This is a genomic window from Flagellimonas onchidii (assembly GCF_004804315.1).
Taxonomy (GTDB): domain Bacteria; phylum Bacteroidota; class Bacteroidia; order Flavobacteriales; family Flavobacteriaceae; genus Flagellimonas; species Flagellimonas onchidii.
The window spans coordinates 1-115,343 of the sequence record NZ_SRXX01000001.1 but is presented as its reverse complement, the minus strand read 5'-3'; the positions used below and the strand labels follow the sequence as shown (position 1 = coordinate 115,343).

Here is a 115,343-nt window from a genome sequence, read left to right as displayed (position 1 = left end):
AGGTTTTCATCCTGGTAACAGGGGTTCGATTCCCCTACGGGCTACAAAGTTCAATGATAGATTGGAAATCGAGTTATTGAAACAAACTCATTTTCAATAATTTGGCCCGTTCGTCTAGGGGTTAGGACGCCAGGTTTTCATCCTGGTAACAGGGGTTCGATTCCCCTACGGGCTACTAAGAAAGAATTAGAAAGTATAAATTAAGACAATGGCAAACCATAAGTCAGCATTAAAAAGAATCAGAAGAAACGAAGCGGTACGTTTGCGTAACAGATACCAACATAAAACCGTTCGAAATGCAATCAAAAAATTGCGTAACGAGGAGGACAAGAAAGCCGCGGAAGCTTTATTGCCTACTGTTGTTGGAATGATTGACAAGCTTGCCAAGCGTAACATTATCCACAATAACAAAGCGGCCAACTTGAAAAGCAAGTTGATGAGCAAGGTTGCTGCTATGTAAATTTGTGATAAAAGATATATTAAACGCCCCATTTATGGGGCGTTTTGTTTTTATTCAGGGTTATAGAACTTAGTTTCCTTTGAGTTTGGCATTGTTTCTATACCCTTCTATATTTTTGTACCAATCACGTCTGTTTTGTCCACCTGACAGCCCCCATTCTTCAAAATAAAGATAACCTTCATTAATGGGTTTCTTTTCTTGGAGAAGAGGAAAAGACTGGATGACATTAATTGCCCAGGGAAGTCCATTTTCGGTAGTATAGTCTCCATCCACATCCGAATTGTTTCCTGATACGTTAGGTTGAGAGTTTCCTAAAGAAGTTGGCTCGTAATTGGCCAGATGAATCTCTTTGTCCCTTACCCCATTCGCAACCAGAAAAGGATTGAATGGCGCAGAATCTAGGGAGCTATTGGAAATAGGAGTCACAAGCTCAACACTCACCCTGTTTTCTTGGTTGACCAATATGGAATGGTCGTCAAATAATGGAATTACGGTATGCTGTTGACCTATTTCTGTGCCATTTGTTGAAAGTTCAAAGACTGCTTTATCCAAAATTTGACCGTCAGTGGAAGAGACGTTGTTTGGATTAAGTCCTTCAATTTCAAACGCCATACTGTTTACAAAACCTGCTCCATCAGAAGTCACAATATAATCGAAGTCAATTGCAACAACTTCGTTAGATGCATTAAAGATTTTGGAAATCGAATAATCTATTGAAGTATCATTGAAGTCCCAATCGCCCTTAAAAGGCCATAGATCTTCAAAAACCAAAGAGGCTTTGGTTGAAGAAGAGGGATAGGTTACGGCATAGGCCCTTGTTGCATCATTTGGATACTCATCAACAGAATCCACGACACCATCCCCATCTTGATCATTGCATACCTCGACTTCTGAAAATGTAAACCAATTGGAGTCATTTTGCGTATTGGTGTCGGGATCGTCAATTCTTTGCCAAACGATTTTGTCAAAGGTTCCCGAGGTTGCCGATATTAAAACGGTACCATAGCCGTCACGATAATATCTTGCTCTGGTCCGAGGATTGGTATCCTTTAAAATTCTTTCAGACTCATCATAAAAAAACTCTCTACCACCAGACAATAAGGTTTCGGTATGTTGATTACCCACAAATTTGTAGGGAGAGGCATCAACACTTCTAAAATGCATTAGCAGATTTTGAACCGGAGTGTCAAATGTCATTTCAAACTCTACATATCCATCCGAATCGTTATTGGTGTCAATTTTAGAGCTTATCCAGAAATTAAATCCATAAAATGTGAAAATTGGCGTAGAAAACCCGGCGCCAGCCAATGAGAAACGATTTTTTAATTCAACACCATCAACGGAAGTGGCTGTAATGATTGCAGACACCCCTTGTTTGGGCAATATGATGTTAGAAATTGTATTTACATTTCCATTATCGGTTACCACGTAATTGCTTAGGTCCACATAATACTTTTGACCATAAACATTGGCGCAATCCAAACTGAATTGATTCTTTGACTGTTCAGTTTTTGATATATTTCTTTTTCCTGTGCTGCCATCATAGGTATAGGAAGCAGTGTTTTGAATTATTGGCACCACAAAATCATATACTTGGTCATTGGATTTTCGAACGATAAATAGATCTTCAATAAATGATGATATCGTAATGGTTTCTTGGATAGAGCCATTGGAAGGTAGTCTTTCAAAAAACTTGTTGGGCAAAGGCCCGGCAATGCTATCCAAGCTCTCAATGAGTTCATCACTATATGCATATACTTCATAGACGACGTTAGGAGAATCGTCGTTTATTTGGACGGCAACCGTGGTTTCCGTTTTAAAATCAAAATCAGTAGGGAATTTCAAATCCGTTAAGACTCGATTATCCACATTTGTTGAATCTTCGCCTAAGGACTCTAGGTATTTATTATACTTTTCCTTTAAGCAGCTTTGAAATAAAACTACGGCTATGGAAATGATAAGTATGGGGAAAAATCGAATCTTTTTCATTATAAACAAACTCATATAAATGAACGAAAAAACTTACATAATGGATGTATTTTATCGATAAACAGCCTTGAGAAGTTGTAAAAGCCGTTAAAAACGTGGTAAGTAAAATGTTAAGCCAAAAGTACTTTGTTTCTTTCCCTCGATAATCAAAGGGATAGTGGCTGGAATCAAATAAACAAATGCCCCTTTAAAAGGGGCATTTGTTTTTGCATTGGGATTAATCTTTTAGGTCTGATTCGTTTCTATACCCAGTTGAGTCTTTGTACCAATCTTCATAGACCGTGCCTCCTGAGGTAGCCCACTGGTTAAAGAAATTATAAGCTTGATTTATAGGAATACTCTCTTTTGGCGGTTTAAAATTATGAATAATGTTGATGGCCCAGGGTAGCCTAGAATCTGTTTGATAGTTTCCATCCTCATCATGATTCACGCCTTCCACAGAAGTATTGTTGACTCCCAAGCTAGTTCTAAACCTATTGGGCAGATGAATTTCCCTGCCTCTGTCTTTATTCACAATTAGGAAAGCGTTAAATGGTGCAATACCCAATTGTGCCGTGGTAATTGGTTCAGTAAAATCAATGGAAACTGTTGTAGGTACATGGAGCATAGTTTCATTATTATCGAATAAAATAACAACTGCCCTATCTTGACCTTGTTCTAAACCATTTGCAGCGACATTAATATAACCTTCGGTCAAAACAGTACCAGTAACGGATTGTACCAAACTTGGAGGGATGCTTTCAAATTCAATCCCAAATGCATTGATAAGACCAGCTCCATCTGATGTTACCTCAAAATGAATATCCAGTTGAACCACCATGTTATCGGAATTTAAAATAGCTACAAATCGATAATTTACAGCCGTATCATTAAAATCATAATCTCCCAAGAACGGCCAAAGATCTTCAAAAGCAACAGTTCCCCATCCATATTTACTTGGAGTAAATTGCTCAAAGGCCTTGTCAGCTTCCTCTGGGAAGGCATCATTGCTATCGGTTATACCATCTCCGTCGGTATCAGGATCAACGGTAACCTCATCAAAGATTCTAAATGTGGTTAAGTCATTTATGGTGCGATCAAAAGATACTCCAGAGGTTGAGTTAGGACCATATCTGTATTCCCATCCTCCGGTCTGAGTGTCCATTACAATGAGATTGCTATTGCCACCATTGTTGGCCAACCATAGTTCTTGATTGGAATCAAAGGTCATGGAGGTAGGTGAAAAGGGTAAATCTTCACCACTTATTCGTGTGGTATCATATTCTCCATCAGAATTTAGCTCTAGCTCATACAGTCCGGAAAAGGAGCATAGGAATATGGTTCCGTCTTCCGCAAAGGCCAAATCGCCACCGTTTTTTTTATGTAGACCGTTGATTTTCCAATTGGATAGAATATTTGCGTTTTGAGGATCTATGCTATAGAGTACATCATTTTTTGAAAAATAAAGTAGACCATCATTTTCATTATAATCCAACCGGGGCCCACCTATACCTAAATTTCCAACCGTTGTCCACGTGTCATTGACCATATCATATTTCATCAAAGGATAGGGATTAGATCTTCCTATGGAATATAAGATTTTGTTCTGCTGATCTATGGCAGCAGTCCAACTTCCCATCGGCATATCACTTATAAATGTATAGTCTCCAGTAAGCGGGTCTATTTGGAACATCTCGCCGGAACCATTTACACAGTATAAAAAATCCTCTACCATGGCTGATTTGGCAGAAGAAGCTCTTTTCCCTGTTGGAGAAGAATGTGTATAAGTTACCACAGGGCCGGTAACGTTGATTATCTCGGAGGTATAAACAAAGCCTTCTTTTCTTCGTATGTAGAGTTTGTCAAAATATTTGGGTACTGCAAATGTGTGTTCAATTTTACCTCCTGAGGGCATACCACTAAAAATAAGATGATTGAGGTTGTCCACAGAGATGTCAATTCCCGTTTCCTCCTCCTCTTCCTCATTTAGATAGGTTATCTCTCCGCCAGTAAACACTTCATCATTATAGGAGTATACATCATATTTAACATTTGGGGTATTATCATTGATGACAAGTTGTACTTCCTGATCTGTTTTGAATTCAAACCCATTAGGGATTTTCAATTCCGTAATCTCCAGTTCTTCTATAGGAACTTCCACCGGATCGGTGGTTCCACCATCTGTATCAGGGTTGGGAGCGGGGTTATCTATACTATCCTTAACGCATGATATTTGAAGCATTGCAAGTAAAAAGGATAGGGAGACTAAAAGGATTTGGGGCTTTTTCATCTTTTTAAGTTTATAAGGAACTATATCCCATTTTAGATTAAATTACACGTTGTTAAATGGTAATTGATTTTGCAAAAGATGGATTTAGGTGATCTGTTGACGAATAGCAAATATGTGTCGACAAACCGTCAAATAGCCATTTTTTGCAATAAATGAACGAAAAAACTTACGAATCAATATATTTTATCGACGAACGGTTTTGTTAAGTTGTAAAAAACCTGAAAAGTGTTGTGAACTACCTAAAGGCCCTTCTTTTGCCCAATAAAAAGCCAACTATGAACAAAAAATACATGACCACTATCAGAATATTTAGAAAATCGTGCAAATGGTATTCATAATAAAAAATAGGAAAATCATAGGCCGCTATAAAAATAAACGGGAAGAAAATATGGAAAATGGCAAGTCCTAAACTTACCCAAAACAACAAGTTATGTTTCATTTTATAGTAACTGTTTTCTTTCTTCTTTTCCATTAGATACAAAGTAATGAAGTACAATAACACAATGGAAGCCAATAAATCGGCCCAGTAAAGTCCGATATGGAAAGGATTTTGAAAAAAGAGGCTTACCACATAACCTACCAAGCTAACCGCTACAGCATATTCTACTCTCTTTTTATGTTTTTTGTCCACTAGAATTTTCCAATATATATAGTAGAAGAAAGAAAAAGATACAATGGAATAGATGTTATAGATGATTACATTATGCCATGCATATCTAGAATCTGAAAAAAATTGGAATTCGTTGGTATGTTTAATTAAATAACCCAAGAGCTCCGTAAAAAAAGTGTAAATGATGAATATGGGAAAATATTTCAGTACGGTATCGTAATATCCTCTATAGGTCGAAACCGCAACTACCCATGTCAATAAATATACAGGAGTAAAATAGCTTTCCTGAAGATAATTTAGGAACTCTTGGGTCATAATTCATTAATAATCCGCGTTGGGCGGAGGTCCGGAATGGCCTCTGTTCAAAGTCAGGCTTTGGCTTTTATATAATAATGGCGCCTCAGAAATGCTTGGAGCAAAGCTCGCATAGGCTTTTTGACTTTTCTTCTGGGTGCTTCCCATTTCTTTTTGACCAACAGCATCCTTGATAAGTTTTGCCTTGCCATCTTCACCAATATAGAAGCCATAGTTCTGTCCATCGATATCAATGGTGGGAACTATGAAAACAGCGTCCTGTCTTGGATGAACTACTTTTTCCCCATCTTCAAAGGTTTTTTTATCAGGATAGTTGCCAAAATAAAAGCGAAGTGAGGATACTTCTACACCTGCGCCTTCGGCTTCTTGTTCTATAAAAGCCATATATTGTTTTATGGTGCTATAATCATAAGAAGTAAATCGAGCTGGTTTAAATTCTTCATCCGGATGACGCTCGATTTCATATTGTTTGATGATTTCAGCACGATTTACTGTGTATAGGTCAAACAGGGATTTGGATTCTTCCAAGGAGATGATTTGCTCTGGCGGTTTAACTTGTTCTCTGGGTTCCCCTACAGGCTCATCTTTTTTTTGTGGTGGTTTGCATGCTCCAATTGAAAGTAAAAGGGAGCCCAATAGCATAGCAGATAGATTTTTAGTGTTCTTCATATTAAAGTATTTTAGTTTAGGAGATGGGGAAACCGTACTAAAGATATGTTTTTTCTGTAATATGTTTTTAAGAAAAAACCCTTTGAGATTGCTCAAAGGGTTTAAAAGTTATAATATCCGTAAATTTTGATGGATTACATCTTATTCATTCATCGTAAGTAAGAATTCTTCGTTGTTTTTGGTCTGCTTGATTCGCTGTTCCATAAACTCCATGGCTTCAACCGGATTCATATCGGCAAGATACTTTCTCATGATCCACATACGTTGAATGGTATTTTCATCCAATAAAAGATCATCTCTACGCGTAGAAGAGGAAATCAAATCAATCGCAGGGAATATTCTACGATTGGAAATCCTTCTATCCAATTGTAGTTCCATGTTACCTGTTCCTTTGAATTCTTCAAAAATAACTTCGTCCATTTTTGAGCCCGTTTCTGTCAAGGCTGTGGCTATGATTGACAATGAACCTCCATTTTCAATGTTTCTGGCCGCTCCAAAAAACCTTTTCGGCTTATGCAGCGCATTGGCGTCTACACCACCACTTAATACCTTTCCAGAAGCTGGTTGAACTGTGTTGTAAGCTCTTGCCAAACGGGTAATGGAATCCAAAAGAATTACCACATCATGTCCACATTCCACTAGACGTTTTGCCTTTTCAATGACGATGTTGGCAACGCGAACGTGCTCTGAAGCTTCCTTGTCGAAAGTTGAAGCAACAACCTCACCACGAACGTTACGCTGCATATCGGTCACCTCCTCAGGTCGTTCATCAATCAATAAAATGATTTGATATACCTCAGGGTGGTTGGCCGCAATGGCATTGGCAATATCTTTAAGCAACATGGTCTTACCCGTCTTAGGTTGTGACACGATCATTCCACGTTGACCCTTCCCAATTGGAGAAAACAAATCCATGATACGTGTCGACAAAGTGCTTTGTCTTTCGGCTAGATTGAATTTTTCTTTTGGAAATAGAGGCGTTAAGTGCTCAAAAGAGACTCGGTCGCGTACCACTTGTGGGTCCAAACCATTAATTTTGGTCACTTTTATAAGAGGGAAGTACTTCTCACCTTCTTTTGGAGGTCTTACATTTCCTAGAACAGTATCACCAGTTTTCAATCCAAATAATCTAATCTGGGATTGTGACACATATATATCATCAGGTGACGAAAGATAATTGTAATCTGAGGAACGCAAAAAACCATAGCCATCTTGCATAATATCTAGAACGCCTTCGCTCTCTATAATGCTGTCAAACTCAAATTCAGGTTCTTTGTACCTATTTTTTAAGTCCTTGTCGAAGTTGCTGCTCTTCTTTTCGTGACCACTGTTCCTATTATGGTGTTGGTTGTTTTTTTTGTGTTGGCTTTTTTGGTGCCCATTCTGTTTGTGGTGGTCTTTTTTTTGTGGTTGCTCACGAGGGGCATCCTTTTTCTCCACTGGTTTCTCAACAGAAGCGTTCGAAGTATTTTGCTCGGCAGTTGCTGTTGGGGCGTTTTCTTTTTGCTCCTTTTTGGCGCGTTGCGTTCTTGGTCGTTTAGGTTTTGCCTCGGCTGGTTCTTTTTGGGAGGTCGAACTTTCTTGAACGACTTTTGGATTAGATGCTTGCACATCCAAAATTTGATAGACCAAATCAAGCTTTTTCAGGGTCTTGAATTTGGGGACATTTAGGGTTTTCGCTATTTCCTGCAATTCAGGAAGCTTTTTAGCCTTTAGATCTGAAATCTCAAACATTAAATGATGAATAAATTAAACTTGTCTAATGTAATTTGAAGTAAAAAAAGTTATTGGGATACTACAATAGGAAAGGTTTCCTTGAGCGAGTGCTTCGCTAATAACGTCACAATAATACGAATTATTTTTCAACAAATACGTGGCAATTATCAAAAAGACGGTTATTTTTGCCCTTCCAAGCCAATTTGTACAATGATTCAAAGGATTCAGACGTTTTTCTTAGCAATAGTGGCCCTGATGGCCGGCGGATTGCCCTTTGTGCTGAGTCTATGGATAGATGGCAATGGCGCCGAAGTTTTTGCCAAAAACGAACTATGGATTAGCATTGCTTTCTATAGCTCAGCAATTTTGGCCTTGATTTCGATTTTTATGTACAAGAATAGACAAAATCAATTTGTGGTGAACAGATTGAATATGATATTGAATCTTTTTTTACTAGGATTTTTCGTTTATCGATCACTAAGCTTATCCGGAGAAAACACCATTTCTGAGAAGGGTATTGGGATGCTGATTCCTGTATTTTCTATCGTTTTTCTGGTTCTGGCCAACAGAGCCATCAAAAAGGATGAAGATCTTGTAAAATCTGTTGATCGCTTACGTTAAACCTAACATCTTAGTAGTATTAGTGCGAAAAACCCCAGCAAAGCTGGGGTTTTTATTTTATAAGTGTCTAATAGTGCTATAGCTTTATTCTTTGCCCAAAAGCAGCAACATTATGTCCCTGAATCTGCACTAATCTGGATTCGGTGCTTTTTTCTTTCAATAAGGGATTGGTGTGATTAAAATGAATGAAATGAACTTTGGCACTTTCTTCTGGTGTGAGTGTGTTAAAAAGTTTCATGCTCTCTATTACAAAAGGATGCGGAATCTCTGAAATATCCCTATTATTGATTTCCTTTTCATCGAAGAAAGAAGCATCCAAAAATGCGAAATCTACTTTCTTTATTTCAGCAACAATATCTTTTTCCCACTTATGCCATTTATCGATATCTGGAATAAAAAGAATGGACTTGTTCGGGCCGATTACCTTATAGCCTACAGTTTCCGAATATTCATCCCGATGGGGTACCGTAAAAGGAATGACTCCAATGTTTGGGGTAAGTTGAAGCAGTTTTTCATTTTGAATTTCTTTAAGGGCAATATTCTCCAATGTTACCAGCTGGTTCCATGGTCCATTGTTCTCCAAAAACAACTTCATTTTGGGCATTGCATACACAGGAACCTGTTTTGCTCCCTTGGCCTCACGTCCTAAATACATCAAGCCGGTATAATGGCCTATATGGGCATGCGTCAGAAGAATACCGTTGGGAATATCTGTTTCACTACCAGAAAAATCTTTTAACATTCTCAATTGCGAGGGCATGTCTGGCGTTGCTTCAAATAAAAATGATTTTCCATATTCAAAATCGACCACGCCGAGTGAAACAACTTTTCGATTTGCATCTGGTTCTTCGAATAGGGCCGAACAACATTCTCTTTGGCAATCGATATGCGGACTGCCTGCATCTTGAACGGTTCCCAGTACCAACATTTCAACCTTTGCTCGATCAGTATCGTCCTTAAAAGAGGTATTTTCTTGTTGCTTGCCCTTTTGTGAGCAACTTAATATCAATAGTGACACGATGAAAAAAAGTGGTCTCATTTAGTTTTTTGCCAATTCAATGACTTCCAAATTAGAAATTTTCTCTCCGTCAATAGTAAAACGAAGCATAGTGCGTACTTTGTGGAAACCGTGTTTGCCACAAGCACCAGGATTCATATGCAGCAAGTTCAGCTTTTTGTCGTTCATCACTTTCAAGATATGGGAATGCCCACAAATAAACAACTTTGGAGGGTTTCGTCTAATTTCATCCCGAACCCTGACGTTATATTTATCAGGATATCCCCCAATGTGCGCAATCCAAACATCTACCCCTTCACAAAAAAAACGATTGTGTTCGGGGAATTCCTGTTGGATAATGTGGTCATCAATGTTGCCAAAAACGGCACGAACTGGCTTAAGTGAGGCAAGTTTGTCGGTTACAGCAAGGTTCCCAATATCACCTGCATGCCAAATTTCATCCGCTTGGGCGGCATATTTTAATATGGTATCGTCCATATGTCCGTGAGTGTCCGAAAGCAGTAAGATTTTGGTCATAACGCTAAAAATATGCTAAAAAATGATAGGGGAATTTTTGTTGGGTGGGATTCAAGTATCTTTAACAACTTAAAAGTACGGGATTCCTTTGAGATATTTTATCCAATTTTCTTATTTCGGAAAAGCCTATCATGGCTGGCAAAACCAACCCAACGCAATTACCGTCCAAGAGGTCTTAGAGAAAGCCTTGTCCACCTTGTTGCGGGAAAAAGTGGAAGTTGTAGGGGCAGGTCGAACGGATGCTGGTGTACATGCAAAGGAAATGTTTGCCCATTTTGATTTTGATGGTATTGAAAATGCAAAAGAATTGACCTATCGGTTAAATGCTTTTTTGCCAGAAGACATAGCGGTCCAAAGAATCTATCAGGTTAAAGCGGATGCTCATGCACGTTTTGATGCTTCTGAGCGTACTTATGAATATTGGGTGGTGCAAGAGAAAAATCCTTTCTACAATAATTTGGCGCACACTTTGCAGCTTCCTTTGGATGTAGATGCCATGAACCAATCGGCCAAGATTTTATTAGATCACCAAGATTTTGAGTGCTTTTCAAAATCCAACACGGATGTTAAGACCTTTATTTGTGATGTAAGAAAGGCTTATTGGGGAAAAAAGGAAGATAAGCTGGTCTTTACAATTACGGCCGACCGCTTTTTGCGAAACATGGTAAGGGCCGTTGTGGGAACCTTGCTGGATGTGGGTCTGGGTAAAATGAAACCTGAAGATATAACTGAAATATTGGAAAGTAAGGATCGGGGAAAAGCAGGGGCTTCCGTCCCTGCAAAAGGATTATATTTGGCAAAGGTCTCCTATCCAAAAAATACATTTGATGAGCAAGAATGATGAAATAGGTAAGGCATTTGACTTTGATCTTTTCAAAAGGGTGTTTGCGCACACCAGACCTTATCGGGTTACTTTTTGGGTGGTGGCTGTGGTCGCCATTTTATCTGCCGCCTTTGCAGTATTGACACCTATTTTAGTAAAATTCATCATAGATGAACCTCTGACCAACAGAGACGGTGAGCAGTTGTTGACTGTGGTATTGGTAATGTTGGGGGCATTGGTGGGGCAGGTGATTTGCCAGCTTTCTTTCAACTACTATGCAAACTTGTTGGGTGAATCGGTGATCAAGGATATTCGTGTCCGACTGTTTCAACGGATGATGGGTTTTAAAATGACCTATTTTGATAATTCCTCAATTGGGGTTTTGGTCACCCGTGCGGTGGCCGATATGCAACGTATCGGGGAGATATTCAGTCAAGGTTTTTTTGTCATCGTGGCCGATTTGCTTAAAATGGTCTCGGGTGCTGCCGTAATGCTATTTATCAATTGGAGGTTGGCCTTGATTGTTTTTGCCATTCTCCCGGTAATTTTGATTGCGACACGATTGTTTCAACAAGCCATGAAAGTTGCCTTTATTGAGGTTCGTGCACAGGTATCCAACCTCAATTCATTCGTGCAAGAACGTATTGCAGGCATGAAGATTGTGCAGTTGTTCAATCGCGAGGATATCGAAAAGGAAAAATTCCGTAAAATTAATGAGAAGCATCAAAATGCTTGGTTGAAAACGGTCTGGTACAATTCCATTTTCTTTCCCATTGCCGAGATATCAAATTCCATTGGGATAGGTTTGGTCGTTTATTTTGGAATCATCCAGAACATAGACAACATTGGCTTGGATACCAAAGGCTCTATTTTTGCCTTTTTCTTTTTGATGGATTTGTTATTCCGTCCATTGCGACAGATTGCGGACAAATTCAACACCTTGCAGATGGGTATGGTTGCCGCCAATAGGGTGTTCAAGATTTTGGATACGGAAAGCCAAATCCCGGACAATGGTACTTTGAAGAAGGATGAAGTAAAAGGGAACATTAGATTCACCGATGTTCGATTCGGTTACTTGGAGAACGAAGAAGTATTACACGGCATATCGTTCGATGTTAAGGCGGGTGAAACTGTGGCTATTGTCGGAGCCACAGGAGCTGGAAAATCTACCATCATTAATCTGTTGAACCGATTTTACGAAATCAATTCGGGCGATATTCTAATTGATGGACATAAAATACAAGATTACACCCTAAGATCTTTACGTTCGCACATTGCGATTGTGCTGCAAGATGTTTTCCTATTTGCGGATTCGATTGCCAACAATATATCACTTCGCGATGGAACAGTCAGGCTTGGCGATATTGAGAATGCGGCCAAGCAGATTGGAGTGCACGAATTTATTTCAAGCCTGCCAGGCGGATACCAGTATAATGTGAAAGAAAGGGGAAGTATGCTTTCAAGCGGGCAACGCCAATTGATTGCATTTTTAAGGGCTTATGTGAGCAATCCCAGTATTTTGATTTTGGATGAGGCCACATCTTCTGTGGATACCTATTCGGAACAATTGATTCAACGTGCTACTGATAAAATTACTGAAGGCAGGACATCGATTATCATTGCGCACCGTTTGGCTACCATCAAAAAAGCGGATAAGATTATTGTTATGGACGCTGGAAAGATAGTTGAAATGGGTACCCACAAAGAACTCATTAAAAAGGGCGGTTACTACAACGATCTTTATGAAGCCCAGTTTTTGGCTGAGGAGGTTGCATAGATTCCTTCTGTCACCCTGAGCTTGTCGAAGGGTGGGAACTAAAAAGGCTTAAGACTTCTCGACTGCACTTCGTCTTCGCTCAGCACGGGCTACTCGAAGTGACACTTCTTATTGATTAAAAATCAACTAAATTACTGATGGTATGATATATAGGACTACATATGTGGATAAAAATTAAGACCTTGGCACTTACCAAATCACCAAGGATTATGTTGAATAAAAAAGACGAAACGTATTTATTGGAATTTATAAATAATGCCTACGGCTCAAAAGAAGAAATGGCAAAGATTCTGGATTTAGGAATAGAAATGCTTTTTTATGTAGAAGAAGATGCCTTTAGCCGAAGGGAAATTCAGGGTGTGGTTTCGGCAATAAGGGATGTGATTGCCAATTTAAGGCACAAAGAATAATTAGTGAAAAACTATTTAAGAATATAGTTCTTTCAATTTTCGGTAAAAAACAGATTGTGAGCGTAGAACTAACCCAGTTAGAATCAACCAAGTACATATTGTGACTATAAAAGCCCAGTTAATACCTAAGCCAAGGTCAAAAAGAATGATGTCATCAAATGGATTGCACACATAGCTTATAAGCAAAAGAATTTGAATTAAGGAAAGCATGAAAAAAAGTGAATTGTGAAAATTAGGCATCCATGATAATCGCATCAGAATCCAAACCCAGATTCCGTAAGTGTATCTAAGAGGAAACTTCAATTTTTTCAATCTTTTTTTATATGCTTTGTTTTTTCTAATAAAACTCCAAGCTGGATCATAAGATTTTGGAAAAATATCATCTTTAGAATTTGAATTGTGAATCAAGTTTGCTTTTTCTCTAATCCTATTGTTGACAAATTGGTCTCGCCTAAATCCATAAGCCATGTTAGATAATAATACTAAACTCAACCCCAAAACAATTGTAGATATAATTAAGGCTAGTGAAAGAAGAAATATCGAAGGTTTTAAATCAGGGTTTGGTAATTTACCACCCATTGTATAAACATAGCTGTAACCTACTGTCACAGTTACTATGACAGAAAGGATTTGAAAGAATAATTTCTGGTGATGGTTTTGATTTTGAGCAAATTGTTCGTGGAAGTTCTTAATTAATTCGTCTTTCAGTTCCATGCATTGTTCAGTTGAAGGTGACATCGAAAGATAAATAGGATATTTTATTTATTGTAACTAAAACTATACCAAACCTCTCTTTTATAAAGATTGTCATTCCGCACGGATACTGAGCGAAGCCGAAGTATGATGCGGAATCTCTTTTTCCAGTAGTTTTTGGATTCCTGCCTACGCAGGAATGACAAGGTGCAATCAAATCATTCAAAATCCTTTTTTAAACATTTGACTCAACCTTTAAACATTTCTATGGTTTCAATCCAAAAAATATCCGATTTGTAAAACTGCAGTCTCTCTTTAACACTTGCATTGGTTTTGTCCCTCGGTGACTTCATAATTAACCTAGCTTTGGAACCATTGAAATCCAAAGTGAATTTATCATCAAAATCTTTTTCTTTATCGGTAAAGAATGAAACCAAAATAGTTGATGTGCTGAACTTCTTTTTGACCTCTATGTCCCACGTACCTTTGCCATATTTATGTACAATAGGTGGTATTCCATATTTGGCATTTCTATAGGAGTGGAAGAAAAAAGTACCATTTGGGTTTAAGGTCAAAGTATACTCATCAACATGATTTCCGCCTCCCAGTTTACGATGATATTCCCCAACAACCGCATCCATTTGGGCAAATAGCGGAAAGGAGAAAACAACAAATAGTAAAGTGATAAATGGGTTCATGGTTAAAAACGGTTTTTCAGATTCTTTTTTATCATGATTGTCATTCCGAACGGATACTGAGCGAAGTCTAAGTATGATGCGGAATCTCTTTTTCCAGTACTTTTTGGATTCCTGCCTGCGCAGGAATGACAACACAATCACTCCAAATCCTTTTTCAAAAGATTTATCAACGCCTCAGCTCCTTTGTAGGGGACAAATTCTCCATTTTTAATATAGGAAATGGCCCCAGTTTCTTCACTTACCACCAAACAGATGGCATCCGTCTTTTCAGTGATGCCCACCGCAGCACGGTGGCGTAATCCAAAACGTAAAGGGATGTTACGGTCATTGGAAACAGGGAGAATCACCCTTGTAGCGGTGATATAATTGTCTTGGATTATTGCCGCTCCATCGTGCAATGGGCTGTTCTTAAAAAAGATACTTTCCAAGATGGGCTGGGTAATCTCAATATTCATGCTATCCCCGGTCGACTTTATAAAATCCAGGGCATTGGTCCGTTCCATAACAATAAGGGCGCCAGTTTTGGTCGAACCCATTTTTTCACAGGCCGCCACAACAGCCTCCACATTGGTGTCTGTGGGCATGGCCTCTTGCTTCAAAAATTTAAAATGCTTGATAAAACCACGTTTTGAAGCAAAATTGGTAGAACCTATAAGTAGTAGAAATTTTCGAATCTCTTGTTGAAAAACGATGATTAATGCAATCAAACCAATATTCATAAAACCACCTACCATACTGCTGATCATTTTCATTTGCAACAGTTCGGTCAACTTCCAAAGCGCCCAAACAATGACGATTCCAATAAAAATGTTGATGGCAACAGTACCTTTGACCAGTTTGTATATGTAGTAGAGTAGGGCGGCAACAAGCACAATGTCTATGACATCAGTGATTTTAAATTCAAGAAAATTCAGAAAATCCAACCGCGGTGTTTTTGTAAAATTAGCAAAAATAGGAGAACCTATAATTTCAGGGCATTGCCTTTCAATGTTTCAATGAGTTCCACACATTCTCTTGCTTCTTTAACGTCATGAACCCTTAAAATATTGGCACCTTTCAACAGGGCTATGGCGTGGAGGGCGGTTGTGCCGTTCAAAGCTTCACCCGGAGACGACTTCAATATTTTATAAATCATAGATTTTCTACTAAGCCCTATCAATAAGGGCACTTCAAAAACCTTGAACAGATCTAGATGGTTTAGCAAGGTGTAATTCTGCTCTGTGGTCTTGGCAAAGCCAAAGCCGGGGTCAATAATAACATCGTTGATTTTGTGCTTGGTTGCTTCAACCATCTTTTCTGAAAAGTAAAAACGAAGGTCTTTTATCAGATCATCGTAAACTGCCTTCTTTTGCATGGATTGCGGTGTGCCTTTAAGGTGCATCAAAATGTAAGGAACCTGATATTGTGCAACGGTAGCAAACATGTTTGGGTCAAGGTTGCCTGCGGAAATATCATTTATAAGCGCTGCCCCACGTTTCAAACTTTCCGAAGCTACTTTACTTCGAAATGTGTCTATAGAAACCAAGCCTTCTGGGAAATTCTTCAGAATTAATTCCAAAATTGGAAGCATTCGTTTTAATTCCTCATCTTCCGAAACATGTTCTGCGCCAGGTCTGGAGCTATACGCGCCCATATCGATAAAGGTGGCTCCGTCCAATAGCATTTTTTCCACTTGGTTTAGGATATGGGACTCGTCCTTATACTTTCCTCCATCATAAAATGAGTCGGGAGTAAGGTTTAAAATGCCCATAACCTTGGGTATTGTTAAATCAACGAGGTTTCCTTTACAGTTTATGGTCATAAAGAATATCTGCTTTGATGGGTTTGATTATCTTTGGCACGGTGTTTACGGCACCTTAGTTTGGACGAAATTTACGCAAATTAGCCATAACAATGCAGCACACCTCCCAGCAATATGACGCAGTGATCAACACCTGTAGGGAACTGTTTTTAAAGAAAGCCAAAGATTATGGTACCGCCTGGCGGATACTTCGACTTCCGTCATTGACAGATCAAATTTTTATAAAGGCGCAACGGATACGAAGCTTGCAGGAAAATGATGTACGAAAAGTGGATGAAGGCGAACAATCCGAATTTATCGGAATCATCAACTATTCCATCATGGCTTTGATTCAATTGAAAAAAGGGGTGGTAGAGCAGCCAGATCTTTCAGCTGATGAAGCCATAGCTTTGTATGATAGGGAAGTTGCCATTACCAAGGAGTTGATGGAAAACAAGAATCACGACTATGGAGAGGCATGGCGGGATATGAGAGTAAGCTCCTTGACCGATTTGATTCTTCAAAAGTTGTTGAGGGTAAAACAAATTGAAGATAATGAAGGTGCCACTTTGGTCAGTGAAGGTATAGATGCCAACTACCAAGATATGGTAAATTATGCGGTTTTTGCACTCATTCACTTGAGTGAAATCTCAAATTTCGAATGAAAAAATCCAAATCCCAAAACCGTTGAATAATGTCAAGAGTTTATGATTTAGAAGAAAGGACTTTTGAGTTTGCATCCAATTGCAGGGTTTTGGTTAAATCATTGAAAACATCAATCGCCAATATTGAGGATGGAAAACAATTGATACGTTCTTCGGGGTCTGTTGGGGCAAATTATATAGAAGCCAATGAAAAGCTTGGAGAAAAAGATTTGGCCTTTAGATTAAAAATAGCACGTAAAGAAGCAAAAGAATCCAGATATTGGTTGAAACTTTTAAAAAAGGGAAACCCTGATTCAGATGGATTTAATGATTTGATTCAGGAATCGGAAGAACTTAGGAAAATCCTTTCTGCTATCATCAACAAAATCTGAGATATAAAAATTGGAATTTGGAACTTGTACTTTGGAATTTGTTTTTTAGAATTTGGTGCTTGTAAATTGAAATTTTATTTTGAAGAAATATGAAATATTTGGTTTGGGTCTCTAGAATTTTCGTAGGAATCCTGTTCATCATAAGTGGGCTGATCAAACTGAACGACCCAGTAGGCTTCTCATTTAAGCTGGAAGAATACTTTAGTCAAGGAGTGCTGGATTTACCCTTTTTGATGCCGCTAGCACTGGGAATCTCCATTTTTGTTGTTATAGTTGAGGTCATTTTAGGGGTATTGCTGTTGATTGGGTTTAAACCAAAGCTTACCATTTGGAGTTTGCTGTTGATGATTGTCTTTTTCACCTTCCTTACTTTTTATTCCGCTTACTTTAATAAAGTAACAGATTGTGGTTGCTTTGGTGATGCTGTGAAGTTGACACCATGGGAATCCTTTACCAAAGATGTGATCCTGTTGATTTTGATACTGATTTTGTTCTTTGGTAAAAAATATATCCTTCCTCTATTCAATGCCAAGACCAATTGGATTATTGCAGGTGTATCACTTGTTACATGTGTCTTGTTTGCAAACCAGGTGCTAAACCATTTGCCTTCTGTAGATTTTAGACCTTATAAAATTGGAGCGAACATTCAAGAAGGGATGAGCGTTCCCGAAGATGCCCCCAAACCCATTTATGAGTATGCATGGCAATTCAAAGTAAACGGACAGGATAAAATTGTTGTTACTAACGGAGAATACCCTTCTGTTGATGGAGAATTTATTGGAGTTGAAACCACGGAGGTCCAAAAAGGATACGAGCCGCCCATTCATGATTTCACCATAGAAAAAGAAGGTGAAGATATGGCTTCTTCAATTTTGGAGGAAGATAAACTAGTGATGGTGGTTGCCTATGATTTGGCCAAGAGTAACCGCGATGCATTTGCAGATGTTGCTTCAGCGGTTTCAAAAGCCAAGGAAAAGGGATATAAGGTTATTGGCATGTCCGCTTCTAGCAATGACAGGGCAAATAAAATTAAAGAGGAATACGGACTTGATTTTGATTTTTACTTCACCGACGAAACCACATTGAAGACCATTGTGCGTTCCAATCCAGCGATTTTGGTCTTGGAAAGAGGCACTATTTTACAAAAAGTCCATTATAATGATCTTGATGAATTGGAGTTTTAAACGTCCATGGTTTTTCTATTTGTTGTTTTAAATCTGTGCAATGGCGAGAGTTGATAGTTTTGAGGGTTTAGAAGTTTGGAAGATATCTAGGGAAATTTGTCAATTTGTTGAAGAGCTTTTTCAGCAAACGGATTTAGGGAGAAACTATGCCTTGAGAAATCAAATGGAACGCAGTTCCGGTTCGATTATGGATAACATTGCCGAGGGTTTTGGAAGAGGGGGCAATAAAGAATTTCACAATTTTTTGAGTTTTTCAAAAGGTTCTTGTAGCGAACTGAAATCACAATTTTATAGGGCCTATGATAAGAAATTGATTTCTGATGCCCAATATAACAAGGGAATTGAGTTAACTGAATTGGAAATCAACAAAATTGGTGCATTTATGTACTACCTTCGCAATTCTGAAATTAAAGGAGTGAAGTTCAAGAAAAAAGAATAGACAATTACTCAGGACACTAAACAGAATAACATAAAACAAACAAAATGAGAACCCAAATAGTTGCAGGAAACTGGAAAATGAACAAGAATCTTGAAGAGACGGAAGTATTATTGTCCGAACTTTCTGCAAAACTGCCCGATACCCATGTAGACGTTATTGTGGCCCCTACATTTGTCAATTTGGCTCAAGCACAAAGAAGTCTTCAATCATCCACCATAAAAGTTGCGGCCCAAAACATGCATTTTGCTGATAGCGGAGCTTATACAGGAGAAATCTCTGCGGATATGCTTTTGAATATCCACGTTGACACGGTAATTCTGGGTCACTCAGAAAGACGTTCCCTTTTTGGAGAAGCGGACGACCTGTTGGCTAAAAAAGTCAAGACTGCTTTAAACAAGGAAATGACTGTTATTTTTTGCTTCGGTGAAGAACTGGAGGAAAGAAAATCTGAAAATCATTTTGCCGTAGTTGAAAGTCAACTGAAAAACGCATTGTTTGATTTAGACGCAAATGCTTGGAAAAACATTGTATTGGCTTACGAGCCCGTTTGGGCAATCGGCACTGGCGAGACAGCAAGTCCGGAACAAGCACAGGAAATGCACGCTTTTATCAGAAAAACAATTGCAGAAGCTTATAATGAGTCCGTTGCAGAAGGTGTTTCCATTTTGTATGGAGGAAGTGTAAAACCGGCAAATGCATCTGATATTTTCTCAAAACCTGACGTGGATGGAGGTCTTATCGGTGGAGCATCGCTAAAGGCAGATGATTTTATTGCCATTATCAAAGCTATCTAATATTTAATATAGTGTGACTTATATTGAGTACGATTTCAAAATCGACCCGTTACAACCAGCATCAGATATTTTAATTGCTGAATTGGGCGAGGTTGGTTTTGAAAGTTTTGTTGAAACCGACACAGGCTTGTTGGCCTACGTTCTTCAATCAGATTGGGAAGAAACCCGTTTGGATGAACTTCACATTTTGGGAAACCCCAATTTCAAAATTACTTGGTCGAGCAAAGAGATTGAACAGCAAAATTGGAATGCCGAGTGGGAAAAGAACTTCCATCCCATTAAAGTTGGAGGTAAGTGTATGGTTCGGGCCCCTTTTCATCATCCGGAAGACGTGGAATATGACATTGTCATAGAACCAAAGATGAGCTTTGGGACAGGTCATCATGAAACTACTCATATGATGCTTCAGCATATTTTGGACACTGATTTTCAAGGTAAATCGGTCTTGGATATGGGATGTGGCACCGGAGTTTTGGCCATTTTGGCTGAAATGCGTGGCGCTACTAAATTGGATGCCATTGATATTGATGAATGGTGCTTCTTAAATTCCAAAGAAAATGTGGAGCGAAACCATTGTGGCAAGATTGAAATTTATCAAGGTGACAGCAGTTTGTTGGTGGATAAAAAGTATGATGTTATCCTTGCCAATATCAATAGGAATATTTTGTTGGAAGACATTCCAGTTTATGCCAAATGCCTAAATCCAGGCGGATTACTTTTTTTAAGTGGCTTTTATATGCAAGATTTAGAGGTAATTTCCTCAAAATGCGAAGATTATGCTTTGAAAATTGCAAAAAAACTGGAAAAGAATAATTGGGTTTCAGCAAAATATGTAAATTAGAATTGATTAATTCAACAATCATGGGTATCAAGGAAAAGGTATCAGAGGAAGTACTTTTAGAGGAAGAGATTGTAGATCAGAGCGAAATTGTTCTGTTCAATGATGATGTAAATACATTTGATCATGTTATTGAAACTTTGATAAAAGTTTGCGAACATACTCCTGAGCAAGCGGAACAATGTTCATTGATAGTGCACTATAATGGAAAGTGTACGGTGAAAACTGGCGAATATTCCTTTCTAAAACCAAAATGCTCCAAACTTTTGGAAGCGGGTCTAAGCGCTGAAATTGTTTAATTGGATTCAAACCTATAATGTTCAATTAACACTGTATTTTCATTTGACCACTACATTTGTAATTAACACCAACAATAGAATTTTCTAAAAGAAAATGGGCGAATTTTTTAAGGCAGAATTAAAAGACCGTTTTCTAAAATACGCATTGGGACGAAGGGATTATTTTGAAGCCCAAGTTCTATATGATGAGTTTCTACGACCTAATTACAGTTTGAATTTTGCAAAAAAACTGATCAAGGAAATTCAGGAATATGACGCTTCGCTATTAGATATAATGAGTGGTAACGGAGCTGCAATCTTCATGTTGGCATCAACACCTACCACGGCTAAATTCTTGGGAGAAGGGGGCTTCAAGGATATGCACATAAAGGAAGAAGAGAAATGGGACGTTTTTTTGGATCAACTCGAAACCAATCGAGGTTTATCCAAAGAAGAAAAAAAGTTATTGACCAAACATGCTCCCAAACCTAAAAAGGAAAAATTATTGTTGTTTGTTCTGATTTCTGCAATTGTAGTAAGTTTTGTGTTTACTCTTTTGAGCATCTTAAATAGCATTTTGTTAGAACCTGAGTATGTTCCGCTGGATGAGTTTGAAAGAAAACTGGAACAAATACATTCACAGCACCGGCAAGATAATCAAAAACTGATATTGGAATTAGAACAGACTCAGTTAACACTTGACTCACTAAAGAATAAATTGGATTAAAACCCTTTTTGGGTTTTTAGGATTGCTAAAGAATTTTGTGCTAATGATTTTTTTGATTCAGAACGTGCATGATTTTATGGAATACTTTATAGTTTTCGTAAATTCCAGTAAATGAATCACTTCCGGGGCCATAAGCAAAAATCGGAATCATAGTGGAGGTATGACCTCCGGTAGAAAATGTACCTTGTACTTCATTGTAATTTCCTCCTGTTGAAGATAAGGCGAAACCACCGGTTTCATGATCTGCGGTTACCAAGACCAATGTGTTTCCATCTTTTTCGGCAAAATCGAGAACGGCACCCAAGGTTTTATCAAAGTCTAGCATCTCTGTAATGATGTATTCTGCATCGTTCGCATGCCCTCCCCAATCAATTTGTGAGCCTTCGATCATCAAAAAGAAATTATTGCCTTTTTTTGATAAGTAGTCCATGGCTATTTGACTTGCATCGATTAGAAATTCACCTCGATTTTCAGTCATTTTAGGCATGCCTTCTTTAGCAAGAAGAAATCCCAATTTTTTGTCATTGTTGATCATTTTGACATCCAGTTGATAAAGCACCTCAAAGTTATTGAGTCGCAGACTATCACTATAATTGAGACTATCTGGGCGTTGTTCAAAAAAACGAGTTCCTCCGCCTGCGAAATAGTCCACATTTGACTTGTGCATCCAAGCTGCAATGGAGTCTTGCTCCCTTCTTAGCTTAACATGCGAGAAAAATGAAGCAGGAGTCGCATGTGTAATAGAGCTAGTAGCCACAAGTCCTGTATTCCAAACATCATTAGGTAAGATTTCTACAATATTTTTTACCAAAATAGTGTCCTTGTCCATTCCAATTGAACCATTGTAGGTTTTTACACCGCAGGCATAGGCGGTTGCTCCAGCGGCCGAATCCGTTATCTGATGGCTAGATGCATTGTTCCTCAAGAGACCAATGTGGTCAAAGCGTTCGAAATTAGAATGTTCCAAATGCCCAAGTTCATATAATGAAGAAATTTGCGTCAATCCCATACCGTCACCAATGAGAAAAATAATCTTATTAGGTTGTTTTTGGTTCTGGGCCTTTAAACTGGTAATCGGGAATAAACAGACCAGCATGAGGATAAAAATAGTGAGCGTGGTTGAATAGGTGTTCTTGTACGGCATGATGCTCATGGTTTAATTGCTTAATGCTTCAAGTATTTTTCTTCTTTTTTTTTCTGAAATCACCAATATTGGTATCATAGTGCTCAAAATTATATATACCTGTATTTCTATAATCCTTTCTACGTATTCATGGAGTACGATTACCATGCCCTAAAAGACACTTCTTATTTCATCCAAGGAGGCATGGAGTAATTTTTTTTAATTGTTGTTCATCTCCCGTGAAGTGAAAAGTCCTATGATAATGCATCAGGGTTTCAGTAGGGCCAAGATCTGCAGCTCTAGAAGAACTTTCTAACTCATAGAAAGGTCCTAATTGCTCTCCATTTTCTAAGGGACCATCATTATACGAGTTGATTGCATCACCTTCAAATGGATGTTCTTGGATTTTCCAAAGGGAGTTTACATAATCGAATTGATTTTCCTCAATTGTAAATTGGGCTATTGTCAGAATCTTGTCATCAGGATTAAAACTTCCCATGATAGGAAGTGCTCTTTTGGGTGACAAACCAATCTTGCTTCGTTTTTTACCATCTGCTTTAAAGTAAAGCACACTATCAGAAACCTTCAAACGGTTTGCAGGAACCTTTCCAAAATAATCGTCGGTCACTATTTTGCCTAGATTGTCTTCTTTGCCAGTTTTAAAAGGGATTGTTACAACAATATTGTCCTTAGACTTGAGCATGCTAAGAATCCAAATCGATGGCATTCCCGACTCTTTTGTCCATTCAGAGGTGCCCGTATTTGTAATTACATTTTCACTTTCGAACCCTACCGCTTGTATATTTTTAGGCATAGTGATACCTAACAACTCAGCTGACTTGGTTTTGTCCAGTAACCGGATGGTGCGGTCTATTTTGAGCCGAAGTGTATTGTTGGAATGATTGGTAAACTGTGCTTCCTTTTGAAAATGAGCTTCTGTATTTGTTTTGCGAACCAGATTGAAAGGTTCAGTGTCAATTGCACTGGGAACTTTCCAGTTTGAAAAGTCAAAACTGGCGCCAGGCTTGAAAAAAACAGAAAATTGCCCCCCTTCAGGCCCTACCCAAAAATAATCTTCACCTCCAAATGGGTTGAACTGGTCGCTTCTTTCGCCAGATTCGATATAGTCATAGTTTATCCATCCAAAACTTGACCCATTGGAACCGTTCAAGGTACTTGACATTACACGTCCTTGTAATTCGGGCGTAATCAATACTTGATTGTTACCTTTTGAGAGGATAAAAGTATTGGGAAAGTGTTTTTTTATGAATAGGGCATCATATCCAAATGTTCCCTTTTGAAAGACCTCGGTGTTGGACATAACATCACTTTTTTTTTCCTTGCAATTAGTTAGGCAAATCAAAGCGAATACTAAGACCGGGAATATTTTGGCTTTGGATGATATGGACATATCGGTCTTTGTCACCTTATCTATTTATGAATTTACTGTTATTTTTCGCGATTTCTTCAATGTACTAAGACCATAAAGTAATGTGACCACAAAACATAATAATGGTAGAATAAAGGAAAAGTTCACCTCTGGTGTTCCTAAAATCTTTACGTCGCTGTATCCAGGACCACCTATATCAAGGACCATTCCCTGAAGTATTGGCATAAATGCTCCTCCAACAATAGCCATTATCAAAAATGCAGAACCGGTTTTGGCATCATCACCTAAACCATTTAGAGCTATTCCATAAATGGTAGGGAACATTAAAGACATACAGAATGAAACCATTACCAAACTATATAATCCATATATCCCCTGAATAAAAATTGTGCCGAGGCAAAACACAATAGCAAACGAAGATAAAATCAGCATTAATTTTCCAGAGTTGATAAACTTCAGCATGTATGTGAAAATAAATCTGGCCAAAAGGAAAATACCGAGGGCCGCATAGGCGTAGTTCACAGCATCTTGATTGTTTATACCTATGTTTTCTGCATATTGGTAGATATAGGTCCAGCACATAATTTGTGCTCCTACGTAGAAGGTTTGAGCAACGACACCTCCAGTGAAATGACCTCTTTTGAAAATTCTTTTTATGGATGCCAACATGTCTACAGAACTGTTCTTTTGTTTTGTTTCGGGCATTTTTACCAAGATGATGATCACGCCCATTAAGAGCACGAATAAACCTAACCCAACATATGGGTCACGAATGACGGCTAGGTCTGATGTTTTAACCGCGGCTTTTGCCGATTCTGAGAGTGTTTCATAGACACTATTGCCGTTTGCATCCAAATCATCCGATTGCAATGCTCCAAGAATAAAGGTTTGGGCAACAAAAAGACCTGATAGTGCACCAATAGGGTTGAATGCTTGGGCCAGATTCAATCGTCGCGTCGCAGTCTCTTCCGACCCCATGGACATGATAAATGGATTGGCTGTGGTTTCCAAAAAAGCCAATCCAAAGGTCAATATGTATAGCGCCATTAAAAAGAAAAAGTAGTTCTCCTTGGCCGCTGCTGGGTAAAATAGCAATGCTCCCGTTGCATAAAGGGCCAATCCAGCCAGAATACCTGTTTTGTATGAGAATCTCTTTACCACATAAGCGGCCGGAAGGGCCATGGTGAAATATCCACCATAAAAGGCAGCTTGTACCCATGATGCTTGAGTATTGTTCAGTTCCAGGATTTTCTTGAATGCGGAGACCATCGGATTGGTGATGTCATTGGCAAATCCCCATAAAGCAAAGAGCGAAGTAATCAGAATAAAAGGAATCAATATCTTTTTCTGAACTACGGTATTGTTGTTTTCCATGTTAGTTATAGCATTAAATTGGTATGTTCCCTTGCTTCATTCTTCGTATTTTAAAATGGCAGGGGTAAACAAATCTATCTGATATCATAGGATATTGCTATTACTAAAATGACATCAAACGATACTTTTTTTGCCTTCTTTGGGAGAAATGACAAAAAGCAGAAAATTCGACATAGGATTACCTTAAGAAAAGGAGTTTTTCGTGAGGTTGGTGATTTCTAATTTTGTTTGAAGGTTGTATGATAACGTCAAGAATACAATTTAGTATGAAGGGCAGGCCAGTTCGGGAATGCAACAAAGATTTGTTCAAAATCTTCGGTTTATTGGTACACCTTGACCCAATCGATGATCATATTGACAGGTAGTTGGTCCAAATCAACTTCACCGACCCATGAACCACTCAATTGCTGATCGATCAACAAATAAAAAGGCTGATCAAAAGGCCATTGAGAAGGGTCTACACCTCAATTTTGGGATAGGTAAACGTGGGCTCACCGTTTAGGGTGTAAACCAATTTGTCGGGATGCCACTCTAAACCAAAGGTGTTGAATTGGTTAGGATTAAACTTTGTTGTCTTATAATAAGGTGGATTTTCCTTTTGTTTCAACTCTAAAGTATAATAGGAATGGGTGGTTTGGTAAATAATATCATCAAAATTGAGATGTTCCATGGTGTCAATTTCCCATTTCTTGGGTATTTGCCATACTTCTTTTGCTCGGACAGCATCCAAATGGCTGGCCATGCTCCTTTGGAGGATTCTAATTTTGCCCTTATTTCGATTCTACCGTATTGAAAAGCGAATTTTCCCTTGGTATAGATTCCCCCTGTAAGATGGGGACGAGAATCGGTCAAAGTATCTGTGTTTTTGATTCCTCTTAAATAAAGCTTCCCATCTTGCCAATCAAAACACCTTTCATCTTTATCCGTCATTTGGTCATTCCAATCAGATTTGCCCTGGGGTATTTTTGTTCATTTACTATTATCTAGTAGGGGAGAACTAAAGTCGTCTTCCCATACCACCTTCCATTTTTTATAGGGTCTATTTTCCTTTTGAACAAAAATAACAGATTCCGAATCAGTACTTTGCGTGGATTTACAACCAAAAAATAACACTAAACCGATGCATAATACACTTGTAAAACCCGTTTTCATAGGTTCTGCTGTTTTAATCTTTAATGCTGGCGCTGGTAACCTTGTTGATAATGTCTTCTTCCAACTTTTCAAGAAACAGCATTTCTGCATAAAACTGCCAATCAAAAGAGGTTGACTGATTTGCTAAATGGACATGGTGATCTTGGTCGAGGATATAATCGTCAGGTTTGGTAAGAATCCGGGTTTTGCCGTATACGGCCTCAAATTCTTTTCGAAGCTCATTAAATTGTTCCTTCAACTTTGATAGCCCTGCCAACGCTTTTTTCCTTACGTCGTCATTTTCGGCTTGATCATAATCGGCCAGTTGTAAAAATGCCTTATTGCTAAATTGTACTAAGTTGTTTACCTGTTCATAGACTTCAAGATTATGGGTGTTTCGTTTGGTCAACTCTTTCACTTCAGTAATTTTGGCCGCAATACTATCATTCAAGGCAACTATTTTTTTAGCATTCTCTATTCTTTCCGCATGTTTTTTGGCCCATTCTCCAGCATTTTGTGCATCTGGCATTTCAAGAACCAGTTTCTCTTTAGCGTTTGGATTACTCTTTAAGTAATTACGGCTGTTGCCCTGCAACAATAGATTTTTCCATTGTGCTACTGGGGTTTCCAGACTATCTATGAAGGCATACTGAGAATCGGCGAGTGCATTGGCGTATTCTCTATGTCTATATGCTGACTTGATTTCTTCCTTCGTTCGCTTGTCACCAGCCCAAGTATATTCGGCAAAGGCCAATATGCCTCTCATATAAAGCTCAAAGTGTGGTGAATCGTCATCCCAAAGTGTCAGCAAAAGACCGTTTAACCCACTTTCGATGGAAGAAAGGGCAAAGGACTTAATATTTGCTATATTACTTTCCCTTTGCGGCATCAGAACCCATCTTGTTTGTCCAGCTGTTGCTCCCATAACCTTAAAACCATGGTCGCTGAACCAGTTCATAGCCTTGCTGTTACCATATGTTTCCGGAGCATGGTAATTCCATCGCATATAGATACAGTTTTTGGGAAACTCGTCCAGAAATTCCACCAACTTATGTTCATTTTCCTCCCAGATTTTATCAACCTCTTCTTTGCTCAAATTTTTGTTGAACATTGGCCCATAGACTTCTGCATGTTGCAATGGCATATCGTCCCAGAAAATAGGAGTTCGACCATGCTCTTCTGCGAATCGGCACACTTTGTTCAACCATTGTAATTGCAGTTCCAAAGCTGATTTGCCACTTCCGCGACCCGTGGTGTGAACCTCATCGCCACCAACATGTAAATATTTTCCGTGTGGAGTGGCTTCCATGGCTTCTTCGTAAAGGTCAAACTGAAGCTCATACGTTTCTGGATCTAGAGGATTGTATGCCCAGTCACTTGTAACGTCATCCCTAAGATGTTTATATTCATCATGCTTGAGCACAAAAGAGGAGTGCCCTAAACCTTGCATGAGAGGACTGATCTCTATGTTTCTTTCCTTTGCATAATCTGAAAGCTTTTTCCATTCAACTTTGCTCAAAGCATCGGCTGAACCAATTTTTGGATGGCGTTCAAATTTGATTTTATCTTCTACTTCAGCTATAATGGCATTGATTTTATAGCTGGATAATTTGTCGATCAACCGATAATAGTAATCCGTTTTTTCCAAATGATGTTTTATGTCCCAATGAATTGAACGATAGGCAAGCAGGGGAAAGTCCTTTATTGTGCATAGGGGAAGAAAAACATCTTGCTCTTTAGCATCGGCGGTAAGTTGTTCAAGGGTTTTAAAGGCGTAGAATAATCCAGCTTCATCCTTTCCCGAAATAATTACCTGATCTGCTTTTATTTCCAAAAGATACCCTTCTGCAGGTATTTCCAAGGTTGAATCGATTCCATATAAAATTTCCGCATCCGATTGGGTTTCGGCTTGGGTTAGTTGTCCTAAACCATCTCCCAAAACAGGAAGGTTTTCGCTGTTTTGCGCAAAAGCCATTTTCAATTGATCGGCCTTGAGGTCGCTAATGCCTACAATTTCAAAATTCTGGGGTGTTGGTAGTAGCTCAAAAGTTCCCGGTTTCTTTTCGGTTTGGATGGTACAGGCGTTCAAAAAGAAGATGAGAAGAAGATAAATGATTGGTTTACAGGATTTCATGCGATTTATGATTAACAGTTGAAGGGTTCCGCTAGGCAAGATATGAAAAAACAACATCAAAATGTGTACGATAACACAATTAATTTTGAAGACCATTTAATTCGGTTTTCAAAACAAATCCTGAGAATGTATGGTTGAAACTTGTTAAAGCGAGATTATATTTTATTAAAAAGCCCGATGTTTTTACATCGGACTTTCATTCAATTAGACATGAAATCCTTTTATTTCATAATAGCCCAGGTGTAACTATTGGCAGGGACTGTAACCTTCAAATCAATACTGTAGTCACGGGCCAACTTGTGGGTCGAAACGGCGCCATTTTGTGATTCAACATGGGTTTCTTTTTCCAATCCCGTATAATAAAGCGGCACTTTAATGGTTTTTGAAATTTCTTTATCGGTCGGATTGTATACCATCAACATGCTCTTTTCCTTACCATTTGGATTTACATTGAGCCAGTAGTCAAGATCATAGCCATCCGCCCTTCTTAAGTGAATGATATCTCCTTCCAATACTTCTCTGTGGCCTTTGAACCAATTGACCATTCTTTTTACCATACCCTTCGTTTTTTCGGAATCAAAGAGTCTAGGACCCCGATAACAAGCCTGTACGCCTCCACCGAGGTTACTGGACATCATCATTTCATAGTGGTCCAAATGTTCATTAAGCGGTTCTATTGTCACTGCTGCACCTCCACCATGGTATTCGGTAAGAGGAACGAACATCCACCCCATTGAAGGTGCTTTTTGCCATGCTCCGTCATAAATGTTTTGACGTGTATGTACAAGTTGTTGATTTCTAGGCAAACTCCAGTTGACTTCACGATACCCCATTCCACATTTATTTCCTCCAGTCATGTAATAGTAATCTGGAATGTTGAGATATATGCCATTGGCGCGACACCATTTATAAAACTCTTGGATGGTCTCATATTGCTCCCACCTTGAATCTTCCAGTCCTTTGTGACCGGGATGGTCCGTAGACATACAAACATCGCCTGGATAGGAACCGTCATGCTCCAATAAGGTGAAGCCAGTTTCTTCGTAAAAGTTGTACAGTTTTTTGAAATAATCTTGACCCCATCGGCTTTCTATACATGGTGAATTACCAAAAGTTGGGCGCTGTCCAGGAGGCATGACCACATCTTGGCCATTACCAATACGTCGAGAAGCCAGTAAAGAGTATCCGCCAATTTCTACACCTTTACTTTTGGCATAGTTGGCATATTTTTTCATTTTGGCTAGATATTCTTCGCTGTCGTTTTCGATATTGAATCCACTACCAAAAGTTAAGATGACCATCTCAAATCCAGCCTCGGAAGCTTGATCTATGGCAGTTTTTACTCGCTCCCAATCCGCAAAACGGGCATGCATCATCAATGGATTTTCAGTTGTCCAAGGTGCTAGAATACGGTACATTCTCCGTAGGGACAAACCTTGACGTTCCCTATCGTAAGAATCATATGGAAGTACGAATGTTCTAAAAGTCTTAAAGGTTTTACCAGATTCAACGGTTTTGTTCGGTCCAATTTCGGGTCCAACGTTCAACAAACATGGGGTTACCCTGAGATAATTGACTTGGGTGTCATACTGGGAATCAGGTAACCAACGTACAGCATGGTGATTGGCATCCTCAACATTAAAACTGGAAAAGGCATAGTCCGTCTCCACATGGATATTTGGTTTGGGAACATTATATTCACGGGTTTCCACCGCAGAACCGTATTCAACGGCAGCCAAAATTTCACTAATAAATTTATCTATGGTAATTTCCTTTTCGCTGTTATTGGTTACATCAAGCCATTTGGCTATTACTGGAATACCATCATAGAGTTCATAATGAACAGACACGGTGATATCATCTTCCGAGAACCCAACGTTGCCACTTTTTGAGGTTTCTCCATAGGAGGCGTAACCCATAATCTGCATGCGAACCAGTTGGCCCAGATTGTCCTTTTTGTCCCCACCTTCACCTTTTCCATTGGTTTTGCCAATACGAACATGTGTGGGCATGGTTTCAAAAGGTGCAAGTTTTTCGATGGTTCTCCAGTCACCACCTTGTGATTTTGCCTCACAAAAAACAGCTTCATCCGTAATTCTATAGCGAAGGGTCCAAGGTTTGGAAACATTCAAGATTTGACGTCCGCCGGCTGCCTTGTGTTCCTTTTTTCCATCCCAAAGGCCAAACATGGCCACTTCATCATCATAATCATTACCTCCGGGACGTAGGTAGAATTTAATGGTCTTATTGGGCCATACTAATGTAATTCCCGCTCCATACTCCTTACTCCTGTCGGTTCCCACATTAATTGTGGTTTCAACGATCCTTGTTTTGGGGTCGAGTTTTTTTTCTGCATAAACAGCGGTATTTGCTAGTGTATATATTTCCCCTATTTTACCTTCGTTTTGGAAAGAAGAGCGCTCGTGGGCTTTGGAGTACACAGTCTTCCACTCGGAGTCGAGCGTTTTAAAATCAGTTTTATAAAGTTTTTCACGTCCATATTCACTGGGAAGCAACGTACCTTCTTTAAACAGGGATTTGGCATCGGGCATTTTATAATCCATGCGCAGGTGGACACCCTTTGGAGGCCATTCTGAACCTTTAGCATAATTTCTAACCTGTTTCCATTCAAAAGGTGCTTTGGGTTCACTTACTTTGTAGCCAACATATTGCATGGAAGATGGGTTGGCTGTCATATCATCAAGCCATTCTGGTTTTAGAAAAGCGTAGTTGGGTTGTCCTTTGAGACCGCCCACTTCGTAATTGATTCCATCAATTTTCACCACTGCTTCGGGTTTCACTCCTCTCAGCAACGATTCACCGGTGACGAGATTATCAAAACGGATGGTAGCTGCATTTGGAGCTATACGAAAGACCCGCTTGATTAGGCCGTTGGTTATTTCTAATTCGTTACCTGCTGTTTGTTCTACTTTGGCTTTATAGGACGAGCCATCTACAAGCCAATCGGTTTGAGCTCTAGCCATTTGTAGATTAACCTGAAATATGCAGATGGTAATTGCTAGATTAAGATGTTTGATTTTCATAAGGAACTGTCGGTTGGATAAGTCGTCACAATAAATGCTACTTCCTTTTGGAGATACGCGATTTGTGAAGAATTATATTCAATGAAAATATCAAAAAAGATAGGGCGGTAAAGGTTTGTTTTTTGAAAAAAAAATTCTCTGCCATCAAAGCCTTTAATGAAAAAAGAGGATTCAAGGAACCTAAATCTATCAAGAGACGGTAGGGTTCTTTTTTGAATCCTCTTCTTAACTGGTAGTTTGGTTATTTTTGGTTAACCCTAATTTGAAAAAGAAGGGCTGGTTATTTAGGGAAACTAAAGTAGTTAAGTAAAAAATAGGTTTCTACAAAATGTTAAACATAAGCTAATACTTTTTTTGCTCAATAGGTAAGAAGTGAGCTTTTTTTGGTCTAATTCTAATGTTTTCAATAAAAAATCAATCGTTGTTACATTATTTACAGTCAACAAAATACTTTTCCTATCTAGGGAAAGTCATGGCCCATTACCAGCGTTTACCTAAATGCTCATTTCTATATATTAAAAGCGGAAGTATGTTTAATTCTTTTAAAACAAATGTGCTGTTCAACTCTCCGATATTTTCAAGTTTTTAAAGAAGAATTAGGTTAGGAAGTGGCATTGCTACATCTTGAAAGCAAAACTCCGATTGTCGTTGATTCCAGTATAAGGGAGGTTCCGGTATTGGAATTGAAAAAGCCCTAATGGAGACGGATTAAGATTTTTGAAAATTGCCGGATTTTTGATAATTACCTTGATAGAAATTTAATCGTTGAAATATCGATTTGGAAAAGTAAAATCGCATCAACATATCCAGGTTACATAATTTGATTCTGCCCAATAGAGAAGTATTGGCATAAAAATAAAAATTTGGAATACCTTGCGGCAGAAATAACCAAATACAACACCAAAATCTGGATTAATGAGAGGAATACGATTTTTACTGGCTATAGGCATGCTTTGGTCAATGACCCTAGGTGCTCAGAATGCAAAAAATGAAGCACTTATTAAATCATTACAAGAAAGGCCATACCCACAATGGTTTCAAGATGCTAAACTTGGAATTTTTATTCATTGGGGATTGTATTCTGTACCTGCATATGGAGCGCCTGAAGCATATTCCGAGTGGTTTTTGCGGGGATTGCAATTAGAAGAGCCTCTTCGCACCAATTTTATGAAAGAGACATATGGGCAAAATTTCACTTATAAAGATTTTGCTCCGCTATTCAAAGCCGAACTGTGGAATCCTGATGAATGGGCTGACCTTTTCAAGCGAGCAGGGGCCAAGTATATTATGTTTGTGACCAAACACCATGATGGTTTTGCACTCTGGCCAAGTAAGTATAACAGAAATTGGAACAGTATGGATGTAGGGCCAAAACGTGATTTGGTTGGTGATGTGACCAAGTCGATTCGCAAGGCCGGACTTAAAATGGGCTTGTACTACTCTTTGGCCGAATGGAATCACCCTCTTCACCGTTGGTATACCGACCCACATGATAGCATTGGAAACTATGTAGACAATTATATGATTCCTCAGTTTAAGGAACTCATAGGAACTTACAAGCCATCACTAATTTTTGCAGATGGCGAATGGTTCAACACCGCAGAGCAATGGCATGCCCCGGAGCTTATAGATTGGTATTATAACTTGGTTGGAGATGATGCCTTAGTAAACAATCGCTGGGGACATGGGCTAGATATAGGATTTTTAACGCCCGAGTATAGCGCAGGAATCAAAGTAACTGACAGGCCATGGACAGAAGTTCGTGGATTGGGAAGATCTTTCGGACTGAACAGGAAAGAACCACTAGAGGCTTACGGAACATCCAAGGAACTTATAGATAGGTTCATTCAAGCCGTAGCCAATGGAGGGGGCATGATATTGAATGTAGGCCCAAAGGCAGATGGGCAAATTCCCCTGATACAACAGGAACGATTAATGCAATTAGGTAAATGGCTTAGCATTAATGGTGATGCAATATATGGCTCTAAACCATATGATAAAATTGAAGAAGAAAAAATGGTCTCTGAACAACGCATAGATTCTTTAATCAATTTTAATTGGGTACGGAATTCTCCAATGAAAGGGATTAAAGAAGATGATTTTACGGCTGAATGGAAAGGATACATAGTTGCACCAGTTTCAGACATATACACTTTTGAAGTAAAAGCAGATGATGCAGCAAGTGTAACCATAGACAATACACTTGTGATAGATCAGAATTATACTGCCGAAGGTACAGACTCCCATGTGATGGGTGCAAATACCGGGGCTTCAACAAATGGGAAAATCAAGCTTAAAGAAGGAGTAGCTTATCCAATTCTTATAAAGTTTAAAGAGAAAAAGCTTCAGGCAGAGATTGCATTGTTCTGGAGTTCTAAAAAAATGAACAAAGCGCTGGTGCCTGCCTCGCAATTGTTTCAAGATAATGCTGCAACTCAACCTGGTCTGATGGGCACTTATAGTTCGCTAAAAACGTATCTCTGCTATACTCAAAACAATGGAAATATCTACGCTATTGCTTTGGAATGGCCTGGCGATAAATTGGAATTAAACATTGCGGACCCTGGAGAGGTAACAGTGTGCATGCTTGGTTTGGATAAAATATTGAAACATTCCTATTTAAATGGAAAATTGGTTGTTGATACCTCCGACATTGGTTTTAATGAGTTGCCCTCTTACGACGCATGGACGTTTGAAATAACTCGTGGTAAGAAATAATATTTTTAATCAAGGATAGCCTCTCTCTATTTACAATATGGACTGAACAATGATGTCTTGGTAGTAAAATAAGGATTACTTTGGGAATCAAGTAATAATCCATTACGCCCAAATGCCTTTCACATGCAAGGCTTGGTATGAATAATGGTTGATTTGCGTTGAAACAAAATATATGATTAGGTCATGTCCTAATTTTTATAAATTCGTTGTTGGAGTATAAATTTATACTCCAATGTTTGTTAAAGTTGAGTATTCAGTTTGAGTTAGTTTGAACAAGGGTCATTGGGTTATCCGAATAGCTAAAACATCTTCAGTATTTAGAGAATTTTTGGCTGGTATTCTGATAGAGGATGTAAAACCAATAAGATTGTGGAATAATTCTCGATATGTGCAAAAAAATACAAATTGAACATAAAGAGAAATCTTGAATTTTAGGGTGTTGAAAAAAATGGCAACAAACCGAACAGTATAAAAAATGTTCTCATCTCTGTACTCTAAACTGCATACTGACCGATGCAAATGTGAGGACATAACGGGCAGTTGACCTTCAAGTTGGTGAATGAGCCAGGGAAATCGCCTCAGATGGGATATCTGGAAGTACAAGCCGATAAGTTCACGGCCCATACGGCCATAGTTTTTGAATATTAAAAAAATAAGCATGAGAATATATAAATTAAGTTCAGGAGACGTAGCAGTTGAAAAAGAGGAAAAATTTTATTATTTAAAAGGAAAAAATTGGGATGACCTGATTAACAGGTCTGAGCTCTATAAGCACATCCATGAAGAAATTTCCCAATTGTCCGCAGGCGATGTGATCGACCCTTCACAAATAGTGGCACCGATAGCATCTCAAGAAGTATGGGCCGCAGGTGTTACATATCTCAGAAGTAAGGAGGCACGAATGGATGAAGCCAAGGCAAGCGGAGGAGATGTATTCTATAATAAGGTATACGATGCTGACAGGCCGGAGCTGTTTTTCAAAGCCACTGCACAAAGAGTTGTGGGAACCGGACAGTCGGTCAATATTCGAAGAGATTCCGGATGGGATGTTCCAGAACCTGAATTGACCCTATTGATTAATTCCAATGGAGAAATTCAAGGGTATACTATTGGTAATGATATGAGTTCTCGAAGCATTGAAGGAGAGAATCCTTTATACTTGCCGCAAGCCAAGGTTTTTGAAAAATGTGCTGGTTTAGGGCCATCTATTTACCTATCGGAAGGGCCTATTTCTCCCAAAACGGAGATAAAAATTGAAATCAGTAGGGGTGATGAGGTTATGTATTCCGATAAAGTGGCTATTAGTATGATGAAAAGAACCCATATAGAGTTGGCCGGATTTCTCTTTAGAGAATGCGATTTTCCTAAAGGAGTTTTCTTAATGACGGGGACTTGCTTGGTTCCTGATGACGATTTTACCCTTAAGGTAGGAGATAAGGTAGCCATTACCATTGAGCCTGTAGGTACATTGGTAAATCATGTTTCCATGAAAAATTAGATGAAGCAAAAGACTAAAAAAAATAGAATGTCATTTTACGCCATAAATCCAAGAAACAATGAGCGGCTGGAAGGAGAATTCCAAAATGCCACGCAAGAACAAATAAATGAAGCCGTAGCACAAGCGGTGACTGCGTTTGAAACATACAAGAAAAAAGATAAGGACAGTATTGCCGATTTCCTTAACCAAATCGGAGATGAAATCTTAGCATTGGGTGATGAATTGATACAACGATGTTCAGCCGAATCTGGATTACCTGAAGCCAGACTTATAGGTGAGCGAGGAAGAACCGTAAACCAAATGAAATTGTTTGCTTCGGTGGTAAAAGAAGGCTCTTGGGTTGATGCCCGCATCGATACCGCCCAACCTGAAAGGACGCCAATACCAAAACCTGATATCAGACATATGCTCATTGCATTAGGGCCTGTGGCTGTATTTGGAGCGAGCAATTTTCCACTGGCATTCTCCGTGGCTGGTGGTGATACTGCTTCTGCTTTAGCAGCTGGTTGTCCTGTTGTTGTAAAAGGACATCCTGCACATCCGGGAACCTCAGAATTGGTGGCAAAAGCCATTAAAACTGCAGCCAAAAAGACCGGAATGCCAAAAGGAGTATTTGCATTGGTGCAAGGGAATACTATTGAAGTTGGAGGAGCTTTGGTGAAACACCCAAGCATCAAAGCTGTTGGATTTACAGGATCGTTTGGTGGAGGTAAGGCTTTGTTCGATTTGGCAAACTCACGTCCCGAGCCTATTCCTGTTTTTGCTGAGATGGGGAGCACAAATCCAGTGTTCTTTTTGCCCGGAGCTTTAAAAGAAAATGCGGAAGGATTAGCGCAAGGTTTGGCTGGCTCCATTGCTTTGGGAGTTGGACAATTTTGTACTAATCCAGGCCTTAATTTTATGCAACAATCTTCAGAAGCGGAGGTCTTTGGTGATGTTTTGGCCAAGGCCATTGGTGAAACAGCGAGTGCAACAATGTTGACACCAGGGATTAAAACAGCTTATAGCAAAGGGCTTGAAACATTGGGGAATGTTTCAGGAGTAGATACACTTGCTAAAGGATTGGATGCAAGTGGTGATAATGACGCACAAGCAGTTGTGTTTAAAACTTCTGCGGAAGATTTTGCTTCTAATCATATTCTAGCAGAGGAAAATTTTGGACCTTCCAGTGTTTTGGTCGAAGCTAATACTAAAGATGAGATTTTGGATGCTGCGCGCAATTTAGAAGGCCATCTTACAGCTACCGTGCATGGAACTCCAGCTGATTTGGAAGAATACAAAGATTTGTTCGACATCTTGGAACAAAAGGTAGGTAGGATTATTGTAAATGGATACCCTACAGGCGTTGAAGTTTGCCATTCTATGGTACACGGAGGACCTTATCCAGCAACTACAGCACCTCAATCTACATCGGTGGGAACAAACGCAATCAAGCGTTTTGTACGTCCAGTGAGTTTTCAGGACTACCCGGATAGTTTGTTGCCAAATGCTCTAAAAAGTGGTAACCCTCAAGGTATCTGGAGATTGGTAGATGGAGAACTTACCAAATAATATTTGGTTGTTTGAACAAACGACATAAGACAAGATAAAAAGACAATGACATCAAAATTTATAAAATTCCTGATACTGTAGTTGGTTTTTGCGCTATCAGTTAGTGCGCAAGAAAAAGAAAACTATAATGCGACCCTATGGTATGAATACCCGGCTGAAGATTGGAAAACACAAGCATTGCATATAGGAAATGGTTATATGGGTGCCTCATTCTACGGAGGTGTAAAAGAAGAGCGTTTTGACATTACAGAAGAGACAGTGTGGTTTGGCGGCCCAGGTCAAAATCCAAACTATAATTACGGTATTGTAGAAGGGAGCAATGCTAAACTGGGAGATATTAGAAAGGCTATAGTAGATGGTGATATTAAAAAGGCTGATAAACTGGTATCCAAGAATTTTGTTGGGGACTATTCAGATTTTGGGGTACTTACATCTCTAGAGCAGCTGTACTTTTCTTTTGAGAATCATGAAGGGAAGGCTACCAATTACAAAAGAAAACTGGATGTATCCAAGGCACTTGCAACCGTAAGTTACAATTTAAATGGCGTTCAATATACCCGAGAATATTTTGCTAGTTATCCGGACCGGGTTATCGGTATTCATTTTGAGTCTAGTGTTCCTGGTAAGTTGGGTTTTTCTATCCACAGAAACTTTACCCAAAAAGAAAATGAAGTTACTATCAAGGACAATGAAATACATGTTCAAGGAAAGATAGATGGAAATAACCGTAACTATGAGATAAGGATCAAAGTGCTTCATGATGGGGGTGAAATTACCAATGATAATGGTAGACTAAAGCTTTCTGGAGCAACTTCGGAAACGGTGCTTTATACCACGGCAACGGAGTGCCTTCCGATAGCACCACTTTACAATGGAGCAAATCCAGAGAAAATCACAAAAAAGCTTATCAAAGCAGCTGCGAAAAAAGGATATGATCAACTTAAAAAAGAACATGTTGCCGATTATACGGCTCTTTATGATCGAACGTCCTTAGAAATGGATGGTGACCCTCTGCTTGAAAAACTCCCGACCAATGAACGTTTTGAAATGCTCAAAACGGGAATGACCGATGATGCGGGACTAAAAGTATTGCTTTTTAACTTGGGTAAATATTTGTTACTCAGTGCTTCTAGAGAAGGAACGTTACCTTTGGGACTACAGGGAGTTTGGGTGTCAGATATACCAGCAGCATGGGCTGGAAATTACCAAAGTAATATCAACCTTCAGGAAATGTATTGGACAGCAGGTCCCCTTAACCTTCCAGAAGCCCAAGAGGCCTATATCAATTGGATAAAAACACTCGTTGGGCCTGGACGTAAGGTTGCCAAAGCGTATTATGGAACTGATGGATGGGTAAGCCATACCACAGGTAATATCTGGGGGTTTGCTTCTCCCGGGGCCGATATGTTATGGGGAATGTATCCAAGTGGAGCTGCTTGGCACTGTCAACACCTTTGGAGTCAATATGAATATACCCAAGACAAGGACTATTTGAGAGACGAGGCATATCCAGTAATGAAGGAAGCCACGCAATTTTAGTTGCAGAATCTGATTCCCTATGAAGGGAAACTTATCGTAGCACCTACGGTATCTGCGGAACACGGGGTAGATTTCAAAGATGGCAAAGCTGTGGATTACGCATTGACCAATGGAGAAGCCAGAGGAGGAAAACTGTTCAATTTGCCAGGAGCTTATCAAGATATTCAGATGGTATATGATTTATTCTCTAATACAATCCTCGCCTCTAAAGAATTAGGAATTGATGCAGATTTCCGTCAGGAGGTTAAGGATAAGCGAGATCAGTTATTACCGATGCGCATTGGAAAATATGGACAGTTACAAGAATGGGCCTGGGATGTCGACAAACCCCGTGACCCACATATGTATGCCCTTATGCCCGGTAGGCAGATAGACCCTATTAAAACTCCTGAATTGGCAGAAGCTGCAGAAAAATCTCTTAATATGAGAGGGCACCTTTTATGGCCGTAAATGGCCACACATGGGGGGAAATTGGAACAAAACATGGCGTATCTGGTGTTTCACAAGATTGGGCGATGGCGAAAAAGCTGCACGTATTTTTAACGATATGATTACGGGTTCTGCCTATGAAAACCTAATGCAAGACCAGAGTGGCAATATGCAGGTAGATGGCTCTATGTCTACCCCAGGTTTTATGGCTGAAATGCTATTGCTTGCAATCTCAACAAGGAGAAATACACTTGTTACCAGGACTTCCGGTTGAATGGCCAGCTGGAGAAGTGAAAGGCCTTATTGCCCGTGGTGGATTTAAAGTGGATATGGAATGGCGCTATGGTCATTTGGTATCGGCCACTATAAAATCCTTAAATGGAAATGATATTCCACCTATTCGAGTAATGGGTGAATTAATTGACGCTGCAAACGATAAGCTGATAAAGATTATTAACTAATTAAAGGTGCCGATATCAAACATTTGGAATGATATTACGGACATGAATTAAATCAATTTTGATGAAACACAACGCACTTTTTCTTTCACTGGTAATCCTTTTGTATTCATGTGGAGATGGTAAAAAAGAAAAGACTTTGCCGCAGCAGGAACCAAAAGATATAACCGTTTCAACATGGGAAGATTTGATCAATGTTCCAATTCCGGAATGGTATGAAGATGCCAAGTTTGGGATTTTTATCCACTGGGGGCCCTATGCTGTACCCGGATGGAGTGATGGAGGAGATTATTCAGAATGGTACGCTACCCAAATGTATCGTAAACCATCTTTCATAAAATACCATACCGAAAATTATGGCGAGCCAGGAGTATTTGGGTATAAAGATTTTATCCCCATGTTCAAGGCCGAAAAGTTTAATTCAAATGCTTGGGCCGAAGTTTTTAAGGCATCAGGAGCAAAGTATGTTATTCCAACTGCTGAACACCACGATGGTTTTGCCATGTGGGATACAGACCTTACTCCTTGGAATGCGGTAGATATGGGGCCAAAGTTTGATTTTATCAAATTGTTGGGCAAAACGGTTCGAGCTGAAGGGCTTAAGTATGGGATATCCTACCATAGAGAACGTCATTGGGGATACTATACCAATAGTTTGAACACCTATTGACACAAGTAGCAACCATGCCTAAGTATTGAAAACTCTTTTTATTGGTAATTGGACGATTTTGATTAAAATCTCTATAAAATCAGAGAAGTTCAGAGGTTTGTTATTGATAGATATTTGTACTATAGAAAATAAAAACTATTAATTTCGAGTTTACAAAATATCAGGTAATACTTTTCAAGTATGTGATTGTTATCTGACGAATAAGCCTCTAATGAGAATGAAAACTACATCACCAAGATAGTTAGCGAACAATTGTGAAAAAAATTACGATTAAAGATATTGCGGAAGAACTAGGTGTCTCAAGAGCATTGGTCTCTTTTGTGATGAATGGCAAGGCTGAAGAAATGAGGGTTAGCAGGGTAATGGAGGAAAAAGTCAAACGCAAAGCCAAGGAATTAGGGTACATGGCAAATCGTACTGCGAAAGCGTTGAGAACGGGAAAATCGAACACCATAGGGTTGATAGTTGCAGATATCTCAAATAGTTTTTTTTCCAAACTCGCTAAAAGTATTGAAATAGAAGCAATGAAAAATGGTTATGACGTTATATTTGGAAGTTCGGATGAGGATTCATTGAAATCTTCTAATTTAATTAATGTCTTCATAGAAAGAAATGTTGACGGCCTGATAATTTGCGCAACGGAAGGCGACCAAGAATGGGTCAACAAGCTTCATGAAAGGAAAATTCCTTTTGTGTTAGTCGATCGTTTTTTTCATGACCTAGAGGCCAATACGGTGGTTGTGGATAATTATATGGGTTCTTATGAAATTGTTCAGAGATTGATAGGAAAAGGCATAAAGAAAATTGCCTATGTAAGCATTAATGAATGGTTGCCACATATGAAAGACCGCCTTTTGGGGTATAAGAATGCACTTAAGGCCAATGGAATCTCTTACGAAGCTTCTCTTGTCAAAAACGTATCTTTTGATAACATTGTAGAGGATACCGAAGTTGCAGTAAAAGAGCTGATAAATAACATAAAGGACTTAGAGCTTATATATTTTGGCAATTATTTCTTGACTTTATTAGGAACCAAAGTTCTTCGCGAGATGAATAAAAAGAACTTATCTGGTGTTTTGACTTCCAGTTTTGGAAATCATTTGTTCATGGAACTTATGGAAGACATTCCTCTAGTAAGAGGTATTCAACCTATTGGACCCATGGGTAAGCAGGCAGTACAGCTTATTCTAAAACAAATAAAATCGTCTGTTTTCTTAAATGAAAAAATCATCTTGCCATTAGACATCGTGGAAATTGGATAGTTCTTAGAAACTAGACTCCCAACAATTTAGTTGAACATCAGAGGATTTTTCATATTCGAATCAACTTTGGTAAAGTCTTGATTGAGCATTAAAAAAACAAGTTAAACAATTTTTAAGCGTTAATTTTTTGTTTAATGTGTTATAAATTATATTTTAGCTAAACCGATTAAGCAAGATTATATATCTTGTTTAAGAATTTCAAACTAACAAACTAAACTCTTTGATTTCAAGGCTATCACATAACCATAACAAACTGGTTGAAGATTTTCAGTTAGGCAAAAATGTTAAAGCTGAATATGGCCTTTTGATGGAAGACTCTCAACTGTGGTCCGAATTTCAATCTGGAAATGAAAAGGCATTTGCAAAGATGTATAGGGACAACACGACCGTATTATATTCCTACGGTATAAAGTTTGTCAATAACGGTCCATTGGTCAGGGATTGCATACAAGATTTGTTTGTCGAAATCTGGAACAAAAAACATAGGTTAGGTGAAGTTAAGTCGATCAGATCTTATTTGTTCAAATCGCTTAGAAGAAAAATCCGAAACGAAGTCTTGGCCTCCAAACGCAGAAAAACGGAATTTGATTATTATGGTAACCTCAATTATACTATATTAAATTCAGAGGAAAAAAAACTTATTGAAAAGCAGGAATTTGATCGCCAAATTCAAAAATTGGAAAAAGTGATGGACAAACTTACTCCAAGACAAAGGGAGATAGTCCACCTTAAATACTATTCCAAATTAAACTATACCGAAATAGCAGAAGTGCTGAATTTGTCCGTTAAGGCGACTTACAATTTAATGGGTAGGGCAGTTCAAGCATTGCGGAGTCAATGGATTGACCTCTGAACTTAATATACTTTTTAATCTTCTTTTTTTGCCCTGAATACAGATTTCTTTACTTTTTTTTGAAAAAAAACCAATTTTCTTGAGGTAATTTTTTCGATTTGACTCTCTATATTAATACAAGGCATTGATTTTATAATCTTGTTTGCATGAAATACAAGCAATTTGAGGAAGAGGATTTTTTGAAAGATGAATATTTTCAAAAATGGGTTTTGGATAATGATTCCATGGTTCAGAATTTTTGGGAAAACTGGCTAAGAGAAAATCCAGAGAAAAAAAAGATAGTCGAAAGCGCCTCTAAACTCATCAAACTATTGGCCGTGGATCATACGGAACTTTCTGAAGATGGTTTTGGTGAAATGTGGCAGAATATAGTGCAGAACAGAAAAGATTCTGTCGATTCGATTTTTTCTCCAAAACCAAAAAAACGCAAAGCAAGGATTCTTTTAAGGACTGTTGCTGTTTTTGCTGCGATTTTCGTGTCCGCTTTGGGCGTTAAGATGTCAGGGGTTTTTAAAAAGATAGAAGTGGTCTACCCTGATTCTGAGGTCACGCTTGAATTGCAAGATGGGTCTGTCAGAGTTCTTGATGAAGCAAGCATGCAAGAAATAACTGATGCTAAAGGACAAATGATTGTAAACCAGGATAAATCTAGGTTGATTTACGAAAGCAGGAATGATAAGCTGTCCAAAACTATCGCATTCAACACGTTGACAGTGCCCTATGGAAAAAAATTTGAACTACGCCTGTCTGATGGGACAAAAGTTTTTCTTAATTCAGGAACAAGCCTTAGATATCCTGTTGAATTTTTGGACAATAAGCCGCGAAATGTCTTTTTGGATGGGGAAGCATATTTTTCGGTTGAAAAGGATGAAGAAAGGCCCTTTACGGTCATCACTGATGAAATGAATACTCAAGTGTACGGAACCGAGTTTAATGTTTCCAGTTACAAAAATGAAAGAAACACTTCTACGGTATTGGTGGAAGGTAGTGTGGGAGTATATAAATCAAATAACGGGAATGGTCAAAAACCAGTAGGTATAACTCCTGGTCAGCGTGCTGTATTTGAGGAAGATGTGATTTCCATTGAAAAGGTTAATGTGAAAAAATATACAGCATGGGTAAATGGGGAATTATTCTTTGTTGAAGATCGTTTTGAGCTTATCATAAAAGAATTGGAAAGACATTTTGATGTAGAGATTGATAATCAATATGCTGATCTTAATAGAATACGATTTACAGGAACTTTTGCCGATGAATCACTTGATCAAATATTGAGAATCTTTAATGAACATACGCCTTTTGATTATGCTCTAAAAGGGGGAGTCGTGACTTTGATGAAAAAGTAAGAGAAAAAGCTATTTTCTTTGAGAGAAGAAAATTGATGTAATGTTTTTGTGAACAAATTAAAAATGATACTGTGTATGGATAGATGACTTAATGATAACAAAAAATCGGAAAATGTTGGAGCCATTTTCCGATTGCAAATTGATTTTTAGCTTGAAACCAAATAATCAAAATCAAACAAAAGTATGAAAAAACTAACAAAATTTGTGGAAGGATGTTACAGTATTCTTCCCAAAATGAACTTGAAAATGAAGTTTACACTCCTGTTTTTCTCGATTGCATTATTCCAATTGCAGGCAGAAACAGGTTATGCGCAAAAAACGAAAATTAACTTAGACCTTAAAGAGGTTTCAGTTTTGTCGGTAATCGATGAGATTGAATCAAAAACTGAGTTTAGGTTTCTGTACAGTAAGGCAGAATTGAATCTTGAACGAAGTGTTAGTATTCTTGCCCGAAAGCTTAGAATAGAACGGGTACTGCAAAAATTGTTCGGCGAAGGAAAAGTGAACTATAAGATTGTCGACCGGCACATTGTGCTTACACCAAAAAAACTGATACCTATTAAAAGGGCAGATTTGGAGGAATCGGATGATGAAGATGAACTACAGATGACCATCACTGGGAATGTTACTGACGAAGGTGGCGCTCCCTTACCAGGAGCCAGTATAGTTGAAAAGGGAACCACAAATGGTACTCAAAGTGATTTTGACGGAAACTTCAGTATAGCAGTTACCGATGAAAATGCGATTTTGGTGATATCCTATATCGGTTTTGCTACAAAAGAGATAGCTGTTAGTGGGCAAACCAATATCAATGTGGCTTTAAGTGAAACCGCAGCTGGGTTGGATGAGGTGGTCGTGGTTGGATATGGTACCCAAAAGGCCAAAGACCTTACGGGTTCTATAAAACAGATTTCAGCAGAGGATTTTAAGGACAATGCCACTGGAGGTAATTCTACATTGGCGTTACAAGGGCGTGTTGCAGGGGTGCGTGTGGTAAACACAGGAAGTAGCCCAGGAGCGGCGCCGAATATTACCATTCGTGGAGCAGGTTCCAGAAACGATGATGGGAATGTTCCCCTGTTTGTTATTGATGGGCAGATAGTCTCCACTGGGGTAGGTTTCCTGAACCCTAATGATATTGAGACCATGACGGTGTTAAAAGACGCATCTGCGGCTGCCATATATGGATCCAGAGCTGCTGCTGGGGTGGTATTAATTACTACCAAAAGAGGTAAGGTGGGTAAGCCTACCATTGAATTTAGTTCCTATTATTCCTTTGATAGATTGACCAATGAAGTGGATTTGTTGAATGCTGAGGAATACGAACTTTTAAATAGAGAATGGTACACTAATGCCGATAGGGAGCCTGCGGAAGGATTGACTCCTGCAATTCCTGGAAATACCAATTGGCTCGATGAGACACTTAGAACAGGGTCCCAACAAAACTACCACTTATCCATAAGAGGAGGTGGCGAAAACAATCGGTATGCCGTTCAGGCAGGCTACTTCCACCAAGAAGGTTTGGTGAAGACCACGGCTTTTGACCGTTATAGCTTTAGGGTGAACAATGATATCGATGTAGGGGAACGTTTTAAGTTAGCATCGTCTTTGGATATTACCTATGGTCAAAGAGCTAGAACTAATGAAAGAGATGTCATCTTTTTCTCACTTCAATATCCCAAAAATCAGGCAGTTCGTGATTCAGAGGGCAACTTGGTATTTGCCGGCCCAGGGTACACCCTGTCACACCCATTGGTTTTATTAGAAAACGATGGATTTGATGAAGGCAATTTAAGAGGTATTGGTAATGTGTCTGGAGAATACGAAATTTTAGATGGATTAAAAATAAAATCCACTTTTGGAGTGGAATATTCATCGAGCAATTTAAACAATTTCAGTCCTACTGCATTCTATCCGACAGATGGTAACAACATCAATAATAGGGACAATAATCGCTTGGAAGTAAACACCAATAGATTGTTTGTGTGGAATTGGGACAATCAAATTTCCTATGCCAAATCTTTTGGGGATCATAGCTTCGATGCCATTTTATTACATACGGCTCAGGAATCCGATTTTACGCATTATGGTTTAGCGGCCAGGAATTTTTTGACAAATAGCCCGAGCCTTCGTGTAATCAATGCCTCTTTGTCATTGGACGAATTGGCCGGGAGTGGTGACAACGGCTTCAATAGTAAGACACAATGGGCCATTTCATCGCTTGTTGGAAGATTAAACTATAACTATAAAGGAAAGTACTTGTTAACAGGTACTGTTAGAAGGGACAAATCCTCCAGGGTGCACCCTGACTTTAGAGAAGCCACTTTCCCTTCTGTTTCCGCAGGTTGGGTTGTTAGTGAAGAATCTTTCTTTAATGTGCCCTTTATAGACAGATTGAAATTTAGAGGAGGATGGGGAGAAATTGGAAATGAGGTGGCACAAGATGATTATCCCTACCAATCATCCTTTGTGCCTATTGACAACTATGTTTTGGGGTTAGACCAAAATCAGGTGCCGGCTGTTGAGGCAAACCGTATTCAAAATAGTTCACTGCAATGGGAAGCTACCACAACCACAAACTTTGGTATGGACCTTAATATGTTCAACAATAGAGTATCGTTGACCGCTGATTATTTTAAAAAGGATACAGAAGGAATTATCATTCAGCCTGAATTTACCGCTCTTTTTGGTCTGCAACCATCTTTTCAAAACACATCGCATATTCGTAATTCAGGGTTTGAAATTGCTTTTACCTATGCTGATAATATTGGTGATTTTTATTTTGAGATAAGCCCTAATTATTCTTATATTAAAAATGAGATAATTACGCTTAGCCCTTCAGAAGATTTGGTCGATGCTTCTGTTGGCTTGTCGAGGGTTGGGAAGCCTTGGACCAGCGAACTTATATATGAGTCCATTGGTGTATTTCAAGACCAGGGGGAGATAGACGCTCTTAACGCTGCCGCTCCGGACGGTGTCTATCAAGAGCCTGGAACGGCGCCAGGTGATGTTATATATAGGGACAGAAACAATGATGGTGAAATTACACCAGATGACCGATTTTGGTTTGGCCAAGGAGTACCTCCACATAATTATGGGTTAAGTGTAACCATGAAATACAAAAATTTTGACCTAAACGTTTTGGGAGTTGGTCAAGCAGGAGGATATACTGAATGGGATCCCTTCTTCGGGTACCATAACTTTATCAGGCCCTTGGAAATTACCGGTGCTTTTCTTTTGGATAGGTGGCATGGTCCAGGTACAAGTAATAGGTTGCCACGTATAGTACAAGGAGATCCAAATCAAAACCGAAGGGCGTCAACGCTTTTCTTCGAGGATAATGATTACTTTAGAATCCAGAACATCCAATTGGGGTATACCTTGCCCCCGGAGACCATAGAAAGTTTGGGATTGAGCAATTTAAGGTTGTATGCTGCTGGTCAAAACCTATTTACTTTTAGTGACTTTAACGGTTTTGACCCACAAACAGGTTACTCAGGCTTTCCAGTAGCTGGATCCATATATTTTGGTATAAATGCAACGTTTTAAAAAAAAGTGATTATGAAAAAAAATAATGTTTTAACAGTTTTGGCTTCACTGATACTTTTGGTATCGTGCAGTGATGATTTTTTGGACAAACAGCCTTTCGGGGTAACAGCATCAGATGAATTTTTTGCTAACGAGCAAGATGCGTTGTTGGCCATTAACGGGGCGTATGAAGAATTGTCTAAATTTAAACACGGTGGAAGAAATGAAATCAATGCGTTTGATGCTACAGGGCTGATGTGGTCCGGTAATGTACAGGAGCACCCAGATTTGACTTCATATTTTGGAGTTGTCCGTGATTTCCTTATTGATCCTGAAGATGATTTGACCAACCATAATTGGTGGAGGGGCTATGTGGGGATACAGCGTGCTAACCAAGTAATACAAAATGTACCTGGAATTGAGGATATTGATACGGGATTACGTGATAGAATTATTGGGGAGGCTTATTTTCTACGTGCCCTATATTACCATTATATGGTAATGTGGTATGGTGGAGTTCCTATTGTGGATAGATTGTTGGATCCGGGTAATGAGGCGGATTTTGTTATTCCTCGTTCTACTAAAGAAGAGACTTTGGCTTTGGCAAAGTCCGATTTGGAAAAGGCGGAAACCATGTTGCCCACAAGCTACTCCAATGATGATTTAGGTAGGGCTACTAGGGGTGCTGCAAAAGCATTGCTGCTTAAAGTGCTATTATGGCAACAAGATTACCCAGCAGCCTTGGCCAAGGCCCAGGAAATTGAAGGTATGGGGTATGCCTTGGTTGATGAGTACACGAGTTTGTTCGATGGAACCAATGAAAATAGCACAGAATCCGTTTTTGAGATTCAGTTTGCCGCAGCAGGAGGTCAAGAAACAGGATCATCCCTATCCCTGATATATGGCCCTAATGGAGAAGGTATGGTGCCCAATGGAGGATGGGGTTTTGTTCGCCCGTTGCCAGATTTGGTAAATGAATTTGAAGATGGAGACTCAAGAAAGGCCGCCACTTTGTTTGAACCCGGCGATACCTTTACTAGAAATAATGGTGATGTGATTACATTTGAAGATAGAGTAGGTGGTACTGGTTTTGGGGTCAGAAAATATGTTACGGACCCACCTGATGGAGCCACTGTTGGTATTAATTATGCCCCTCAGAATTTTCATGAGATTCGTTATGCAGAGGTTATCTTGTTATATGCCGAAGCATTGTTGCGTAATAATCAAAAAGATGCGGCTGTGGCCCAGATCAATAGGGTAAGGGCCAGACCTTCGGTAGATTTACCAGCACATGATCCAGGAACATTAACGGATCAACAGGCCTGGGAAGCGCTGTATCATGAATATCGTGTAGAACTGGCTTTGGAAGCACGCTTTGGGTATGCATTAAGGAGATGGGGTATCGCTGCCGAATGGTATGCTTCAAAAGCAGGTGTGGATGGAAATCTTGCATCATTTGAAAATTTCACACCAGGGAAAGATGAGGTATTGCCAATTCCTCAAAGACAAATTGATTTTTCTGTTGGGACATTGGATCAAAACCCTGGACACTAATAACTGTAATTGTGCTAAAAATTTTTAACAATAAGTTTTTTACTACTGTTAACTACACATAGGTATTTTTAATGAGTAGTTTGAGTTAGTTAGTTTGTTTGTTTAGGAAACCCTATTTTAATAGGGTTTCCTTTTCTTGTAATAAAAGAGTTCAAAAATGTTGATTGCTATGAAGATGAAAATGAGAATAAGTTTTCTAATATACATTACATTACTTTGTTTAGCTTCTTCTTGTAAAACTGATAAGGAGGCAAATAATAAAGTGATTGCACAAAAAAAACAATTTGAACTCATCCCTCACACGATAAGTGGTTTGGCGTTTAAAAACCCTGTGCCTGAATCAAAGACCATGAACGGGCTTTCTTATGAATATTACTACAATGGAGGAGGTGTGGCCATCGGTGATCTAAACAATGACAACCTCCCCGATATTTTCTTCACAGCTTCAGTTTCTCCCAATAAGCTTTACCTCAATAAAGGAAATTTAAAGTTTGAAGATATTACCAAGGAAGCACAGATTATAGATACCCCTAGTTGGACAACTGGAGTTGCCATGGCCGATGTTAATGCGGATGGGCTTTTGGATATTTATATTTGTAGATCGGGAAGATTGGGTGAAGAACAAAGAACCAACAAATTGTTTATCAATCAGGGCATCAATGAAAACAACATTCCACAGTTCAAGGAAATGAGCAAGGAATACGGATTGGCAGATGCTAGCTATTCTACTCAATCCCTTTTTTTTGATTATGATAAAGACGGAGATTTGGATATGTTCTTATTGAACCATAATGTCCTCACTAAAAGATTTGAAGGGTTTGATAGAAATAAAAGAGCTGATCTGATTGGTGACAAACTCTACCGAAATGACAATGGAAAATTCGTTGATATTAGCCATAAAGCCGGAATCAACGGCAATGAAATAGGATATGGGCTAGGAGTGGCCGCAGGTGATTTGAATAATGACGGCTGGCCCGATCTTTATGTTTCCAATGATTATGATGAGTATGATTATCTCTACATCAACAACCAAGATGGAACCTTTTCCGAAAAAAGTAAAGAACAGCTAAAACATATATCCTTTTATTCCATGGGAGTAGATGTAGCCGATTACAATAATGATGGTCTTTTGGATATTTTTTCCGTTGATATGGTCTCCGAGGACAACTACAGAATCAAGGCAAGTATGAGTGGTATGAATCCAGAAAGATTTTGGTTGGCCGTGGAAAGTGGCTTCCACCATCAATATATGTTCAACAGCCTACAACGGAACAATGGTGATGGGACTTTTAGTGAAATGGCCCATTTGGCTGGAATTTCAAACACTGATTGGAGCTGGGCTGTATTATTGAATGATTTGGACAATGACGGTTATAAGGACCTCTTCATCACAAACGGCTTAAAAAGAGATTTTAGAAACAATGACTTTGTCAGGTTTAAAGAAAAAGTAATCCTTCAAAATGCGGATAAGGAAATTGACCAAGATTCCATGTATCATAGGTTGACTCAGTTTATTCCTCCAAGGCCCGCTGTAAACTCTATATTTCTTAACAAAGGAGATTTAAGTTTTAAAAAAATGAACAAGGATTGGGGTCTGGAGGTTGAAAGTTTTTCCAATGGCGCATCTTTGGCCGATTTGGACAATGATGGGGATTTAGATATGGTGGTCAATAATATGGACAGCTATGCTTTTTTATATAAAAACAATTCCAACGAAATCTCCGCTAACAATTTTTTAAAGGTTCAGTTAAGGGGAACAAAAGATAACCCATTTGGGATTGGGACAAAACTATACTTGGAGTATGATGGCCAATTACAATATCATGAACATTATTTAACACGTGGGTTTCAATCCTCTTTGGATCCTACAATTCATTTTGGGATAGGCAATAATGAAAATTTGGACAAGCTCAAAGTGGTTTGGCCCGATGGAAAAGTGCAAATCATCAATGATGTAAAAGTCAACTCCACACTTAAGGTCAATTATGTGAACTCCAAAAACATGGGTGAACACAACCCGATATCGAAAAAGCTTTTTGCTGATGTATCTGACAAAGTTCATTTTAGCAAAAAACATAAAGAAAATAAATTCAATGATTTTGAAAGAGAGACCCTTTTGCCTCATAAAATGTCAGAGATGGGCCCGGCTTTCGCCTCCGCAGATGTAAATGGAGACGGAATGGATGATATTTATTTTGGTGCTTCAAAAGATAATGCTCCTAGTTTGCACATACAACAAGAAGATGGTAGTTTTCTAATGTCAGTTCAACCTGTTTTCCAGGCCGAAAAAAAATACGAAGATGTTTCTGCTTTATTTTTTGATGCAGATGGAGACAATGATATGGATCTTTTTGTGACAAGTGGCGGAAATGAATATGCTAAGGGTTCTAAATGGTATCAAGACAGATTATATGTCAATAATGGAGAAGGTAATTTCTCAAAATTTATAGAACTTCCAAATTTAACCATTAGTAGCTCTTGCGTAAAAGCAGTGGATTTTGATGGTGATGGCGATCTAGATCTTTTTGTTGGAGGGAGACAACAACCAGGGGAATATCCTTTCCCAACATCTAGTGTGTTGCTCAAAAATGAAAGTACGACTGAAACTATATCTTTCGTTGATGTTACCGATACTATGATATCTGATCTTCGTGATATTGGAATGGTCACAGATGCAGTATGGACGGATTTCAATAGAGATTCATTGACAGATTTGATTGTTGTTGGTGAGTGGATGGGGATTAAAGTATTTCAGCAATCAAAAGATGGGTTTGAAGATATTTCTGAAAGAACAGGAATTGCAGATGAAACGGGCTGGTGGTACAGCATTGCAGCCGGTGATTTTGATAAGGATGGAGATGATGATTTTATTGTTGGAAACCTTGGTTTGAATTATAAATATAAGGCCACTAAAAAAGCTCCATTTGAAATTTATGCCAAGGATTTTGATGAAAACAAAACCATTGATATTGTTTTGGGGTATCATAATGAAAACAAACTTTTCCCTTTAAGGGGCAGACAATGTTCTTCTGACCAAATGCCCTTTATAAAAAAGAAATTTCCTAATTATGATTCGTTTGCAAAGGCTTCTTTGATAGAAGTGTATGGTGGAGAAAATCTTGAGAATGCCCTAAACTATAAAGCAAACAATTTTTCAACATCTTATATTGAGAATTTGGGCGAAGGAAAATTTAGAGTGTCGTCTTTGGATAATGAAATTCAAATCTCATGCGTAAATGCTATCCATGTGGACGATTTTGACCAAGACGGTAATTTGGATGCTTTCGTGGCAGGTAACAACTATGGTGTAGAAGTGGAGACCATAAGGAGTGATGCCAGTTTTGGAATGATGCTTCGAGGCAATGGGAAAGGCACTTTTGATATTCTTCAGCCAAATGAAATAGGCGTTTCCGTCGATGGTGTTGTTAGACATATTGTCAAAATAGAAACAAAGGACAAACAAAAAAGCTTGCTAGGTATTGCCAAAAACAATGCGCCACTGCAGTTTGTGGAATTAAACAGGTAATTTAAAGTGTAGGGTGAAGATGGGTATGCAAACAAGCTTCGGTACAATTTTCTATAAAGGGATAATAAGCATTTTGATAGTTGTGGTTATTGGTTCGTGCAAAAACAAAGGTGATATTGCCGACAAACTTGAACCGTTCGGGGAACTCAGCTTTGCATTGGTGGAACCTTCACATAGCGGCATTCAGTTTGAAAATAAGATAACCGAGGGAAAAAGACTCAATTATTTTACCTATCCCAATATCTATTCTGGTGGTGGTGTTGCCGTAGGAGATCTGGACAATGACGGTCTGGCCGATATTTATTTTAGCGGTAATATGGTCGAGAACAAACTGTACAAAAATAAAGGCAATATGCAGTTTGAAGATGTGACAAGTAAAGCAGGTGTGGCAGCATTGGATGTGGTGCGGTGGACAAGGGGAGTTACCATGGTAGATATCAACAATGATGGCCTTTTGGATATTTATGTCAGCGTAAGTGATCCACCGGGCAGGCGCAATAACCTACTATATGTGAACCAGGGAGGGATGATCTTTAAGGAAATGGCATCTGATTATGGCATTGATGACAACAGTAATTCCGTACAGAGTGTTTTTTTTGATTATGACAGGGATGGTGACCTTGACCTCTACATTTCAGTTTACCCACCTTTCAACCTTTATAATTCCAATCCATTTTTTAAGGAGAAGAATGAAAACCCATCACTAGAAGAAAGTGATAGATTATATCGCAATGAAGGAAATGGAAAATTCACTGAAATTACAGAAGAGGCAGGTGTTTTAAATTACGGGCTTACCCTAAATGCAAGTATATCTGATTTTAATTCGGATGGTTGGTATGATATTTATGTATCGAACGACTTTAACGCCAAAGATTTTTTATACATCAATCAACAAGATGGCACTTTCAAGGATGAATTAGAGGATTATTTTCCTCATACATCAAATTTTGGAATGGGAACGGATGCTGCAGATTTTAACAATGACGGCTATATGGATCTTTTTCAAAGCGACATGATGTCGGACAGTAACATCGGCAAAAAGACCAACATGTCTGCAATGAACCCGGAAATTTTCAATGAAGCCTTAACGTCAGGACTCCATTATCAATTTATGAGAAATACCCTTCAGCTGAACAATGGCAACGGCACTTTTAGTGATATTGCGGAAATATCGGGAGTTGGGTATACCGATTGGAGTTGGGCCCCCCTGTTTGTTGATTTAAACAATGATGGATGGAAAGATCTATTCGTGAGCAATGGTATGCGAAGAAATGTGAACAACAATGACTATCTGATTTTTTCGAGCAGATTGTTTGCTCAGAAAAAAATAACCCCTGAAAATCAGCATAGATTGGTAGAGTATATTCCTGAAAATCCGGTTGACAACTATGTTTTTATCAATACTGGAGAATTAGGGTTTAAAAAAGAAATAAACAATTGGGGGTTGAGCTATGAAGGATTTACGCATGGAGTGGCCTATGCCGATTTTGATAAAGATGGGGATTTGGATATGGTATTCAATAATCAGGATGCAAAAGCCCTGATTTTTGAAAACAAGGCAAGGCAAGTATTTGAAAACCAAAATTACGTTCGTTTAAAACTAAAAGGAGGTGCCAAAAACCGCAACGGGCTGGGTGCTAAAGTAAGCTTGGTCACAACAGATGGAAGCATTCAAACCCAAGAATTCATTTTATCAAGGGGCTATCAATCATCTGTGGAGCCTGTTATGCATTTCGGTTTGGGAAAAATTAAAGGAGTGGATGCAATACATATAAATTGGCCCGACGGAACCCTTCAAAAATTTACGGACATAAAAGTAAATCAGGAATTGTTGGTCGAAAAAGAAATGACCGGAACAAAAGAACTTTTTTCGACTGCAGATAAACATAAAGACAAGAGCTTTTCTCCGTTGCATGTCAACATTGATTACCAGCATAAGGAAAACCTTTTCGACGATTTTGAAAGAGAAAGCCTTTTGCCCCATAAAATGTCTCAGTTTGGCCCAGCTATGGCCGTCGGAGATGTAAATGGTGATGGTTTGGAAGATTTATATATAGGTGGGGCCAAAGACCAAAGTGGAAGCCTTCAAATACAACAGGCGAATGGGAGTTTTATTGAATCCCAACAACAGTACTTTGAAACAGATGAAAACCAAGAAGATACCGGAGCTTTGTTTTTTGATGCCGATAAAGATGGTGATCTGGATCTTTATGTGGTCAGTGGCGGAAATGAAGTTCAGCAAGGGAATGAATATTATAATGACCGTTTCTATGAAAATATAGATGGTGTTTTTTATAAAAAAACAGATGCAATTCCTACAATAATATCCAGTGGATCATGTGTAGTGCCGTGTGATTTTGATAAGGACGGAGATATTGATCTTTTTGTTGGGGGAAGACAGGTCCCAGGGAGGTATCCCTCTCCTGCAAGCAGTACCCTCTTGTTAAACGAGAGTGACAAGGGAGAATTTACCTTTAGGGATGTCACTATGGAAATGGCTCCTATGTTAGAAGATATTGGCATGGTAACCTCAGCTGTATGGCTTGATATTGATAACGATACCTATGAAGACCTTGTCTTTACAGGGGAGTGGATGCCGATAAAAATGTTGAAAAACCATGGTAATATGTTTACGGATATTTCAGAATCTTCAGGATTGATGAATGAGACAGGTTGGTGGAACGCCCTTGCTTATGCTGATTTCGATAATGACGGGGATTTCGATTTAATAGGAGGTAACTTAGGAAAGAACTACAAGTATAAAGCAGATTATGAACATCCATTTAAAATTTATGCCAAAGATTTTGATGACAATAATACGTTTGATATCGTTCTAGGTTTCTATGAAAAAGATGAGCTGTACCCTTTAAGAGGGAGGGAATGTTCATCTAACCAAATGCCTTTTATAAAGAAGAAGTTCAAAACGTATGATGCGTTCGCAAAAGCGTCATTGACTGAAGTGTATGGAGAAGAAAATTTGGGGGATGCCATACGATATGAAGCAAAAAACTTTGCTTCTAGCTACTTTGAAAATTTAGGAGATGGGACATTTAAGACAAAGCCGTTGCCCCAATTGGCACAGATATCCTCAATAAATGACATAGAAGTGGGTGATTTTGATTCAGATGGTCACTTGGACGCAATAGTTGCGGGAAACCTTCTGGGTTCAGAAGTAGAGACCCCTAGAAACGATGCCAGCTATGGTGTTTTTTTGAAAGGTGATGGGAAGGGAGGCTTTACTGCTAAATTCCCTTATGAAAGTGGTTTGAATGTAAATGGAGAGGTGAAACAAATTGAGCCAATCAACTTGTCCAATATGGATAGAAAATCATTTGTATTTACCATTAACAATAACAAATTGGTTTTCTATTCTGTTGAAACACCCCTTGATAATGATGGTTAGGTAAGAATAACAAAAAAACAAACCAAGATTTAATCAAATATCAAAAATTAAGATAGAAAATGACAAAGATCAAAACTTTGATGGTAGTGATGGTGTTTCTGCTTATGACAGGAACCACATTTGCGCAAAAAGGGAAATTGGTAAATAGTGTGGACATTCCGTATTTGAAAGGTGAGAGTCGCAAGATGTTTGAAGCCAAGCCCTCGGAAGACTTTGATACGAACGAATGGTTTACCAATGACCACTGTTTTATCATTGACAAGAATGGAAAGTTACATTGGTTTGGAATTAACAACCCTTATCCTCCTGAGGGTAAAGAACTTTATCGTTACCACCCTTACTTGGGGCACCTCACAACCAATGAGGCAACTGGCAACTGGAAGCGCGAAGAAATGGCTCTCACCGAAATCGATGGTACGGAATACTTGGGAGCTCCTTTTGTCATTTACCATGAGGAGTCGGATAGATACGCTATGGTCCTTGAGACCTATTTGGAAGGTACAAGACGTTTGGAAGTGGCGTGGTCGGATGATCTTCACACATGGGAGCGTACCTATAAAGCTATTTTGCCGAACGATTTGTGGATTTCCTCGCGAGACCCTCATATCATGAAAGGCCCTGACGGTAAATACTGGATACATATAGTATCTACTGGTAACAAAGGAGTAAAGCAATCACAAGTACTTCGTATCCGAACTAAGGATTTTATGAATTTTGAAGCACCAGAGACTATTCTTGGTATAAACGACAACAACTTTGCGACCCTTATAGAGTCACCAAGCGTATACAAGCGTGATGACATTTGGTACTTGCTATTCACTTATGCTCACAGACGCTATACCGAGACCATTGTAATCGCTTCAGAAGATCCAGACCATTTCGATTACGAAAACAATGTGGTGACGACACTATTTGGGCATGCCGCCAAAATATTCACTTATAAAGGCAAAGAATATATTTCCTCTTGTGGCCCTGAAGATAGGCATTATTACAAATATCAATCTGTAACCCTTGCAGAATTGGGTTGGGCAATTCAGGGAAAGTAAAAAATGTAGTAGTCAGAGTTCTATGATATCAAACAAATCTGTATCAGGCTATTTTTGAGGATGGCTTTTCAAGTTTTAAAAAGTAAAGCAAAATGAAAATAATACTGATTGCTGTAATTCAATTAGTTGTTCTGACGAATTCAGTCCATGCCCAGTTTGGCCAGACGAAGGTGCTGAATTTTATGGGCGATAATGGCTATCAGCATGACTCCAAGCCTGAAGCACAGCAAATGATTGAGGAGCTGGGTCAGAAGCACGGTTGGGAAGTAACCAGTACCAGTGACCCAAGTGTTTTTAGCATCAAGCAACTCTTTAGCTATGATGTGGTCATATTCAATAATAATTGCGGTACCGATGGTGCTATTCTGAAAAAAGACGAACAAGCCGCTTTTCAGCAATACATCCGCAATGGCGGAGGTTTTGCAGGTATCCACTGTGCAGGGGCGATATGGCATGAAGGTGGACAATTTCAGCAATGGTATGAAAAACTCATAGGTACAAGATTGGTTACCCACCCTCACGTACAACCTGCCACACTTACGGTGGACAATCCTAAGCATCCCATTACCAACCACCTGCCCCACGCATGGGCAGTGACCGATGAATGGCACCAATTCGGGTACAGCCCACGAGAGAGTGTCAATGTACTTCTGACACTGGACGAAAACTCATATCGAGGTAACGAAAAAATGAATGGTGACCATCCCTTTACGTGGTATCAACATTATGATGGGGGCCGCTCATTTTTCACCTCCTTAGGACACACCAAAGGCATATACGCCGATGATAATTTCAGGAAGCTGATAGCCAAAGGAATTCAATGGGCAGCAGAGAAAAGTTGGGAATACCTTCCTATAACACAAGGACTCTTATTGGATTTAGATGCCGATCAGAACATACAACTTGAGGATGGTAATAAGATAAAAGCGTGGACAAACAATGCACCTGATGATAAAATAGGTGCTTTTTACAAACAGGACGAAGGTCGAGTGGTAAAGGGTAGTGGTCGCCCAAGGCTGGTGTTGAACCATCCCGCTATCAATGGACACAATACCGTGGTATTTCACCGTCAGGAATTGGTGAACGATAAAGAAGACGGCTTTGATCACTTGATGAAAGGTTCAGGCTATACCTGGGCAGCCATAATGGCTGTTTACGAGCAAATCCCCGACCTGCCAGGAGTAAGCTCCTTCTTTGGGAATCTGCGCAACTCCAATCTTGACGGAAAGGGCAAATATGAAGGTTTTTGGGCAGGACTCTCCGATGATAACCACCTTTGGATGAGCACCCGAAACGCCATAACCTTTGGCCGTTGGGACGAAAATAATCCGTACCTCGTTTCTCCAGAACCTTTGGAAGAAGGTCGCTATTATCTGGTCATGGGAAGATTGGCTCCAGGTACCGGTACCGTCACTTCGGAATTGTTTTTGAACAATAGTCTGCCCATAGATAACCAACCCTATCCGTCAAACTTAGACGTTGACCCGTCTAAAATGGTCATAGGGCAAGAGCGGGATGCTACAAACCATCCTGGTAAAGAATCCTTCGATGGAGAAATTGCCCGTTTTCTCATTTATGAAAGAAGTCTGTCCAATGAAGAACTGGAAAAGTTAGCACAGCATTTAATACAGAAATATAACCTTAATAATAGATAGAATTATGAAAACACTGTTTCAAATCCTTGCATGTGTACTCCTTTTAACGGCTACATCGTGTCAACAGATAAAAAAAGAGGAGCAAACAACTACTGATACCAAAGAGCTTTCATTGCTAGAACGGGCTGAAATCCCGTATCTCAAAGGAGGAAGTGATGTGATTTTTCCCGCCAAACCTTCTCCCGATTTCGACGACAGCCAATGGTTTACCAACGACCATAATTTTGTGATTGACAAAGAAGGCAAATTACACTGGTTTGGCATCAACAATCCCTATCCCCCCGAAGGTAAAGCTTTATACAGATACCATCCGTATCTAGGGCACCTATCCACGGAAAATCCAACTGGGGAGTGGAAGCGTGAAAAATTTGCCATAGACGAATCCAAAGGCACCGAATATGTAGGTGCTCCTTTCATTGTATGGCATGAGGAATCTGGGCGATGGGTGATGGTCGTGGAAACCTTTTTGGACGGTAACCGTAGAATGGAAGTATGTTGGTCCGATGACCTTTACAACTGGGAACGCACCTATAAGGCCATTTTGCCCGAAACACTGTGGCTTACGGCTCGGGACCCACACATTATCAAAGGAGATGATGGTAAGTACTGGGTTCACCTTGTAAGTGTTGATGATAGTGTGTCACCTACCATATCGCAAGTGGTTCGACTGAAAACTACCGATTTTGTGAACTTTGAAGAACCGGAACCTATCATGGGCATTGCCAACAACGTAAGCTGGTGTGGTGTGGAATCTCCTTTCCTTGTGGAGCGTAACGGTCTATGGTATCTGTTTTTTACTTATGCTCACAGGCGTTATGCCGAAACCATTGTAGTAGTGTCTGATAATCCCAACCATTTCGATTACGAAAACAACCGTGTAACGACTCTTTTTGGCCATGCAGCCGAAATATTTGAGTGTAAAGGTAAAACCTATATTTCGTCCTGTGGTCCTGAAGATAAACAGACTCTTAACCATCAATCTACTTCATTGGCAGAGTTGGGGTGGTTGAAACAGTAACTTAAAACGTGTAAGAAAAAATCAATTTCTAATTATGTCTCCATTCATTCATTCATTTGATTCCTAGTAAATTGTATTGTTGGTTTGTATTTCGTTTCTCGATTGATAGAAGATAGGTGAATTGTATTTATATCTATTACAACTTAAATGCAAATAGTATAAATGAGAAGTGTTATTACAATTAAGAATGTGGCCCGGGCAACGGTTTAGGGGCACAAGATGTATAAAACAGGAACAAGGGATAGAATAAAGAAAAAAGCGCAAGAAATAAATTAGGGTATAAATCGAATCGCTTGGCACAAGACTTCAGGAATAAACAAAGTAAAGTTCTAGCTGTGGTTGTTCCAGATTTAAGACATTATTTTTTTGTAAGGTTTGTATCTGATTTTATGGAAGTTGCTCAAGATGAAGGATATTCGATAATTATATTTCAGTCTGGGAAAAACCAGATGTTGAAAAGTAAATTATCGTTGGTAGCTAAGGTTATTGCCTCGGTTATCAATGATAATATTCATGGAAGCTAATTTGATGTTTTGAGGGAAGGGAATATCCCTTGCTTGTTCTTTGATCGCGTACTTGAAGAGTCCAAGGCCTCGCAAGTTCTAGTCAATAATTATCAAGGTGCTTATGATGCAGTGACCTTGATGATCAAATCGGGCAAGGAATAAATTGCTTACACATCCACACGATACCAACACAAAATATTTCAGGACAGAAAGGCTGGTTATAAGCAAGCAATATTGGATAACGGCTTATCATACCGTAGGGAATTGGTTGTGGAAACGGGTGATTTCTTGATGGATGGATTCACTCAAGCTGGTATGCTCATGGAATTAATGGAAAAACCCGACGGAATTATAGCAGCTAGGGACGAAATAGGAATTGGGGTGATTAAGTATTTAACAAAAAGGGGAAAAAAGGTGCCTGAAGATATGGCTGTAATAGGTTTTGACAATGACCCTATGAGGGTTGCCTGTGAGTCAGAACTTAACTACGGTGTAACAATGTATTTCCCCAATCGTATCAAGTATATTTGAGATGTTGTTGAATCAGATAATTACAGGAACTGTTAACACTGAAAAGAGGATAATAAAACCTAAAATTATATATCGTGGTTCGGTCTAGTTTGATTATCCCTGGGAAGGGAAAGAAGAAATATGTCAAAATCTTACAAATGCGCAAAAATCTATAGTAAACCTACCGTTTTTCTATAGGCGGCAGGAGATATCTTCATTACCCTACAAAACACCTTGGTAAAGTGATATCTATCAGAAAAACCGCAAGTGAATGCTATGTAATCAATGCTCATATTCGTATCCAAAAGCAGATTATTTGCTTTCTCTAACCTCATTTGTTTTATAAAACTACTTGGGCTTTGTCCAGTATTTTTATGAAATAACCTTAAAAAAGAACTAGGAGATAACATTATTTTTTTTGAGAGTATTTCATTGGTCAATTTAGAATCAAGATTGTTTTCTATATAGTCAATTATGGTTCTGATTTTTTCGTCCGTCCGCTTTTTTGACCAAACAGAAAGAGGCAATTTATTGACAATGGAAAGAACAAGACTATAGATGGTCAAGGATTGTTTTATAGAAAAATTGGCTGAATCGTTGATTAATCCTTGTGTGATTGTGCTTAGCTGATTTTTTTCCTGTTCTGTCATCAGTAATGGGTATACCCCGGGAGTGACATTGTCAAAAGGATGGCCCAACGTAAAATGAATGAAGAAATGAATAATGTTACCGATTTGTTCGTGATGATTCTCCTCTTCTTTTGAGTTTATTTTACCGCATTTGAAGAAATAATCCGTTTTTTCATCTGCCTTAGATGCGTCTATATTATTAGAGAAAGGTGTATATGGAGGAATAAGATAGATATTCTCTGGAGTAAGGTAAATTTTCTCATTATAATAAACATACGCCCCAGGATTTTTGTTCCAATATAATCTCCAATATGGGAATGACATTTTTTTTCCCTTCCATGCCTCAAACCACCAATACCTACAACAGAGCACTTGAAATTTTAATTTCCTGAATATTTGATGGTCAGTGGATGGGTCACCACTTTCCGAAATTTGTCTTGCAATTAACATACAATGTAAAATTATACATAAATTCTTTAATTTAAGTCGGCATGAAGCAAGTCTCAAGGATTTGAAGTTTCGACGTTTTTGTGAATGGTGAACTTAAAACCCTTAAAAACAGGGAAATTGAATTACTTTTTGCTGACTAATTTAGCTTTTGATGCTGATTTGGCATGGTCATATATGGTCTGGTAATTTAAATTCATTATTGCACGGAATGTAAAAATAAACACAAAATTGATTAAGCTGTACACTGATCTTTTCTGATACAGAAATATCTTTGATTGAGGATTGATATTTTTTTGCAAGAAAAATACTCGGAGAATTCTTTTGGATTATTTCTTCGAGTTAAGAATTGCATTGTGTCAAGAGGGGTAAAATGAAGTTGATGGATTCGATGTAAAACCATGAAGTAAAAACTTTTATATGAGAACTAGACTAAAGGATTTGGCCGCGATTTCTGGATTTTCTGTTTCTACGGTATCTAAGGCGTTGAACGATTGTCATGAAATAAGTAGAGAGACCAGAGCAGAGCTCAAGGAGCTGGCCTATAACTGTAACTACATCCCAAATTACAATGCAAAGGCCTTGAAAAAACAGGAAAAAGACATAATAATGGTATGTTTCCCCAAGTTTAGATTAAAAGATTACTCGGATATTGTGGAGGGCATTTATGAAAAAGCTCTTTTTTATGGTTACGGTATAATTCTTCATATGGTTGAGCCAAGTTTTTGTAAAAAATTTGTATTGGATATAAATACAATTAGCCGAATTGATGGTGTGATTACCATAAATGATTTTAAAAATACTTGCTCATTCAATTCTAACTGGGCCGAGGGTTCCGATGTTCTTATAGATGAATGCCTTCCTTCGGTTACCTATGGCAATGATAAGACCAAAAAATTAGATAAGGATGAGGCACGCCAATTGGGCCATAAAATCTGTAAGGGTTTGATCAGAAACATTAGAATGGGAAATAGGAAATTAATGGATTTTTGAGATAGAGAATTGTGGTATTTGGGAATCTCATTTTGAATAATCTTTTTGATAATTTTTTTGACGTAATCGTTTATTAGTTTATGAGATAATGTTCGATTTCCTTTGGGGCATTTTACTTCACAATATCTTATTCGTTTATGGAATTGCATTGAAAAGTAAAGTTTTAAAACAAACTTCAAAAATTACATTCTGCACTTCAATTGACTTATGTGAATCCGTATTCAATTTATCTGCTAATTTTTTTCGGCATTCGTAAAAATTGACACAAAATTGAATAAACAGTACAACGAATATGAGTGTAACAAAGGTATTTTTAAGAATTTATCGATTTTTATAAAAATTTAATTTTAGTAAAAGTTTAGAATATGGATGAAATAAACGGAAAACAAAAGCCAAAAGTTGTGGAAAAAGGGGTGTTGATACCTTTTATTTTAGTAACATCGCTGTTTGCATTATGGGGCTTTGCGAATGATATTACTAATCCCATGGTTTCTGCTTTCAAGAAAATATTGGAGTTGGATAATTTTCAAGCTTCATTGGTGCAAATGGCATTTTATGGGGGGTATGGAACAATGGCTTTGCCTGCCGCTATTTTTATTAGGAAATATTCGTACAAGAAAGGTATAGTTCTAGGTCTGGTGCTATACTCTTTAGGAGCCCTCCTTTTTTATCCTGCAGCAGCACTTGAGGAATATATAATATTTCTTTTAGCACTTTACATTTTGACTTTTGGTCTTGCCTTCCTTGAAACGGTGGCCAATCCATACATTCTTTCCATGGGAGATGAAAGAACCGCTACGCAGCGTTTGAACTTATCCCAGGCATTTAATCCTATGGGGGCTTTGGCTGGTCTATATGTTGCCCAAACATTTGTTTTGGGTGCATTACAATCAGATGATTATAGCGCTGAAGAATATGCGGGTCTTTCTGCCAGTGCAAGAGAGGCCATTAGAACTTCCGATTTGATGGTTGTAAGGGATCCTTATGTCGCTTTAGGAGCCTTTTTGCTGATAGTTTTGGCAATTATTGCATTTTCGAAAATGCCGGAAAAGAAGGAAACGGATACTTCCGGAGTCCTAGTGTCCATAAAACGAATCTTTAAGAAATCCCATTTTACGGGAGGTGTTATAGCCCAGACATTTTACGTCGGTGCACAAATTATGTGTTGGACATACATCTATCAATATGCTGAAACATTAGGTATTGATAATCAAGCTGCTGTTAAATATGCCATGACTGCACTTGGGGTGTTTTTGTTGGGTAGGTGGATATGTACCTTTTTGCTTAGATATTTTAGCTCGGGAAAACTTCTTGCAGTTCTTTCATTTGGGGCGATAGCCTGTACACTGGGAGCTATTTTTATTCCTGGAATGAATGGATTGTATAGTCTTGTGGGTATCTCTTTCTGTATGTCATTAATGTTTCCAACAATTTACGGGATAGCTCTGAATGGTCTTGGGGATGATACAAAATACGGTTCCGCCTTTTTGGTAATGGCAATTGTAGGTGGGGCAATATTGCCTGTTTTACAAGGAATGATCTTGGATTTTGGAGGAAAGGGGTATGATGATGTATTGATTCTTGGAGTTTCCGAAGTAAGATTTTCTTTTATTCTTCCATTGTTGTGCTACGTAGTAGTGGCAGTTTACGGTATCCTGTCTTACAGGAAATGGGAAAATAAAGTTGAAACGAATTGATAAAATTTAAATAAACAAAATATAAAATTATGCCTTCATTAAGATTAGATGAAAACGTAAAGGAAAATACCGGTCTTCCGGTTATTGGGGTATTTGCAACATGTGACCCAAGGATAGACCAAGATTCGCGTACACGCGCAGCGAACATTATAAAAATGGCTTCGGACCAACTTTCTGGTGCCGTTCGAACACCAAATGGAACAGAAGTTCCCGTAGTGTATTCCGATGTTTTGGTCGATGGGGAAAAACAGGCCGATTTGGTGGCCTCACAATTCAAAAAAGCGGGAGTTAACATTATCGTTTGTGTGCCGGATACTTGGGCATTCCCGCAGCTGACGGTAATGTCCTTATTGTCGCATTTTCCATCAGACACACCTTTTAATTTTACCACCGGAAACAGTGGCCCAAGGCCAGGAGTAGTGTTTACCCATGCTACCAATGGTGCTTTGGCACAATCGGGCAGATTGGTACACATTAATGTTGGAAGCTGGGATGATACGGGACTTGATCCTGTAATGACCGAAGAAACCAAAGAAGCGCTTATCGATTGGTGCTATGCGGCGGTTACCATTCAAGGCCTTAAAGGAAAGCGAGTGTTGGTGTTTGGACACGATTCTATGGGAATGGAAACTGCATTGCCTCATGTTGCGGCCACCAGAAACCAGTTTGGGCTTGAAATTACCCGTATGGACATGAAATTCTTGGCGGATCTATTGGCCAAGGAATCCTATGATAAAGAAGAACTGGGGAGATTAAGAACATGGCTTACCGAAGGGTCTGCCGGTATAGAGCTTCCAGAAAATGTGGATAGTGATAATTTGGACAAGAGTCTTGCACTGTATTTGATAGTGCGCGATTTGATGAAAGAGCTTAACGCCGTTGGGGGTGGGTTCATGAGCCAGTTGGAATGGGGATCCGATGCAAGAGGTATCCCATTGCCTGTAGCCGATATCATGGAATCGCTGTTTAACTCAACATTCGACCACAACGGACCAAAAGAAGTTGTTCCTTATGCAACCGAGGCCGATGTACAGGCATTGTTGACGCAATTGTTCATGACGTGGTTATCAGCAGGTAATCCGCCATTGTTTATGGACTTTAGAAAAGTATGGAGCGCAGAGGAAATTAAGGATTTTGCAAAAGCACAAGGTGTTGAATTAAGTGGTGATGCGGTTTGGGAGCAAAAAGGTTTTGTGGATGGTGTAAATTCAGGTTCAGCTTCATTTGATTGGGCAGCCCTTCCTGGAACCGACCCCAAAGACATTTTAAAGAACATTACATTTCCTAAAGCAGTGGAATATTTCTCCTACCTAGGAAATTCAGTACACTATATTTCTCCAGAAGGAATTGAAGGTATAGCTGCACGATTGGCATACAGCTCACTTTCAGGAATGTTCTCCATGGTATGGGACGAAGCAGAAACGGTGCTTCCACCTCAAAAATTGGCACAAGCCGTTTGTGAAACAGCCAACCCGACTTGGCCACATACTTTTGTGATGCCAAAGTATGCTACCATGGATGAATACAAGCATTATGCGCCAGCCAATCACTTCCACATGACCTGGAATTTAAAAAGGTCAAGATTGCAATTTTGGATGGACATGGCCAATGTGCTATCAGTTACCCCATGGGCGGCAAAACCAGTTTACGAAGAAGGGGTAGATAGACCTATTCCATTGTTGTACATCATCAACGGAGGGGAAGATCAAACCAAAATAATGAGACAAAAGTAATCGGTCGATGAAGTTTACACTCGGATTGGATTTTGGTACAGGTTCCGGTAGGGCGTGCATCTTGGATGTAGGTTCAGGAGATATTGTAGCTACAGGAGTATGTCCCTATGATGGAGGGGAAGCTGGAACTTATGTGGATTCCAATAATCCGCTTTTGGCAAGGCAATCCCCTTTGGAATATATGAGGTCGCTCGAAGTAGCTGTCAAAAATGCAATGAAAGATTTTCAGGCCAAAGGTTTTTCTTCGGAAAATATTCTAGGTATAGGTGTGGATGCGACAGGATCCACGCCCATACCTGTACAACAGAACATGCAACCCTTGATGGCCTTGCCTGAGTTCAAAGATAATTTGGATGCCTATGCATGGCTGTGGAAAGATCACACTTCTGTGGGTGAAGCTTTGGAAGTTACCCAAAAAGCTTCCGCGTCCAGACCAGAATATTTGGCAAAATGTGGTGGGACCTATTCATCGGAATGGTTTTGGTCCAAGGTTTGGCACTGTCTAAATGTGGCTCCCGAAGTTTTCGATGCTGCATACAGTTGGGTAGAGCAATCAGATTTTATCCCTGCCACACTCGCAGGAATTTCCGATGTGTCCAAACTAAAGCGAAATGTTTGTGCAGCCGGACATAAAGCCATGTATTCAGAAAGCTGGGGAGGCCTTCCCGATAAAGAGTTTTTGGCTTCACTCAACCCAAAGTTGGCTGAATTAAGGGATAGGTTGTATGATAATGCATACACTTTTGAGGAAACCTTAGGAGTGTTATCTCAAGAATGGAGTGAGCGTCTGGGTGTGCCAGCAGGTATTCCAATTGCTGTAGGGGCACTGGATGCCCATGTTGGGGCCATTGGAGCAGGTATTGGGAACGGAAAGTTTGTGAAGATCATAGGGACATCAACCTGTGATATCATGGTGTTTCCGTTAAAGGATAAGCCCGAAGATTTTAATGGTGTAGCCGGAATTGTTGAAGAATCGGTGCTGCCGGGTTATGTTGGAATTGAAGCAGGTCAGGCAGCGGTCGGGGATTTGTTGAATTGGTGGGTACAACATGTGCTCAAGCAAGAAAGTTCCTATCATCAGGTGCTTACAGAAAAAGCAGATCAGCTTAAGGCTGGAGAAAGCGGTTTATTGGCATTGGATTGGAACAACGGTAACCGAAATATTCTAAGCGATCAACAATTATCAGGATTGCTTATCGGTCAGACATTGGCGACAACAGACTATGAAATTTATAGAGGATTGATTGAAGCAACGGGATTTGGTGCGCTAAAGATCATTAAACTGGTCGAAAGCCAAGGAATCACCATTGATGAGATCATAGTTACTGGGGGAATTGGACATAAAAATGAAATGTTCATGCAGATTTATGCGGATATCATGGGATGTCCCGTAAGGTTGGTGGAAAACCCTGAAACAGTGGCGGTCGGTGCTGCTATCATGGCTGCTGTGGCCCATACAAGAAGTATTGGTGAAGATGTTTCCATTGATGAGATTGTTGGAAAGCTCTCCGTACCATCCGAAAAAGTTTATGAACCAGATGCGGCAGAGCATTCCGTATACACCAAACTTTTTGGAATCTACTCACAGCTTCATGCTAAATTTGGAGAGAAGGACAGTGTAAAAGATAATCTTTTCAGTGTGATGAAAGACCTTATGGCCATTCGGAATGAAGCATTGAATTGATTTAAACCACTTCAATAAAATAAATAATAGAATATGTTTTTGGTTGAACCATTAATAAAGAATGTGATGAAAAAAAAGAACAAATATGTTTTAGTATTGGGGCTTTTGGCTCTGGTTGTTTCTTGTAAACAGAAACCAAAGACGGATACTTCTGATAAAACCGATAATGAAAAAATTATGCATGAAAATCAAAAAGAAGGGAACCATAATTACCAAAGTGATGTAGCTTTTTTGAAAGAGCACATGGAAATCATTGAACTTTCAGATGCTAACGGAATGGGTAAGGTTGCGGTGGCCCCGTCCTTGCAAGGAAGGGTTATGACCAGTACCGCCGTTGGCGGGGAAGGACAAAGTTTTGGTTGGCTCAATTACGATTTGATCGCATCGGGCGAAGTAAAAGAACATTTTAATCCATTGGGAGGGGAAGAACGTTTTTGGTTAGGCCCGGAAGGAGGTCAATATTCCATTTATTTCAAACCTGGAACAACATTTGAGTTTGATAATTGGTATGTCCCCAAAGAGTTGGATACCGAACCTTTTGAATTGGTTGGCAAGAGCAAGAACGAGGCCAGTTTCAAAAAAGAGATGCAATTGTTGAACTATTCAGGAGTCACCTTTGATTTGTTGGTGGAACGGACCGTAAGATTGCTTTCTACTGAAAAAGTTGCGGATGTCTTGGGAATCGACATTGAAGAAGGAATAAATATGGTCGGTTTTGAAACGGAGAACATATTGACCAATACCGGGGAGAATACCTGGAATGAAGAATCCGGGATGCTTTCCATATGGATTTTGAGCATGCTCAATCCAAGTGACGAGACCAATGTGATCATTCCTTTTAAGAAAGGTGATGAGGCCGAGTTGGGCAAAATAGTGACCGACTATGAGTTCGGAAATGGCGCGATTCCTGCCGATAGGTTAACCGTTTTGGAGGACAAAGGAGTAATCTTGTTTTCCGCAGATGGTAAAAGCAGGGGCAAGATCGGGGTTTCCCCAAAAAGGGCCTTGCCCATAGCAGCAAGCTATGATGCCAAAAACCAAGTTTTAACTTTGGCACATCTTTCCCTGCCAGAGGATAGAAACAAAGGATATGTCAATTCATTGTGGAAATTACAAGATAACCCGTTCGAAGGTGATGCGGTAAATTCATACAATGACGGCCCCTTGGAGGACGGAAGTCAATTAGGTCCTTTTTATGAAATTGAAAGTTCGTCTCCCGCAGCCCATCTTGCTAAAAACGAGAACATTGTGCATGTTCATAGAACGGTGCACTTAAAAGGTGATAAGGATAAACTGGAAAGAATAACCAAAAAATTGTTCAATCTGGAATTGGCAGAGATCAATGCGTTTTAGCTGTTGAAAAAGTTGAAATGGGTTCAATAGAAAGGGATAGCTTTCGCGTGAGTAAAATACTTTTTTATTGCCAGAAATGTCAAATTTGTTATGACAGACCAATTCTTTTGTGAACATGGAGGATATGTATAATTTAATCGAGCCATAAAGTAGCTGAAATAGAACTACATGGGATTTGGGTATGGTACTCGTAGATTGATTGAGGAAATTCAAACAAATGCTTTAGGCTTGGAAAAATTCGATACTTGCTCAACTTTCCCCATCCAAATTAAGATGGAAAGGTACTATTAAAAGGAAAAAAAAGTATTGCTGTTTGATATTTTTAGAGAACAAATTGCTGTTGTCTCATACCTATGGAAAACGATGGTTACTATATAGCTTTTATTAAGCTTCTAGCGGTAATTTCCCTGCTTCAGAAGTAGAAACAGTAATCATTCCATTAATGTTAAAAAATAAACCAAATTAATCGATATGCACAAAATAAGAACAATATCAACTCTTTTGTTGGCTGTTATTATGGCTGGTTGTACACAAAGCCAATTACAGACAGGGGCAACGGATATTATCCCCAAACCCGCTTCTTTGACCGAGGGTCAGGGCCATTTTGAAATCAACAAAAACACCACAGTCTCTGTTGAAAACGAAGCCCAAGCAAAAACAGCCGACCTATTTTTTAGTGAATTTGAAGCCGTTTCAGGTTGGGTACCCGCAGTAAATGTAGGAGGAAATGGAGACATTACTCTCACCACAGATGCCGGTTTAGAAGAAGAAGCCTATACACTTGATGTAACCCAATCAAACATCGCAATCAAGGCGTCTTCAGGTGCAGGATTTTTCTATGCCTTACAAACCCTAAAACAAATGATGCCACCATCGTTTTACAGTGGAGAATTACAAGCTAATATAGTATGGGGTGTACCTGTTGTAAGCATTGGTGATAAACCTGCTTTTGGATGGAGAGGCTATATGTTAGATGTATCCCGTCATTTCTTTGATGCCGAAAGTGTAAAAGATGTCATCGATTTTATGGCAGAGCAAAAACTGAACCGTTTTCACTGGCATTTGGCAGACGACCAAGGCTGGAGACTGGAGATAAAAAGCTATCCAAAACTTACCGAAGTAGGCGCATGGCGTATGGACTACAATACTACCGATGAGAATGTTTCGTACTGGTTTGGTCGTCCAAAGCAAAAACCAGGTGAAAAACCTACGTATGGAGGTTTCTATACCCAAGAAGAAGTAAAGGATATTGTGGCTTATGCCAAGGAACGTTTTATAGAAGTTATTCCGGAAATAGACATGCCGGGGCATGCACAGGCCACTATTGCAGCTTACCCGGAAATAGGCTGTGTGAATGCAGAGCCTTATGTGGCCACTGGGGGTGTGGCCAAGAACAATACCTATAACCCCGGTAAAGAAGAGACCTTTGAATTTGCAGAAAAGATGCTCAACGAGGTTATGGATCTATTCCCATACAAATATGTTCATATTGGCGGGGACGAATGTAACAAGAGCCAATGGGTGGTAGACCCCCATGCACAACGAAGAATAAAAGAAGAAGGATTAAAAGATGTTTATGAGCTACAGAGTTACTTCATCAAACGTATTGAAAAAATAATCAATGCCAGGGGGCGTGCTATGATTGGTTGGGATGAAATTTTAGAAGGCGGTCTGGCACCCAATGCCACGGTGATGAGTTGGCGAGGCGAATCAGGAGGTATCAAATCTGTAAAAGCAGGTCATGAGGTCATTATGACACCTAATAGTTATTGCTATATCGACTTAAAGCAAGGCCATGACGATTTAGAGCCTAATCTGGGTTATGGTAGATTATTACTTTCAACTTCTTATGGTTATAAGGTCATTCCAGATTCGTTGACCGCAGAGGAGGGCAAACTTATCAAAGGCATTCAGGCCAATATGTGGACAGAATCCATTAGCGATTGGGGTAAATTGACCTATATGAATTTTCCAAGATTGTATGCTATTTCAGAAAGCGGATGGACGGCCCAAGAAAATAAAGATTGGGATGATTTTACAGACCGGCTCGAAAGCCAGTTTAGAAAACTCGATGCCCAAAAAGTACGTTATGCCGTAAGTGCCTTTAGTCCATGGATAGACCATAAAGGCAAAGGAAAAGAAATTGAAATTACCTTAAAAACGGAAGTAAACGGACTGGATATCCACTATACATTGGATGGGTCCGAACCTACCACGGCATCTGCCAAATACGATGCCCCTTTTACAATCAGCGAAACCAAGACCGTAAAAGCACAAGCCTTTAAAAATGGTGAAAAGGTGGGGTACTTGTCTTCATTGGAATACCCGGTACACAAAGCAGCGGGCATTTCCAAAGGCAGTAAGGGAGTAGAACGACTTACCGATTTAAATTATGCCGCCATGGAAAATGGAGATGCCAATTGGGTACAGTTCAATGCAGGTGCGGAGATTGATATGGAATTCGATGAATTGACCGAGGTAACAGAGGTAAGCCTCAATGCGCTGCGATGGACCATCTCTGGCGTGTATTTCCCCGAAGTGGTAGAAGTATTTGGTTCTAAAGACGGTAAAAGCTTCACCAAACTTGGAGAGAATGACCAAACCGAAGAAAGCCACATACAGGGCCGTAATAAATTGGCGTACAACATCAGTTTTGACCCCACTGAAATCAAAGCCCTTCGAGTAAAGGCCAAAGAAGTAAGTCCGATAATTGATTGGCACCATCAAGGAGGAAAATCGCATGCGGCCATCAAGATTGATGAAATCGTGGTAAACTAAATTTGATTACATACAAAAATGAAAATCTATAGGAACATGCGAAAAGTAAAAGTTGTTTTAATAACATTGAGCCTTCTTTTGGGCATCAGTAGTGGCTTGGAAGCCCAACATTACGAAGCCAACTGGGAATCGTTGGACAAACGTCCGGTTGCAGATTGGTTCGAAGATGCCAAGTTTGGTATTTTCATTCATTGGGGGCCTTATTCCGTGCCTTCATGGTCGCCCAAAGGCACCTATGAAGAGTGGTACCAACAATGGTTTACCGGTCAATCCATTTTTGGCAATGGTACATTTACCGGGCAAGAGATTCCCGAATTTCATAAGAAGACCTATGGAGAGGATTTTAACTATATCGACTTTGGCAAAGAGTGGAAAGCAGAACTCTACAATCCAGAAAAGTGGGCGGAAATCTTTAAAAAGTCAGGAGCCAAGTACGTTATTATGACCTCAAAGCACCATGATGGATTTACGCTTTGGCCAAACAAACATGCCACTGAATCCAGAGGTTACCTATGGAACAGCGTGGAAACGGGCCCTAAAAGGGATTTGGTGGGCGATTATGTAAAGGCCATGAAAGATGCTGGTCTTAAAGCAGGCTTGTACTACTCGCTCTACGAATGGTTTCATCCGTGGTATCAGCTAGGTTCAGAGAAGTTTGTAAAAGACTACTACCATCCTCAGTTTAAGGATTTGGTGACCAATTATAAGCCGGACCTTATCTATGCCGACGGGGAATGGGACCATGGGGACGATTACTGGAAAAGCACCGAATTATTGGCATGGCTCTTCAACGATTCTCCGGTAAAGGACAATGTGGTCATCAACGACCGATGGGAAAAAGGCCAGCGCCATAAGCATGGAGGGTACTTTACCACCGAATACCTACGTGAAGAGGTGAAGTTCAACAAACCTTGGGAAGAAATCCGCGGTATGGGATTGTCCTTTGGTTACAACCGTAACGAGGATATAGAAGATTACAATAGTCCAGAGATGCTCATCTTGATGTTAGCAGACATAGTAAGCCAGGGCGGTAACCTCTGTATCAATGTAGGCCCCACTGGAGCAGGTAAAATTCCCGTAATCATGCAAGAGCGCTTAATGCAGATAGGACAATGGCTGGAAGTGAACGGGGACGCCATCTACGGAACCAGAAAATGGAAACAATCTTACCAATGGTCTCCTGGAGACCGTAATTTCCAGTTGTTGGAAGAAGGGCAATCCTATGTGGAGGGAAGCTATATCCTAAAACAAACTATAGATCAACAACCTGGCAAGGCTGTAAAGGAGCTCTTTTTTACTTCAAAAGGAAAAGATGTCTATGCCATCTCGCCAAAATTTCCCAAAGGACAATTGGAGATAAAAGGCATAAAACCCACAAAAAATACCAAAATAACATTATTGGGACATGAAGGGGAACTTGAGTATGAGTACAAAAAAGGAAACATCACCGTACAAGTGCCTCGTTTGGCCTATGACGAACTACCATGTCTGTATGCATGGAGCTTTAAAATAACGAACGCTAAATAATAGTATTTAATAAAAGTAGAAAGTAGAAATAAGATGAAGAACACTATTAAAGTATTGACAACCGTACTGCTCTTACAATTTGGTTATACAGCCAATGCCCAGCAATACGAAGCCAACTGGGAATCCTTGGACAAACGTCCCGTAGCCGATTGGTTCGAGGATGCCAAATTGGGTATTTTTATCCATTGGGGCCCATATTCCGTACCCGCATGGTCGCCCAAAGGAACCTATTCCGAATGGTACCAACATTGGATGCAAAGCAAAGCCCTTTTCGGAAATGGCAATTTTAAAGGAGATGAAGTATGGCAGTACCATAAGGAAACCTATGGTCCCCATTTTAGCTATTACAATTTTGGCGATATGTTCAAGGCCGATTTATTCGATGCCGATGAATGGGCGGCATTGTTTGAAGAAGCCGGAGCTAAGTACATTATGCTGACCTCCAAGCACCACGATGGCTTTACCCTTTGGCCCAACAAACAAGCAAACGACCGGGGTTATGCATGGAACAGTATGGAAGTTGGTCCCAAAAGAGATTTAGTAGGAGAATTAAGCACTGCCGTAAAAAAGACTTCCGTAAAAATGGGGCTTTACTACTCGCTTTACGAATGGTATCATCCTTGGTGGCAAGACGATAAAGAACGTTTCGTGAAAGAACACATGCACCCACAATTTAAAGACCTTGTTCAAAATTACGAGCCAGAACTTATTTGGAGTGATGGCGACTGGGATATGGAAGCCGAAAAATGGAAATCACAAGAACTATTAGCTTGGTTGTTCAACGAATCCAACGTAAAAGACAATGTTGTGGTGAACGACCGCTGGGGAAAAGGCATCCGCTTTAATCACGGAGGCTATTACACTTCAGAATACGGAGGGCACGAAGTTTACGATAAACCTTGGGAAGAATGTCGAGGCTTAGGTTTCTCATTCGGATATAATCAAAATGAAGATGCCTACGATTATATGAAGCCCCGTACATTGGTGCTAATGTTGGTGGACATTGTAAGTAATGGTGGAAACCTATTATTGGACATAGGCCCTGACAGCCGAGGAAGTATTCCGCCCATTATGCAACTCCGCCTTAAAGAATTGGGAATGTGGCTAAAAGTAAACGGCGAAGCCATTTATGGTACCCGTAAGTGGAAAGAATCGGCACAATGGTCCAAAGGTGATAAAAAGTTTGAAAAGACGACCCACTATCTGGGCAGTGACTATATTCTAAAACAAACCATAGATCCCCAACCAGGTAAGGCCGTAAAAGAGTTGTTTTTTACCAAAAAAGGAGACAATGTTTATGCCATTGCCCCTAAATTCCCTAAAGGAAAGTTGGTTGTAAAAGGTGTAAAGCCTTCAAAAAACACCAAAGTAACACTCTTGGGACATGAAGGCGACTTTGCGTATGAATACAAAGGTGGAAAACTAATAGTGAACATACCATCATTAACATACGATGAACTACCATGTCAACATGCATGGAGCTTTAAAATTTCGAATGTGAAGTAAGTAAAGTTCTATGAAATTATACAAGTGCGAGAGCAATGTTATAATAGAGAACCAAGAACAATATTTCCCCCTGCAGGTTAATGATTGGGATAACCTGATCAACCGCAGGGGATTATATTCATTTTTACAAGAGCAGATACAGAACAGTTCCCCTACAAATGACATGGCCCTTTCGGGATTACAAGCACCAATAGGTGGACAAGAAGTATGGGCGGCAGGGGTAACCTACCTTCGAAGTCGCGATGCCCGAATGGAAGAATCCAAACAAAGCGGAGGTGATACGTTTTATGACAAAGTGTACGATGCCGAGCGTCCCGAGATTTTCTTTAAGGCCACTGCAAACAGGGTAGTGGGTACCAACGATACCCTGCACATACGAAGAGATTCTGTCTGGGATGTGCCAGAGCCGGAACTCACTCTCTTTATCAGTTCAGAAGGTACCATAGAAGCCTATACCGTAGGCAACGATATGAGTTCCCGTAGCATTGAAGGAGAAAATCCGCTCTACCTACCGCAAGCAAAAATGTATGAACGTTGCGCTGCACTTGGTCCTTGCCTTTATGTGCCCGAACAGCCCATTGACCTTGAAACGGAAATAGAACTCGCTATTATCAGAAAAGGTAAAACCGAGTTTGAAGGAAAAATCCCCATCAGCAATATGAAGCGGACACATACCGAACTGGTAAGCTACCTTTTCAGGGAATGCAATTTTCCCAAAGGCTGCTTTCTTATGACAGGTACAGGACTTGTCCCGCCTGATACTTTTACACTACGGCCCCAAGATGTAGTAAATATTACCATAGCCCCTATAGGTACATTGACAAACACCATTACTCAAAAAATTGGATAAAAAGATAAAAATGAAAAGCATAAAACAGCAGCTATTACTTGCACTGACCATTTGCCTGTTTGCATCCTGTAACACCAAAGAAAAGAAGAAAATTCAAGAGAAGCCTAACATATTGTTCCTCTTTGCTGATGACTACACCTATGAAGCCATTCATGCACTTGGTAATAGTGTGATTAAAACCCCTAACCTTGATAAGCTGGTAAACAACGGTACCACCTTTACACATGCATACAATATGGGAGGTTGGGAACAGGCCGTTTGTGTTGCTTCACGCTCTATGATTATTTCCGGACGATCACTATGGCGGGCACAGGAAATGGAGCGCAAATGGATACAAAACGATAGCATAGCAAACAACAATACATGGGGGCAGCTAATGCAAGCACAAGGCTACAATACCTACATGAGTGGCAAATGGCACGTGCGCGTACCCGCAAATAAAGTATTTGAAACAGCTAAGGACATTAAACCCGGAATGCCCTCCGATAACATGGGGAAAAACTGGGGGCCTATCACCAAAGCCATGAGAGAAGCCTATGAAAAAGGAGAAGATGTGGCCCAACACCTTCCTTCCGGTTATAACCGCCCCCTTGATGAAAATGACCATAGTTGGTCACCCACTGATACCCTGCAAGGAGGCTTTTGGCAAGGAGGAAAACACTGGAGTGAAGTACTGAAAGACCACAGTTTGGAGTTTATAGCAGATGCTGTCCGAAAAGAAGACCCCTTCTTTATGTACGTTGCCTTCAATGCGCCGCATGACCCCCGACAGTCACCCCAATCATTTTTGGATAAATATAATTTGAACGATATTCCCCTGCCTAAAAACTGGTTACCCGAGTATCCCTATAAAGAAAGTATAGGTAACTCAGTACTCGTACGTGACGAAGCATTGGCACCCTATCCACGTACCTCTTTCGCCATCAAGACCCACCTTAAGGAATACTATGCCATCATCACACACTTAGACGAACAAATAGGAAAAATATTCGATGCACTGGAAGCCTCCGGCAAAGCCGATAACACCTATATTTTCTTTACGGGTGACCACGGACTGTCTGTAGGGCATCACGGACTCATTGGTAAGCAAAGCCTCTTTGACCATAGCGTGCGCGTACCCCTAATGGTGACAGGTCCTGGCATTCCAAAAGGAAAGAAATTGAGCAACGATGTATACCTGCAAGATATCATGGCTACCAGTCTGGAATTGGCTGGCATAGAAAAACCCGATTATGTAGACTTCAACAGTTTGCTTCCATTAGCAAAAGGCGAAACCGCCGAAGGAAGTCTTGAAAAAGGCGTATACGGAGCCTATATGGACTACCAGCGCATGATTAGAAAAGACGGTTACAAACTGTTAGTATATCCTAAAATCGATAAAGTGCTCCTTTTCGATATGGAAAACGACCCGCTGGAAATGCATGATTTGGCAGAAGAACCAGAACATAAAGAACGCGTTAAAACCTTGTTTGCGAGTTTATTGGAACTCCAAAAAGAAATGAAAGACCCACTTGATTTAAATGAAATGTACCAAAATTTATTTTAGTACATGACAAAAATTAATTTTATATCAAAATGTCAGTCTGAGCGCAGTCGAAGACCTTTAAAATTCGACTTTAGTTTATCTTGAGCCTAGTCGAAAGGCTCAATGTGACATATCATTTTTTGTCATGTACTGAAAAAATTTATAATCAAAATAAGATGAAACATAAAATAAGTATACTAGGACTACTTGCCGTATTAATGAATATTGTTTGTGTAGCACAAACATTGCCCGAATACCGTCTAAAAGAAGGCACACGTCAAATACACCTCGATTTTCATACCTCAGGTAAAATAGAGGATATTGGAAAGAAATTCAACAAAAAACAATTTCAGGAAGCTCTTAAAGCAGGACATGTTAATTCCATTAATGTCTTTGCCAAAGGCCACCATTCTTGGGCGTACTACAATACCAAGGCAGGGATGCGACATCCCCACCTCGATTTCGATTTGCTGAAAGCCCAAATTGAAGCCTGTCATGAAATAGGCGTTCGCGTACAGGCCTACATTACCGTAGGTTGGTCTGTTCAAGATGCATTAAAAAATCCAGAATGGGAAACACTTAATAAACAAGGAAAAGCAGCTTTTAGAGAGGCTACCAAAAACCTAAAACCTGGCGACCGTATGCCCTGGGGTTGGCCAGAACTTTCTCCCGAAGGAGCCTATTTAGATTTGATTCTTGCCCAAACCGAAGAAATTGTAAGAGACTATGATGTAGATGGTATTTGGTACGACATTATCCCCTTCGATAAAGTAAACTTTAACGAAGCCAGTAAAAAAGATATGAAAGCCAACGGAGTGGATATGGATGACCCCGTTGCAACCAAGGAATACCACGCCAAAAAAATGAAAGTATTTATGGAGAAATCCAGCCAAATGGTGAAAAAATACAAGCCCAATGCCTCGCTTTTTTACAATTGGACGACCCACCTTTCCGCCAATGGCAATACCTTTAAACACTCCTTTTATAACTATAACACCAAACAAGATTTAGAAGACCTGCCCACCACTTGGGGCGGTTACGATATTCTGCCTATGCGTGCCAAGTTCTTTGCCAATACTGGGAAGCCGCTAGTGGCCATGAGTGGTAAATTCCACACCTCGTGGGGGGAATTTGGAGGTTTCAAGCACAAGGACGCTATCCTGTACGAAGCAGCAGCCATGGTCGCTTTTGGAGCAAGCCCAAACTTTGGCGACCAGTTGCACCCCAGCGGAGAAATGGACATGGGTACCTATACCAACATAGGCCATGCCTTTGAATACGTAGAAAAAATAGAAGACTATGGTATAGGCGCAGAGCACTATGCCTCCCTTGGACTTTGGATGACATTGAATAATCGTGCTGATGAAGGCTTGACCCGTATGCTGCTCGAAAACCAATACAACTTTGAGGTGGTCAATAATTTACAAGACTGGAGTCATATAAAAACAATCATCCTGCCATCATCAGCCAGACTCAATTCTGAAGATGTAAAACGCTTGAAAACATTCCAAACCAGCGGAGGAAGCATCGTAACAATGGGCAGGGGTACACTCGATTTCGAAACCGAAAAGTTCCTATTGGATTTTGATATCGATTATATCGGTCATCCTGAAAAAGATAACGACTACACCGTAGTAAAACCAGCCATTGGAGAAGGTATAGTACCAACCCCTTTTCTAAATTACGAACCTGCCCTTCGTGTAAAGCCCAAAGCAGGAACGGAAGTATTGGCCACCATCCGTGAACCCTATTTCAGTAGAACATTAGGTTATTTCAGTTCACATGCCAATACACCCAATAAATTGGAAGATGCTGCCCATCCAGCAGTAGTAAAATCTAACAACAGCGTCTATTTTGCCCATGCGCTGGACAACGCTTACTTCACCCATGGAGCCCGTATTCACCGAGACCTGTTTATCAATGGCTTAAAGCAAGTGCACAACAGTCGTTACCTGGAAGTAGATTTGCCCAGTGCAGGAAGAGCCAACTTATTGCACCAGCCCGATAAAAAACGCTATGTAGCCCATTTGCTTTACGCCGCAGCACACCAAAGAGGTAGGGCGCAAGTGATAGAAGATTTAGTACCTATACATAACACTACAGTTAAAGTAAGGCTTTCGGAAAAGGTGAAAAAAGCATACTTGATACCTTCTGGAAAACCTTTGAAAATAGAAAAAGAAGGAGATGCTATAGTTGTAGAAGTAGAAAAATTCACAGCACATACCGCTGTGGTTTTTGAGTATTGATTTTTTGTATTGAACTCATTTTAACCTAATAAAAAGCATTCAATGAAATTAAAATTATTTTTGTTGATTTTCTTACAGAGTCTCGTTAGTAATTTAGAGGTTACCGCTCAAGAAAAAACCAATTACAATGCTACCCTTTGGTACGAATACCCCGCTGAAGATTGGCGAACCCAAGCCCTTCACCTCGGTAATGGTTATATGGGGGCTTCCTTTTACGGAGGCATAAAAGAAGAACGCTTTGATACCACCGAAGAAACAATGTGGTTTGGCGGCCCGGGGCAAAACCCCGACTACAATTACGGCATCAAAGAAGGCGACAAACACCTAAAAGAAATTCGGGAAGCCATTGTTGCAGGAGAAGTTGAAAAAGCCGACCAAATGGTGCAGCGACACTTTACAGGCGATTATGCCGATTTTGGCGCACTAACATCCATAGAACACCTCTATTTTTCCTTTGAAAACCACGAAGGCGAAGCCACCAATTATAAACGTACCCTTGATGTGTCCAAATCACTGGCTACAGTGAGTTATGAAATGAACGGCACAACTTACAACCGCGAGTACTTTACGAGCTATCCCGACCGAGTAATGGCAATACGCTTTAAAAGTAGTGCCTCTGGGAAATTAAGTTTTGGTATCCGTAGGGATTTCACCCAAAAACAAAACAAAGTGACCATTAAAGGCGACGAAATACGCGTAGAAGGTTTAATAGATGGAAACAACCGTAAATACGAAGTAAAAATTAAAGTACTTCACGAAGGCGGAAAAATCACCAGTGAAAATGGCAACTTTAAACTTTCAGGAGCCACTTCAGCAACCATATACTACACTACCGCAACCGAATACCAGCCCATAGCACCACTCTACAATGGAGCCGACCCACACAAGATTACCTCGAAAATCATGAAGGCAGCTACCAAAAAAGGCTATGAGCAATTAAAGAAAGACCATATAGCAGATTATACCAGCCTGTACAACAGAACGTCTTTGGAAATGGATGGCGACCCAACACTGGAAGTGCTGCCCACCAACGAACGCTACGAAATGCTAAAAACAGGTATGAATGACGATGCAGGACTCAAAACCTTGTTGTTCAATCTCGGAAAATATTTGCTCATTAGTGCATCAAGAGAAGGGACGCTCCCTTCAGGACTGCAAGGTGTATGGGTATCGGCTAGAACAGCAGCTTGGGCAGGGAACTATCAGAGTAACATCAACCTACAGGAAATGTACTGGACAGCAGGCCCACTCAATCTCCCCGATGTACACGAATCCTACATCAACTGGATAAAAACCATCGTAGAGCCCGGGCGCAAAGTGGCCAAAGCCTACTACGGCACAGACGGATGGGTAAGTCATACTACAGGAAACATCTGGGGTTTTGCCTCACCCGGCTCCGATATGCTTTGGGGGCTATATCCATCAGGAGCTGCTTGGCATTGTCAGCACTTATGGAGCCAGTATGAATACACGATGGATAAGGACTATCTGAAAAATGAAGCCTATCCCATCATGAAAGAAGCCGCCCAATTCTGGTTGCAGAATATGGTGCCTTACGAAGGCAAATACATCATTGCACCTACCATATCCGCAGAACATGGGGTAGATTTCAAGGACGGAAAACCTGTGGACTATGCCCTCACCAATGGCGAAGCCAGAGCAGGAAAACTGTTCAACCTCCCTGGAGCATACCAAGACATACAAATGGTGTACGACCTGTATACCAACGTCATGTTAGCATCCGAAACATTGGATGTAGATGCTGACTTCCGTCAAAAAGTAAAAACCACACGAGACCAACTGTTACCTATACGTATTGGTAAATACGGACAAATACAAGAATGGGCGTGGGATATGGACAACCCACGTGACCATCACCGCCACATCGCCCACATGTACGCCTTAATGCCCGGTAGGCAAATAGACCCGATAAAAACACCAAAATTGGCAAAAGCAGCAACCAAATCTTTGAATATGAGAGGGCACACCCTCTACGGTCCCAAATGGCCACACATGGGAGGTAACTGGAACAGAACCTGGCGTATCTGGTGTTATACCCGTTTAGGCGACGGCGAAAAAGCCACCCGTATTTTTAACGATATGGTCACCCAAGTAGGTTTTGAAAACCTGATGGCACACGAAAGTAACAATATGCAAGTAGATGGCTCAATGTCTACCCCCGGCTTTATGGCAGAAATGCTGTTACAGTCCCATCAAGGGGAAATTCATTTACTGCCAGCCCTTCCTACCGAATGGCCAGCAGGTAAAGTAAAAGGGTTGATTGCCAGAGGAGCCTTCAAAGTAGATATAGAATGGCGGTACGGACACTTGGTGTCTTGCACCATTGAGTCCCTAAAAGGCGAAAAATTACCACCTGTCCGTTTAACAGGAGAATTGATAGACCCGGCTAAAGATGAAAGAATCAAGATTATAAGATAACCTTTTAGTACATGGCAAAAATTAATTTTATATCAAAATGTCAGTCTGAGCGCAGTCGAAGACCTTTAAAATTCGACTTTTTGATGCATTTCGACTTTAGTTTACCTTGAGCATAGTCGAAAGGCTCAATGTGACATATCATTTTTTGTCATGTACTGAAAAGATAACCTAAAAATCAAAGTCATGAAGAACAACAACAAACACAGTAGACGTAAATTTCTGCAAAGCACCATACTTACGGGGAGTGCCCTTGCAGCAGCACCCGTAATGTTAAATAGTTGTTCTGGTGACTCAAATTGTTGTAACGGTACAGAGGAAAGCAGCAGGACAAATACAAAAGGCTCGTACAACACCCCTTATACCGATGCATACATTGACAAAATAGCTTTCCCCATAGGCGGATTGGGCGCAGGCATGTTCTGTATTGAAGGTACAGGAGCCATTTCCCACATGTCCGTTCGCAACAAACCCGACATTTTTCATGAACCCTGCACCTTTGCAGCCATAAAAGTAAAAGGGCTTGAAAACGGTGTAAAAGTATTGGAAGGCCCTGTGCCAGAGCGAAAAATCTTCGGACAAAGAGGAACAGGAAGAGGAGCAGCAGGTACCAGTCTGGGATTGCCACGGTTTAGCAAATGCAAGTTTGACTGGCAGTTCCCATTTGCAAAAATAGACTTGGAAGACGGGGACATCCCCATGAAAGTAAAAATTACGGCATGGAGTCCTTTCATTCCCGGTGATGAAGATAACTCAGGAATGCCCGTAGGAGCTTTCGAGTACACCTTTGAAAACACCTCAGGAAAAGAACAAGAAGCCGTTTTTTCATGGAATGCCAAAAACTTTATGAGTCAGGGCAATGGCAATTACATTGGCAAGCACCCGAATGGTTTTGTACTGGGTCAAAAAGAAGAAAAGGACAACCCCTGGAAACAAGGACAGTTTGCAGCATTTGTTCCCGATGATAGCAGCACTACAGACCATGCATGGTTTCGTGGAGGCTGGTGGGACCCGCTTTCCATGGCGTGGAACAAAATTGAAAAAGGAGATACCGCTACCCAAGAGCCCGTAGAAGGAGCAGCCCCCGGAGCATCCGTTTTTGTACCTTTCACGCTGGCAGCAGGAGAAAGCAAAACCATAAAACTACTGTTCGCCTGGTATGTACCCGAATCCGATATCCGATTGGGAGCAACCGTGAGCAACGATTGTCAACCCGGTAACTCTTGTGCAGAATCAAACACTTACAAACCTTGGTACAGCAGCCGTTTTGCCTCCCTGACAGAAGTATCGCAATTCTGGCAAAAAAACTATACCAACCTTCAGGAAAAAACACAAGCCTTTACCGATACATTTTACGCTTCCACACTGCCCGATGAGGTCATGGAAGCAGTAGCCGCCAACCTTACCATATTAAAATCCCCAACCATATTGCGCCAGACCGATGGCAACCTTTGGGGATGGGAAGGGTGCAACGACCAAGGAGGCTGCTGCCACGGTTCATGTACCCACGTGTGGAACTATGCACAAGCCATTCCCCATCTATTCCCGGCCATGGAACGTACCCTCAGACAGACCGAATTTACTATCAGTCAGGATAACGAAGGACACCAGACCTTTAGGTCATCACTGCCCATTCGTAAAGTAGACCATAATTTTTACAGCGCTGCAGATGGCCAATTGGGAGGCATTATGAAAGTGTACCGCGATTGGCGTATCTATGGCGATAACAATTGGATGGAAAAACTCTATCCCAATGTAAAAGAAAGTATGGATTACTGCATCCGTACCTGGGACCCCAAGCGAAAAGGCATTTTGGAAGAACCCCACCACAATACTTACGATGTAGAATTTTGGGGGCCAAACGGCATGTGTACCAGCTTTTATCTGGGAGCCCTAGCCGCCTTTGTAGAAATAAGCAAAGCACTCAACCAATCTTTTGATACCTATGCCCAATTGCTCGAAAAAGGTAAAAAGTTCATGGAAGAAGAGCTGTTTGATGGCGAATACTTCATCCATAAAATACAATGGACAGGATTGGAAGCCAAAGACCCTATAGAGCTTTCAAAACACTCCTGGACATCAGACTATTCCAAAGAAGCCAAAGCACTTCTGGAAAAAGAAGGCCCCAAGTACCAATACGGTAAAGGTTGCCTTTCCGATGGAATTTTGGGTATGTGGATAGCCTCCTGTGCAGGTTTGGAAGAACCTGTGGACAATGCCAAAGTAACCAGTCACCTAAAATCCATCCACAAGTACAATCTTATTGAAGACTTGCGCGATTACCCCAACCCCCAGCGTCCGGCTTATGCAGCAGGAGCCGAAGGCGGCCTGTTGCTGTGCAGTTGGCCAAAGGGCGGTAAACTATCGCTTCCCTTTGTATACAGCAACGAAGTGTGGACAGGTATAGAATATCAGGTAGCCTCACATTTGATGATGAAAGGACAGGTAGAAGAAGGGCTCGAAATAGTCCGTACCTGTCGCGCCAGATATGACGGTAATGTGCGCAACCCCTTCAACGAATACGAATGTGGACACTGGTACGCCCGCGCCATGGCGAGCTATGGCCTATTACAAGGACTTACAGGAGTACGCTATGATGCAGTAGAAAAAGCCCTTTATATCGATTCCAGAATAGGCGATGAATTCACCACCTTCCTGTCCACCGAAACAGGCTTTGGAAATGTAGGATTAAAAAACGGAAAACCCTTTGTCAATATAAAAGAAGGTACCATAGCTATTAACACCGTATGGGTGTCAGGCGAGAAAAAATCCCTGAGCAACGTATAAAAACCATTGAATAAACATGATTAAAAAAACTGCTTTGATGAAAACCAATTACATAATCTATTCCCTGCTATTGCTGGCAATCACAGCCTGCCAGTCACCAAAAATGGAATACGGCACTAACGCCATCATCCCCAAACCCGCAATGCTGGAAGAAGGCAATGGCTTTTTTGCAATAAATAGTAACACCACTGTTTCCGTAGAAAATGAAGCCCAAGCAAAAACTGCGAATCTATTTTTTAGTGAATTTGAAGCAGTGTCCGGTTGGGTACCACAAATAAACGTAAGAGGAAATGGGGACATTATCTTCACAACAGATGCCAGTTTACAGGAAGAAGCCTATACACTGGACGTAAGCCCCACGGCAGTAAACATAAAAGCCGCATCGGACGCAGGATTTTTCTATGCCCTACAATCCTTAAAGCAACTTTTGCCCACTTCATTTTACAGTAACAAATTGCAGGCTAATGTAGTTTGGAACATTCCCGTGGTAAGCATAAAAGACAAACCCGCACTCGGATGGCGAGGCTATATGCTGGATGTGTCCCGTCATTTCTTTGATAAAGAACAAGTAAAGGACGTACTGGATTTTATGGCAGAATCCAAACTCAACCGCTTTCACTGGCACCTTACCGACGACCAAGGCTGGCGCGTAGAAATAAAAAGCTACCCCAAATTAACAGAAGTAGGTGCGTGGCGAATGGACTATAATACCACAGACGAAACCCTAGCACGTTGGTGGGGCAGACCCAAACAAAAGCCAGGAGAAAAACCCACGTACGGCGGTTTTTACACCCAAGAAGACATCAAGGAAATAGTGGCCTATGCCAAGGAACGCTTTATCGAAGTCATCCCCGAAATAGATATGCCCGGTCACGCACAAGCTACCATTGCTGCCTATCCCGAAATAGGTTGTGTCAATGCCGAGCCTTATGTAGCCACAGGAGGGGTATGGTTAAACAATACCTACAATCCCGGTAAAGAAGAAACCTTTGAATTTGCCGAGAAAATGCTCAACGAAGTAATGGATTTGTTTCCCTATGAATATGTACATATAGGTGGAGACGAGTGCAACAAAAGCCAATGGCAGGTTGACCCTCACGCCCAACGTAGGATAAAAGAAGAAGGGTTAAAAGATGAAGGCGAATTGCAAAGTTATTTCCTTAAACGTATTGAAAAAATAATTAATACCAGAGGCAAGACAATGATAGGTTGGGACGAAATCTTGGAAGGTGGTTTGGCACCCAATGCTACCGTAATGAGTTGGCGTGGCGAATCGGGAGGTATAGCCTCCGCTAAGGCAGGTCACGAAGTAATTATGACTCCCAATAGCTATTGCTATATCGATTTAAGACAAGGTCACGACGATATGGAACCCAATCTTGGCTATGGCGAGTTATTACTCTCCAAAAGTTACAGCTATCAAGTAGTGCCCGATGCACTTTCGGCAGAAGAAGGTAAGCTCATAAAAGGGATTCAGGCCAATATGTGGACAGAATCCATTAGCGATTGGGGCAAGTTGACCTATATGACCTTTCCCCGCCTAAATGCCATAGCCGAAGTAGGCTGGACAGCACAAGGCAACCGCAATTGGGACGATTTTACCAACCGCTTGGAAACTCAATTTAAACGTTGGGATGCCCAAAACGTACGCTATGCCAAAAGTGCTTTTAGTCCGTGGATACGTCATAAAGGCAATGGAAAAAACATTACCGTAACCATAAAAACAGAAGTCAACGGACTGGACATTCATTATACATTGGATGGTTCAAAACCTACCACTACTTCTCCAAAGTATAAAGGTGAATTTACCATTTCAGAAAGCAGCGTGGTAAATGCACAAGCCTTTAAAAACGGAACAGCCATAGGTTATGTGGCTTCTATCGATTTTCCTGTGCATAAAGCAGCAGGAGCCAAAGTCGTAGATAATAAATCAGGTAAGGAACTCCCGAAATTAACAGACCTTAACTACGCCAGACATAGTGTAGATGACGGCAACTGGAATATTTTTGGTGGAGCTTCATTAGATGTAAATATTGAACTGGATGCCCCTACCGAAGTAAAAAGCCTAAAATTCAATACCCATTTGGTAAACGACCGTGCCACCTATCGCCCCCATACAGTAGAAGTATTTGGAGCAACAAACGGAGGAGAATTTGTAAAATTGGGCGAACTCATTCAACCCGAAAAAGGACTGGAACAAGGCTATATAAAATATGCCAATGCAATAAACTTAACCCCAACTAGGGTTAACGTGATTAAAATCAAAGCCAGTTCAATAAATCCAATACCGGCAGGTCACCAAACGCCCGGTGGAGCCAGTGCTATAAGTATTGATGAGTTTGTGGTGAACTAAATAACAATCTTGACCTGACCTTGTAGGTTTAGAAACCTGCAAGGTCTAAAGATTTTAAGAATTATAAATAAGGTTTTTCTTGTGCTGAGCGTGGTCGTCGAGTGGTGGCTCCTGAGCGGCGTTCCCTGAGCGAAGTCGAAGGGAGTCGAAGCAAGTCGAGATGGAGTCGAAATAACAATAACAAACAGACCTGTCAGGTTTTTGAAACCTGACAGGTCTAAATAAGAACTAAAAACTAAAAAAAATAAAAACAGATGCAATACAGAAGATTTGGACGTACCGACTGGCAAATAAGTGAGATAGGGTACGGTATGTGGGGTATGGGCGGATGGACAGGTTCAGACGATGACCAGTCACTCGTATCCCTGCAAAAAGCAGTAGAACTAGGCTGTAACTTTTTCGATACCGCCTGGGGTTATGGCGAAGGCCATAGCGAAGGATTATTGGGCAAACTCGTAAAAGCCAATCCCGACAAAAAATTATATGCCGCTACCAAAATTCCTCCAAAGAATTTCCAGTGGCCGAGTAAACGGGAATATACTTCAAACGATTGTTTTCCACCCGACCATATTGAAGAATACGTAGAAAGCAGTCTGAAAAATGCGGGGTTAAATGCATTCGATTTAATGCAGTTTCATACTTGGGAAGACTCTTGGTTGAAGGACGAAAAGGTACTTCAAAAAATGGCCGATTTGAAAGCGCAAGGACTGTTTCACGCCATAGGCATAAGCATTAACCGTTGGGAACCGTGGAATGGTGTACAAGCCGTAAAAAGCGGATTGATAGATGCCGTACAGGTAATTTACAACATCTTTGACCAAAACCCGAAAGACGAACTGTTCCCAGCCTGCCGAGAGCAAGACGTAGCAGTAATAGCCCGTGTACCCTTTGATGAAGGCACCCTTACCGGTACCCTTACCAAAGAAAGTACTTGGCCAGAAGGCGATTGGCGTAACACCTATTTCGTGCCAGAAAACCTAAACTCCAGTGTTGATAATGCAGATGCCTTAAAGCCACTTGTTCCCGAAGGAATGACTATGCCCGAAATGGCATTGCGCTTTATTTTGGGAGAATCAACCGTGAGTACCATCATCCCCGGTATGCGACAGTTGCGCCACGTAGAAGCCAACATTGCTACCAGCGACAAAGGAGCATTAAACGATAGCCTGATGGCACAATTGGCAGAACACCGTTGGGACAGGGAACCAACAGAGTGGTCGCAATAAAAAAATAAACAAACCTCACAGACCTTGACCTTGTAGGTTTCAAAAACCTGCAAGGTCTAAGACCAAAAGAAAAAATAAATGACAGTTTTAAAAGTCGGAATCATAGGAATAGGTAGAATAGGCAAAATTCATTTGGGCAACCTCTTGAATATGCCAGATGTAGAGGTAGTTGCAGCCGTCAACCCTTCCAAAGCAGGACAGGAATATGCTCGAAAATTGGGCGTGCCTAACGTATCGGATAATGCCGATATCATTTTCAACAATGATGCGATAGATGCCGTTGTTATTGGCTCTTCAACAGATACCCATACCGAATACATCAAAAAATGTACAGCATCAAACAAAGCAATATTTTGTGAGAAGCCCGTGGACTTATCATTGGCTGTAGTAAAAGAAACCATCGACATTGTAAACACCACAAAAACACCTTTAATGATGGGCTTTAACCAAAGGTTCGACCCTAATTTTTCACAAGTCAAAAAAGCTTTGAAAGCAGGAGAACTGGGCGAATTGCATTCGCTTCATATCATTAGTCGAGACCCGGCACCACCACCAATGGACTACATCAAAACATCAGGAGGCTTGTTCAAGGATATGACCATTCACGATTTTGATATGGCGCGGTTTATCGCAGGAGCAGAAGTAGTAGAAGTATTTGCCAAAGGCCATAACAGAATAGACCCAGCCATTGGTGAAGCGGGCGATATTGACACGGCTATGGTGATGCTCACTTTTGAAAACAATGCCACCGCAGTAATTGAAAACAGTAGAAAATCGGTTTACGGCTATGACCAACGGCTTGAAGCATTTGGTTCCAAAGGTATGATGCGAACCGAGAATCCGCTTAAAACCGTCAATCAATATTATAATGAATCAGGGAAACAAGAAAGTCGGAATATGGACTTTTTTATTGACCGTTACGAAGAAGCCTATCGTTTGGAATTACGGGCGTTTGTTGATGCATTAAAAAATAACGAAGCCTTTCCTGTAACGGGCAAGGACGGACTTGAAGCTATGTTTATAGCAGAAGCCGCCAATAAATCCCTTAAAGAAGGCAGACCCGTTAAACTAACAGAAGTTAACTAGCAGGTTGAGAGTTAAAAAAATATAAAAGTAGTAAAGATGAAACGAACATTGTTAAAATTTAAACGTGTGAAAACAAGAATCCTGTTCAGTCTGGCAATACTATCGCTATTTGCCTGTAAAGAGCAAGCACCCAATGTGCAATTTGCCTATGTGGACTCGTTGGAAAAAATACTGCCAGAAGCAACCTATTTTAAAGATGCCACCGCCCATACCGATGTAGCCCGTGGCGAACACGCTAGTTTTCAGTTTGCCGTACGCGCCAATGCCGACATTAGCAATTTAAAAGTAACCGTAACCGCTCCCGAAAAAGACGGCACCACACTATCCGACATTAAAAAAGGCTTTGTAGGTTACGTAAAAGTAGGGCGTACCAATCCGGAGCCTTCCAAAGATATATTGCGCTCCCCATCAGGTTATTTTCCTGACCCTATTTTGTATCAAGATACCAAGAATGTTCCCTTCGGTACACCACAGCCTATTTGGCTCACCGTAAAAATTCCAACAGATGCCCCAACAGGGACTTACAAAGGCGAAGTACAGATTTCAGGACAGGCCAATGGTGTAAGCTTTACAGATACCAAACCCATCAGTATTGAAGTGTTTAAACCTATCATTGATAAAACTTCCTTGTGGGTGACCAACTGGTTTTTTCTGGATAGGCTTAGCTATTTAAACGACAACCAACCCGTGGAAGCATATAGCGATACCTATTGGAAACTCGCTCGCGTAATGGCAAAAACCTTGGCCGAATACCGTCAAAATATGGCGTTGCTTTCACCGCTAGACCATACCGAATTTACCGAAGAAAACGGCACTTGGAAATTCGACTTTACCAACTTTAACAAACTCGTTAACCTCTTTAAGGAAGAAGGTGTGATTGGCAGGCTGGAAGGCGGACACTTCGGTAATCGTATTGACGGAAGCTGGAGTGGGGATTTCGGACTCAAGGTTCCCATTATAGAAAAAGACACCACCTATTTGAAAACCAAAGCCCTGTCCGACCCAAAGACCCGTAATTTTTACGACCAGTTTTTACCCGCCCTTATGGATAACATTAAAAACAATGGCTGGGCAGAAAACTACGTGCAGCACATCGCCGATGAGCCTATTGATGATAATGTAGATTCATATATAGAAATATCCAATTACATTAAAAGTATTCTGCCCAATGTTAAAATCATAGAGGCTTGCCACACATCTAAACTTGAAGGTAAGATTGATATATGGGTACCCCAAATGAACTTCCTTAACGAGGACTTGGACTTTTACAAAGAACAACAAGAACAAGGCGATGAAGCTTGGTATTACACCTGTTTGGCACCCAAGGGCGAGTATGCCAATCGCTTTGTGGAGCAACCCTTGATTAAAACACGCTTGCTACATTGGGTAAACCATAAATACGGCATCCCCGGTTACCTGCATTGGGGCTTTAATTATTGGAGTTCCAAAGGCGGTATTACCGTTTCAGGCGACCCTTACAGTGATGCATCGGGACTTATAGGTTCCTCAGGCAATGTACTCCCCGGTGGCGATTGCTGGATAAGCTACCCCGCCAAAGACGAGATATATCCATCCATACGTTTAGAAGCAATGCGCGATGGTATCGTGGATTATGAATTGCTAAAAATGTATGCTGAAAAGTACCCAGAGAAAGCCAAAGATATGGTAGGTATTACCGTGTATAATTTTGAACATTACGATACCAACATTGGTGATTTTAGAAAAAAGAGACGAAAAATGTTGGAAGCATTGAGTAAATAAACCGAAGACCTGCAAGGTTTCCAGAACCTGTTGTGCGTTAAGCCAAATAGTTTATTTACTGGTTTAATCGTAATCTGGACAATTTATGTCACCTTGAGTGCAGTCGAAAGGAAAAAAATGTTTTCTTACCGATGACTATCGGTAGTGCTCAAACTGATATTTTTTTTTGACTTATTGCAAAATGCACAATCACAATAGGTATTTTTAAGATAATCCACATTCAATTTTAACACCAAACCAAATGAACATTTTCAGAAAAGCTCTACCCGCACTGATGTTAGTAATCGTACTAGTAAGATGTACAGAATCACAAAAACAAAGCAGTTATGCGTTAGACGATATTAACACCCTTTACAAAAAAGCCCCCGAAGGCGTAGAAACCCGCTGGGTAAGTGCCGAAAACTCCAGTGCCGAAAAAGGCAAAGGAGGTACAAGCAACAAAGGTGCAAAAGGAGATGCCTATACATTGATAGCTCCCAATTCCACAAAAGTCATTTTCGACCAAAAAGGCGCAGGTATCATTACCAAAATATGGTCTGCAAACTCCATTCTTTGGAAACCAGAAATACGTAGAAACGTGCTGATTAATATGTATTGGGATGATGCCGAAAAACCGGCCGTATCTGTTCCTTTGGCAGAATTCTTCGGAAACGGATTGGGCATTTATACCACTTTCGAATCAGAGCTGTTTGCCAATCCAGAAGGTAAGTCACATAATGCATTTATACCAATGCCTTATCGTACGGCAGCCAGAATAGAAATTGTCAATCAGTCCGAGGAAATCATTATGTTCTATTACAAAATCAACTTTGTAAAGGTCCCCAAACACGATGACGATGTACTTTATTTTCATGCCTATTGGCACAGAGATTTAGAAACTGAGCTGGGAGTAGATTTTGAAATCCTTCCAAAAGTAGAAGGTAGCGGTCGCTATTTGGGAACCCATGTAGGTATCATAGAAAAAGAAATATACAAGGGCTCGTGGTTTGGTGAAGGTGAAGTAAAAGTATACCTAGATGGCGATACTGAGTTCCCAACGCTGGTAGGTACGGGAACGGAAGACTATATTGGTTCAGGATGGGGACAAGGCAGGTTTGATAATCGCATTCAAGGCGCATTGGTTACCGATATTGAAGCAGGACTATACTCTTTTTACCGGTACCACACCTTAGACCCTGTCTACTTTCACAAAGATTGTAAAATCACCATACAGCAACTTGCTAATATTTCTGGAGCAGGTGGTTTTTTGATACCAGATTTGAGAAAACTTCAAGAAGGTGTAGATTTTAAACTGGCTTGGACCTATGTTCCTGATGATGGTATGGATGCAAGCAAACGTCATTTAGATTCGGATAATCCTCCAAGTGTGCATGATGATTACCCTTTCAACTATTCCACTACATGGTATCGTAAGGATGATGTATCCGCAACCGCCTATTTCTATTTAGATAAGCCTAGTAGCAACCTACCTACAATTCAATCACAGGAAATCAGGAATGCTAACATGGAGCGCACCTATAACTATAAAGTCAAGTAATGGGTATGAAGCCGTCTCAAAAATATTTCGTCATTGCGAACATAGTGAAGCAATCTTTGAATTTTTCTGGAATACATCAAAGAATAGAGATTGCTGTAAAAAAGGATAAAAAATGGAATTGATTCATAATACTAATGAATACAAGAAGTGGATTGAAGAGTTAAAGTCAGAGGTTCAAAAATCTCAAATTAAAGCAGCTATCTCTGTAAATCATGCTCTTTTGGATTTGTATTGGAGAATTGGTAAGTCAATTTCAGAAAAAATAAATTTAGGTAAGTGGGGGACATCTATTGTTGAAAAAGCCTCAAAAGACTTGAGGAATCATTTTCCCAATCAGCAAGGATTTTCTCGTTCGAACCTATTTTCGATGAGAAAGTGGTACGAGTTTTATGTTACATCAGGGCTTGATGTTGAAAAAGTCCAACAGCTTGTTGGACAAATTCCATGGGGGCATAATATCTTGATTGTTACTAAAGCGAATACTATTGAAGAAGCGATGTTTTATATCAACAAAACCGTTGAGAATAATTGGTCTCGAGCGGTTTTGGCACATCAAATAGATTTAGACTTTTATAATCGCTCTGGAAAAGCAATTACCAATTTTTCCGATACACTACCCGCTCCACAGTCAGAATTAGCATTAGAGACATTAAAAGACCCATACAAATTTGATTTTCTAACCTTAAATGAAAAGGCATTAGAAAAAGATATTGAAGAGCAATTAGTAAAACACATTACATCATTTTTGCTTGAACTTGGTGGTGGATTTTCATTTGTTGGTAGGCAAGTACCGTTGAAAATTGACGGAGAGGAATTTTATATCGATTTACTTTTCTATCACATTAAGTTGAAATGTTATGTGGTTGTTGAGTTGAAGTCTGTAAAATTTAGGGCAGAATACGCTGGAAAAATGAACCTCTATCTTTCGGCAGTTGATGATTTAATGAAAAGCGAAGGTGAAAACCCTACTATTGGATTACTTCTGTGTAAAAGTAAATCAGAAGTAATCGCCGAATATGCACTTCGAGGAACAACACAACCGATTGGAGTTGCAGAATATGAAATTGTTAAATCCATACCAGCAGATTTACATCCCGAACTACCAACCATAGAAGAAATAGAGAAAGAATTAGCTGGTGTAGTATATAATAAGAACAAACAGAAATAACGCGTCATGAACATAAAAATATTTTTAGCCGCAAGCCTTTTATTATTGATGGTAGTGTCTTGCAAGGAGAAACAAACACAAGAAGCTTCAAAAGAAACACTAGCCAAGGTATCCACTTGGGAAGACCTCCAAAACATGCCCATTCCCACATGGTATGAAGATGCCAAATTCGGGATTTTTATCCATTGGGGCCCTTATGCTGTACCCGGTTGGAGCGATGGCAGGGAGTATTCCGAATGGTACGCCACTATGATGTATCGCAAGCCAGCCTTTATCGAATACCATACCAAAAACTACGGAAAGCCCGGTGAGTTTGGGTATAAAGATTTTATCCCGATGTTCAAAGCCGAAAAGTTTAATGCCAATGCCTGGGCGGATGTTTTTGAAGCCTCTGGAGCTAAATTCATCATTCCTACAGCCGAACACCACGATGGTTTTGCCATGTGGAATACCGACCTAACCCCTTGGAATTCGGTAGACATGGGACCCAAGTTCGACTTCATCGATAAATTGGGAAAAGCAGTGAGAGACAAAGGATTAAAATACGGTATTTCTTACCACCGTGAACGTCATTGGGGTTATTATACCAGCAGTTTGAACACCTACAAAGAAAACCCTGAGCCTGTAGAAGGAGTGGCTAAAGAAGTAGCCGAGAACCCATTAGCAGAGCAACTCTATGGTCCTTTTGGACTGACCGAGGCGTTTATGAAAGATTACAAAGCACGTTTTGTGGAGCTCTGCACCAAGTACCAACCAGACTTTATGTGGATAGATGACGCGCCTTCCAATAGTTTGTTTCCTAAAGCACCTGCGGTAGATAAATTTATGAATACCTATCACCGTGAGATGATAGCCGACTATGTAAATATGTCCCGTGAGTGGGGTAAGGACGTGTATTGGAACAACAAACGCTGGACACGTTCCAATTACCCACAAGGAGCGGGTGTAGACGAAAAAGACTATTTGCGAATGGACAGCATCCCCGATGTAAAGTGGCAGAGTAGTGGTGGTATGGCACATTCGTATGGGTACGACCGTACCGAAGATATTGCCGAAAAATACAAGCCCGTAGGCGTACTGGTGCGCACACTTATAGATGTAGTGAGCAAAAACGGAAACTTCCTACTCGATATTGGCCCCAAGCCTGATGGCACCCTGACTGACCTTCAAATAAGCAGGTTGAAAGGCATAGGCGACTGGCTAAAACGCAACGGAGAAGCCATTTATGGCACCCGTACATGGAATACCTTTGGCTATGACAACATCCGTTTTACCCAAAAAGAAAACACGCTGTACATCATTAGCTTGGAAAGACCTGAAAGCGAACTTGTAGTAAAGCATACTAAAGACTTGAACGATATTAAATCCGTCACTTTGTTGGATGGAAACGAAGCTGTCGAATGGCAACAAACCTCGAAAGGTATCAAGTTATCCGTTCCGGAGTTGGAAGAAGACCATGCTTACGTGTTTAAAATGGAAATGAATTGAAATCAAAAATTTGAATAAATCAAAAATGAAACACTTAACAATAATCAAAATACTTTTCATAAGTATAGTGGTCATGGCTTGTGCCCAAAAACCACAACCAGCTGAAATAGCATTAATACCACAACCCAATGAGATAACCACTCAAGAAGGAAGTACACCAATCGGTTTGAACCTTGCCGTTAAAAGCCCGAAAAATCTTTTGCCGACTCTTAAAACAGCATTGTCTCAATTCACCATTTCAGAAAGCGGAAGCCCTACAATTGAAGTAATCGAGGATTCGAGCCTTCCAGAAGAACATTACACCCTGAATACTACACAGTCGCCAATAACTATTAGTACCTCAAGCCCTTCAGGATTGTTTTACGCTTGCCAAACCCTCTTACAACTATTGCCCTCTGAAATTTTGGGTGACAACATTACCGCTCAGGAATTTGCCCTGCCTAAAGTCGCTATCAAAGATGGCCCCCATTTTAAATGGAGAGGTCTTATGCTCGATGCATCGCGCCACTTCCAAACCATACCCGAGGTAAAACGCTTTATCGATAATATGGCGCATCATAAACTCAATGTTTTTCACTGGCACCTTACAGACGGCCATGGCTGGAGGTTCGAATCAAAAAAATACCCCAAACTTACCGAAGTAGGCGCATGGCGTATGCAGCCCGGGTACCCTGAAAAAGGAAAAACCGAACGATACGGAGGGTTTTACACCCAGGAAGAAATGAAAGATGTGGTAGCCTATGCCCAGGCAAGAGGCGTTACTATTGTACCCGAGATAGATATGCCCGGTCATAGCTTTGCGGCTATAGCTGCTTACCCAGAGCTTGGTTGTCTGGGAACACCTCAGCCCGTAGCACACATGTACGAATACCCGCTTAAAGCACAACGGTTCCCCCATATTCCCAATGCTACAGATGTATTATGTGTGGCTAATGAAGAGACCATTACCTTTTGTAAGGACATCTTAGATGAAGTTATGGAAATATTCCCTTCCGAATACATCCACATAGGAGGAGATGAAGTTGAAAAAAGTTCCTGGAGAAACTCCGCTTACTCCCAAGAATTCATTAAAGCCAATAAGCTTGAAGGTGAAGACGGGCTCCAAAGCTGGTTTATCCAACAAATGGATAACTACCTTACCAGCAAAAACAGGATACTCGTAGGTTGGGACGAAATACTACAAGGTGGACTTGCCCAAAACGCTACCGTAATGTCTTGGCAAGGTGAAGAAGGAGGTATAAGGGCAGCCACCATGCAGCACGATGTAGTCATGTCCCCTCAAACCTATATCTACTTAGACCATGGGCAAACCAATTCTACATTAGAACCACCACACTGGCCGGGGCACAATCCCCTCAAAAAAGTATACAACTACAGTCCCGTGCCAAAATCACTTACTCCAGAGCAAGCCAAACATATTTTAGGAATACAAGGTAATGTTTGGACCATTTTCGTACACCAAGAATGGTTACTCGATATCTGTACATGGCCAAGAGCAGGTGCCATAGCAGAAACAGGATGGACTGCTCCGGAAAACAAAAATTGGAACGATTTCTTTAGTAGACTTTCCACGTCCCATCGTAAAAGAATGGATAATATGGGCATCAACTATTGGTGGGAAGAGCCACATAAAATAGGCAATTGGAACAATAACCAAGTACAGGAAAAAGATACCCCGCAAACTGGTGAATACGATATCACCGCAACCTTGAACAAATTACCACAAGCAACACATATACTTGAGTTTGCAAAGGCAGACAACAGCAGCCCAATTTTTGTGAAAACTATCCGACTAGTAGAAAAAGGCAAGGACGGTGGAGCAAAAGAAGTACTCAATATTCCTGTCGAAAAACCCCAAAGCGAGTTCAGTATAGATTTTCCTGAAGTAAAGCCAAATCACCAGTATTCATTGGAAGTGAGTTACATATCGAAGGAAGCCACTAGTGGAACGATTTACATCCATGAAGTACAAACCAAAGACCTAAGAAAATTGCCCCATGAATAGTGTCTTTCTCAATTAAGCCATTGAAACGACAATAATAAAACCTAAACAGATGAAACGAAGAACATTTTTAGACTATAGCCTGAAAGGAAGTGCTGCTATGGCACTCTCAGGCGGACTTTTATCCTGTCAATCAAAACAACAAGCACCCACTGCTTTTATCGACAGGTTGTTGCCTGCACCAAAAAACGGTGGATTTCGTGACGATAATTACTGGATATGGGGTTCTTCCGTCATCAAGGGTGAAGACGGCAAATACCACATGTTTGCATCACGCTGGAGCAAAGATGTGGGCTTTGGCAACTGGGTCAGCAACTCCGAAGTGGTTCGAGCTGTATCCGATACACCTGCAGGACCTTACACGTTTCAGGAGGTGGTCTTACCTCCGCGAGGGCCTGAGTTTTTTGATGGTATGTGTACCCATAATCCACGCATTATAAAATACAAGGATAAATATCTGTTGTACCATTTCGGGAACACCTACGATTTCCCAATGCCAACAAAAGAAAATCCGAACATGACCGAAGAGCAATGGGCACATGCTTGGATGAACAAACGGGTAGGGCTTGCCATTAGCGATTCCGTATTTGGCCCCTGGGAGCGCGCCGAAAGACCCGTAATAGACCCACGCCCAGGACATTGGGATGCCTCCATCACCTCCAATCCCGCTCCAGCCGTTGACCCCAAAACAGGGAAGATTTTATTAATGTACAAATCCTCCACAGATGGATTGATACCTCCATTGCTATTAGGCGTTACCACGGCAGATAGTCCCAGAGGGGAATACAAACGCCTAAGCGAAGAGCCTGTGTTCCGTTTTGAAACAGAAGACAACAACCGCATTGATGTAGAAGACCCCTATATTTGGTGGGCAGGCGACCATTATGAAGCCATCATCAAAGACCGTTCCGGTGAAATCTGTGGCGAAGAAGGAGGCGGTATTCACGTATGGTCACCAAATGGCGTAGATTGGAATCTGTTCGAAAATGTAAAAGCTTACACCCGAAATATCCTTTGGGAAGACGGAACACGTACCCGTCAAAACCATTTTGAACGTCCGTTTCTATTAATAGAAGACGGACAGCCTACGCATCTTTTTGCTGCTGTAGGTGAAGGCCCTAAAGCATGGGATTTTGAGAATACCTGGAATATGGTAATTCCTTTGAAGACAACTTAGAAGGAGAAAACCTGAAAGGTTTTTAAACCCAAAATAACTGGCAGCAGATAATCAGTTCTAGTTTTAAATCCATAAACCCATCGAATTCGATGGGTTTAGAAGAGAGAGTTGAATATCTCTACTTTTAATTATGGCGAATTTGCCATAATTAAAAGTTAGGTAGGTTCTTAAGAGACTAAAAAATGAATAAAAAACAGCGCATAAAAAAAGTACTAGGCTTCCTGTTTATATTAACAGGCTTCCAAAGTGTGCTTTTTGCCCAATCGGGAATTATTACTTCACAATTAGGGTACGATACAGACGCTCCCAAACAGGCTTTTCTAAGAGGAGATAAGGCTAGTACATTTGCCGATAAAGCTGTTTTTCAGGTGACTGATTTGAATAATAACCCTATTCATAAGGCCAAACTAAAAAAACAAGGTGAGAAATGGAAAGCCCACTGGTGGGTAGCCGATTTTTCAGCCATAAAGAAATCAGGGCGTTACCTGCTGAAAGTTGATGGGAGCGGCAAACAGTGGGTAAGCGATACCATTGAAGTAGCAGACAATCCACTGTGGCAAAAATGTTACCCCGTGATGGCGTTTGACTTTTTTGACACACGAACAGAAAAGACAAGAACAGGCAAGGGGTGGCGAGATTCAGGAAGCGACCTGCAAGAATTTAGCAGTCACGTAGTGGCCATAGACGGTCTGTGTGATGTGTTGGAAATAGCGGATATCTCGAAAGCTGACAAAAGCAAAATTCTAAAGCATATCGTACATGGTACAGATTTCTTAACCTACCTACAGGATAAAGCGGATTCGTTACAATTGGGCTATGGAACTGTAATTCACGAAGACCGTCAAACCGATGTAGTTACCGGCAATGTAGCCAAAGCAGCCATGATATTCGCTCGAGTATCCCGTTTGATTAAGCCACAGACTTCCTCAAAAAGCGAAGATTATCTAGAACGTGCAAAGCGTGCTTTTCAATGGATTGAAAAAAACGGCCCTGTCATCAATGAAGAAGAACAGCTTTTCTTTGCACCCGTGCATGGTGCCCCCAAAGGTAGCTTACCCCCACAACAGCAGTGGATGACCCGTGATTTGCTGATGATGGTTCGCGCTTCTGTAGAACTCTTTAAAGCAGAAGAGGAGGATTATAAAGATAAAGCAATACACTATGCCCAAAAAGTGATGGCACGTCAAGTACCCAAATCTAAAAAAGAAGGCAGCTACTACGGACATTTTTATACTTACGGTACCTACGAACAGTGGAACGGGTATCCTTTTACAGAGAAAGCCAACATCCACTGTGGTGCATGGAGTCACCAAGGGCGCATTTACAACAAAGGCGGACACTATCCACATTACCTGCTGCCCTTTATCGATATGATGCGTCTGTGGCCAAAACACAAAGACACCAAACATTGGCAAAAAACCCTTAAAAACTTTGCCTATGGCTATCTGTTGCCAACCACGAGCCAATCACCTTTTTACATTCTACCATCAGGGTATTACAAAGATGAAGGGTTGATTTTTTTTGGCAGTTGGTACCACGGACACAACAATATGTACGCCTATACCGCCAGTATGGCATTAGAGTACGAAAAACTCTTTAAAGATACCCGATTTCGAAAAATAGCCTATGGGAATCTGCAATGGATAGCCGGCTTGAACTATGGCATTAAAGAACAGGAAACCGTAGTAGGCATCAGCATGATATCGGGTATAGGTGCCCGCTTTCGTGGAAGTTGGACAAATATTCCCGGCTCTATTTGTAATGGGTTTTCATCCAGCCCCCAGTTTAAAATTGAACTCGTATCAGCAGCAACCGATTACCCTAAAAGCTTTGATACCGAAGACTATATTGCCCATACGTTGCCCTATTTAGCAGCGTTGGCAAGATGGGAACATTTACAACATTCAAATATAGAAGAGAGATGAAAAGTGAAATCATCATATATCAAACAGAAGATGGGCAAACGAAAATTCAAACCCGTTTAGAAGATGAAACCGTTTGGCTGACCATTGAACAAAGGGCAGAATTGTTTCAAAAAGCAAAATCTACCATTAATGAGCATATTCTTAATGTTTATAAAGAAGGAGAACTTGAAAAGGAAGCCTCTTTGAGAAAAATCGGAATTTCCGATTTTTCTACCAAACCTACCAACTACATCAACTGGGAGAAAGCGCATGGCTATGAAGGCATCCATAAAAAGATTCCACACCAAAACGGTACAACCATTGCCTCAAATCGTTTAGAGCGTCCCTTTATTTATCAGGAAAATGGTACTCCAAAAGTATTGAGCATGGGTGCCTATTATGGCGATAGTTCTAATATCCATTTTATACCGCTTGAGAAAAATGAAAAATAAATTAATAATGATTTATAAAAATGAGAAAAGCGTTATTTGTAACAACTGTTTTTTTATCAATGACTTATTGTGCTCAAGCGCAAAATAAGGTCATTAACGATATCAAAGAAACCTATTCCCAAATTACATTTCAATATGATGAACTAAAGGGTATAGGGCATGAAAAAGGTTGCACGCGCAGAGACCCTAGCGATGTAATCAAGGTAGGAGATGCCTATTATGTGTATTATACCAAAGTCTATGGGCGCTCCCCTGGGTATTGGGGCACCCTGTGGTATGCAACCTCCAAAGACAAAGGATACACATGGAAAGAGCAAGGCGAAGTATTGGGATTGGGCAAAAAAGGAACGTTTGATTCCCAAGCCACCTTTACCCCCAATATCCTCTATGCCGAAGGGAAATATTACCTCTACTACACAGGGGTAAAACCCACACCGGGCAACCCCGATGGCGCCTTTGAAAACAATTCCAGTAATGACATTACCGCAATCGGTTTGGCAGTAGCGGATTCGCCCAATGGTCCATTTACAAGATATAGCCACGAACCTGTACTGAAGGTAAGTATAGAGCCTGAAAAATTCGATAGCTACCGAATAGACGATGCCGTATTATTATATAGAAATAGACTTTATTGGTTATATTACAAAGGTCGTAGTAGGGCCCACGGGGGTAGTGGACCGGTACATACACAAATGGGTGTAGCCTTTTCCAAGAAACCTGAAGGCCCTTTTACCAAAATGGACAAACCTCTGTTACCCGAAAGCCATGAAGTGATGCTTTGGCAGGAAAAAACGGGACTCATGGCATTGGCATCCATCAGCCATACCTTTGAATACGCGCCCGATGGAATCGATTTTCTTTCCAATAAACTCTCCGTAAAAGTCAAGAACAGACCCAATGCTCCCGGAGTATTCCGTAAAGATTTGACCGATCTTTCCGTTACGGGAGAAGGCCTGGATTGGGGTGTTTCCATGGTGCATAATAAAGATGAATCGTATCTTATACGATATGAAATAAAAAAATAACGTATTACATGGACATTAATTTCTATATAAATACTGGCTTTACTCACCCTCCTTGTCATAGTTTCCAGTTGTAAAAAGTTCACTTAAATACGAGAACAAGATTCATTAGAAGCTCGACACTACAAAAATAGAGCTGCCTTGGTATGCACAGGTAATGCAGTAAACCATTTGTTTTTTGAATTGACAACATTTAAACACTTCATTTCCAATATTCCATATAATTTTGACGCATTGAATATTTTGATATGGAGGGGAAAAATATGTCCGTACTGTGCACAAAACAATGGTTGTAAATATTTTATTTTTGAGTTCATTAAACAATATCTCCAAAAATCAATAACGCGTGTTAACTTAATATTCCTAATCTGAGCCTGAGAAGTGAAGTATTGATTATAGGGATATACAAGGATTTGCTCCTACAATGCCTATTAATTCGCTTATGGAGCAGAAAATTATTTAGGTCCGAGTTTTGGCTGTTTTTACTATATTTTAATAAAATCCTTTTACATTCATATCCAGGACGGCCTTCCTGACTATTTCAGCTTTTTCTTCACTTACTCCAGTCAATATGATTGAATTGTGCTTAACGCAATCTATCATCATTGTTTCCAGATATCTTAGGGTCAAATACTTGTTGTCTTTTAACTTATTGAGAAGTACAAAGTATCGATCTGAAGTAAAATTCTTATTCAACATTATTCATAACAACCCTTATAATGTCCTAAACTATGGTGGACAGCCTGTTCTTTGAACTTTGGCGTGTTGTACATGTAGCGTTTTACAGCTTACTTTCAATTATGCAATCTACCCAATTATCCTTTAACAGCAAATTTGTTTATAAGACTTTTCGGGAGCAAAACTGGTTTGGTGGTAATGTCAAAAACGTCACTTAGTTGAACGCAAACTACTCTGCGGCTTTTTCTCGGACATGAAACCACCATAAAGTATTTGTTTACGCCTTTCCGCATACCTTTTGCCCCGCTGTACAACCTATAATGGATAGAATCCCATAGGAAGTATCTGTAAACCAAGAGGTTTTGGTTAGTTTGGGTTTGTGCTGCTACATTATAAAGCCTCGCTGGGCAATAGAACCCAGAATCATCTGTTCAAAGATTCTGGTTTTTATCTGTTTACGGTTTATTACATTTTACATCTGTGTCGACACATTTTGGGTAACACTATATACTCGTTCCTTAAGGTCTTTTAGGCGCAATTCTTTTGACGGTAATGTGGGCAAATTGCTTGAGGGCTTATCGAGATAGAAATAAGCGGTGGCCGATACGTCATCCCTTCTGTAAAAATTGATGCCGGTTTCACTGCCCACTTCATCCAATGTGGGCGGATTTTCCATAGAAAGTAAGCTATTGAAGATAGGCGCTGTACTGATTTCTGGAAACCTATCAAATATAAAGTGGGATACGGGTTGAAGCTCTATGCCGTTTTTCAGCATTTCCTCTATTTTGGGTTTTTGGGCATTGCCTATTTGCTGTAGGGTGACTTTACATTTTTTATGGAAATACACTGGGTCTGGGATATGGTAACGGTAAAAGGCGTAAAGGTAGTTTTGTTTGTTGGAAATTAAAGATCCTTGATATTGCTCTCCGTATATGGCCTGCCCCCAGCCGGAGCCTATGTAATCTTCGGTGCCCGTACCTGCCAGTGTGGGATAATCGCTATCGCCATCCAGATAGATTTTTACTTCACCTTCGCCAAACCAGGTGCCTTTGTAATCGGGGTTTCCAATAACACCAATATTGGTGCCAAGGTAACGCCCTCTGCCGCTCACTTTAGGGAGTATTTCAAAGTCCTTGCCCAATTGGGTTTTTAAATCCCTGCTCCAATAGGCATGGAAATAGAGGACGTCATCGGGGTGTTTCGATACTTTTACAAAATCCACATCGTAGTAGAGCATGGTATGAAATTCAGACCCATTGGTAATCTCTATTCTGGCTGCCATTCGGTAAGGCATGGGAACATAACTGTTGAACGACCTGCCTTCGGGCTGTGAGAAAAGTGCGCTTTGAAAGGCTGCCGTTTCTCCTAGGCCCACACCAAAAAAATCGGTAAGGGGTGCTGACACTGCTGGTTTTTTTGCATCGTCCCAAAACATTTCTATGGTCATTTCCCTACGGGCTTCCTTGGTCAAAATCATCGTGCCAGTGAGCCATATACGGGTAATAAGCCCTGTACCTTTCTGATCAAAAATGACTTTCTTTTCTCCGGGTGCCAGTACAAAAAAGGCCTTGCCTTTGGCTCCTTTATTGAACTGTGCACCTTTGCCCCGTTCGGCATGAATGTTTTCGGGGCTGCTCCAACGGGTCTCTACACCTTCGGGTGCTGCTCTGTACAATGTATTAATGTGTTCAGTAGTAAATACTTCAATCTTTTCCTGCTGACACCCTGTTATTAGCAGGATACTGACAATAGCTACTGTTATTGGTATATTTTTCATAATCAATTTGTATTGTATAATGTTGTTAAAACATATAGGATATGTGTGTAAATCACTCAATATCAAAAAGTTGTAAAAGCAACCCTTTTAATTTATTTGCATAACCCTGAATCAAAATACGATAAAATATGGAGATTTTGGACAAGTTAGGTGTGAAATCAAGTTTTTTGCCTCCGCTATAATTGTTTTAGAAATATCCAGCCCTTCTCAATGAATATTGATTTCATAATTGATAATATCGTTGGCGAACAGTCCATTTTGTGTCGCATAATTTAAAATGTACAATCCAATATTTTAAAATGTAGATGATTTGAATTACTCTAAATAAACAAGAATCTGATCTATAGAATATTACGATACTTTATGAACTAAAAAATTCCTCTAAAAGTTAAATTTCTAATAGTAATGCTGTCAAACAAAAATGCGAAACACTCTATTTTTAAGCCATGTTTCCATACTCGACACGATTTAAGGCTTTCTTAACTTCTTTTATCTCTGTACTATCAAACATACTTGCTTAAGGGATGTAAGAAGCCGTAGTAATGTGGAATCCGAAATAGTTCGAATCCATTCTACTAATTCTTTTTTGGTACTTTTCGATTCCGCCAGATTCATTTCTTTTTAAGCAAAGTTATGAATGTTTATATAATTTAATTTTAGCATCAATAATCATTTAGGTTTTGTAAGAGAAGAATTGATGATACAATAAAGTAAGCCCCCTATTCCAACTTCAGCTGGAATTTATTGGATAAAGAAAACGGTACTGTTATGATAATAAATCAAGAAACACTTTTGATATGAAACGATTCATTGATAATAATTTCAATATCTTCCTATAGTTCGAATTCTGTTCTCTTAAGTCACTAAAGGAGATTTTTCGCAGATTGAGTGAAAATCCCCTTTTTCCATACCCCTATCTCATTGAAAACAAGCAGGTTGTTTTAAAAATTTCATTGACCCAAAAAGTTCGAACCCGTTTGTTTTGGAAAGTATGGCTTAAGATTGCTTATCCCCATCACCCATCCACCAAAGTTGTTTCCAATTTTTGGGGCCATCATTTTGTTGGGACTCCCCTGGTGTGCTCCGGCCCTCTTTCACATATTTGGTCAATAATCCTTTCAGTTCCTTGACTTTGTCGGGATATCGTTCCATTAAATTTTCCGTTTCTGTCGGATCCATTTTTAAATTATACAATTGGATAGAGGGCAAAGTGTCCAAGGCTTTTTTATTGCCCGGTATAGGAAAGCTCCAACCTCCGGAACCTGGGCACATTGCCAGTTTCCAGTCTCCCTTTCTTATAGCGAAACTCCCATTGATGGAATGGTGTACCGAAGCTTCTCTAAGGGGCACATCCAAGGTCTCCCCGGTAAGAACGGGCATAATATTGTAGCTGTCCTCTCCCTCATTGGCTTGCAATCGGTAGCCTGTTATGGCTGCCGCTGTCGCCATAAAATCATTTAGGTTGATTATTTCATTGCTCACCCTTCCAGATTTGATTTTTGCAGGCCATTTGGCAATAAACGGCACCCTGTGGCCTCCTTCAAAAATGTCTGCCTTGTGCCCCCGGTAAATTCCACTCGGGTCGTGTCCCTTTTCAATCAGCACATTGAAGTTTGCCTCTGGGGAACAGCCATTATCGCTCGTAAATACAATCAGCGTATTGTCCTCAATGCCTGCTTCCTTCACGGTCTGGAGAAGTTTTCCCATGTAATGGTCAATCATCATCATAAAATCACCATAGGGGTTCAGTCCGCTCTTTCCCCGCCATTCCTCCAATGGAAGTATAGGTGTATGGGGGGACGGCAATGGCAAATAAAGAAAGAAAGGCTTGCCACCATTGGCCCGTTCCTTTATATAATCCATCCCCCTGTTGAAAAAATTGGGCGTTACCTGCTCGTGCACAAAATCAGGAGCGGTAGGTCCCTTTCTCCACCAGGTATATTTCTCGGTGTTTTGAGTGGTGATGGTTGGAAGGGCTGTAGGTTTTCCATTTTCAACATACACATATGGGGCCATGTCCAGCGACCCGCTATGGCCATAAGCGTAATCGAAGCCCAAATCGTTAGGGGAGTTTTTAACAGGTTTTGAGAAATCCACATTATCAAAATCCTTTTCATCCCAGCCTTCCCCTTGGTCAATGCCCTCTTCTTTTTCGGCCCAGTCCCAACCTAAGTGCCATTTTCCAATAAAAGCGGTATGGTAGCCTTGTTTTTTTAACATTGAGGCCACGGTGGTCCGTGATGCAGGAATCAAAGCACTAGATCTTCCGGTAAGCACACCTTGCTTAAGTGTGGAACGCCAATTGTAGCGCCCGGTCATTATTCCATAACGCGTAGGTGTACAAACGGCCGAGCTGGTATGGGCATCTGTGAATCGCATTCCTTCCATGGCCAACTTGTCTAAATTTGGCGTTTTGATTTTCCCTTCTGGATTGTAAACACCAATATCCCCATAGCCCAGATCATCTGCCAGCACATAAATTATATTGGGAGGTGATTCGGAAATCTGCTTGTCTTCCTGCGTACATCCAATAAGAGTATATACAAAAACAGAAAAGAGAAGTTTTAGCTTAATACGATTGTTTTTTACAGTACCTCGAACGGGGAATTGATTTTTTTTCATCAAAAACACTTGTTATGCTTATTTTTTTGGATTTATCAAAAACCTCCGGAAGCCCGGAGGTTTTGCTCAAACTAATCAGGCAAGGATGCCTGCAACAAACTAACTCAAATAAAAAGTATTTTATTCATTGCAACCTAAAAATGGGTCACTAATAAAACTTTGTTATGGTTATGGATAATAGTTCTATATATAAACTGTTTTCCTTTCTTCAATTAATTATATCCTGGATTCTGATCTCCCAAATTTGCATTATTTGCAAACTCAATAGCTGGTACCGGATATAAAAAGTATGATTTTCCCGTAATAGGATGAACAGGAGCCCTATTGGAAGGGAAAGTAAGCCCAAAAAGTTCCAATTGGTTTCCTACTACGTCACCCAAAATTCCCCATCTGTTCAAATCAAAAAAGCGTTTGAACTCAAAAGCAAATTCAATACGTCTTTCTTGTGCTACAGCAGCTCTAAATGAGGTTTGGTTTGGTAAATCAGTAGCTGTTAGGGCCGATAATCCTGCATGTATACGAACCTCATTGAGATAATCAAAGGCATCACCACCTGCTACGTAACCTTGTTCATTCAATGCTTCAGCAGAAACCAATAGGGCATCCGCATAACGGTATAATGGAAAGTTCCAAGGGCTTCCTTGCTGACTGAGTGTTGCCGCTTCATTATAGTATTTTGTCACATAAAACAAAGAACCGTCGGGAGCTCCAGAGACTATAAAATTACCCAATATCGTTCCGTTAAAAGTATTACCGAGTGTTACATCCCTCCGGTTGTCACCAGCTTCAAAAGCTTGTAAAAAACCTCCGCCAGCAGAGACGCCCGCAATAGAATTTCCCGAACCATCTATGAAGTTATCATCTGTAGGCAACATAAGGGCATTACCCGAAAGTTCCAAAGGTCGAAATGCATTTCCGGACCCCAGATAAGAAGAGGCTGGGGTTCCGGGACCACCATATTGTATTTCAAAAAAGGTTCCACTACTGTTTTCGTTAGTGCCATTAAAATTATCGGCAAAGTTTAACAGTGTACCAGTGCCTATTAAACCAGTGGCAAGTGAAGCGGCGTCCGCCCATTCTTCTTGTTCCAAGTGTACATAGGCTTTAAGGATTTGGGCCGCATATCGTGTAGCCTTTCCGACTTCCAGACCATTTCCACCAGAATATGATGTAGGGAGAAGATTAATGGCGTCGTTCAAATCAGCTTCAATCTGGTTATATACTTCCTGTACTGAAGTTCTTGGCACGGCGGCTTCTGAAGGTACCCTAATCTGATTGAGAATCAAGGGAACGGCACCATAAAAGCGTACCAGGTTAAAATAGGCGAGTGCACGCATGAACTTGGCCTGTCCTTCTGAGGCACTTTCAAGTTCAGGATTTTCCCAAGGAACATTGGGAAGTCCTTCTATTACACTATTGGTCCTTCCTATCAAAATATAGGAGTTTCTCCAAAACGTTTGGGCCTGCCCATTAATGTCCTCAACAATAAAATAATCGGTTGCCTCTTCGTTTGCTCTCCAAGTCCAGGCATCATCGCTGGCCATTATACTCATTCGACCCATAGCATTGTTATAAATACCCGTTAGTGCACTATACATGCCATTAACCGCAGTTATGGCATTGTCTTCATCGGTGAACAAATCAGATAATGGAATCTGCCCTTGCGGTTCCGGTTCCAAAACATCATCACAAGAACTAGCGATAAAGACCATTAAAGTGATCAAAACCATGTTTTGTATATTTTTCATATATATATGTTTTTTAGAATTCATAAATAATCTTAGAAACTTACATCCAAGCCCATAGTTACTGTTTTCACAAATGGATATGGCGTGTGATCTACTCCCAAACTTAAAAAGTTGCCTGCGCTGGATGCCTCTGGATCAAGACCAGTGTAATTCGTTATCGTAAATAGATTGATTCCTGTCAGAGAAAGTTTGGCAGATTGAAAACCAATTTTTTGGATAATGTCAGTTAGCAAATTATACGTAAGACCAATGCTCTTTATCCGTAAAAAATCAGCATCTTCCAAAAATCTGGTAGAGGTTCTTGTAGACAAAAAAGTGGTAGGCCCTCCTTGGGAAGCTCTCGGTATTGTATTGGAAGGATTAGTAGGTGTCCAACGATTTCTTACTTCGCCTAAGTTCTGTATAAAAGGTACCGATCTGGCCGAAAAGTTACGGGCACTGTTAAATAATTGATACCCCGTAGCATAGTTCATAAAAACAGAGAGGGACAAATTTTTATAGGTAAATGTATTATTTAACCCTCCAAAAAATTTGGGGTGTGGATTGGTACCCGTATAAGTTCTATCTCCTGTGTCAAAAATACCATTCCCGTTAATATCTCTATATTTTGCTGCTCCTGGCACGGTACCCGGTCTCCAAGCTTCAGCTTCAGCCTCCTCGCCCAATTGCCATATACCATCAAAAATATACATATGGAAAGCACCAATAGGTCTTCCTGCTTCCGTACGATTGATAGGTTCGTTGGGCAATGGAATCCTATCCCCTTCCAATATCAAAGGCTCCCCTATACCATTTTCACCAATATCCAATACTTTATTTTCATTATAGGTGATATTGAAGTCAGTGGCCCATGAGAAGTTCTCTGATCGAACATTTATGGAATTAAATGAAAATTCAACCCCCTTGTTCTGCACGGAACCTAGGTTTATCAATGGTCGCTGACCCACACCAGCAGTCAAAGGAATGGCTGGCCGTAACAGCAAATCTTCTGATTTTTTATCGTAGTAATCTACCTCAATATTTAAACGGCCACCTAAGAAACTGGCGTCCATTCCAATATCCAGTTGCTTGGCAGATTCCCATTGCAATGCTTGGTTACCAATATTAACAGGTGAGTTCCCAACTACTTGGGCATCTCCAAAAACAGTATTGGTTGCCCCAGCTCTGGTAATGAATTCAAAATCGTTAATATTTTGATTACCTGTAAGACCATAACTTGCCCTAAACTTTAGATCGTTGATAAAGTTTATGTCATTCATGAAATTTTCCTTGGAAATTCTCCATGCAACAGAACCTGAAGGAAAAACACCATATCGGTTTTCTGGTCCAAAACGTGAAGAACCGTCTCTACGAACCGTGCCGGTCAATAAGTATTTACCATCATAATCGTAGTTTAAACGGGCAAAAGTGGAGTTTAGACCAGAAATAACAGCAAAACTGCCAGCATTATAATCCGTTTGATTTGCTATTTGATCCAAAGAGTTGTTAATGGTTCCTGTACCTGTTACGGAGACGTCATCTCTGTCAAATTCTTGTACCGAAGCCCCTATCAATACTTTAGTATTGTGCTTGCCAAAGCTTTTGGTGTATTCCAAAAAAGCTTCTGCCAACCAGTTGATCCTTTGGATACGGGCTTCGGTTACAGAGCCTAAAGCCCTTCTATTTCTGACACTTATATCATGAACTGGAAAGAAGTCACGATTGTTGTTGATTAGAATATCGCCACCCAGATTGCCAGAAAGCTTAAGCCCGTTCAATATTTCGTAGTCTATTCGCGTATTGCCTATAATACGGGTAAGGTTACGCTCTCTAACCGGGAGTAATATTCCTACCAAGGGGTTGAAGTTATCACCAAAAAAAGGATTGCTCGTTCTGGACTCACCTGCTAAGTTTCCATCTTCATCAAAGGCCGGGGTGTACGAGTGGTTAGTTGTTAGACTACGGTATGCTCCACCAAAATATGAATCGTTATTGACAACGTTCTGTCTTTGATGAAATGCTGAAATGCTGGTAGCTATCTTCAGGCGTTCGGTAATCTTGGAGTCGATATTGGCGCGTAAGTTCCAAGATTTAAGATCTGTATTCAGTAGGGTACCTTCCCTATCCAACATAGTTGCCGAAAATGCATAGGTGTTTTTTTCCGATCCACCGCTAACACCTACGTTATATTCTTTGCGAATACCTGATCTGGTAGCCAGATCTTGCCAATCATTATCAATTTGAAATATTGGATCGTTAGGGTCCAAAAAAGCTGAATTGTCCCTATTGGAGTGCTCAAAAGCCTCAACAAACAGTTGACGTTGTTCTTGGGTGCTCAACACATCATAGGGGTTGGCTATTTCTTCAATACCCACATTTACCGAAGCTGTCAATATTGCCTTACCTGCCTCACCTCTTCTTGTAGTGACAATTACCACACCATTTGACGCCCTGGACCCATATATAGCAGTGGCGGAAGCATCTTTTAAAATAGTGATGTCCACTATGTCTTTTGGGTTAATGGTTGAAAAACTCCCTACGTTGAACAACGGCACCCCATCCACTATAATAAGGGGGTCACTGGAACCGGTTACCGATCCAACACCTCTAATTCTTATATTGAACCTACCATCTAAATTACCACCTGTTTCAGTAATATTGACACCCGCTGCCCTACCTTGTAGCGCTCCTGCAAATGATGGTACCGGACGGCTTTGTAATTCTTCCACACCAACTTGAGACACAGATCCGGTTACATCTGCTTTTCGTTGCACACCATACCCTACCACAACAACTTCATCCAAGTTGGCAGCGTCTTCTTGCAAAGTCACATTTATAGTGCTTTGTCCATTTACATCTATTTCTTTAGTGGAAAATCCAATATAAGAGATAATCAATACAGCATTTTCGCTGGCAACATTTAGTTGGAAGTTTCCATCAAAATCTGACTGGGTTCCATTTGTAGTACCTTTTTCAACAATACTTGCACCCGGTAATGGTTGTCCGTTTGAATCAACCACCGTACCAGTAATTTGCTGCTGTATCGGAGCTTCGACCACAACCTTTGGTTCTTTTTCAATTTTTTGATTTTTAACAAGAATTATTTTGCGATCCCGAATCTTAAAGGATGTGTCGGTCTCCAAAAAAAGTCTTTTGAGTATTTTTTCAATTTTTAACCCTCTCACTTTAAGGGTCATTTTCCGGGTCAAATCTACAGCATCCGTTTCGTACATGAATTTAAATTCCGAAACAGCTTCGATCTCATCGATAATCCTTTGAATGGAAGAGTCTTCAACATTAAGGGAAATCTTGGTTTTTTGGGAATAGGTGCTTGCTTGAATAGAGAAAACTGCAACAAATATAAATAACAGTGATATTTTCATCTTTAAGTCAAACTTAAACCCCATACCGAGGTTTTTAGCATTAAGCTTTTTTTTCATATTTTAACGTGTTAATTGGTTATTAATCCTCAGGATTAATGCCTTCCATAACGGGGAATGTAGCAGCATTTCCCGTTTTTTTATTCAGGCTTTCCTGAAAAAACATTTTGTTGGTTTTGATTGAATTTTTATTTCATTGGCTCTACATTTAAAGGATTAGTTAGTTAATTATGACTTTATTGTTGATTACAGTGTACTCTATTTGATAGATTTCCTGAAAATAATCCAAAACATCATTAATGGACTCCCGATCAAGTTCAACTGTTGCATTAAATGTTCGTGAATCGTCAGAAAGTGTTTCATTGTTGTTGATAATGGTCAAATTATAATGCCGTTCCAGTTTTTTGATGATATTGTTGAATGGGGATTTTCTAAATACTATATTCCCGTTGACCCATGAGGTGTAAATGCTTGTGTTCACATTTTCTATGCTAATTGTATTTGAAGCTTTCTTCAAAGATCCCTTGATGCCTGGGCGTAGAATTGTCTCATTACTACTATCCGAGGATATATTCGATTTCATTTTTACAGAACCTTCAACCAAAACTATCTCCGAATTTTCATCTTCTGGATAAGCCATAACATTAAATCTGGTACCCAAAACCTCCACATCCAAAACTGGTGCATTCACTCTAAAAGGATGTAACTCATCCGTCGTGACTTCAAAAAATGCCTCCCCCTCCTTTAGGTATACCTCCCTAGGCATGCCCTCAATAAAATTGATTGGGTATTTTAAAGAGGTTCCGGCATTCAAAAATACTTTGGTGCCATCTGATAAAGTCAGCTCAAAACGTTTACCATAAGGCACATATAATTCATTGTAAACAAGCTCTTCTGTGGCATTCGAAGTGTACACCAGTCCCTTTCCATTTTGGTTTCCCAAAATTTTACCTGCGGATGAAACTATTTGGGAGGATTTTTCCACATCAATGGTCCTAACACTACCATCTCCTAACTTGATGGTTATATTTTCATCCTTGATAACAATTTTTTCATGAGTATCCGAGAATGTGGGAATGGAGAGTTGCGTTGAATAGAACCAATAGCCCAAAGACACCAAAACAATAATGACACCGGTGTACTTAAGCATAGTTCTTCTAGTGATAGCAAACTTGTCTTTCCTAATTTTTCTAATCAGTTCCTCCCTGATTTTATCACCATCTGATTTAGTCATATATCTAGAGATAACAAAGTGGGTTTTGGCATAGCTTTTCAGGATTTTTTTACTTTCGGGATTTTTTATCCATTCTGATAAAACATCCAAATCTTCCTTGCTTGCGGTGCGTGTTAAATAATTGATAAGCCGTCTTTCAATATCGGGCATAGTTAGCTGAGCTTTTATATATAATACAGATTAGAATTTGCCTACACGTATTTTTTTAACCATTTTTTTTATACATTGACAATATTTACATAACATTTATTTGATATTTTAATAAATGGCCAAAGTTTTTGAGTATAATCTATTTCTAATCCAATCCCTGAAAAAAGGGAATGAGGATGCGTATGTTTATTTGGTAAATACCTATCACGAAAATCTGTATGGCTACGTATTGAGCTTGTGCAATGACCATGAATTAACACAGGATATCGTACAAAATGTATTTATCAAGACATGGGAGTTTCGAAAAAAACTTAATCCCAAGTATCCCATAAAAAGTTTTTTGATCAAAACCGCATACAACGAGTTTATCAACCAGTATTGGAAAAATACTTCCATTAAAGAATTGGAATCTGAGTTCCATACATCCATAAATAATATTGTGGAAGAAACCGAAGATACCATAAGGCAACTTATTGGCTATGTAAAGCAAGAAATACAGAACTTGCCGCCCAAATGCAAAAAGATATTTTTACTCAGCAAACAAGATGGGCTTACCAATCATGAAATAGCGGAGCATTTAAATTTATCCAAAAGAACTGTTGAGACCCAGATAAGTAAGGCCTATAAAATTATACGGGAAAGAATCGGCGAAAAAGCCAATCTTATTTTATTTTTACTTTTTGGGGATAGACAGGTTTATTCGTTTTGATTGGAAAAGGGTCTTTACGAGATTCTATTCCCAGGAGTGTAAATATTCAAACTAATGTTCATCAGAGATAGTCAAATTTGGTTCATAAATCCAGAACCTGTTCCAGATATTGTTTTTTTCATTGTTTCAATTTCAATGTCTTCCTCCAAAAAGTCCAAATTCTGTATTCCCACGGTCACCTTTTTTAGATCTCGCAGCTCAGTTGGCTAGAGCACCATGCTCATAGCATGGGATATGGATTGTTGAGAATCCATTCTTGACAAGAAGGTCATGTAAGTATCCCTAGATTAGCTACGATTTGGGTTTTGCAAATTAGTTGGTTATTTGCTATAGAAAAGCTAGCTTTTCCATATTTCTTTAAAAATTCCTTTGGTTGTAGAGCCTCACGAGGTCTTTTTTCGTTGTAATGTTCCATCCATTGTTCGGTCAGCACTCTCACTTGGGACAACGATTCAAACGAGTAGGCGTTGAGCACTTCTTGACGATAGCTCCTGTTGAAACGTTTGGTAAGGCTGTTCTGAACAGGCTTGCCGAGTTGGATGTACTTGATTTCGATATGCTTGTGCTTGCATCACAATTGGAAATTGACGAGGTGAACTCTGGACCGTTGTCGACCCTTATTTTTCATATCCTTAAATTTAAAGTTAGGGTCATGACAACTTAAGCGTTTTTTAATTTTGCTTAAGTCCAGTCATATCAATGTCTAACAAGTATTTATACCGTTCAAGGATTTCAGAGGCTAAATTTAGGGAAATAATCCGCTTGTTCTCTGT

General features: G+C 40.1%; 81 protein-coding genes, 2 tRNA genes and 1 pseudogene (1 of these 84 running past the window's edge). 60 read left to right on the top strand and 24 right to left on the bottom strand.

Going from position 1 to position 115,343, the window contains the following annotated elements; all coding sequences use genetic code 11:
• From E4661_RS00410 to rpsT, 3 genes are all read left to right on the top strand, one after another.
• A tRNA-Glu gene (locus E4661_RS00410) sits at positions 1-44 on the top strand (it extends 28 nt beyond the left edge of the window).
• A gap of 59 nt (positions 45-103) precedes the next feature.
• Positions 104-175 (top strand) — tRNA-Glu (locus E4661_RS00405).
• Between the two features lie 33 nt (positions 176-208).
• Positions 209-460: a 30S ribosomal protein S20 gene (gene rpsT / locus E4661_RS00400; RefSeq protein ID WP_116182725.1), complete on the top strand. Its 252-nt coding sequence runs from the start codon at positions 209-211 to the stop codon at positions 458-460.
• 69 nt (positions 461-529) lie between these two features.
• Here rpsT and E4661_RS00395 read toward each other — a convergent pair whose 3' ends face one another.
• The 5 genes from E4661_RS00395 to rho form a co-directional block, all read right to left on the bottom strand.
• Positions 530-2,449 (bottom strand): LruC domain-containing protein, encoded by a 1,920-nt coding sequence (locus tag E4661_RS00395; protein WP_168796296.1) that lies wholly within the window; start codon positions 2,447-2,449, stop codon positions 530-532.
• Between the two features lie 217 nt (positions 2,450-2,666).
• Entirely contained in the window at positions 2,667-4,718 is a 2,052-nt protein-coding gene (locus E4661_RS00390; RefSeq protein ID WP_136464837.1) for an LruC domain-containing protein, read from the bottom strand.
• Positions 4,719-4,953: 235 nt separating this feature from the next.
• On the bottom strand, positions 4,954-5,643 hold the full coding sequence (locus E4661_RS00385; RefSeq protein WP_136464836.1) for a hypothetical protein: 690 nt from the start codon (positions 5,641-5,643) through the stop codon (positions 4,954-4,956).
• Between the two features lie 6 nt (positions 5,644-5,649).
• Positions 5,650-6,312: a hypothetical protein gene (locus E4661_RS00380; protein WP_136464835.1), complete on the bottom strand. Its 663-nt coding sequence runs from the start codon at positions 6,310-6,312 to the stop codon at positions 5,650-5,652.
• Between the two features lie 141 nt (positions 6,313-6,453).
• On the bottom strand, positions 6,454-8,046 hold the full coding sequence (rho, locus tag E4661_RS00375) for a transcription termination factor Rho (protein ID WP_136464834.1): 1,593 nt from the start codon (positions 8,044-8,046) through the stop codon (positions 6,454-6,456).
• Positions 8,047-8,238: 192 nt separating this feature from the next.
• Here rho and E4661_RS00370 point away from each other — a divergent pair, with 192 nt between their 5' ends.
• Positions 8,239-8,649 (top strand): DUF4293 domain-containing protein, encoded by a 411-nt coding sequence (locus E4661_RS00370; RefSeq protein ID WP_136464833.1) that lies wholly within the window; start codon positions 8,239-8,241, stop codon positions 8,647-8,649.
• 76 nt (positions 8,650-8,725) lie between these two features.
• Here E4661_RS00370 and E4661_RS00365 read toward each other — a convergent pair whose 3' ends face one another.
• Complete coding sequence (locus E4661_RS00365; RefSeq protein ID WP_136464832.1) at positions 8,726-9,688, bottom strand: MBL fold metallo-hydrolase; 963 nt, start codon at positions 9,686-9,688, stop codon at positions 8,726-8,728.
• Positions 9,689-10,183 (bottom strand): metallophosphoesterase family protein, encoded by a 495-nt coding sequence (locus tag E4661_RS00360; protein WP_136464831.1) that lies wholly within the window; start codon positions 10,181-10,183, stop codon positions 9,689-9,691.
• Positions 10,184-10,271: 88 nt separating this feature from the next.
• Here E4661_RS00360 and truA point away from each other — a divergent pair, with 88 nt between their 5' ends.
• The 3 genes from truA to E4661_RS00345 all read left to right on the top strand — a co-directional run bounded on the left by truA (position 10,272) and on the right by E4661_RS00345 (position 13,193).
• Positions 10,272-11,024: a tRNA pseudouridine(38-40) synthase TruA gene (truA, locus tag E4661_RS00355; RefSeq protein WP_136464830.1), complete on the top strand. Its 753-nt coding sequence runs from the start codon at positions 10,272-10,274 to the stop codon at positions 11,022-11,024.
• Positions 11,011-12,783: an ABC transporter ATP-binding protein gene (locus E4661_RS00350; RefSeq protein ID WP_136464829.1), complete on the top strand. Its 1,773-nt coding sequence runs from the start codon at positions 11,011-11,013 to the stop codon at positions 12,781-12,783. Before truA ends, E4661_RS00350 begins: the two co-directional genes overlap by 14 nt.
• 161 nt (positions 12,784-12,944) lie before the next feature.
• Positions 12,945-13,193: a hypothetical protein gene (locus E4661_RS00345; RefSeq protein WP_136464828.1), complete on the top strand. Its 249-nt coding sequence runs from the start codon at positions 12,945-12,947 to the stop codon at positions 13,191-13,193.
• A 15-nt stretch (positions 13,194-13,208) separates the two neighbouring features.
• Here E4661_RS00345 and E4661_RS00340 read toward each other — a convergent pair whose 3' ends face one another.
• The 4 genes from E4661_RS00340 to folP all read right to left on the bottom strand — a co-directional run bounded on the left by E4661_RS00340 (position 13,209) and on the right by folP (position 16,385).
• Positions 13,209-13,907 carry a hypothetical protein gene (locus E4661_RS00340; RefSeq protein ID WP_136464827.1) on the bottom strand — a complete coding sequence of 233 codons (699 nt, stop codon included), beginning with the start codon at positions 13,905-13,907 and terminating at the stop codon, positions 13,209-13,211.
• Between the two features lie 227 nt (positions 13,908-14,134).
• Positions 14,135-14,725, bottom strand: coding sequence for a hypothetical protein (locus E4661_RS00335; protein ID WP_136464826.1), 591 nt, complete (start codon positions 14,723-14,725; stop codon positions 14,135-14,137).
• Positions 14,722-15,507: a diadenylate cyclase CdaA gene (gene cdaA, locus E4661_RS00330; protein WP_136464825.1), complete on the bottom strand. Its 786-nt coding sequence runs from the start codon at positions 15,505-15,507 to the stop codon at positions 14,722-14,724. Before cdaA ends, E4661_RS00335 begins: the two co-directional genes overlap by 4 nt.
• 38 nt (positions 15,508-15,545) lie before the next feature.
• Positions 15,546-16,385 carry a dihydropteroate synthase gene (folP, locus tag E4661_RS00325; RefSeq protein ID WP_136464824.1) on the bottom strand — a complete coding sequence of 280 codons (840 nt, stop codon included), beginning with the start codon at positions 16,383-16,385 and terminating at the stop codon, positions 15,546-15,548.
• Positions 16,386-16,477: 92 nt separating this feature from the next.
• On the opposite strand from folP, the gene E4661_RS00320 reads away from it, so the two are divergent.
• The 8 genes from E4661_RS00320 (at position 16,478) to E4661_RS00285 (ending at position 21,660) form a co-directional block, all read left to right on the top strand.
• Positions 16,478-17,029 (top strand): DUF1599 domain-containing protein, encoded by a 552-nt coding sequence (locus E4661_RS00320; protein WP_136464823.1) that lies wholly within the window; start codon positions 16,478-16,480, stop codon positions 17,027-17,029.
• Between the two features lie 29 nt (positions 17,030-17,058).
• Positions 17,059-17,400 (top strand): four helix bundle protein, encoded by a 342-nt coding sequence (locus E4661_RS00315; RefSeq protein ID WP_136464822.1) that lies wholly within the window; start codon positions 17,059-17,061, stop codon positions 17,398-17,400.
• An 89-nt stretch (positions 17,401-17,489) separates the two neighbouring features.
• Positions 17,490-18,584: a BT_3928 family protein gene (locus E4661_RS00310; protein ID WP_136464821.1), complete on the top strand. Its 1,095-nt coding sequence runs from the start codon at positions 17,490-17,492 to the stop codon at positions 18,582-18,584.
• Between the two features lie 40 nt (positions 18,585-18,624).
• Positions 18,625-19,023: a four helix bundle protein gene (locus E4661_RS00305; protein ID WP_136464820.1), complete on the top strand. Its 399-nt coding sequence runs from the start codon at positions 18,625-18,627 to the stop codon at positions 19,021-19,023.
• A 44-nt stretch (positions 19,024-19,067) separates the two neighbouring features.
• Complete coding sequence (gene tpiA, locus E4661_RS00300; protein WP_136464819.1) at positions 19,068-19,817, top strand: triose-phosphate isomerase; 750 nt, start codon at positions 19,068-19,070, stop codon at positions 19,815-19,817.
• Between the two features lie 13 nt (positions 19,818-19,830).
• On the top strand, positions 19,831-20,658 hold the full coding sequence (gene prmA, locus E4661_RS00295; protein ID WP_136464818.1) for a 50S ribosomal protein L11 methyltransferase: 828 nt from the start codon (positions 19,831-19,833) through the stop codon (positions 20,656-20,658).
• A 20-nt stretch (positions 20,659-20,678) separates the two neighbouring features.
• Positions 20,679-20,954, top strand: coding sequence for an ATP-dependent Clp protease adaptor ClpS (locus tag E4661_RS00290; protein ID WP_136464817.1), 276 nt, complete (start codon positions 20,679-20,681; stop codon positions 20,952-20,954).
• Between the two features lie 94 nt (positions 20,955-21,048).
• The gene (locus E4661_RS00285; protein WP_136464816.1) at positions 21,049-21,660 is read left to right on the top strand and encodes a hypothetical protein; all 612 of its coding nucleotides are present in this window, start codon (positions 21,049-21,051) and stop codon (positions 21,658-21,660) included.
• Positions 21,661-21,700: 40 nt separating this feature from the next.
• On the opposite strand, the gene E4661_RS00280 is transcribed toward E4661_RS00285, so the two are convergent.
• The 6 genes from E4661_RS00280 to E4661_RS00255 all read right to left on the bottom strand — a co-directional run bounded on the left by E4661_RS00280 (position 21,701) and on the right by E4661_RS00255 (position 31,856).
• Positions 21,701-22,804, bottom strand: a complete 1,104-nt coding sequence (locus tag E4661_RS00280) for an alkaline phosphatase (RefSeq protein ID WP_168796295.1) — start codon at positions 22,802-22,804, stop codon at positions 21,701-21,703.
• Positions 22,805-22,973: 169 nt separating this feature from the next.
• A complete protein-coding gene (locus E4661_RS00275) occupies positions 22,974-24,104 on the bottom strand; it encodes a DUF6786 family protein (protein ID WP_136464814.1) in 1,131 nt (376 codons plus the stop codon).
• A gap of 114 nt (positions 24,105-24,218) precedes the next feature.
• Entirely contained in the window at positions 24,219-25,547 is a 1,329-nt protein-coding gene (gene fucP, locus E4661_RS00270; protein ID WP_136464813.1) for an L-fucose:H+ symporter permease, read from the bottom strand.
• Positions 25,548-26,156: 609 nt separating this feature from the next.
• Complete coding sequence (locus E4661_RS19240) at positions 26,157-26,477, bottom strand: family 16 glycosylhydrolase (RefSeq protein ID WP_205728905.1); 321 nt, start codon at positions 26,475-26,477, stop codon at positions 26,157-26,159.
• 235 nt (positions 26,478-26,712) lie between these two features.
• Positions 26,713-28,812 (bottom strand): glycoside hydrolase family 20 zincin-like fold domain-containing protein, encoded by a 2,100-nt coding sequence (locus E4661_RS00260; protein WP_136464812.1) that lies wholly within the window; start codon positions 28,810-28,812, stop codon positions 26,713-26,715.
• A 221-nt stretch (positions 28,813-29,033) separates the two neighbouring features.
• On the bottom strand, positions 29,034-31,856 hold the full coding sequence (locus E4661_RS00255) for a hypothetical protein (RefSeq protein ID WP_136464811.1): 2,823 nt from the start codon (positions 31,854-31,856) through the stop codon (positions 29,034-29,036).
• 915 nt (positions 31,857-32,771) lie between these two features.
• On the opposite strand from E4661_RS00255, the gene E4661_RS00250 reads away from it, so the two are divergent.
• The 19 genes and pseudogenes from E4661_RS00250 to E4661_RS00170 all read left to right on the top strand — a co-directional run bounded on the left by E4661_RS00250 (position 32,772) and on the right by E4661_RS00170 (position 60,947).
• On the top strand, positions 32,772-34,574 hold the full coding sequence (locus E4661_RS00250; RefSeq protein WP_136464810.1) for an alpha-L-fucosidase: 1,803 nt from the start codon (positions 32,772-32,774) through the stop codon (positions 34,572-34,574).
• 658 nt (positions 34,575-35,232) lie between these two features.
• Complete coding sequence (locus tag E4661_RS00245) at positions 35,233-36,072, top strand: fumarylacetoacetate hydrolase family protein (protein WP_136464809.1); 840 nt, start codon at positions 35,233-35,235, stop codon at positions 36,070-36,072.
• A gap of 27 nt (positions 36,073-36,099) precedes the next feature.
• Positions 36,100-37,623 (top strand): aldehyde dehydrogenase (NADP(+)), encoded by a 1,524-nt coding sequence (locus tag E4661_RS00240; protein ID WP_205728904.1) that lies wholly within the window; start codon positions 36,100-36,102, stop codon positions 37,621-37,623.
• 81 nt (positions 37,624-37,704) lie between these two features.
• Positions 37,705-39,612 (top strand): annotated as a pseudogene (locus tag E4661_RS19235) (glycoside hydrolase family 95 protein).
• A 10-nt stretch (positions 39,613-39,622) separates the two neighbouring features.
• Complete coding sequence (locus E4661_RS19225; protein WP_205728901.1) at positions 39,623-39,865, top strand: glycosyl hydrolase family 95 catalytic domain-containing protein; 243 nt, start codon at positions 39,623-39,625, stop codon at positions 39,863-39,865.
• Positions 39,843-40,052: a glycoside hydrolase family 95-like protein gene (locus E4661_RS19220; protein ID WP_205728900.1), complete on the top strand. Its 210-nt coding sequence runs from the start codon at positions 39,843-39,845 to the stop codon at positions 40,050-40,052. Before E4661_RS19225 ends, E4661_RS19220 begins: the two co-directional genes overlap by 23 nt.
• 61 nt (positions 40,053-40,113) lie before the next feature.
• The gene (locus tag E4661_RS00230) at positions 40,114-40,719 is read left to right on the top strand and encodes an alpha-L-fucosidase (RefSeq protein WP_136464807.1); all 606 of its coding nucleotides are present in this window, start codon (positions 40,114-40,116) and stop codon (positions 40,717-40,719) included.
• Positions 40,720-40,973: 254 nt separating this feature from the next.
• Entirely contained in the window at positions 40,974-41,981 is a 1,008-nt protein-coding gene (locus E4661_RS00225) for a LacI family DNA-binding transcriptional regulator (protein WP_136464806.1), read from the top strand.
• A 220-nt stretch (positions 41,982-42,201) separates the two neighbouring features.
• Positions 42,202-42,834, top strand: coding sequence for an RNA polymerase sigma factor (locus tag E4661_RS00220; RefSeq protein ID WP_136464805.1), 633 nt, complete (start codon positions 42,202-42,204; stop codon positions 42,832-42,834).
• Positions 42,835-42,980: 146 nt separating this feature from the next.
• The gene (locus E4661_RS00215) at positions 42,981-44,180 is read left to right on the top strand and encodes a FecR family protein (RefSeq protein WP_136464804.1); all 1,200 of its coding nucleotides are present in this window, start codon (positions 42,981-42,983) and stop codon (positions 44,178-44,180) included.
• A 183-nt stretch (positions 44,181-44,363) separates the two neighbouring features.
• Positions 44,364-47,729 (top strand): TonB-dependent receptor, encoded by a 3,366-nt coding sequence (locus tag E4661_RS00210; RefSeq protein WP_136464803.1) that lies wholly within the window; start codon positions 44,364-44,366, stop codon positions 47,727-47,729.
• A 12-nt stretch (positions 47,730-47,741) separates the two neighbouring features.
• Positions 47,742-49,262 carry a RagB/SusD family nutrient uptake outer membrane protein gene (locus E4661_RS00205; RefSeq protein ID WP_136464802.1) on the top strand — a complete coding sequence of 507 codons (1,521 nt, stop codon included), beginning with the start codon at positions 47,742-47,744 and terminating at the stop codon, positions 49,260-49,262.
• A 262-nt stretch (positions 49,263-49,524) separates the two neighbouring features.
• Positions 49,525-52,788 (top strand): VCBS repeat-containing protein, encoded by a 3,264-nt coding sequence (locus E4661_RS00200; protein ID WP_168796294.1) that lies wholly within the window; start codon positions 49,525-49,527, stop codon positions 52,786-52,788.
• A 25-nt stretch (positions 52,789-52,813) separates the two neighbouring features.
• Positions 52,814-56,191 carry a VCBS repeat-containing protein gene (locus E4661_RS00195; RefSeq protein ID WP_168796293.1) on the top strand — a complete coding sequence of 1,126 codons (3,378 nt, stop codon included), beginning with the start codon at positions 52,814-52,816 and terminating at the stop codon, positions 56,189-56,191.
• 59 nt (positions 56,192-56,250) lie between these two features.
• Positions 56,251-57,237 (top strand): glycoside hydrolase family 32 protein, encoded by a 987-nt coding sequence (locus tag E4661_RS00190; RefSeq protein ID WP_136464799.1) that lies wholly within the window; start codon positions 56,251-56,253, stop codon positions 57,235-57,237.
• Between the two features lie 92 nt (positions 57,238-57,329).
• On the top strand, positions 57,330-58,892 hold the full coding sequence (locus tag E4661_RS00185; RefSeq protein ID WP_136464798.1) for a ThuA domain-containing protein: 1,563 nt from the start codon (positions 57,330-57,332) through the stop codon (positions 58,890-58,892).
• A 4-nt stretch (positions 58,893-58,896) separates the two neighbouring features.
• On the top strand, positions 58,897-59,910 hold the full coding sequence (locus tag E4661_RS00180) for a glycoside hydrolase family protein (protein WP_136464797.1): 1,014 nt from the start codon (positions 58,897-58,899) through the stop codon (positions 59,908-59,910).
• A 293-nt stretch (positions 59,911-60,203) separates the two neighbouring features.
• Complete coding sequence (locus tag E4661_RS00175; protein ID WP_136464796.1) at positions 60,204-60,434, top strand: LacI family transcriptional regulator; 231 nt, start codon at positions 60,204-60,206, stop codon at positions 60,432-60,434.
• 144 nt (positions 60,435-60,578) lie between these two features.
• Positions 60,579-60,947, top strand: coding sequence for a substrate-binding domain-containing protein (locus E4661_RS00170; RefSeq protein ID WP_136464795.1), 369 nt, complete (start codon positions 60,579-60,581; stop codon positions 60,945-60,947).
• 149 nt (positions 60,948-61,096) lie between these two features.
• On the opposite strand, the gene E4661_RS00165 is transcribed toward E4661_RS00170, so the two are convergent.
• Positions 61,097-62,005, bottom strand: a complete 909-nt coding sequence (locus tag E4661_RS00165) for a helix-turn-helix domain-containing protein (RefSeq protein ID WP_136464794.1) — start codon at positions 62,003-62,005, stop codon at positions 61,097-61,099.
• A gap of 417 nt (positions 62,006-62,422) precedes the next feature.
• Between E4661_RS00165 and E4661_RS00160 the strand changes: the two genes are divergently transcribed.
• The 25 genes from E4661_RS00160 to E4661_RS00040 all read left to right on the top strand — a co-directional run bounded on the left by E4661_RS00160 (position 62,423) and on the right by E4661_RS00040 (position 102,296).
• Complete coding sequence (locus E4661_RS00160) at positions 62,423-62,995, top strand: LacI family DNA-binding transcriptional regulator (RefSeq protein ID WP_136464793.1); 573 nt, start codon at positions 62,423-62,425, stop codon at positions 62,993-62,995.
• A 365-nt stretch (positions 62,996-63,360) separates the two neighbouring features.
• A complete protein-coding gene (gene fucP / locus E4661_RS00155; protein WP_136464792.1) occupies positions 63,361-64,692 on the top strand; it encodes an L-fucose:H+ symporter permease in 1,332 nt (443 codons plus the stop codon).
• Positions 64,693-64,721: 29 nt separating this feature from the next.
• Complete coding sequence (locus tag E4661_RS00150; protein WP_136464791.1) at positions 64,722-66,425, top strand: hypothetical protein; 1,704 nt, start codon at positions 64,722-64,724, stop codon at positions 66,423-66,425.
• 7 nt (positions 66,426-66,432) lie between these two features.
• A complete protein-coding gene (locus E4661_RS00145) occupies positions 66,433-68,109 on the top strand; it encodes a ribulokinase (protein WP_136464790.1) in 1,677 nt (558 codons plus the stop codon).
• 66 nt (positions 68,110-68,175) lie between these two features.
• Positions 68,176-69,462 (top strand): DUF6786 family protein, encoded by a 1,287-nt coding sequence (locus E4661_RS00140; RefSeq protein WP_205728899.1) that lies wholly within the window; start codon positions 68,176-68,178, stop codon positions 69,460-69,462.
• A gap of 471 nt (positions 69,463-69,933) precedes the next feature.
• Positions 69,934-72,240, top strand: a complete 2,307-nt coding sequence (locus E4661_RS00135; RefSeq protein WP_136464789.1) for a beta-N-acetylhexosaminidase — start codon at positions 69,934-69,936, stop codon at positions 72,238-72,240.
• Between the two features lie 36 nt (positions 72,241-72,276).
• Positions 72,277-73,767, top strand: a complete 1,491-nt coding sequence (locus E4661_RS00130; protein ID WP_136464788.1) for an alpha-L-fucosidase — start codon at positions 72,277-72,279, stop codon at positions 73,765-73,767.
• A gap of 33 nt (positions 73,768-73,800) precedes the next feature.
• Complete coding sequence (locus E4661_RS00125) at positions 73,801-75,273, top strand: alpha-L-fucosidase (RefSeq protein WP_136464787.1); 1,473 nt, start codon at positions 73,801-73,803, stop codon at positions 75,271-75,273.
• Between the two features lie 10 nt (positions 75,274-75,283).
• Positions 75,284-76,123: a fumarylacetoacetate hydrolase family protein gene (locus E4661_RS00120; protein ID WP_136464786.1), complete on the top strand. Its 840-nt coding sequence runs from the start codon at positions 75,284-75,286 to the stop codon at positions 76,121-76,123.
• Between the two features lie 10 nt (positions 76,124-76,133).
• Positions 76,134-77,669, top strand: coding sequence for a sulfatase family protein (locus tag E4661_RS00115; protein WP_136464785.1), 1,536 nt, complete (start codon positions 76,134-76,136; stop codon positions 77,667-77,669).
• 155 nt (positions 77,670-77,824) lie between these two features.
• The gene (locus E4661_RS00110) at positions 77,825-79,894 is read left to right on the top strand and encodes an alpha-amylase family protein (RefSeq protein WP_136464784.1); all 2,070 of its coding nucleotides are present in this window, start codon (positions 77,825-77,827) and stop codon (positions 79,892-79,894) included.
• A 42-nt stretch (positions 79,895-79,936) separates the two neighbouring features.
• Positions 79,937-82,333, top strand: coding sequence for a glycoside hydrolase family 95 protein (locus E4661_RS00105; protein ID WP_136464783.1), 2,397 nt, complete (start codon positions 79,937-79,939; stop codon positions 82,331-82,333).
• Positions 82,334-82,516: 183 nt separating this feature from the next.
• Positions 82,517-85,117 carry a GH116 family glycosyl hydrolase gene (locus E4661_RS00100; RefSeq protein WP_136464782.1) on the top strand — a complete coding sequence of 867 codons (2,601 nt, stop codon included), beginning with the start codon at positions 82,517-82,519 and terminating at the stop codon, positions 85,115-85,117.
• Positions 85,118-85,154: 37 nt separating this feature from the next.
• Positions 85,155-87,470, top strand: coding sequence for a beta-N-acetylhexosaminidase (locus E4661_RS00095; protein WP_168796292.1), 2,316 nt, complete (start codon positions 85,155-85,157; stop codon positions 87,468-87,470).
• A gap of 254 nt (positions 87,471-87,724) precedes the next feature.
• Positions 87,725-88,696, top strand: a complete 972-nt coding sequence (locus tag E4661_RS00090) for an aldo/keto reductase (RefSeq protein ID WP_136464780.1) — start codon at positions 87,725-87,727, stop codon at positions 88,694-88,696.
• A 78-nt stretch (positions 88,697-88,774) separates the two neighbouring features.
• Positions 88,775-89,782: an inositol 2-dehydrogenase gene (iolG, locus tag E4661_RS00085; RefSeq protein ID WP_136464779.1), complete on the top strand. Its 1,008-nt coding sequence runs from the start codon at positions 88,775-88,777 to the stop codon at positions 89,780-89,782.
• A 66-nt stretch (positions 89,783-89,848) separates the two neighbouring features.
• Positions 89,849-91,543: a DUF4091 domain-containing protein gene (locus E4661_RS00080; protein WP_168796291.1), complete on the top strand. Its 1,695-nt coding sequence runs from the start codon at positions 89,849-89,851 to the stop codon at positions 91,541-91,543.
• 241 nt (positions 91,544-91,784) lie between these two features.
• Positions 91,785-93,080, top strand: a complete 1,296-nt coding sequence (locus E4661_RS00075; protein WP_136464777.1) for a glycoside hydrolase family 172 protein — start codon at positions 91,785-91,787, stop codon at positions 93,078-93,080.
• A gap of 112 nt (positions 93,081-93,192) precedes the next feature.
• Positions 93,193-94,248, top strand: a complete 1,056-nt coding sequence (locus E4661_RS00070) for a PDDEXK nuclease domain-containing protein (protein WP_136464776.1) — start codon at positions 93,193-93,195, stop codon at positions 94,246-94,248.
• A gap of 6 nt (positions 94,249-94,254) precedes the next feature.
• Complete coding sequence (locus tag E4661_RS00065; protein WP_136464775.1) at positions 94,255-95,736, top strand: alpha-L-fucosidase; 1,482 nt, start codon at positions 94,255-94,257, stop codon at positions 95,734-95,736.
• 25 nt (positions 95,737-95,761) lie between these two features.
• Positions 95,762-97,741 (top strand): beta-N-acetylhexosaminidase, encoded by a 1,980-nt coding sequence (locus E4661_RS00060; protein WP_136464774.1) that lies wholly within the window; start codon positions 95,762-95,764, stop codon positions 97,739-97,741.
• 49 nt (positions 97,742-97,790) lie between these two features.
• On the top strand, positions 97,791-98,915 hold the full coding sequence (locus E4661_RS00055; protein ID WP_136464773.1) for a glycoside hydrolase family protein: 1,125 nt from the start codon (positions 97,791-97,793) through the stop codon (positions 98,913-98,915).
• A 182-nt stretch (positions 98,916-99,097) separates the two neighbouring features.
• On the top strand, positions 99,098-100,840 hold the full coding sequence (locus E4661_RS00050) for a cellulase N-terminal Ig-like domain-containing protein (RefSeq protein WP_136464772.1): 1,743 nt from the start codon (positions 99,098-99,100) through the stop codon (positions 100,838-100,840).
• A complete protein-coding gene (locus E4661_RS19215) occupies positions 100,837-101,271 on the top strand; it encodes a virulence RhuM family protein (protein WP_205728898.1) in 435 nt (144 codons plus the stop codon). Before E4661_RS00050 ends, E4661_RS19215 begins: the two co-directional genes overlap by 4 nt.
• Positions 101,272-101,291: 20 nt before the next feature.
• Positions 101,292-102,296, top strand: coding sequence for a family 43 glycosylhydrolase (locus E4661_RS00040; RefSeq protein WP_136464771.1), 1,005 nt, complete (start codon positions 101,292-101,294; stop codon positions 102,294-102,296).
• 1,147 nt (positions 102,297-103,443) lie between these two features.
• On the opposite strand, the gene E4661_RS00035 is transcribed toward E4661_RS00040, so the two are convergent.
• From E4661_RS00035 to E4661_RS00015, 5 genes are all read right to left on the bottom strand, one after another.
• The gene (locus E4661_RS00035) at positions 103,444-104,748 is read right to left on the bottom strand and encodes a glycoside hydrolase family 172 protein (RefSeq protein WP_136464770.1); all 1,305 of its coding nucleotides are present in this window, start codon (positions 104,746-104,748) and stop codon (positions 103,444-103,446) included.
• 996 nt (positions 104,749-105,744) lie between these two features.
• A complete protein-coding gene (locus tag E4661_RS00030) occupies positions 105,745-107,370 on the bottom strand; it encodes a sulfatase family protein (protein ID WP_136464769.1) in 1,626 nt (541 codons plus the stop codon).
• 212 nt (positions 107,371-107,582) lie between these two features.
• A complete protein-coding gene (locus E4661_RS00025) occupies positions 107,583-109,118 on the bottom strand; it encodes a RagB/SusD family nutrient uptake outer membrane protein (RefSeq protein ID WP_168796290.1) in 1,536 nt (511 codons plus the stop codon).
• Positions 109,119-109,150: 32 nt separating this feature from the next.
• The gene (locus E4661_RS00020) at positions 109,151-112,537 is read right to left on the bottom strand and encodes a TonB-dependent receptor (protein ID WP_136464767.1); all 3,387 of its coding nucleotides are present in this window, start codon (positions 112,535-112,537) and stop codon (positions 109,151-109,153) included.
• Between the two features lie 160 nt (positions 112,538-112,697).
• On the bottom strand, positions 112,698-113,861 hold the full coding sequence (locus E4661_RS00015; RefSeq protein WP_136464766.1) for a FecR family protein: 1,164 nt from the start codon (positions 113,859-113,861) through the stop codon (positions 112,698-112,700).
• Between the two features lie 115 nt (positions 113,862-113,976).
• Here E4661_RS00015 and E4661_RS00010 point away from each other — a divergent pair, with 115 nt between their 5' ends.
• Positions 113,977-114,570 carry an RNA polymerase sigma factor gene (locus E4661_RS00010; protein ID WP_136464765.1) on the top strand — a complete coding sequence of 198 codons (594 nt, stop codon included), beginning with the start codon at positions 113,977-113,979 and terminating at the stop codon, positions 114,568-114,570.
• 268 nt (positions 114,571-114,838) lie between these two features.
• Here the strand turns inward: E4661_RS00010 and E4661_RS19645 are convergent, their stop codons facing one another.
• Positions 114,839-115,111 carry an integrase core domain-containing protein gene (locus E4661_RS19645; protein ID WP_417936343.1) on the bottom strand — a complete coding sequence of 91 codons (273 nt, stop codon included), beginning with the start codon at positions 115,109-115,111 and terminating at the stop codon, positions 114,839-114,841.
• Positions 115,112-115,343: the final 232 nt, after the last annotated feature.

Bases quoted from the DNA above. Each gene is read 5' to 3' on its own strand.
- E4661_RS00260 (WP_136464812.1), bottom strand. From the start codon at position 28,812: ATGAAATCCTGTAAACCAATCATTTATCTTCTTCTCATCTTCTTTTTG.
- E4661_RS00130 (WP_136464788.1), top strand. From the start codon at position 72,277: ATGCGAAAAGTAAAAGTTGTTTTAATAACATTGAGCCTTCTTTTGGGC.
- rho (WP_136464834.1), bottom strand. From the start codon at position 8,046: ATGTTTGAGATTTCAGATCTAAAGGCTAAAAAGCTTCCTGAATTGCAG.
- E4661_RS00140 (WP_205728899.1), top strand. From the start codon at position 68,176: ATGAAAAAAAAGAACAAATATGTTTTAGTATTGGGGCTTTTGGCTCTG.
- E4661_RS00380 (WP_136464835.1), bottom strand. From the start codon at position 6,312: ATGAAGAACACTAAAAATCTATCTGCTATGCTATTGGGCTCCCTTTTA.
- E4661_RS00230 (WP_136464807.1), top strand. From the start codon at position 40,114: ATGAAACACAACGCACTTTTTCTTTCACTGGTAATCCTTTTGTATTCA.
- E4661_RS00180 (WP_136464797.1), top strand. From the start codon at position 58,897: ATGAAAACACTGTTTCAAATCCTTGCATGTGTACTCCTTTTAACGGCT.
- E4661_RS00250 (WP_136464810.1), top strand. From the start codon at position 32,772: ATGAGAGGAATACGATTTTTACTGGCTATAGGCATGCTTTGGTCAATG.
- E4661_RS00290 (WP_136464817.1), top strand. From the start codon at position 20,679: ATGGGTATCAAGGAAAAGGTATCAGAGGAAGTACTTTTAGAGGAAGAG.
- E4661_RS00340 (WP_136464827.1), bottom strand. From the start codon at position 13,907: ATGGAACTGAAAGACGAATTAATTAAGAACTTCCACGAACAATTTGCT.
- E4661_RS00360 (WP_136464831.1), bottom strand. From the start codon at position 10,183: ATGACCAAAATCTTACTGCTTTCGGACACTCACGGACATATGGACGAT.
- E4661_RS00255 (WP_136464811.1), bottom strand. From the start codon at position 31,856: ATGAAAATCAAACATCTTAATCTAGCAATTACCATCTGCATATTTCAG.
- rpsT (WP_116182725.1), top strand. From the start codon at position 209: ATGGCAAACCATAAGTCAGCATTAAAAAGAATCAGAAGAAACGAAGCG.
- E4661_RS00190 (WP_136464799.1), top strand. From the start codon at position 56,251: ATGACAAAGATCAAAACTTTGATGGTAGTGATGGTGTTTCTGCTTATG.
- E4661_RS00145 (WP_136464790.1), top strand. From the start codon at position 66,433: ATGAAGTTTACACTCGGATTGGATTTTGGTACAGGTTCCGGTAGGGCG.
- E4661_RS00365 (WP_136464832.1), bottom strand. From the start codon at position 9,688: ATGAGACCACTTTTTTTCATCGTGTCACTATTGATATTAAGTTGCTCA.
- E4661_RS00100 (WP_136464782.1), top strand. From the start codon at position 82,517: ATGAAGAACAACAACAAACACAGTAGACGTAAATTTCTGCAAAGCACC.
- E4661_RS00245 (WP_136464809.1), top strand. From the start codon at position 35,233: ATGAGAATATATAAATTAAGTTCAGGAGACGTAGCAGTTGAAAAAGAG.
- E4661_RS00280 (WP_168796295.1), bottom strand. From the start codon at position 22,804: ATGCCGTACAAGAACACCTATTCAACCACGCTCACTATTTTTATCCTC.
- E4661_RS00215 (WP_136464804.1), top strand. From the start codon at position 42,981: ATGAAATACAAGCAATTTGAGGAAGAGGATTTTTTGAAAGATGAATAT.
- E4661_RS00320 (WP_136464823.1), top strand. From the start codon at position 16,478: ATGCAGCACACCTCCCAGCAATATGACGCAGTGATCAACACCTGTAGG.
- E4661_RS00040 (WP_136464771.1), top strand. From the start codon at position 101,292: ATGAGAAAAGCGTTATTTGTAACAACTGTTTTTTTATCAATGACTTAT.
- E4661_RS00090 (WP_136464780.1), top strand. From the start codon at position 87,725: ATGCAATACAGAAGATTTGGACGTACCGACTGGCAAATAAGTGAGATA.
- E4661_RS00055 (WP_136464773.1), top strand. From the start codon at position 97,791: ATGAAACGAAGAACATTTTTAGACTATAGCCTGAAAGGAAGTGCTGCT.
- tpiA (WP_136464819.1), top strand. From the start codon at position 19,068: ATGAGAACCCAAATAGTTGCAGGAAACTGGAAAATGAACAAGAATCTT.
- E4661_RS00010 (WP_136464765.1), top strand. From the start codon at position 113,977: ATGGCCAAAGTTTTTGAGTATAATCTATTTCTAATCCAATCCCTGAAA.
- E4661_RS00065 (WP_136464775.1), top strand. From the start codon at position 94,255: ATGAACATAAAAATATTTTTAGCCGCAAGCCTTTTATTATTGATGGTA.
- E4661_RS00285 (WP_136464816.1), top strand. From the start codon at position 21,049: ATGGGCGAATTTTTTAAGGCAGAATTAAAAGACCGTTTTCTAAAATAC.
- E4661_RS00070 (WP_136464776.1), top strand. From the start codon at position 93,193: ATGGAATTGATTCATAATACTAATGAATACAAGAAGTGGATTGAAGAG.
- E4661_RS00370 (WP_136464833.1), top strand. From the start codon at position 8,239: ATGATTCAAAGGATTCAGACGTTTTTCTTAGCAATAGTGGCCCTGATG.
- E4661_RS00275 (WP_136464814.1), bottom strand. From the start codon at position 24,104: ATGTCCAACACCGAGGTCTTTCAAAAGGGAACATTTGGATATGATGCC.
- fucP (WP_136464813.1), bottom strand. From the start codon at position 25,547: ATGGAAAACAACAATACCGTAGTTCAGAAAAAGATATTGATTCCTTTT.
- E4661_RS00115 (WP_136464785.1), top strand. From the start codon at position 76,134: ATGAAAAGCATAAAACAGCAGCTATTACTTGCACTGACCATTTGCCTG.
- E4661_RS00095 (WP_168796292.1), top strand. From the start codon at position 85,155: ATGAAAACCAATTACATAATCTATTCCCTGCTATTGCTGGCAATCACA.
- E4661_RS00350 (WP_136464829.1), top strand. From the start codon at position 11,011: ATGAGCAAGAATGATGAAATAGGTAAGGCATTTGACTTTGATCTTTTC.
- E4661_RS00030 (WP_136464769.1), bottom strand. From the start codon at position 107,370: ATGAAAAAAAATCAATTCCCCGTTCGAGGTACTGTAAAAAACAATCGT.
- E4661_RS00050 (WP_136464772.1), top strand. From the start codon at position 99,098: ATGAATAAAAAACAGCGCATAAAAAAAGTACTAGGCTTCCTGTTTATA.
- E4661_RS00125 (WP_136464787.1), top strand. From the start codon at position 73,801: ATGAAGAACACTATTAAAGTATTGACAACCGTACTGCTCTTACAATTT.
- E4661_RS00135 (WP_136464789.1), top strand. From the start codon at position 69,934: ATGCACAAAATAAGAACAATATCAACTCTTTTGTTGGCTGTTATTATG.
- E4661_RS00165 (WP_136464794.1), bottom strand. From the start codon at position 62,005: ATGTTAATTGCAAGACAAATTTCGGAAAGTGGTGACCCATCCACTGAC.
- E4661_RS00315 (WP_136464822.1), top strand. From the start codon at position 17,059: ATGTCAAGAGTTTATGATTTAGAAGAAAGGACTTTTGAGTTTGCATCC.
- E4661_RS00305 (WP_136464820.1), top strand. From the start codon at position 18,625: ATGGCGAGAGTTGATAGTTTTGAGGGTTTAGAAGTTTGGAAGATATCT.
- E4661_RS00035 (WP_136464770.1), bottom strand. From the start codon at position 104,748: ATGAAAAATATACCAATAACAGTAGCTATTGTCAGTATCCTGCTAATA.
- E4661_RS00120 (WP_136464786.1), top strand. From the start codon at position 75,284: ATGAAATTATACAAGTGCGAGAGCAATGTTATAATAGAGAACCAAGAA.
- E4661_RS00060 (WP_136464774.1), top strand. From the start codon at position 95,762: ATGAAACACTTAACAATAATCAAAATACTTTTCATAAGTATAGTGGTC.
- E4661_RS00105 (WP_136464783.1), top strand. From the start codon at position 79,937: ATGAAATTAAAATTATTTTTGTTGATTTTCTTACAGAGTCTCGTTAGT.
- E4661_RS00195 (WP_168796293.1), top strand. From the start codon at position 52,814: ATGCAAACAAGCTTCGGTACAATTTTCTATAAAGGGATAATAAGCATT.
- iolG (WP_136464779.1), top strand. From the start codon at position 88,775: ATGACAGTTTTAAAAGTCGGAATCATAGGAATAGGTAGAATAGGCAAA.
- E4661_RS00075 (WP_136464777.1), top strand. From the start codon at position 91,785: ATGAACATTTTCAGAAAAGCTCTACCCGCACTGATGTTAGTAATCGTA.
- E4661_RS00310 (WP_136464821.1), top strand. From the start codon at position 17,490: ATGAAATATTTGGTTTGGGTCTCTAGAATTTTCGTAGGAATCCTGTTC.
- E4661_RS00150 (WP_136464791.1), top strand. From the start codon at position 64,722: ATGCCTTCATTAAGATTAGATGAAAACGTAAAGGAAAATACCGGTCTT.
- E4661_RS00020 (WP_136464767.1), bottom strand. From the start codon at position 112,537: ATGAAAAAAAAGCTTAATGCTAAAAACCTCGGTATGGGGTTTAAGTTT.
- E4661_RS19225 (WP_205728901.1), top strand. From the start codon at position 39,623: ATGGGGGGAAATTGGAACAAAACATGGCGTATCTGGTGTTTCACAAGA.
- E4661_RS00395 (WP_168796296.1), bottom strand. From the start codon at position 2,449: ATGAAAAAGATTCGATTTTTCCCCATACTTATCATTTCCATAGCCGTA.
- E4661_RS00205 (WP_136464802.1), top strand. From the start codon at position 47,742: ATGAAAAAAAATAATGTTTTAACAGTTTTGGCTTCACTGATACTTTTG.
- E4661_RS00110 (WP_136464784.1), top strand. From the start codon at position 77,825: ATGAAACATAAAATAAGTATACTAGGACTACTTGCCGTATTAATGAAT.
- fucP (WP_136464792.1), top strand. From the start codon at position 63,361: ATGGATGAAATAAACGGAAAACAAAAGCCAAAAGTTGTGGAAAAAGGG.
- E4661_RS19215 (WP_205728898.1), top strand. From the start codon at position 100,837: ATGAAAAGTGAAATCATCATATATCAAACAGAAGATGGGCAAACGAAA.
- E4661_RS00025 (WP_168796290.1), bottom strand. From the start codon at position 109,118: ATGAAAAATATACAAAACATGGTTTTGATCACTTTAATGGTCTTTATC.
- E4661_RS00345 (WP_136464828.1), top strand. From the start codon at position 12,945: ATGTGGATAAAAATTAAGACCTTGGCACTTACCAAATCACCAAGGATT.
- E4661_RS00240 (WP_205728904.1), top strand. From the start codon at position 36,100: ATGTCATTTTACGCCATAAATCCAAGAAACAATGAGCGGCTGGAAGGA.
- E4661_RS00210 (WP_136464803.1), top strand. From the start codon at position 44,364: ATGAAAAAACTAACAAAATTTGTGGAAGGATGTTACAGTATTCTTCCC.
- folP (WP_136464824.1), bottom strand. From the start codon at position 16,385: ATGACCATAAACTGTAAAGGAAACCTCGTTGATTTAACAATACCCAAG.
- E4661_RS00390 (WP_136464837.1), bottom strand. From the start codon at position 4,718: ATGAAAAAGCCCCAAATCCTTTTAGTCTCCCTATCCTTTTTACTTGCA.
- E4661_RS19240 (WP_205728905.1), bottom strand. From the start codon at position 26,477: ATGACGGATAAAGATGAAAGGTGTTTTGATTGGCAAGATGGGAAGCTT.
- E4661_RS00185 (WP_136464798.1), top strand. From the start codon at position 57,330: ATGAAAATAATACTGATTGCTGTAATTCAATTAGTTGTTCTGACGAAT.
- E4661_RS00385 (WP_136464836.1), bottom strand. From the start codon at position 5,643: ATGACCCAAGAGTTCCTAAATTATCTTCAGGAAAGCTATTTTACTCCT.
- E4661_RS00160 (WP_136464793.1), top strand. From the start codon at position 62,423: ATGAGAACTAGACTAAAGGATTTGGCCGCGATTTCTGGATTTTCTGTT.
- E4661_RS00015 (WP_136464766.1), bottom strand. From the start codon at position 113,861: ATGCCCGATATTGAAAGACGGCTTATCAATTATTTAACACGCACCGCA.